Genomic DNA, 103,040 nt, shown 5'->3' with positions numbered 1-103,040 from the left:
CGTTTCCGACTCTATCAGACTCTTTCGTGTCCGATTTCCTCGGTGCCTTTCCGGTTCCCGCTCCGGCCTTTCGGCTTTCGCGTTTCCCTTTCCGGTGGTTCCGACTTTATCAGAGATTCTGAGTCGGAATTCCCCGCCCCGTTCGGGTTGCTCCGAGCACGTGAGTGCCGGGTGCTTCCCGTTCAGGCGGAGACGTAAACGTACTGGAGCGGGGCGCCCCGATGCAAATCGAGGCGCCCCGCTCCTAGTTCACGCAGTGTCGGGTCAGACCTCGACGACCACGGGAAGGATCATCGGGCGTCGGCGGTAGTTGTCCGAGACCCACTTGCCCAGCGTGCGGCGGATGAGTTGCTGCAGCTGGTGGGGCTCCACGACGCCGTCCTGGGCCGACTTCTCGAGGACCTCCTGGACCCTCGGCATGACGGCGGAGAAGGCCGAATCGTCGATGCCGGAGCCGCGTGCCTGGATGTGCGGGCCCCCGGTGATCTTGCCGGTGCTGGAGTCGACCACCACGAACACCGAGATGATGCCCTCGTCCCCGAGGATCCTGCGGTCCTTCAGCGCGGGTTCGCCGACATCGCCCACGGAGAGGCCGTCGACGTACACGTAACCGGCCTGGACCTTGCCGACGATCTTCGCCTTGCCCTCGACGAGGTCGACGACGACGCCGTCCTCGGCGATCACGATGCGGTCGTGCGGGACGCCGGTGAGGGCGCCGAGCTCGGCGTTGGCGCGCAGGTGGCGCCATTCGCCGTGGACCGGCATCAGGTTCTTGGGCTTGCAGATGTTGTAGAAGTACAGGAGCTCGCCGGCCGACGCGTGGCCGGAGACGTGCACCTTCGCGTTGCCCTTGTGGACGACGTTGGCTCCCCAGCGGGTCAGGCCGTTGATCACGCGGTAGACCGCGTTCTCGTTGCCGGGGATGAGCGACGAAGCCAGGATCACCGTGTCGCCCTGGACGATGCGGATCTGGTGGTCGCGGTTGGCCATCCGGGAGAGGGCGGCCATCGGTTCGCCCTGCGAGCCCGTGCAGACGAGCACGACCTCGTGGTCCGGCAGATCGTCGAGCGTCTTGACGTCGACCACCAGGCCCGGCGGGACCTTGAGGTAGCCGAGGTCACGGGCGATGCCCATGTTGCGGACCATGGAGCGGCCGACGAAGGCGACCCTGCGGCCGTACTCGTGCGCCGCGTCCAGGATCTGCTGGATGCGGTGGACGTGGCTGGCGAAGCTCGCGACGATGATCCGCTTCTGGGCGCCGGCGAAGACGCCCCGGATCACGTTCGAGATGTCGCGCTCCGGCGGGACGAATCCCGGCACCTCGGCGTTCGTCGAGTCGGAGAGAAGGAGGTCGATGCCCTCCTCGCTCAGCCGCGCGAACGCGTGCAGGTCCGTGAGGCGGCCGTCCATCGGCAGCTGGTCCATCTTGAAGTCGCCGGTGGCGACCACCATGCCCGCGGGGGTGCGGACGGCGACGGCCAGGGCGTCCGGGATGGAGTGGTTGACCGCGACGAACTCGCAGTCGAACGGGCCGAGGCGCTCGCGGTCGCCCTCGGCGACCTCGAGCGTGTACGGACGGATGCGGTGCTCCTGGAGCTTCGCCTCGATGAGCGCGAGGGTCAGCTTGGAGCCGATCAGCGGGATGTCCGGCTTCTCGCGGAGGAGATAGGGGACACCGCCGATGTGGTCCTCGTGGCCGTGCGTGAGCACGATGCCGTCGATGTCGTCGAGCCGGTCCCTGATGGACGTGAAGTCCGGCAGGATCAGGTCGATTCCGGGCTGCTCCTCCTCGGGGAAGAGCACTCCGCAGTCGACGATCAGCAGGCGACCGTTGTACTCGAAGACGGTCATGTTGCGGCCGATCTCACCGAGGCCGCCGAGCGGGGTGACCCGCAGGCCGCCCTTCGGGAGCTTCGGCGGGGCGCCGAGTTCAGGATGCGGATGACTCAAAAGACTCTCCTCACCACACGCGCCACGTACCTCCAGGGCACGTGGCGCGCATGACGTTCGTGCAGTAGCAGTTGTCTGGTGTGGGTGCAGGACGCGTCAGTCGGTGTCCCGCGGTGTTTCGCGTATTCAGTTGTGAAGTCAGTGGTTAGAGCTGTACCCCGCCGGCGGCGAGATCGATCTTGAGCTGGTGCGTCTCCTCGGGCGACAGCTCGACCAGGGGCAGCCGCAGCGGGCCCGCGGGGCGGCCCTGCAGGGTCAGCGCCGCCTTCGTGGTGATCACACCCTGCGTACGGAACATGCCGGTGAAGACCGGGAGCAGCTTCTGGTGGATCTCGGTGGCCTTCTGGACGTCGCCGGTGGAGTGCGCGTCGAGCATCGCGCGCAGCTCCGGGGTGACGACGTGGCTGACGACGGAGACGAAGCCGCAGGCGCCGACGGAGAGCAGCGGGAGGTTCAGCATGTCGTCGCCGGAGTACCAGGCGAGGCCGGAGCGGGCGATGGCCCAGCTGGCGCGGCCGAGGTCGCCCTTGGCGTCCTTGTTGGCGACGATCCGGGGGTGCTGGGCGAGACGGACGATCGTCTCGGTGTTGATCGGGACGCCGCTGCGGCCGGGGATGTCGTAGAGCATGACCGGCAGCTCGGTGCTGTCGGCGATCGCGGAGAAGTGCCGGAGCAGGCCCTCCTGCGGGGGCTTGTTGTAGTACGGCGTGACGGTCAGGAGGCCGGTCGCGCCGACACGCTCGGCGTCGCGGGCGAGCTCGATGCTGTGGCGGGTGTCGTTCGTGCCGACGCCCGCCACGACGTGGGCGCGGTCTCCGACTGCTTCCACTACGGCTCGTACGAGCTCGGCTTTCTCCGCGTTGCTGGTGGTCGGGGACTCGCCGGTGGTGCCGTTGATGACGAGGCCGTCGTTGCCTGCGTCCACCAAGTGGGCGGCGAGCCGCTGCGCGCCGTCGAGGTCGAGTGCGCCGTCCGCCGTAAAGGGCGTGACCATAGCGGTGAGGACCCTGCCGAAGGGGGTCTGCGGAGTGGAGGTCGGAGCCATGGGTAACACGCTACTCGCTGCTCAGCGCGTGGTCCCCCCTCGGGGGATGTGTGCGGACCTGACAAGTGAGGAGCCCGGCACTGCCTGCTCGGGGGTTCAAGCAGTGCCGGGTCCGTTTGATCAGGCTAGATGAACTTCTCGAAATGCCGCAATACGGACACCTCACTCAGCCCACCCGTACATCAGTGCCTTACGGAGCCACACGTCCGTTCTTGTTGAAGGCCGCGTGCGTGAGGGGCATGAGCTTGGCCCACTGCTCCTCCATCTTCTCGCCGACCATCTCGATCTCCCGCTGCGGGAAGGACGGGACCTTGGCGAGCTCGTGCTGCGTGCGCAGGCCGAGGAAGTGCATCAGCGAACGAGCGTTGCACGTCGCGTACATCGACGAGAAGAGGCCGACCGGCAGCACCGCGCGGGCGACTTCGCGCGCGACACCGGCGGCGAGCATCTCCTGGTACGCCTCGTACGCCTGGCGGTACGAGTCCTCCATGACGCGGCCCGTGAGCTCCTGCTGGGCCTCGGTGCCTTCCACGAAGACGTACTTGCCGGGGCGGCCCTCCTGGACCAGCTTGCGGGACGCGTCGGGGACATAGAACGTCGGCTGGAGCTCCCTGTAGCGGCCCGATTCCTCGTTGTACGACCAACCCACGCGGTGCCGCATGAACTCGCGGAAGACGAAGATCGGGGCGCTGATGAAGAACGTCATCGAGTTGTGCTCGAAGGGGCTGCCGTGGCGGTCCCGCATCAGGTAATTGATCAGGCCCTTGGAGCGCTCCGGGTCCTTCTGGAGCTCCTCCAGGGACTGCTCTCCCGCAGTGGAGACCCGGGCGGCCCACAGGACGTCGGAGTCGGTCGCGGCATGCTTCACCAGCTCGACGGTGACCTCGCTGCGGAAGCTGGGCTTGAGGTCTTCGGTGGGGGTCTCGCTCACTGGCGGGGTCCTTCCATGTGCATCACTCGGGCGGCGCCCACTCTATGGCCCGGCACTGACAATCGGCCGTTCGGTGCCTCGCCACGACAATCTTCGGCGAATTTGGCGAAACCGGGCACCAATTGAGCGTTTCGAGCGTCTGACTGGACAACAGAGTTAAGTTCGAGTCGCGTGAGGAGAAACGCACCCCATGTTCCGTCGGCGCGAGCCCGTCCCGTTCGCCTTCATCGCCGAAGCCGACAAGTTTCGCAGCAACGTCACTCCCCCGCCCCGAGAGCGCCCCTCGGCCTCTCAGATCGTGGGCCGCACCCTGATCGGCCTGGTCGTGGCCGCCGGACTCGCAGGTTCCCTGCTGGTCGGCATGCCTGCCCTGTCACCCGATCAGTCACCCGGGCACACCCAGCAGTCCGAGGCCTCGGACGGTCGATGAAGACCGCCGCAACCTCCTGACTCCCCCTACCGCCCACTGTCCTTGGCCTGGGAGGTACCCCCATGGCCCCCCAAGGGTGGTAGCCGGAAGCAGCGCTCGATAGCCTCACCGGGCACAGCCCGTGCGTGGATCGAGTGAGGATTCAGTCGTGCCCCTGGCTTTTCTGACGGCGGACCGCGCCTTTGACGAGACGGCGGACGACGCCGCGCTGCCGTTCGACGACCGCGACCACTGGCGCCGGCCCTACCGGCCGGGTCCGTGGCGGGTGGGGGCGGCCGCGCTGCTTCTGCTGCTCGCCTCGTTCGTCCTCGTCGCCGCCGTGATCATCGCGTTCGCGGACTCGCTGGCGGGTTCCGGCATCTGTGCGGGGCTCGCGGTGGTCATCATCGTGAGCGCGCTGCGGCTGCTGCGGATGGGCACCTGGGTGAGCGCGCACGGCCTGCGTCGCATTGCCTTCCTGACGACACAGACCGTGCCGTGGGCGCAGGTCGCGACCGTGCGCACCGCGCAGCAGCCGGTGCGGTGGCTTGGTCTGCCCCGCACCGTGCAGGGGCAGGCACTCATCCTCGTACGACGGGATGAGCAGGCCGGGGAGCAGCAGCCGCTGCTCACCGACCGCAACGCCGACTTCATGGCCCGGCACGAGGCCTTCAACCGGGCCGCCGACTCCATCGAGGTGTGGGCCGACGAGTACCGGCGCACTGCCTGACCCGGAAGCCCTCCAGACCTGCCCCGGAAGCCCCCTAGACGTTCACCGGCCTGCCCGCGTGCAGCGCGATCGCGCGCTGCATCGCCTTTCGCGCGCGCGGGGTGTCCCTGGCGTCGTGGTAGGCGACGGCGAGGCGGAACCAGCAGCGCCAGTCGTCCGGCGAGTCCTCGGTCTCGGCCTTGCGCCGGGCGAAGACCTCGTCGGCCGAGTCACGGTCGATCCGGCCGCCGGGCGTGCGCTTCAACTCGTCCACCGGCAGGCCGCCTTCGGCCTCCAGCTCGGCGGCGAGGCGGTTGGCGCGCTGGACGAACTGGGTGTTCTTCCAGAGGAACCAGATGCCGATGAACGGCAGGATCAGCACCGCGACACCGAAGGTGACGGTGAGCGCGGTGCCGTGCTGTATCAGGAGCACGCCGCGGCTGCCGACCAGGACGAAGTAAACGACCAGGACGGCAGCCGTGACGGCGTAGGTGATCTTTGCTCGCATGAGGGTCAGCCGGCCCGCGTCAGTTCAGGTCCAGGAAGTGTTCCAGGCCGAACGTCAGGCCCGGAGTGCTCACCACTCGGCGTACGCCGAGCAGGATGCCCGGCATGAAGCTGCTGTGGTGCAGCGAGTCGTGCCGGACGGTGAGGGTCTCGCCCTCGCCGCCGAGCAGCACCTCCTGGTGGGCCAGGAGGCCGCGGAGGCGCACGGAGTGCACCGGCACGCCGTCGACGTCCGCGCCGCGGGCGCCGTCAAGTGCGGTCGCCGTGGCGTCGGGCTGCGGGGCGCTGCCCGCTTCCCGGCGTGCCTCGGCGATGAGCTGGGCGGTGCGCGTGGCGGTGCCGCTGGGGGCGTCCGCCTTGTTCGGGTGGTGCAGCTCGATGACCTCGACGGACTCGAAGTACGGCGCCGCGATCTGCGCGAACTTCATGCTGAGGACGGCGCCGATGGAGAAGTTCGGGGCGATCAGGACGCCCGTCTCCGGCGTCTTCGCCAGCGAGGCCGTCAGCTGGGCGACACGGTCGTCGGTCCAGCCCGTCGTACCGACCACGGCGTGGATGCCGTGCCGCACGCAGAAGTCGACATTGCCCATCACCACATCGGGGTTGGTCAGCTCGACCACGACCTGCGCGCCGGATTCCACCAGCGTGTCCAGCTTGTCGCCCCGGCCGAGCGCGGCGACCAGTTCCAGGTCGTCGGCGGCCTCGACGGCTCGGACGGCCTCGGAGCCGATCCGGCCCTTGGCTCCGACGACCGCCACGCGCAGCTTGCTCATGTTCCTGATTCCTTAGGGGGTTAGGAGACCGCTTCGTGCAGGCGGGCGGCCTGCTTGTCCTTGAGCGGGCCGATGGCCGACAGCGACGGGCGGTGGCCGAGGACCTCGCGGGCGACCTCACGGACGTCGTCCGGGGTGACCGCCGCGATCTTGGCCAGCATGTCGTCGACCGACATCTGCTCGCCCCAGCACAGCTCGCTCTTGCCGATACGGTTCATCAGCGCGCCGGTGTCCTCGAGGCCGAGGACGGTGGAGCCCGCGAGCTGGCCGATCGCGCGGCTGATCTCGTCGTCGCTCAGGCCGTTCTGCGCGACCTGGTCGAGTTCGTCGCGGCAGATCTTCAGTACGTCGTGCACCTGGCTCGGGCGGCAGCCCGCGTACACGCCGAAGAGGCCGGTGTCGGCGAAGCCCGAGGTGTACGAGTACACGCTGTAGGCGAGGCCGCGCTTCTCCCGGACCTCCTGGAAGAGGCGCGAGGACATGCCGCCGCCGAGCGCGGTGTTCAGGACGCCCATGGCCCAGCGGCGCTCGTCGGTGCGGGCCAGGCCCGGCATGCCGAGGATGACGTGGGCCTGCTCGGTCTTGCGGTTGATGACCTCGACGCGGCCCGCCGTGCGCAGAGCGCGGGAGCCCTGACGCGGGATGACCGGCGTCGCGTCGGTGCGGTGGAGGGCGCCCGCTTTCTCGAAGGCGGCGCGGACCTGTCGTACGACCTTGTTGTGGTCGACGTTGCCCGCGGCGGCGACGACCAGGTGGGTGGGGTCGTAGTGCTTCTTGTAGAAGCGGCGGATCCGCTCCGCGGTGAGGGCGTTGACCGTCTCCTCGGTGCCCAGGACCGGGCGGCCGAGCGGGGTGTCGCCGAGCATCGTGTGCGCGAACAGGTCGTGCACGCAGTCGCCCGGGTCGTCCTCGGTCATCGCGATCTCTTCGAGGATGACGCCGCGCTCGGCGTCGACGTCCTCCTGGAGGATCAGGGAGCCCGTCAGCATGTCGCAGACGACGTCGATGGCGAGCGGCAGATCGGTGTCGAGCACGCGCGCGTAGTAGCACGTGTACTCCTTCGCCGTGAACGCGTTCATCTCGCCGCCGACCGCGTCGAGCGCGGCCGAGATGTCGAGGGCGCTGCGCTTCTTGGTGCCCTTGAAGAGCAGGTGCTCCAGATAGTGCGTGGCGCCGTTCAGGGCCGGGGTCTCGTCGCGGGATCCGACGTTCGCCCAGATACCGAAGGTCGCGGAGCGTACGGAGGGCAGGGTCTCGGTGACGACACGCAGGCCGCCCGGCAGCGTCGTACGGCGGACCGTGCCGATGCCGTCCTTGCCCTTGAGGAGGGTTTGGGTACGGGCGACGGCCCGCCCCTCCGAAGAGGGGCGGGCCGTCGTCGTGGTGCTACGCGACGTCACTTGTCGGTGTCGTCCTTCTTGTCGTCGCCCTCTTCGCCCTCGACCACGGGGATGAGGGAGAGCTTGCCGCGGGAGTCGATCTCGGCGATCTCGACCTGGACCTTCTGGCCCACACCGAGGACGTCCTCGACGTTCTCCACGCGCTTGCCGCCGGCGAGCTTGCGGATCTGCGAGATGTGCAGCAGACCGTCCTTGCCCGGGAGCAGGGACACGAACGCACCGAAGGTCGTCGTCTTCACGACGGTGCCCAGGTAGCGCTCGCCGACCTCCGGCATGGTCGGGTTGGCGATGCCGTTGATCGTGGCGCGGGCGGCCTCGGCGGCCGGGCCGTCGGCAGCACCGATGTAGATGGTGCCGTCGTCCTCGATCGTGATGTCGGCGCCGGTGTCCTCCTGGATCTGGTTGATCATCTTGCCCTTCGGGCCGATGACCTCACCGATCTTGTCCACCGGGATCTTGACGGTGATGATGCGCGGCGCGTTCGGGGACATCTCGTCCGGAACGTCGATCGCCTCGTTCATCACGTCGAGGATGTGCAGACGCGCGTCGCGGGCCTGCTTCAGCGCGGCGGCCAGGACCGAGGCGGGGATGCCGTCGAGCTTGGTGTCGAGCTGGAGCGCGGTCACGAACTGCTTCGTACCGGCGACCTTGAAGTCCATGTCACCGAACGCGTCCTCCGCACCGAGGATGTCGGTGAGGGCGACGTAGTGCGTCTGGCCGTCGATCTCCTGGGAGATCAGACCCATGGCGATACCGGCGACGGCGGCCTTCAGCGGCACACCGGCGTTGAGCAGCGACATCGTGGAGGCACAGACCGAGCCCATGGACGTCGAGCCGTTCGAACCGAGGGCCTCGGAGACCTGACGGATCGCGTACGGGAACTCCTCGCGCGAGGGGAGCACCGGCACGATCGCGCGCTCGGCGAGCGCGCCGTGGCCGATCTCGCGGCGCTTGGGCGAACCGACGCGGCCGGTCTCGCCGACGGAGTACGGCGGGAAGTTGTAGTTGTGCATGTAGCGCTTGCGCGTCACCGGGGAGAGGGTGTCGAGCTGCTGCTCCATGCGGAGCATGTTGAGGGTGGTGACGCCCAGGATCTGGGTCTCGCCACGCTCGAACAGCGCCGAACCGTGCACGCGCGGGATGGCCTCGACCTCGGCGGCGAGCGTACGGATGTCCGTGACGCCACGGCCGTCGATGCGGACCTTGTCCTTGATGACGCGCTCGCGGACCAGCTTCTTGGTCAGCGCGCGGTAGGCACCGGAGATCTCCTTCTCGCGGCCCTCGAACTGCGGGAGCAGCTTCTCGGAGGCGATCTCCTTGACGCGGTCGAGCTCGGCCTCGCGCTCCTGCTTGCCGGCGATGGTCAGCGCCTGGGAGAGCTCCGACTTCACGGCGGCGGTCAGGGCCTCCAGGACGTCGTCCTGGTAGTCCAGGAAGACCGGGAACTCGCCGGTGGGCTTGGCGGCCTTGGCGGCGAGGTCCGACTGGGCCTTGCAGAGGGCCTTGATGAAGGGCTTCGCGGCCTCGAGACCGGCGGCGACGACCTCTTCGGTCGGGGCCTCGGCGCCGTCCTTGACCAGCTGGACGGTCTTCTCGGTGGCCTCGGCCTCGACCATCATGATCGCGACGTCGCCGTCCTCGAGGACGCGACCGGCGACGACCATGTCGAAGACGGCGTCCTCGAGCTCGGTGTGCGTCGGGAAGGCGACCCACTGGCCCTTGATGAGCGCCACGCGCGTGCCGCCGATCGGGCCCGAGAAGGGCAGGCCGGCCAGCTGCGTGGAGCAGGAGGCGGCGTTGATCGCGACCACGTCGTACAGGTGGTCGGGGTTGAGAGCCATGATCGTCTCGACGATCTGGATCTCGTTGCGCAGGCCCTTCTTGAAGGAAGGACGCAGCGGGCGGTCGATCAGGCGGCAGGTCAGGATCGCGTCCTCGGAGGGACGGCCCTCACGACGGAAGAACGAACCGGGGATCTTGCCCGCGGCGTACTGCCGCTCCTCGACGTCCACCGTGAGCGGGAAGAAGTCGAGCTGGTCCTTGGGCCGCTTGGAAGCGGAGGTGGCCGACAGCACCATGGTGTCGTCGTCCAGGTACGCGACGGCGGAGCCTGCGGCCTGCTTGGCCAGGCGGCCCGTCTCGAAGCGGATGGTGCGGGTGCCGAAAGTGCCGTTGTCGATAACAGCCTCGGCGTAGTGGGTCTCGTTCTCCACTAGCGTTTTCTCCGTTACTTGTCGTCTTTCGTCCCCCTGCCCGTGTGGCGCGGGGACTGTGGCGGAGAAGCGCTCCTACTGGTGCGGGCCGGTCTTCGATCGAAGCACCCGGGGGTACTCGATTGCTCGCGGCTCGATGCCCGAGCTTTCGCTGTACCCCGGGGGCCACTACCGAGGACCGGCGGCGGCTTTCCTTGAGGTGCGCTTCTCCTCGTTCGGTGTGACGTCGTCTCGTCGCCATGTGCGACGCCGTTACGTCTTCGAACCGTGCAGTCCGATTCTGCCCAGTCCGGTATGGGTGTGCGTATGACGTTGTGCGACCAGACTACAAAGCGGCGGTGACACTTCGCACGTAGAGCGTGCGTGCGTCACTGCCGGCACCGGTCGCGCATACAGCAAAGGGAGCGATCCCCTCTTGCGTGGGAACCGCCCCCTTCACGATGACTTACTTGGCGCCCGCCGCACCGCGACGGATGCCCAGACGGTCCACCAGCGCACGGAAGCGCTTGATGTCCTTCTTGGCCAGGTACTGCAGCAGGCGGCGACGCTGGCCGACCAGGATCAGCAGACCACGACGGGAGTGGTGGTCGTGCTTGTGGGTCTTGAGGTGCTCGGTCAGGTCCGAGATACGGCGGGAGAGCATGGCGACCTGGACCTCGGGGGAGCCGGTGTCGCCCTCCTTCTGGCCGAACTCGGTCATGATCTGCTTCTTCGTAGCGGCGTCGAGCGACACGCTTACTCCTCGTAGTCTTTTCGTGGCCACCGAGTGCCCCTGGTCTCAGTCTCAGGGGAGCTTCCGTAACTCGGGAGGCGAGGTCCGCTGGGCGCTGTCTCCAGGTCCTCAGCTGAGGGGGTCCGGGGACGCGTACACATACGGCCGCTACACAGGGTACCAGTCGGCGTCCGGAGGGCTGACCGGACGCCGACCGCACGCCGACGGCCCCCCATGGCTGCCGGCCTGCCGGGGCGGCGGTCCGTGGCTGTCGCCGTCAGGCCCCTTCGATGCCCAGGGCGCTGAGGGCCATCCCCTTCCAGGGTCCGTCCTTCTGCGCGGAGAGCTCTCTGGGGGCGAAGAAGACCCGGCCGTCCTCGATGATGATCTCGGTGTCCTCGGGGTCCTCCATGCCGATGCGGTCCGGCATGGCGAACAGGAGATACGGGGTCTCCTTGGCCGTACGCGGATCCAGGCTCACCACGGCGGCCGGTGCGATGCCGTCGTTGCTCGGCCGGAACGCGAGCAGCTTGCCGCCGCTCACGCGCAGCGGATACATCGGGCGATCCGGCTTCGAGTCGAACTTCTTGACGGTCTTTCCCGTGCGGAGGTCGTACGAGACGATCCAGTCGCCGTCCTCGAGCCCCTTCCCGGCGGTCGCGAGAAACAGCTGATCACGACCGACGACGATCGATTCGCACGACTCCACGGAGCCGAAGAGCGGCCGGTAGCAGTTGTCGACGAAACGGTCTTCCGGCATGTCGATGGTGGTCTGGTACTTGCCCCGGCCATTAAGGGTGATCAAGTCCGTCACGGCGATGTCGCCGGCCGAGACGGCGAGCACCGCGGGCTCGGACGAGACCAGGTAGACGCGCTGCACTCCGCGAGCCACCTTGTAGGTCCACTCCGCCTTGCCGGTCCCGGGCTTCAGCTTCTGGACCTTGAACTGGGGGTCCGCCTCGTCCCCGCACCGGACCAGGGCCAGCAGGGCGCGCCCTCCCGCGAAGCCAAGGTCCTCGCACTTCCCGGCGCCCGGGCTCGACCACAGCTGGCGCCCGCGCTTCATGTCGTACGCGACTGATCCATAGCTCCACGCGACGGCGACCGTGCCGCGCGTCATGGTCACGTTGGTGTTCGGCGCGAAGGCCTTCTTGGCGTCGGGCAGCGTCACCTGCCACAGCTTCTTGCCGGTGTTCAGGTCGACGAAGGCCAGTTGGGTGCAGGAGTACTCGTCCTTGGCGTCGTCGGCTTCGGAGTCCTTGTCTTTCTTGTCCTTGTCCTTCTTGCCCTTGTCTTTCTTGGACTTCTTGCCCTTGTCCTTCTTCTTGTCGTCCTTCTTCTTGTCGTTCTTCTTCTCGTCCTCGTCCGGCTTGTCCTCACGCTCCTGGAGGAGGACAGCCGTGCGGCCGTCGGCGGTGACGTGACGTGTGGTGTCACATATCGGGCCGCTCAGCTCGGTGCTCCAGTCCTCCTCGAACGTGCCGAACTTGAAGCCCTTGAGCTTGTTGCCGACTCCTCTGACGAAGTGCTTGTCCGTCGCCCACGCGCCGGGCGCGCCGACGGTTTCCTGCTTGAACCTCTTGCTGAACTCTTTCTCGTTGTCCTCGACGGCAAGACGGCCCTCCGGCGTCCGGGGGGTCTTCTCGACGGTGTCCCGGATGTCGTCCGGTGCCTGCGGGGCTGCCGTCGGCTTCTTCGCCGGCTCCGAATCGTCGTCGGCCACTGCCCAGAAGACACCGCCGCCCACGCACAGGACGGCCGCCAGCACACCGGCCAGCATCCTCGTACGACGCCTCTTGTTCGCCCTGTCCGCGGAGAGCGCGGACTGGGTGAAGGGTGAAGGGGATGGGCCGTAACTCATGCTGAGTGCCTTTCTTGCACAGGGCCGACCGGGATCAACTGATCGCTGGGAGCGCCTCATTGAACATCACCGGTACGACAGGTCGCGGTTCAGCAGGGGCGTACGGCCCGCGCGCAGCCCGGTCGGAACCCCTGGTGACCAGGTCATTGCGCTGCGTGGGAACCGACCGCCAAGTAGGCTGAGCCAACGGTTGGTTCGCTCATGTGGAAGGGGCCGCTGCACCATGGCCGAGGCACTGGACGAGGACGTCAAGGCTCGCAAGGAACGCGAGAAGAACGAGCTTTACGCTCTCGATATCTCCGGCGTTGAGTGGCACAGCGCACCGGGCACCGAAGCACACGAGGAGCGGGTCGAGATCGCGTACCTGCCGGCCGGCGCCGTGGCCATGCGGTCGTCGATCGAACCCGAGACGGTGCTGCGCTACACGGAGGCGGAGTGGCGGGCCTTTGTGCTCGGGGCCAGGGACGGGGAGTTCGATCTGGAGCCTGCGCCGGGGGATGGCGGCCGGGACGGGGACTGATCCGAGGGCCCTCTCAGCGGCGGGGTGACGTCGGGCGAGCCGGGGGGCCACATCGGGTGAGCTTACGAATTAGCCCGCAATTGTCGCTTGTTGATTAATTTGTCCGTCACGGTTTGGGATGCGGGGATCGCTCCTGTGGGGAGCGTGACGGAAAGGACAGCATTCGTGGGGTGGGCTGCCCTGCCGTGCCGGTGGTTTTGGTGATTAGGCTGGGACAGGGCGCGACGCCAGAACCCACGAGTGGGTCGTGCGCGTCCCCAACGGGGAGAGCCAAGGCGGATCGGACGACAGGAACGGTCGCCCCCCACCACGGCACGAGGGTGCTCGACCACATCAGGAGGCATTGTGAACAGCGATCGGGACGAGATCCGCGGGGGCTGGGATTCACCCGTCGATGATCAGTCCGACGCGGAGTCCGCTGCCGAGACGACGGGCGAGTTCACCATCGACTACGCCCCTCCTGCCTGGTACACGCAGAACGCGTCCGGCAGTGCGGGGGAGACTCCTTCGGCTTCGCCTGCGTCTCCGGCGACTCCCGCGTCTCCGGATACTCCTTCGTCTCCGGCCACTCCTGTACCTCCGGCCACTCCTGTACCTCCGGTGACGCCTCCGCCTGCTTCTCCGCCTGCGGCTTCCGTTGAGCCTGCCGCTCCGCCTGTTGCTCCTGAGCCTCCGGCTCCGCCCGTCGGATTTCCTTCTGCTGTGCCGAAGCTGCCCGTGGGGAGCGGGTTTCAGCCGCAGCAGCCCGAGCCTGCTTCGCCTCCGGCTGCGACTCCTTCCCCGGCTCCGGCTCCTTCCCCGGCTCCGGCTGGTTCCGAGGGTGGGGCGCCTTCGGGGGGTGCTGCGGACTGGGGTAGTGCCGTTGCTGGTGTTGCCTCCTCCGTCCATGTGACCGGTGTTGTGCCCAAGCCCGAGGTCGCGCCGGAGAAGCCTGAGGTCGCGCCCGAACCGGAGCCCGAGCCGGAGCCGGAGCATGCGTCCGCGTCGCCCGCTGTTGTCGAGCCCGTCGCCGACAGCAGTGGCGATCTGGAGAGCGGCGCCACCATGCGGTTCTCCGCCGTCGCGCTGAAGCGGGAGATCGAGGAACGCGCCGCCGCGGATGCTTCGCGGGACGACTCGGAGGAGGCCGGTTCTGCTCCCGCAGAGACCTCTGACGAGGAGGAGTCGGGCGAGTCGGTCACGGATGAGCCGGTCACGGATGAGCCGGTCACGGGTGAGTCGGTCACGGGTGAGTCGGAGTTCGCGTCGGATGCGGGTGAGCTTGGGCTTGGGCTTGCCGATGAGAGCGGTGTGTCCGGCGTCGACGGTGATTCACCTGTCGAGGAGCCTGCATCCGCCTCTGTTGGTGAGGGGAGCTTTGGCGTTGTCGAGGGAGTTTCCTCGGACGTCGATGACTCCGATGGGGCCGATGAGCCGGATGTTGCGGACGAGGTCCGGGATGCCGTTCCGCAGGACGCTGCTCCTCAGGACGCTGTGCCTGCTGAGCCCGTCGACGACGTGCAGGACTCCGTTTCGCCGTCCTGGACTCCGCCGCCCGCGCCGCACGGTGGGCTTCCGCCGCTGCCGCCCGCCTTCCAGCCCGCGGCGCCCACGTCAGCGCCGCAGTGGCCCGTTCCCGGCCAGGCTTCCGCCCCGCCGCCCGCGGAGCCGGCGCCTGCCGCCGAGCCGGAGCAGCAGCCGGTGCCGGAGCAGCCGCCGGTGCCGCAGCAGCAGGCCGAGCCCGCACCTGCGCCTGCCCCGGCGCCCGTACAGCCGCAGGCTCCTCAGATGGCGCCTCCTGCCTGGCCCTCGCCCACCGGGCCGGTGGCTCCTTCGCCGGTCGCGCCTCCGCCTGCCGCCGATGCTCCGGTGCCGCCGAGCGGGTACGGGTTCCCGCAGCAGGCCAGTGCTCCGGCACCGGCCCCTGCGCCGGCTCCCGCCCCCTCTCCCTCCCCCTCTCCCGTGGCGCCTGCTCCGGGGCCGGTGCCGGTGCCCGAAGCGGCCGTTCCGCCTGCCGGCTATGGGTTCCCGCAGGCCGGTGCGCCTGCTCCGGCACCCGCTCCGGCACCCGGTCCCGCCGCGCCGCCGCAGCAGGGCAGCTACGGATTCCCCCAGCAGGGGTCCGCTCCCGTCCCGCCCAGCGGTTACGGATTCCCGCAGCAAGGCGCCCCGGCTCCGGCCGCCCCCAACTCCCCAGCTCCACAGGGCAGTTACGGGTTCCCGCAGCAAGGCGCTCCGGCTCCGGCTCCGGCTCCGGCTCCGGCTCCGGCTCCGGCTGACCCCAACTCCCCCGCCCCGCAGGGCAGTTACGGGTTCCCGCAGCCGCCCGCGCCGCAGGCCCAGCAGCCGCTCCCGCCCGCCGTTGCCCAGCAGCAGCCGGCTCCGCAGGCGATGCCGCAGGCCCAGCCCCCGGCCCCCGCACAGCCCCAGCAGCCGCAGCAGCCCCTTCCGGCCCAGCAGCCGCCGCAGGCTCAGCCCCAGCCGCAGGCGCAGCCCCCGGCTCAGGGTCAGCCGCAGCCGCCCATCGATCCCCGTACCGGTGCCGCCTGGCCGCAGGCCGTGCAGCATGATCAGCGGGAGCGGACCAACCCCGGTGCGCCGCTTGGTTACACGGCCGCCGTCGAGCTGTCCTCCGACCGGCTGCTGCGCAACAACAAGCCGAAGGCCAAGAGCAGCCGCCCCGCGGGCGGCGGGTCCCGGTTCAAGCTCGGCGGCAAGAAGGAGGAGGCCGAGCGGCAGCGGAAGCTGGAGCTGATCCGCACACCGGTCCTGTCCTGCTACCGCATCGCCGTCATCAGCCTCAAGGGCGGCGTCGGCAAGACCACGACCACCACCGCGCTCGGCTCGACGCTGGCCACCGAGCGGCAGGACAAGATCCTCGCGATCGACGCCAACCCCGACGCCGGTACGCTCGGGCGCCGCGTGCGGCGCGAGACCGGGGCCACCATCCGTGACCTCGTCCAGGCGATCCCGTACCTCAACTCGTACATGGACATCCGGCGCTTCACCTCGCAGGCCGCGTCCGGGCTCGAGATCATCGCCAATGACGTGGACCCGGCCGTCTCGACCACGTTCAACGACGAGGATTACCGGCGCGCCATTGATGTGCTCGGGAAGCAGTATCCGATCATCCTGACCGACTCCGGTACGGGGCTGCTCTACAGCGCCATGCGGGGGGTTCTCGACCTCGCCGATCAGCTGATCATTATTTCGACGCCGTCCGTGGACGGGGCCAGCAGTGCGTCGACGACCTTGGACTGGTTGTCGGCCCATGGGTACGCCGATCTCGTCTCGCGGTCCATCACCGTCATCTCCGGTGTGCGCGAGACCGGCAAGATGATCAAGGTCGATGACATCGTGTCGCACTTCGAGACGCGGTGCCGGGGCGTTGTCGTCATTCCGTTCGACGAGCATCTCGCCGCCGGTGCTGAGGTCGACCTCGACATGATGCGGCCGAAGGTGCGGGAGGCGTACTTCAACCTCTCCGCGATGGTCGCCGAGGACTTTGTGCGGGCTCAGCAGCAGCAGGGGTTGTGGACGTCCGACGGGAATCCGCCGCCGGTCGTGGCTCCGCCCATGCCGGGGCAGGGTGGGTATCCGGGGCAGCAGGGGGCTGTTCCGGGGCAGCAGCCGTACGGGGGCGGACAGGGGCAGGGGCAGGCGCCGCAGCAGCCGTACGCTCCTCAGCAGCCGCAGCCGCCTCAGCCGCAGCCGCAACCGCCGCAGCAGCCCGGTGGGCAGCCCTATCCGCAGCAGCCGGGGGCTCCGCAGGGGTGGCAGAACGCGGCGCCTCCGCAGTCGCCTCCGCAGCCGGGGCCGGGGCAGCCGTTCCAAGCGCCTGCGCCTGCGCCTCAGGGGCAGCAGCCTCAGCCTCCGCAGCAGGGACAGCAGGGGCAGCAGCAGCAGCCGCCGGTTCAGCCCGGGCAGCCGTTCCAGCCCGGAGCTCCCTATCAGCCGCAGCCTCCGGCGCCGGAAGCGCCTCAGCAGTAGCCTGCGCTTGTCTCAGCTGGGCCCGTACCGAACCTCGGTGCGGGCCCAGTCCGTTTCTCCGGCACCCCGCGGCCTTCGTTGCCGAACAAGCTCTCCCTCCGCCCACCCGACTACCCGGCCCCGGCCAGGCACCGAAGGGAACGGAGGGCGGGTGGAGCTCCCCGCCCACCCCTCCCGCACCCCCCACCCCCACCTGCCCCTCCCCCCACCATCACCCCCCGACCAGCCACGCTTCACAGGTCTTGACCAATGCGGATGAAAAACGGGTCAACTCGTTATTTCCGCAGGCCACATGGGGTTCACCTGCCGTTGACTGGCGCAGACTGGCGCTGGTAAACACACTCATCAACCAGCTGGCGTTACTTGATCAACCAGCCATCTCTGCGCGAGCGATGACGCGAGGTCACCGACCCATGGACACACAAGATCAGCACGGCAGAACACGGTCTCACCGCACCACGAAGGCACCCCCCGGGGCACTCACCGAGGCGCGCACCAAAGCACTCACCGAGGCACGCACCGAGGCGTCCGCCAAGGCCCCCTCGAAGGTGTCCCGCAAGCCATCCCCACGCCTCCGTCTCCTCCTGGCAGGCGGCACCGCCGCCCTCGCCCTGACGGCGGGTCTCGCCTCTCCCCTGAACCCGGCGCCCCAACAGGCCGAGGCCAAGGCGGACGGCAAGAAGACCCTCACCGTCGCGGTGGCCCAGAGCGTCGACTCGCTCAGTCCCTTCCTCGCCCAGCGGCTGCTCAGCACCAGCATCCACCGGCTCACGTACGAGTACCTGACGAACTACGACGCCAAGGACAACCACGCGATCCCCGGCTTCGCCACCAAGTGGGAGCCCTCCGCGGACAAGCTGACCTGGACGTACACCATCCGGGACAACTCGAAGTGGTCGGACGGCAAGAAGGCGACCGCCGAGGACGCGGCCTGGACGTTCAACAAGCTGATGTCCAAGGAGGGCACCGCCACCGCCAACTCCGGGTTCGTCGCCAACTTCAAGAAGGTGACCGCCCCCAGCCCCACCAAGCTGGTCGTCGAGCTGAAGAAGCCGCAGGCCACCATGGCCGCCCTAGACGTGCCGATCGTTCCCAAGCATGTCTGGGAGAAGGTCGACGACGTCTCCAAGTACAACAACGACGACTCCTTCCCCATCGTCGGCAACGGCCCCTTCATCCTCACCGACTACAAGACCGACCAGTACGTGAAGCTGAAGGCCAACAAGGACTTCTGGCGCGGCGCGCCCAAGTTCGACGAGCTGGTCTTCAAGACGTACAAGGACCAGGACGCGGCCGTCGCGGCGCTCAAGAAGGGCGAGGTCTCCTTCGTGGCCGGCCAGCCCGCGCTGACGCCCGCTCAGGCCCGCGAGCTCAAGGGCACGGCGAACGTCAAAGTGAACGAGGGACCGGGGCGGCGCTTCTTCGCGCTCGCGACCAACCCCGGCGCCCAGACCCGCGACCGCAAGAAGTTCGGTGACGGCAACAAGGCGCTCCTGGACAAGAAGGTCCGCCAGGCGCTCTTCCTCTCCGTGGACCGTGAGGCGCTGGTCGACAAGGTCTTCCAGGGCCAGGCCGTCGAGGGCGAGGGCTACATCCCGCCGCGCTTCTCCGAGTACGCCTGGAAGCCGTCGGCCGACCAGAAGCTGTCGTACGACCCCAAGAGGGCGGCCCAACTCCTCGACGAGGCGGGCTACAAGAAGAACGGCGACGGCCGGCGCGTCGGCAAGGACGGGAAGCCGCTCGACTTCCGCATCCTCTGCCACGCCACCGACCCGAACGACAAGGCGGTCGGCAAGTATCTCAAGGAGTGGTGGGGCGATCTCGGTATCGGGCTCAAGGTCAACTGCCTCGATGACGTGTCCGTGCCCTGGTACGCGGGAGAGTACGACCTCGCGTTCGACGGCTGGTCGGTCAACCCCGACCCGGACTTCGTCCTCGGCATCCACTCCTGCGCCGCGCTCCCGGTGAAGGCCAAGGAGAGCGCCGCGACCGACAACTTCATCTGCGACAAGAAGTACGACGAGCTCTACAACAAGCAGCTGGCCGAGTACGACCCGGACAAGCGCGCTCAGACCGTCAAGGAAATGCAGTCCTGGCTCTACGACTCCGGGTACATGAACATCCTGGCGTACCCGAACGCCGTGGAGGCCTACCGCACCGACCAGATCAAGTCCATCACCACCATGCCGACGGCCGCCGGCAACATCTACGGTCAGGACGGTTACTGGTCCTGGTGGTCAGCGGTGCCCGCAGATGGGAAGAGTTCCTCCAAGGACGGAAGCTCGACCGGTGTCATCATCGGTATCGCCGCCGCCGCGGTGGTGCTCGTCGGCGGAGGAGTCCTGTTCGCCCTGCGCCGCCGTTCGACCGCAGAGGACCGCGAGTAACGCATGACCGCTGACAGCAATCCCGCACTGCTCGACACCGAGGGCACCGCGGTGACCGACGACCCGGCATTCGCCGGGCCGTCGGCCCGCGGGCCCCGGGCCCGGAACACCCGCGCCTATCTCCTGTACGTGGCGGGCAAGCTGGGCGGCGCCGCCGTCTCGCTGTTCGCCGTCCTCGTCACCAGCTTCTTCCTCTTCCGCCTCATCCCGGGTGACCCGGTGAAGCAGATGACCGGCGGAAAGCGCGTATCGGCCGAACAGCTGGACGCGATGCGCAAGGAGTTCGGCCTCGACCAGCCGATGATGACGCAGTTCTTCGACTACTGCGGCAAGGCCCTGACCGGCGACTTCGGCACCTCGTACCAGTTCCACACCCCGGTGATGGACAAGATCACCGCCGCGCTGCCCGCGACGCTCCTGCTCACCGGCACCGCGTTCGTGCTCTACACCCTCATCGGCATCTGGCTCGGCACCCGCACGGCCTGGCGCAACGGACAGCTCGGGGACCGCGTCCACACCGGCCTCGCGCTCACCCTCTACTCCGTGCCGTCGTTCTGGCTCGGGCTTCTCCTCATCATCACCTTCTCGGTGGGCGTGGGCCCCATTCCGGGGCTGTTCCCGACCGGCGGGCTCGAATCCGGTGGCGAGACGGGCGTCGCGTACGTCATCGACGTCGCGCACCACATGGTGCTGCCCGTCATCACCCTGGTGGCGGTGGGGTACGCGCAGACGCTGCTGGTCATGCGCTCGTCGCTGCTCGACGAGATGGGCAGCGACTATCTGACGACCGCCCGCGCCAAGGGGCTGCGGGACGATCTCGTACGGCGCCGCCATGCCGTCCCGAACGCGATGCTGCCCACCGTCACGCTGATGTTCGTGAACCTCGGCACGGTGGTGGCGGGCGCGATCCTCGTGGAGACCGTCTTCTCCTGGCCGGGGCTCGGCGGACTCTTCTACGCCGCGCTCAGCGTGCCCGACCTGCCCCTCGTCCAGGGCCTGTTCTTCATCTTCTCCGCTGCGGTGATCCTGATGAACACCCTGGCCGACGTGATCTATCCGTTGCTCGATCCCCGGGTGGGCCGATGACGACCGAATCCGCACCGACCACCCCGATCAAGAGCGCGCGGGCCCTCGCCCGTGCCCGCAGACGGCACTCGGCCGCCCGTTTCTGGCGCGAGTTCCGCACCCACCGGGCCGGTCTCTTCGGCCTGGCCGCGCTCGTCGTCATCGCGCTCATCGCCGTCTTCGCGCCGGTCCTGGTCGGCTCGGACGCGCAGAGCGTGACCGACGCGCCCGGCAAGCCCATGGAGTCGCCGAGCGGTGAATTCCCCCTCGGCACCGACCAGTTCGGGCGCGACCTGCTGGGCCTCCTGGTGTACGGCGCGCGGATGTCGCTGACCGTCGGGCTGCTCGCCGCCGTCCTCTCGGTGACCATCGGCACGCTCGTGGGGATCACCGCCGGGCACTTCAAGGGCTGGTACTCCACCGTCATCATGCGCGTCACCGACTGGTTCCTGGTGATGCCGACGCTGGTCCTTGCCATCGCGCTCGCCGCGGTGATGTCCGGCTCGATCTGGACGATCATCCTGGCGATCGGCGTGACGACCTGGCCGACGACCGCACGCCTGGTCCGCGCCCAGACGCTGGCGGTGGAATCCCGCCCGTACATCGAGCGCGCACAGGCCCTCGGCGGCGGCCACGGCCACATCATGAGCCGGCACGTCCTGCCCAACGTGATGCCGCTCGTCCTCGCGCAGACGACCCTCGTCATCTCCAACGCCATCCTCACCGAGGCGACGCTCGCCTTCCTGGGCCTGGGCGACCCCACCGGCGTCTCCTGGGGCGGGCTGCTCCAGGACGCGCGCGAGGCGGGCGCGGTCAGCGCGGGCGACTGGTGGTACCTCGCTCCGCCTGGACTCGCCATCGCCGTCGTGGCCCTGGCGTTCACGCTGTGCGGGCGCGCCGTGGAATCCGTGCTCAACCCCAGGCTGGGGGTCTCCCGTTGAGCAGTACGACCGAAGTAGTGACGGAGACCGAAGTGACGGAGCAGCGCCTCCTCGACGTAAGAAACCTCGAAGTGACGTACGCGTCCGGGGCGGCCGCCGTGCGCGGCGTGAACCTCTCGGTGGACGCGGGCCAGAAGCTCGGCGTGGCCGGCGAGTCCGGCTGCGGGAAGTCGACGCTCGCCCTCGCGCTGCTGCGGCTGCTGCCCGCGGGCACGAAGGTGACCGGCGAGGTCCTGCTCGACGGCGAGGACGTCCTCGCCATGAAGTGGGGCCAGGTGCGCGCGGTCCGCTGGGCGGGCGCGTCGATCGTCTTCCAGGGCGCGATGCACTCGCTCAACGCCGTGCACCGCATCGGGGACCAGATCACCGAGCCGATCCTGCTGCACAAGAAGGCGACACCGGCGGCCGCGCGGAAGAAGGCCGGTGAACTGCTCGAACAGGTGGGCCTTCCCGCCGCCCGCGCGGAGGCGTACCCGCACGAGCTGTCGGGCGGTCAGCGCCAGCGCGTGATGATCGCGATGGCGCTCGCCTGCGACCCGCGCCTGATCATCGCCGACGAGCCGACGACGGCCCTCGACGTGATGATCCAGGCGCAGATCCTGCGCCTGATCGAGCAGCTCGTGGCCGAGCAGGACCTGGGCCTGATCATGATCAGCCATGACCTCGCGGTGCTCTCCGACACCTGCGACCGGCTCGCGGTGATGTACGCGGGCCGCGTCGTCGAGGAGGGCCCGGCCTCGGAGGTCTACGAGAACGCCCGGCACCCGTACGGGAAGGCCCTGTCCGCGGCCTTCCCGCGCATCGGCGACGCGACGTCCCGCTTCGCGCCGCGCGGTCTGCCCGGCGACCCGCCCGACCCGTCCGCGCTCCCCACGGGCTGTACGTTCCACCCGCGCTGCGCGGTCGCCCTCGACTCCTGCACCACGGAGGACCAGGTACTGCGGGACGCGGGCCCCCGGCACCGCGCTGCGTGCGTGCACGCGGGCGCGCAGCTCCCGGCGCAGCCGACCTCGGCACCGGCGACGGCGGAGCGGACGCCGTGAGCGCCGCCGGGTCCCGGCGAAGGGCCCCCGCGAGCGCCGACGAGCCCCGACAGATCACGCACAGAGGAGCAGCGACGCATGACCACCGATGATCCCCTGCGCTCGGCTGATCCCCTGTTGTCGGCGGGCGATCTGCACATCACGTTCCCCGGCCGCCGCGGCGCACCGCCCGCGCGGGCCGTGGACGGCGTCGACCTCGACATCAAGCCGGGCGAGATCGTGGCCCTGGTCGGCGAGTCGGGTTGCGGCAAGACGACCCTGGCCCGTTCCCTGCTCGGCCTGGTCTCCCCCACGTCCGGCAAGGTGACCTTCGGCGGCAAGCCGCTCGACTACGCGGGCCGCGCCCTGAAGGCGTACCGCAAGCGCGTCCAGCTGGTCCTCCAGGATCCCAGCGGCTCCCTGAATCCGCGCCACACGGTGTACGAGGCCGTGGCGGAGGGGCTGCGCATCCACGGGTACGGGGGCGACGAGCGGGCCGCGGTGGCCGATGCCCTGTCACGGGCGGGTCTGCGCCCTCCGGAGCGGTTCTTCCTGCGCTATCCGCACGAGCTGTCGGGCGGTCAGCGCCAGCGTGTCGTCATCGCGGGCGCGCTTGTCCTGGAGCCCGAACTGATCGTCGCCGACGAGCCGGTGGCCTCGCTCGACGCGTCCGTACGGGGCGAGATCCTCGCTCTGCTGCTCAGGCTCCGCGAGGAACTGGGCCTGTCCGCCCTGGTGGTGACGCACGACCTGGGCCTGGCGTGGAACATCGCCGACCGGGTCGCCGTGATGTATCTGGGCCGGATCGTGGAGACAGGGACGGTGGAGGAAGTCCTGACGTCGCCTCAGCACCCGTACACGCAGGCTCTGTTGTCGGTGCTTCCGGAGGCTCCCGGCGATCCGGTGGTGCTCACGGGTGAGCCGCCGGACCCGTCCCGCATCCCGGGCGGCTGCCGCTTCCACGCCCGCTGCCAGGTGCTCGCCTCGGGCGAGGCGGAGCGGGCGGGGGTGGCGGATCGCTGCCGGACGGAGGATCTGCCGGTGCTGTCCGGCGGGGGCGAGACGCAGGTGGCGTGCCACTGGGCGGCGGCGCGCCTCAGTCCGTCCGGAGTCTGATCGAGATCGCGCTCGTACGAACGGCCGGGGTGAAACGGCGAATCCCGTGGCGGATCGTTACCTCTTGCACGTACGGGTGATACGCGGCCTATGGGGCGTGAGCGGTGGGGAGTTACAGATCGGTTCGGTTCGATCACGGACCGTAAGCAGCTCCACCGAACTCCACCGAAGCGAAGGAGATTTTCCATGCGCCGTTCCGCCGCCGTCATCCTCGGGGCCGTCGCACTGCTGGGGGCCCTTGCCACGCCGGCGAGCGCCATCCCGGACCCCGTGGGGACCGTCGACTGCCTGACGCAGTCGGCCGGTGACGTCACCTCGCTCGTCGACCCGGCGAGCCCGAGTGTCCCGTCCGAGGTGCCGGGCGCGGCGTGCCTCGCCCCGTGATCCGAGCAGTCTGAACACACCTGGCAGTCTGAACACACCTGCTTCGTTCCGTACGCGCGCGGCCGCCCGGGACCCGCGCGCGTGCGGAACGAGCACGAACGGCCGGGCGTGTCAGCCCCACCTGTATCCGTCCCCGAAGTTGAGGGTGTGCTCCAGCACGTCCTCCATCGGGTCGTCGATCTGGCCGGTGCTGATCAGCGAGACGTTGGGGCCGTTGTGCGAGTCGCGGTTCGTCTCGTCGGCGTGCGCCGCACCGGAACACAGGACGGACGGCACCGCCGCCACCGCCGCGATCAGCGCCCAACGGGATGTGCTCTGGACCCAACTGCGGTTCACTGCAGCCTCCTTGGACCGTACGGATGCGGTCCGCCGATCGCGTCCCGCTCGCCGTGCGTAACCGCGGCGCGGCCCAGAAGTCACCGACGATCATACGAAAGGGTCGTCGCACGCCGGGGATCATGCGTAGCCCGTGTGGGCTAACCCGACGGCCTCGGCCCCTCCCCACCCGCCGGAAGAACCCGACAGAGGAACCCGGCAAAGAACCGCAAGAAAGCAGAGATCGCATGCGTCACCGCCGCGTCCTGGCCTTCACCCTGCTCGCAACCCTCGCCCTGTCCGTCACCGCGATCACCGCGTCGGCCTCGGCGGCGCAGCACAGGGGGCCCTACGCCACCCCGCTGCCGCCGGTCGAGTCGCTGGTCACCGAGGGAGTCACCGTCGAAGGCCCGCTGGTCAACAACATCAACCTGCCGCAGCTCCGGTAGGCGGGAGGCTCTACTCCGGGGCGGCTTCGACCAGTTCGCGGGAGCGCTTCACGTCGTCCGCCATGGCGACGAGCAGTTCGTCGATGGACTCGAACTTCGCCTGGCCGCGCACGAAGGCCAGGAAGTCGACGGCGACGTGCAGCCCGTACAGGTCGAGGCCGACGCGGTCGATCGCGTAGGCCTCGACCGTCCGCTCCGTCCCGTCGAACTGCGGGTTCGTCCCGACGGAGATCGCCGCGGGCATCGCCTCGCCCTGGGCGTGCAGCCATCCCGCGTAGACGCCGTCGGCGGGGATGGCGGTGTGCGGCAGTGTCTCCACGTTTGCGGTGGGGTAGCCCAGTTCGCGTCCGCGCTGCGCACCCCGTACGACGACGCCCTCGACGCGGTGCGGACGGCCGAGGATCTCCGCCGCGCCCTTCACGTCGCCCTCGGCGACCAGGCGCCGGGTGAGGGTCGAGGAGAAGGGATCGCCGCCGCCCGCCTCGCCGCTCACGAACAGGTCGATGACGTCGACCTCGTAGTCGTACGTCGCGCCGAGCTCGGTCAGGAAGGCGACGTTGCCCGCGGCCTTGTGGCCGAAGCGGAAGTTGGGGCCCTCGACGACCAGACGCGCGTGCAACTTGTCGACGAGGACCTTCACGACGAAGTCGGCGGGCGACAGCTTCGAGAACTCCGTGGTGAACGGAAGGATCAGGAGCGCGTCCACGCCGAGGTCGGCCATGAGTTCGGCGCGCCGGTGGTGCGGGGCGAGCAGCGGCGGGTGGCTGCCGGGGCGCACGACCTCGGAGGGGTGCGGGTCGAAGGTGACGACCACGGCGGGCACGCCGAGCTCACGGGCGCGTGCCACCGCACGGCCGATGATCAGCTGGTGTCCGCGGTGTACGCCGTCGTAGGAACCGATGGTGACGACGCTGCGCCCCCAGTCCTGGGGGATGTCCGCCAAGCCACGCCAGCGCTGCACTGTCTTTGCTCCTCGCCGAACCTGTGTACGTCTGGGTACGTCCCATTGCCGATTGCGCAGGTCTAAGACTGCCATGCCCGCGCGGTCGGGATCGCATCGGAGGGGGTGGCGGGGGTCACGCGGGGACACGCGCTCCGGCGAGGTTCTCGATCATGCGGCGGGAGCTGGGACCGACCAGGGCCGACCAGTCCTGCGGGTCCGCGCACATCCACCGGGCGACCAGGGCGGAGAAGCCCGGCACGGAACGGGCGAGCTCGACCAGACGCCGGTCGAAGCACGTTGCGCCCTCCGGGGTGCGGACGAGCAGGACGCCGGTGCGGTGCACGAGGTCGCGGACCCGTTCCACGTCGTCGCCGCCCGCCACGGCGCAGAGCACGGCGTCCAGGACTTCGGGCTCCCGCTCCCGGTCGAGCAGTACGTCCAGGAGCTCGGTCCGCAGGGTGCGCGAGGCGGGGGTGCCGGGGGCGGCGACGACCCCGGCGAGGGCGGCCCGCACCGGGGGCGGGCGGTGCCGCAGCAGGCCGGTGACCAGCGGCAGGAGAACGGCGCGGGCGCCGGGCCCCTGCTCGAACCGCAGGTCTAGGTAGGCGGCCACGTGCCCCGCCAGGTCGGGGCGCAGCTCGAGCACGTCGCGTACGAGATCGGCGATCCGCCGGGCGAGCAGGGGGTCCGTCACGTCGGCCAGGCTCCGCAGTACGTCTCCCGGTGCGGGGCCCGGCCCGTACAGCCGGGTCCGGAAGGCTGCGAGCACCTGCTCCGGGTGGGTGTCCAGGGCAGCGATCAGTGCGCTCGCGGGGAGCTGCGGGTCGCCGGCGGTGAAGCGCTTGAGGGCGGGCGGCAGATGACGGGCGCGGGTCTGCGGGTCCTGTACGAGGAGGGCGAGGGCGGCGCCGTGCAGGGTGTCGTCCGAGGTGCGGGCGAGCAGCGCGAAGGCCGTGTACCGCAGGAGCCTGCGGTCGGCGTCCGTGGCGGCGTGCGGGGCGGCGCGCAGGCCGTAGGCGACGGCGGCGACATGGCGTGCGGGGCGTTCGTCGTGGACCCAGCGGTCCACCGCGCGGCAGACGGCGGAGGGTTCCTCCTCCGCGAGGGCGGCGAGCAGTTCGTCGGCGCGGGGGTGCGCGCAGTCGACCAGGATCTCGATGAGGGCGTCGATGCCTCGGTGGCGGTGGGTGTGCAGGAGTGCCTGCGCCGCCGATGCGACGGTGGCGTCGGGGGTGGCTTTCAGGGGGCGTTCGTCGCTGAACCACCGGGTCAGCTGTGGCTGGACTTCGGCGGGGTTCCGTGCCAGGAGCTCCGCCACCGCGTCGAGGCAGCGGCCCTGCGGAGGGCCTGGCGGGGGGCCGGGCGGGGGGTCGTGGATCACTGCCGTGCGCAGGAGGTCGAAGCGGTCGGTGTCGGTGAGGGGCAGGGCGAGCCAGAACTCGGCGGGGTAGCCGCGCTCCTTGGCCAGTTCGCCGAGCAGCCCGAGGTAGGGGCGGGCGTCCCCCACCCGCAAGAGGGTCTCCCTGACCAGGTGGTCGGCCCACCACCGGGCATCGCCCTCTGCCCCGGGCGGTGCGGGATCGTGGCCCGTGTCCCCCGTCCCGTCGGCGTCCGACGGCGCCGGAGCGCTGCCCGCGCTCCCCGGTTCGTCGGCACCCGGCGCCAGGGGTTGTGCCCGCCCTTCCCCGAGCTCCCGGCTCCGCTCCAGCAGGGGAGGCCCCCATCGCCCTGCGGGACGCGCGCTCACGACGCGGGCGACTTGGCCGTCGCCGCCGACGGGGGTCGATGTGCCGGGCGCCGGGGAAGACGCCGTGAACTCCGCCAAGTCCCGAAGCCGCGCTTCCAGTTCCGCGGGCCCCCGCTGGCGCCCCAGGAACAGCAGGGCCTGGATCACGGGGCCGATCCGGTGCCGGGGCACCGGCAGGGACGCCTCCCCCGGCACCGCCGCACGGTGCCGGTGCACGAGGGACCACAGCGCCCCCTCCACATCCAGATGCATCCCCTGGATCCAGTCGGCGAGCTCCTCGTGCGCGAAGCGGTACCCGTCCCCGGCAGGGACGAGCAGCCCCTCCGTGAGGACCGCGGACGCCCACCCCGACCCCCACGGGAACACGTCCTCGAACGCCGCCCGGTCGAGCTCCCCCTGCCCCGGCCCCAGCGACCGCCGGGCGGCCTCGTGCACCTGCCCGGACACCTTCGCCGCGAGGCGCCGTACGGCCGTGCCCCGGAGTCCGCTCGCCGCCGCGAGCCGCACCGCCACCCGCAGGCACAGCACGTCGAGGTAGGCCTCGAAGATCTCCTCGCGGTCCGGGCGCCCCGGCGGCGGCTCGTCCGGCAGGGCCGCCCGCACCTCGGCGAGCAGCCGCAGGGCGAGGGGATGCCGCGCGTCGGCCGCGGCGAGCGCTCCGTCCGGGATGCCGTACCGCGCGCGGGCGGTCCGCGCCTGCCGCTCGGGCAGATCCCCCAGCTGCACGCATCCCGCCGAGAGCGCCGCGGGAAAGTACGCCCCGGCCTGCTCCCAGTACTCGGCCCGGCAGCCCACCACGAGCCGCGCGCCCGTCTCCCGCAGCCAATCGGCCGTGCCCGCGCTCCACTCCGCGAGCCGGTGGGCCAGGACCGGCGGCATCTCCTCGGGCCCGTCGAGCAGCAGCAACAACGCCCGCCCCTCGTCCCGCACGAGCCGCGCGACCCGCCCCGCGGAGATGTCCCCGAGGCCGTCCTCCGCTTCGGCGAGCGACCCGTCCGCGGCCTCCAGGATCCGCCCGGCCCGCTCAAGGGCCCGCTCCACGGCGTCGCCCACTCCCGTGTCCCCGCCCTGGAGGTCGGCGCCGCGCAGCCACAGCGTGGGGGCCGGTTCGGTGCCCCGCGCGCGGCAGGCGGCCAGGGCGGTGAGTTCCGTCGTACGGCCCGTGCCGGGGTCGCCGACGAGACCGAGCACCTGTGCGGGTCCAGCGGTGAATGCGGTCAACTCCCTTGTGGTGTCGGGGCGTTCGACCGGTTCGAGGAGGGCGGGCCGCGGTCCGTCGGAGCCCACCGAGGTCGCCGCCAGGTGCAGCGCACCCGCCAGGTTCAGATCGCGGCCGTACGCGGGAACGGTCGCTCCGTTGCGGGCAAGGAGCTCGGCGAGCGGCCCTCCCGGATCGGCGGCGGCAGCCTCCCGCAGCGGCACGGCGAACCCGGCCGCACTGTGCTCGCCGTGCAGCGCGGTCCCGAGGACGGCGAGCACCGCGCCGGACGAGACGTCGACGACCGGACCGCCCGCGGCCCCGCCCCCGAGCCGCAGCGCATCGGCGCCGTCCGTGCCGATCGCCAGCTCCATGGCGCCGTCGATCAGATGGAAACGGTCCGTCGCGGTGTACGTCACCGGCGCCGGGCCGAGGACCCGCGCCTCACGCCTGCCGCGCGCGACGAGGTGTACGTAGGTGCCGACGGGGACGGCGTCGCGGACCGTGACGGGCAGCGGGCGCAGGCCGAGCCCCTCCGTGCGGACGAGGGCCAGGTCGGCTTCGGGGAGGGCCACCACGGCGTCGGCGCTCGCCACGCAGACGCGCTCCCCCGCCGCGTGCAGCACGAGCCGCGCGAGACCGTCGACGGCTTCATGGCTGGTGATCACCGTGCCGTGGTCGTCGGCGGCGAATCCCATCCCGCGCGGGCGCCCGGCGAGATCGCAGATCCGCACCAGGGCACGGTCGAGCGCCGTCGGGTCACTTTGTCCCGCCATGCCCGAACCTCCCGCGAACGCCCCGTTCTACTGACCGTAGGTCGGCGGTGATCAGCAGGACAGAACGCGTCACGAACGCGCCCCCTTCCGCTCCCTCATTTCACTCCGAGCGCCCACCTGATGGGGTGAATCGGCAGGGCGCGATGGATACAACATGAGGTGGGGGGAGTCGCCGTGGAGCGGCGCGCTGCCACACGCACAGCTGTCCGCCGCTCCACGGCGAAGACCCGCGAACGGGATGCCTCGGGCTCCCCGGAGAAGAGACTCTCAGGCGAAGACGGCCAGGCTCTTGGCCTTGCCCTTCAGCTCCTCGGCCAGGACCAGGAACCGGCCCTCCGGGTCGAAGACGGCGACGGCGCCGACTCCCGCGTACTCCCCCGGCATCTCGATCCGTACGCCGTTGAGCAGCAGCCGCGCCCGCTTCTCGTCCACGTCCCAGCGCGGGAACGCGGCGGCGGCCGCGTCGGCCACCGGCATCACCGTCAGCTCCTCCTGGAGCTGGTCGATGGTCTTGGCGGAGTCCAGCTTGTACGGCCCGACGCGCGTGCGCCGCAGCGCCGTCAGATGGCCGCCGACCCCGAGATCCGCGCCGAGGTCGCGGGCGAGGGCGCGGATGTACGTCCCCGACGAGCAGACCACCGACACGACCAGGTCGAGTACGGGGGTGCCGTCCTCGGCGACGGCGTCCCTGACGTCGTACACCGTGAAGGCGGAGATCTTCACCGGGCGGGCGGGGATCTCGAAGTCCTCGCCCTCGCGCGCCCTGGTGTACGACCGCTTGCCGTCGATCTTGATGGCGCTGACCTTCGACGGCACCTGCATGATGTCGCCGGAGAGCTTGGCGATGCCCGCGTCGATGGCATCGCGCTTGATGCCCGAGGCGTCGGCGGACGAGGTGAGCTCTCCCTCGGCGTCGTCCGTGACCGTGTTCTGGCCGAGCCGGATCGTGCCGAGGTACTCCTTCTCCGTCAGCGCGAGGTGGCCGAGGAGTTTGGTCGCCCGCTCGACCCCGAGGACGAGAACGCCCGTCGCCATGGGGTCCAGGGTGCCCGCGTGGCCGACGCGGCGGGTCTTGGCGATCCCGCGCATCTTGGCCACCACGTCATGCGAAGTGAAGCCGGACGGCTTGTCGACGATGACAAGGCCGTCCGGCGTCTTGTTGCCGGTGTTGCTCATGCGCGGGCGTCGCCGTCCGTTTCGTCGTCGGACTCGTCCTCGGGCTTGCGGTACGGGTCGGCCCCGCCGGCGAACTCGGCGCCCGCGGACACCTCGCGCACCTTCTCGTCCGAGATGCGGGCCTTGTCGAGGAGGTCCTCGATGGCCCGTGCGTTGTCCGGCAGCGCGTCCGCCACGAAGGTGAGGCTCGGGGTGAACTTCACGCCCGCCGCCGCACCGACCGCCGAACGGAGGACGCCCTTGGCGCTCTCCAGGCCGGCGGCGGCCGACGCGCGGTCCTCGTCGTCCCCGTAGACCGTGTAGAAGACGGTCGCCTCCCGCAGGTCACCCGTGACCCGGGTGTCCGTGATGGTCACATGCGTACCGAGCCGCGGGTCCTTGATCCCGCGCTGCAGCTTCTGGGCAACCACCTCTCGGATGAGGTCCGCCAGCCTTTTCGCCCGCGCGTTGTCGGCCACTGCTCCGTCTCCTTCTTCGCCTTGCTGTGCAATCAGTCTTCGTCGCCGTGGAGCCTGCGTCGAACGGAGAGCAGCTCCACCTCGGGACGGGCGGCGACCATGCGCTCGCACCGGTCCAGTACGTCGGTGAGGTGCCCCGTCTCCCCGGAGACCAGCGCCAGGCCGATCTCGGCCCTGCGATGGAGGTCCTGGTTCCCCGTCTCCGCCGCGCTCACCGCGTACTTGCGGATGAGTTCGGCGACGATCGGGCGGACGACGGAGCGTTTCTCCTTCAGCGAGCGAACGTCGCCGAGGAGCAGATCGAAGGACAGAGTCCCCACATACATGTGTGTCCGGATGTCCCGCCGGTTCGGGGTCGCGCCCCGCCAACCACTTGGCAGGGACACAAGAACCGTACACGGAACGGCCGGGGCCGATCGACGGGATTATCTCCCCTCGACCGGCCCCGACATGAGCTGCGGTGATCAGCCTCGCGGCTTCTCGCGCATCTCGTACGTCGCGATGACGTCGTCGATCTTGATGTCGTTGAAGTTGCCGAGGTTGATACCGCCCTCGAACCCTTCGCGGATCTCGGTGACGTCGTCCTTGAAGCGGCGCAGACCGGAGATGTTGAGGCTCTCCGCGATGACCTTGCCGTCGCGGATGAGGCGCGCCTTGGTGTTGCGCTTGACCTCGCCCGACCGGACAAGAACACCGGCGATGTTGCCCAGCTTGGACGAGCGGAAGATCTCGCGGATCTCCGCCGTGCCGAGCTCGACCTCTTCGTACTCCGGCTTGAGCATGCCCTTGAGGGCCGCTTCGATCTCTTCGATCGCCTGGTAGATGACCGAGTAGTACCGGACGTCCACGCCTTCGCGGTCGGCCATCTGCGCGGCACGACCGGCCGCACGGACGTTGAAGCCGATCACGATCGCGTCGGAGCCGGTCGCCAGGTCGATGTCCGACTCGGTGACCGCACCCACGCCGCGGTGCAGGACGCGGATGTCGACCTCTTCGCCGACGTCGAGCTGGAGCAGCGAGGACTCGAGAGCCTCCACCGAACCGGACGCGTCGCCCTTGATGATGAGGTTGAGTTCCTGCACCAGACCGGCCTTGAGGGCCTCGTCCAGGTTCTCCAGGGAGAACCGCACACCCTTGCGGGCGAAGCGGACGTTGCGCTCACGGGCGGCACGCTTCTCGGCGATCTGACGGGCCGTACGGTCCTCGTCGACGACCAGGAAGTTGTCGCCGGCGCCCGGCACGTTGGTGAGACCGAGGACGAGGACCGGGGTCGAGGGACCCGCCTCGCTCACGTTCTCGCCCTTGTCGTCGAGCATCGCGCGGACTCGGCCGTACGCGTCGCCGACGACCATCGTGTCACCGACGCGGAGGGTACCGCGCTGGACCAGGACGGTCGCGACGGCGCCGCGGCCCTTGTCCAGGTGGGACTCGATCGCAATACCCTGCGCGTCCTGCTCCGGGTTGGCCCGCAGGTCGAGCGAGGCGTCCGCGGTCAGGACCACGGCCTCCAGGAGGGCCTCGATGTTCTGGCCCTGCTTGGCGGAGATGTCGACGAACATCGTGTCGCCGCCGTACTCCTCGGCGACCAGACCGAACTCGGTGAGCTGACCGCGCACCTTGGTCGGGTCGGCACCCTCGACGTCGATCTTGTTGACCGCGACCACGATCGGCACGTCGGCCGCCTTGGCGTGGTTCAGCGCCTCGATCGTCTGCGGCATCACACCGTCGTTGGCCGCGACCACGAGGATCGCGATGTCGGTGGACTTCGCACCACGGGCACGCATGGCGGTGAACGCCTCGTGACCGGGGGTGTCGATGAAGGTGATCTTGCGGTCTTCGTCGTTGACCTCGGCGGAGACCTGGTACGCACCGATGTGCTGCGTGATGCCGCCGGCCTCGCCCGCGATGACGTTCGTCTTGCGGATCGCGTCCAGGAGGCGGGTCTTTCCGTGGTCGACGTGACCCATGACGGTGACGACCGGCGGACGCGCCATGAGCGCTTCCTCGCCGCCCTCGTCCTCGCCGAACTCGATGTCGAAGGACTCGAGCAGCTCGCGGTCCTCCTCCTCGGGGCTGACGATCTCGAGGACGAAGTTCATCTCGTCCGCGAGCAGCTTCAGCGTCTCGTCCGGCACGGACTGCGTGGCCGTGACCATCTCGCCGAGGTTCATCATCACGCCGACGAGCGACGCCGGGTTGGCGTTGATCTTCTCGGCGAAGTCGGTCAGCGAGGCACCACGGGACAGGCGGACCGCCTGGCCGTTGCCCCTCGGCAGCATGACGCCGCCGACCGACGGAGCCTGCATCGACTCGTACTCCTGGCGCCTCTGCCGCTTCGACTTGCGACCGCGACGGGCGGGCCCGCCGGGACGGCCGAAGGCACCCTGCGTGCCACCACGGGCACCGGGACCGCCGGGACGACCGCCGAAGCCGGGACGACCGCCGCCACCGGGACGACCGGCGAAGCCGCCGCCACCGCCACCGGGACCACCGGGACGACCGGCGAAGCCGCCGCCACCGCCGCCGGGACGGCCCGCGAAGCCGCCGCCACCGGGACGACCGCCGCCACCGGCACCGCCGGGACGACCGCCACCGCCGGGACCACGGCCACCGCCGGGGCCACCACCGGGACGCGGGCCCGCGGCGGGACGCTGCGGCATCATGCCCGGGTTCGGACGGTTACCGCCGCCACCGGGGGCGCCGCCGGGACGCGGGGCACCTCCCTGCGGGCGGGGCATGCCGCCGGGCGTGGGGCGAGCGCCGCCCTGGCCCTGCGGACGGGGAGCACCCTGGCCGCCCTGGCCCTGCGGGCGCGGGGCGCCGCCGGGACCGCCGGGGCCACCCTGGCCGCCGGGACGCGGGGCGCCGCCCGGACGGGGCGCCTGCGGGCGCGCCATGCCGGTGGAGCCACCAGAGGTGAAGGGGTTGTTGCCGGGGCGCGGCCCTGCCGGACGGCCACCGGGGCGCGGAGCGCCGCCCTGGCCGCCGGGACGCGGGGCGCCGCCCTGACGGTTGTCGCCGCGGTCACCGCGACCGCCCTGACCCTGACCCTGACCACCCTGGCCGGGGGCCGGACGGGCACCGGGCTTCGGGGCACCCGGGCGAGCGCCCGGACGCGGGCCTGCCGGTGCCGAGGAGGCAGCCGGGGCGGCCGGCGGAGCGGTGAACTCCGGTGCGGCCGGAGCCGGGGTGACCGGCGCGGCGGGCGCGGCCGGAGCTGCCGGGGCCGGCTTGGGCGTCGGCGGCTTCGGGCCCGGACGCGGGCCGGGCGTGGCCGGCGAGGCCGCGGGCTTGTCGGCCGCGGCGGCGGGCTTCGCCGGCGCGGGCTTGGGCGCGGCCGGACCCGGACGGGCGGCCTGCGCGGGAGAGGGTGCCGACGGGGACGCCGGCTTGGGGGCGGCCTGCTTGCGCGGCGCCCCGGGCTTGGCGGCGGCCTTGCCGTTGCCACCGCCCTGGTTCAATGCGTCAGTCAGTTTGCGTACAACGGGCGCCTCGATCGTCGAGGACGCCGAACGTACGAATTCACCGAGTTCTTGGAGCTTGGCCATGACGACCTTGCTCTCTACGCCGAACTCCTTGGCGAGCTCGTATACCCGGACCTTAGCCACTTCGCTCCTTTTAGGTCCGGGTTACGCCGGACCGTCGCTACTTCATGGGCGTACTCATCGCGTGCTCATCGAGTGCTCATCGCAATCTCGACCTACTTCCAACTCGCGGAATACCAGGGCCGCGCGGGGTTCCGCGCGACCTTCCTTACGGTGTTGCCTGCTGGGCAACTGCCTCGACGGCTCGGCGCAAGTCCGCCGTGTCGAGCGGGCCCGGGGCCCGGAAGGCCCTCGGGAACGCTCTGCGTCGGACCGCCAGGTCGAGACAGACCGGGACGGGGTGGATATACGCACCCCGGCCGGGCAGCGTACCGCTTGGATCGGGGGCACAAGCGCCCTCTTTCGCCACGATGCGCAGCAGATCGCTCTTGGCCGCTCGCTCCCGGCACCCCACACAGGTGCGTTCAGGGCATGCGCGGGCTTGCGTCCGGCCAGACACGATTAAGTCTACCTCCCCGCACCGACCTCACCCCTTTGGGGCAAAAATCGAACGGCTGTTGTCTTGATCAGGACCCGATCAGGACTCGGAGGAGTCCTGCGGCTGCTCGGTGTCCGGGCGGATGTCGATGCGCCAGCCCGTGAGCCGTGCGGCGAGACGGGCGTTCTGCCCCTCCTTGCCGATGGCGAGTGACAGCTGGTAGTCCGGCACCGTCACCCGCGCGGACCGGGCCGCGAGGTCGACGATCTCCACCTTGCTGACCCGCGCCGGGGAGAGGGCGTGGGCGACCATCTCGGCCGGGTCGTCCGACCAGTCCACGATGTCGATCTTCTCGCCGTTGAGCTCGGCCATGACGTTGCGCACGCGCTGGCCCATCGGGCCGATGCAGGCACCCTTGGCGTTGAGGCCCGAGCGGGTCGAGCGCACCGCGATCTTGGTGCGGTGACCGGCCTCGCGGGCGATGGCCGAGATCTCGACCGACCCGTCGGCGATCTCCGGCACCTCAAGTGCGAAGAGCTTCTTGACGAGGTTGGGGTGCGTGCGCGAGAGCGTGACCGAGGGGCCGCGGACACCCTTCGCCACCCGGACGACGTACGAACGAAGGCGCAGACCGTGGCCGTACTCCTCGCCGGGCACCTGCTCCTGCACCGGCAGGATGGCCTCGAGCTTGCCGATGTCGACGAGCACGTTCTTCGGGTCGCGGCCCTGCTGGACGACGCCGGTGACGATGTCGCCCTCGCGGCCCGCGTACTCGCCGAGGGTCGCGTCGTCCTGAGCGTCGCGCAGGCGCTGCAGGATGACCTGCTTGGCGGTCGTCGCGGCGATGCGGCCGAAGTCGGACGGGGTGTCGTCGAACTCCTTGGGCTCCTGGCCCTCCTCGAGGTCCGCCGGGTCCTCCGTCGCCCACACCGTGACGTGGCCGCTGTCGCGGTCCAGCTTCACGCGGGCGCGACGGAAGCTGCCGTCGGTGCGGTGGTAGGCGATGAGGAGGGCCGACTCGATCGCCTCGACCAGCAGGTCGAAGGAGATCTCCTTCTCCCGGACCAGACCCCGCAGGGCACTCATGTCGATGTCCACGGCTACGCCTCCTCTTCCTTCTTGTCCTTGCGGTTGAACTCGACCTCGACGCGCGCCTTGGCGATCTCGTCGAAGGCGAGCCTGCGGGCGGTGGGCTTGCGCCCCTTCACGCCCGGTACTTCCAGATCCACGCCTTCGTCGTCCACCTCGAGGATGCGGGCGATCAGCTCGCCGCCCTCCGTCAGCTGGAACTTCACCAGGCGGCCGACGGCACGCAGGTAGTGGCGGTGCTCCGTCAGCGGGCGCTCGGCGCCCGGGGAACCGACTTCGAGGGTGTACTCCCCGTCGCCCATCGCGTCGCTCTCGTCGAGCTTCTCGGAGAGTTCGCGGCTGATCTCGGCGATCTGGTCCAGGTCCACGCCGTCGTCGGAATCGATCACGACTCGCAGCACCCGCTTGCGTCCGACCGAGGCCACTTCGATCTCTTCGAGATCCAGTTCCTTCGAGCTGACGAGCGGTTCCAGCAGTTCTCGCAGCCTCTCGCTCTGGGTGGTGCTCATCCGGGTGACTCCTCGGCCGCGTGTGCTGTTGTGGGATCGTCGTGTGTCAGGTCAAAGGGTATCCGGTCCGGAGGGGTGTTGCCGCCCGCCGTCCGGCCGCTCCGCGGACGCCGGCCGCCCGGCTTCGAGCCGCTCACGAGTACGAGGCACGGCCGAAGGTACGGTGATCACCGGGCTCCCGCCCGGCTTCGCCCGCCCACCTTCTGACTGCCTGCCTTTCTGGCCTTCCTGCCGAGGACGTCTGCCGTGCCGTCGTATCCCACCCCCTCGCACACCCGCCCGGGTCCGCGCCGCAGGAGTCTGCTGACCGGGGCCGCGGCCTCGGCGGCCGGGGCCGTGCTGCTCACGGGCTGCTCGGACTCCGGTTCCGGGGACGCGGACGAGAGCCCTTCCGCCACCGCACGGCTGCGCGCCGGTGCCGCCCGGGACAGCAAGGAACTGCTCGGACGGTACGACGCCGTCCTCGCCGCGCATCCCTCGCTGGCCGGACGCCTCGACCCGCTGCGGTCGGAGGTGAAGCAGCACGCGACGGTCCTCGCCGAGGGTGCCGCTCCCCCGGCCTCACCGTCCGGCTCCCCCTCCGCTTCCGGGTCGCCCGCGCCGAAGCCGTCCGTCCCCGAGGACGAGAAGGACGCCGTGCGCGACCTCGCCAAGGCCGAGCGGGAGCTCGCGAAGCAGCGCGGCAACGCCCTGCTCGACGCGCCCGCGGAGCTGGCGAGGCTGCTGGCTTCGGTGGCCGCCGCGGGCGCGGCGCACGCGTATCTGCTGACGGAGGGCGACAAGTGAGCGATTCCAAGGATGAGTTGAAGGCGGTACAGGCGGCCCTCGGCGCCGAGCACGCCGCCGTGTACGGCTTCGGGGTCGTCGGCGCCCGCATCGGCGAGGGCCGCAGGTCCGAGGCGCGCACGGCGTACGACGCGCATCGCGCTCGGCGCGACGAGCTGCAGCGCGCCGTGCGCGACCTGGGCGGCGATCCCGAGCCCTCGGCCGCCGCCTACGCCCTTCCGTTCGCGGTGCCGGACTCGGCGGCGGCCGCGCGGCTCGCGACGCAGCTCGAGGAGCGGGTCGCGGGCGTCTACTCGGACCTCGTACGCGCTTCCACCGGCGCCCGGCGCGGGCGGGCGGCCGAGGCGCTGCGGGAGGCGGCGGTCCGTGCGGCGCGGTGGCGCGAGGGGAGCGTAGCCTTCCCTGGTCTCGCCGAGCGCACCGCCGGGGCGGACAGCTCCGCACCGGCGACGCCCAAGGCGTAGGCCCTCACGACCGTCAGGAAGGGAACACCTCGCGTATGGCTCTCCAACCGCCTCCGCGTCTCGTCACCGCTCTCGGCGAGACGGCGCAGGACGGCGACGACTGGCTGGAGAAGCTGCCCGAGGCAGCTGAACAGGCCGCCGCTCTACGTGAGTTGACCGTCGAACGGGTCCATGTGCCCGGCGGGCGCAGCAGCCTCGTCGTCCTGGTGCGGTGCGCCGACGGCACGCCCGCGGTGCTGAAGCTGGTGCCGCCGAGGTCGCGCCCCGCCGGCGAGCGGGCCGCACTCGCGCACTGGGGCGGGTTCGGTGCCGTACGGCTCCTCGATCCCTCCGCGTCGGACGGGGCACTGCTCCTTGAACGGCTGCACCGCGACGTGTCGGTCCGTTCGCTGCCGGAGGCCAAGGCCCTGCTCGAAGCGGCGGGCACACTGCGCCGGCTGTGGGTGGAGCCGCCCGCGGAGCACCGCTTCGAGACGGTCGCCGAGCGGACGGGGCGACAGGCCGACGCCATGCGGGCGTCCGCGGACGCGGAGGTCGCACCGCTGGTCGATGCGGCGCTCGCGGCGCGGGAGGAGTTGCTCGGCGGTGACGCGGAGGTGCGGCTGCTGCACGGCACCTTCCGGCAGAGCAAGGTGCTTCAGGGGGATCGGGTGCCGTGGCTGGCCGTGGGGCCTGATCCGGTGGTGGGAGAGTGCGCGTTCGATCTGGCGCGGCTTGTGCGGGACCGGGTGGAGGACCTGATCGCCTCGCCCTCGGGGGCGTCGATCACCCGCCGCCGGGTGAAGAAGCTGGCCGAGTCGCTGGACGTGGATCAGGAGCGACTGCGGGGGTGGACCCTGTTCCGGGCCGTGGAGTCGGGCGTACGGGCGCGCCGGGTCGGCCGTGAGCAGGACGCTGAGCTGCTGCTTGAGTTCGCGGGGTGGCTCTAGCCGGCGGGGGCGCCGGGACTGGCGGGGCGCCTTGGCGTGCCGTCATCACCGGCTTCGCCGAGTTCGTCCTCAAACGCCGGACGGGCTGAAGTTCCAGCCCGTCCGGCGCAGGAATTACGCCGTGAGGCGCGCGATCGCCTCCGCCACCGTCAGCTCCTCGCGCTCGCCCGTGCGGCGGTCCTTCAGTTCGACGACGCCCTCGGCGGAGCGGCGGCCCGCGACGAGGATGGTCGGGACGCCGATCAGCTCCGCGTCCGTGAACTTCACGCCGGGCGAGACGCCTGCCCGGTCGTCGACCAGGACCCGCACGCCCGCGGCGTTCAGCTGCTCGGAGACGTCGAGGGCGAGCTCCGTCTGGAGGGCCTTGCCCGCGGCCACCACGTGGACGTCGGCGGGGGCGATCTCCTTGGGCCAGCACAGGCCCTTCTCGTCCGCCGTCTGCTCGGCGAGCGCCGCCACCGCGCGCGAGACGCCGATGCCGTACGAGCCCATGGTCACGCGGACCGGCTTGCCCTGCTGGCCCAGGACGTCGAGCTGGAAGGCGTCGGCGAACTTGCGGCCCAGCTGGAAGATGTGGCCGATCTCGATGGCGCGGTCCAGCTTCAGGCCGGTGCCGCACTTGGGGCAGGGGTCGCCCTCTTCGACGACCACGACATCGAGGTACTCGTCGACCTCGAAGTCACGGCCCGCGACGACGTTCTTCGCGTGCGTGTTGACCTTGTTCGCGCCGGTGATCCAGGCGGTGCCCGCAGCCACCCGCGGGTCGGCGATGTAGCGGACCTTCTCCAGGCCCTGCGGGCCGACGTATCCGCGTACGAGATCGTCGCGGCCCTCGAAGTCCTCGGCCGTCACCAGCTCCACGACGGCGGGCGAGAGGTGCTCGCCGAGCTTGCCGAGGTCGACCTCGCGGTCACCGGGGACGCCCACGGCGACGATCTCGCCGTCGACCTTGACCAGGAGGTTCTTCAGGGTCGCGGACGCGGGTACGCCGAGGTGGGCCGCGAGCGTCTCGATGGTCGGGGTGTCGGGGGTGTCCAGGTCCTCGACGGGGCCGTGCGCCGAGCCGTCGGCGGTCTCGGTGACGACGAAGGAGACTGCCTCGGTGTTGGCCGCGTAGTCGCAGGCGGGGCAGTCCACGAAGGTGTCCTCGCCGGCCGGCGCGGGCGCCAGGAACTCCTCGGACGCGGAGCCGCCCATCGCGCCGGAGACGGCGGAGACGATGCGGTGGTCGAGGCCGAGGCGCTCGAAGATCTTGATGTACGCGGCGCGGTGCAGGTCGTAGGACTCGCCCAGGCCCTCGTCGGTCGTGTCGAAGGAGTACGAGTCCTTCATCTGGAACTCACGGCCGCGGAGCACACCGGCGCGGGGACGGGCCTCGTCGCGGTACTTCGTCTGGATCTGGTACAGGATCACCGGCAGGTCCTTGTAGGACGAGCACTGGTCCTTGACGATCTGGGTGAAGATCTCCTCGTGCGTGGGACCGAGGAGGTAGTCCGCGCCCTTGCGGTCCTTGAGGCGGAACAGCAGGTCGCCGTACTCGTCGTACCGGCCCGTGGCGTCGTACGACTCCTTGGGCAGGAGCGCGGGCAGGAGGACTTCCTGGGCGCCGATGGCGTCCATCTCCTCGCGCACGACGTGGGTGATGTTCTCCAGGACCTTCTTGCCCAGCGGCAGCCAGGACCAGATGCCTGCGGCGGTGCGGCGGACGTAGCCGGCCCGGACGAGGAGCTTGTGGTTGAGCGTCTCGGCGTCCGCCGGGTCGTCGCGCAGTGTCTTGATCATCAATCGGGACATGCGCTGGACCTGGGCCATGGTGAACTCCTGCGTGGAAAGGGTGATGGGCAGGAGGTTACTTGGGGGCCGGGGGCGGGCGGAAATCGGTTAGGCGCCGGGCCGCCTCAGCGGCAGCGGGGCACCCATCACCGCGTACGGCCTCGATGCGCTGGGGAACTGAACGTTGCGGGCCAGGTCCGCGTAGCCCAGGGAGCGGTAGAGGCCGCGTGCGGGGCTCTCCGTGTCGATCGCGGAGAGGATCGAGCGGGGCTGGCGGACGGCGTCCGTGATGGTGGTGATCAGGGTGCGGCCGACTCCGCGGTTCTGGTGTCCCGGCTGTACGTGGAGCTCGGTGATCACGAAGGAGTCGTCGAGCCAGCCGTCCAGGTCACCGGCGCGCAGATACGGTTCGACGACCGTGGACCACCAGTGGCCGCGGTCGTTGGGCATGCCGTAGACGAAGCCGACGAGCCGCCCCTCGGGGGTGGTGGCGCCAAGCGCGCGGGCGCCGGGGTAAGTGATGTGCCGCAGCACGATCTGCCGCCGTACGGACACCTCGTCGTCGCTGAGCCCGAAGGCGTGGGCCTGCACCCGCAGCGCTTCGTCCACGTGCGTGGCGAGGTCCAGGGGCCCGATCGCGACGTCGTCAGTCATGCGCCGAACTTTAACTCGCGGACGCGGTCAGGTGAGGGGCGCGGTGCGGGTCGCGGGGGTCGCTGGGGGCTGGAAGGGGGGAGCTAGAACAGGACGCTCATGAACGCCCCGACTTCCTTGAACCCCACTCGCCGGTACGCCGCCCGGGCCGCGGTGTTGAAGTCGTTGACGTAGAGGCTGACGACCGGGGAGACGTCCGCGAGGGCGTAGCGCAGGACGGCTGCCATGCCGGGCGCCGCGTAGCCCTGGCCGCGGTACTCGGGGGCCACCCAGACGCCCTGCACCTGGCAGGCCTGCGCCGTGGCCGCGCCGATCTCGGCCTTGAAGATGACCTTGCCGTCACGGTCGAGGCGCGCGAACGAGCGACCCGCGCCCACCAGTTCGGCGACGCGGGCCTGGTAGAGCAGGCCGCCGTCGCCGGCGAGCGGCGAGATGCCGACCTCCTCGGTGAACATCGCCACGCAGGCGGGCATGATCGTCTCCATCTCGTCCTTGCGGACGCGACGGACGTACGGATCGGGGACGATGTCCGCCGGGAGCCGGTCGGTGACCATCAGGGGCTGCTGGGCGCGGACTTCGCGGGCGGGGCCCCAGGAGGGTTCGAGGAGGCGCCAGAGCTGGGCCGTGGGCTCGGCGGGGCCGACTATGGAGGAGCAGCGGCGGCCTGCCCTGCGGGCGCGGTCTGCGAAGGCGCGGATCGCTCGCGGGGTCGCGCAGATCGGGACGAGGTTCGCACCCGCGTAGCAGAGGGACTCCAGCATTCCGTCCTGGTACCAGCCCCACATCTCGCCGCCGAGGCGCCACGGGTCGAGGCCCGCGACGCGGACCCGTGAGGTCACGAAGGCGTTGGCCACCGGCTCGCGGTCGAGCACGGCGAGCGCGGCGTCCAGGTCACTCGGTTCAAGGACCCTGGTGGTGGTCTGAGTCAACACGTGCGGGGGCCTCATCATTACAGTCTGCTGATCTCCGCACTGTACCTGGCGAGGGCGCCTTGTGCGGGGTGCCTTCTGTCCTCCGGGACCTCGCCTGGTGGGGGGCCGCGCTGTGCCCGGCGGGGCGTCGCCTTCTCCGGCTGGGGCGTTGCCTTGCCCGGCGGGGGTGCGCGCCCTGTCCGGCGGGGGCATCGCCGCGGGCGGTGTGGGTCTCGCCTTGCCCGGCGGGGTATTCGCCCTGTCCGGCAGGGGACTCGCCTTGCCCGGCGGGGGTACCCGCCGCGGGCGGTGTGGGTCTCGCCTTGCCCGGCGGGGGTGCTCGCCGCGGGCGGCTGCCGCCCGGTGGGGCCGGAGCCTTTTCGCCGCTTCGCGGCGGAGTTTTCCCGCCCACCCACCCGAGCACCCTGGGTAATCGGGTGGGTGGGCGGGAGACATCCGCCGCGAAGCGGCGGTCCAGGCCGGAGGTGGGCGAGAGACATCCGCCGCGAAGCGGCGGCCCGGGCCGGAAGTGGGCGGGAGGCGTCCGCTGCGAAGTGGTGGTTCAGGTCGCAGGCGGGCGGGAGGCCTCGGTGTGCGAAGCGGCCGGACGCAGGGGCGGGGGGCTCCGGGTGGGAGTGGTCCGTAGGTGCACGCTCAGGCGCCCGCAGGCAGCGCGTGGGCCCCGCCACCGGGTGGTGGCGGGGCCCAGAGAGCGCCGTTCAAGTCGAGCGCAGCGACCTAGCCGGCGACCGCCACCGTCGGCTCGCCCGACGGGATTCCGTCCTTTTCCATCTGTTCGGCGATCTTCATCGCCTCGTCGATGAGGGTCTCCACGATCTTCGATTCGGGGACGGTCTTGATGACCTCGCCCTTGACGAAGATCTGGCCCTTGCCGTTGCCGGACGCGACGCCGAGGTCGGCCTCGCGGGCCTCGCCGGGGCCGTTCACGACGCAGCCCATGACGGCGACGCGGAGGGGGACCTCCATGCCGTCGAGGCCCGCGGTGACCTCCTCGGCCAGCTTGTAGACGTCGACCTGGGCGCGGCCGCAGGACGGGCAGGAGACGATCTCCAGGCGGCGCGGCTTGAGGTTGAGGGACTCCAGGATCTGGAGGCCGACCTTGATCTCCTCCACCGGCGGGGCCGAGAGGGAGACGCGGATCGTGTCGCCGATGCCCTCGGAGAGCAGCGCGCCGAAGGCGACCGCCGACTTGATCGTGCCCTGGAAGGCGGGACCGGCCTCGGTCACGCCGAGGTGCAGGGGGTAGTCGCAGGCCGCGGCCAGCTGGCGGTAGGCGTTGACCATGACCACCGGGTCGTTGTGCTTGACCGAGATCTTGATGTCCCGGAAGCCGTGCTCCTCGAAGAGCGACGCCTCCCAGAGGGCGGATTCGACCAGCGCCTCCGGGGTGGCCTTGCCGTACTTCTTGAGCAGCCGCGCGTCCAGCGAGCCCGCGTTCACGCCGATCCGGATCGGGGTGCCCGCGTCGTTCGCGGCCCGCGCGATCTCCTTGACCTTGTCGTCGAACTGCTTGATGTTGCCCGGGTTCACACGGACAGCGGCGCAGCCCGCGTCGATCGCCGCGAAGACGTACTTCGGCTGGAAGTGAATGTCGGCGATCACCGGGATCTGCGACTTGCGCGCGATCGTGGCGAGGGCGTCCGCGTCGTCCTGCGTAGGACAGGCGACCCGCACGATCTGGCAGCCGGACGCGGTCAGCTCCGCGATCTGCTGCAGCGTCGCCCCGATGTCGGACGTACGCGTCGTCGTCATCGACTGCACCGACACAGGTGCGTCCCCGCCGACGGCGACCGTACCGACCTGGATCTTGCGGCTGACCCTGCGGTCGGCGAGCTTGGTCGGTACGGACGGGATTCCGAGAGAAACGGCAGTCATCTGGCGTGCATCCCCAAGGTGTGGATCAAGGTCCCGAGTTCGGCGGGCTCCAGGCTTCGAGATTACGGCACCCCATGGGGCCCGGGCACATCCCGCCCCCAAGTCCACCCAATGGTGGGCGGCCGGACACATAGCGTGTCCGGCCGCCGCAAACTCCGCGTTATCAGGAGATTCTTACCGGGTTAACTACATCCGCGATCAGAACGAGGATCGTGAAGCAGATGAAGATTCCGGCCACCACGTACGCGACCGGCATCAGCTTCGCGACGTCGAAGGGGCCCGGGTCGGGCCGCTTCAGGAGCTTGGCCGCGTGGCGTCGCAGCGACTCCCACAGCGCGCCCGCGATGTGCCCGCCGTCCAGCGGCAGGAGCGGCAGCATGTTGAACAGGAACAGGGAGAGGTTGAAGCCCGCGACCAGGAACAGCATCATCGCGACCTGGTTCTCCGGCGGGATGTCCAGGGTGAAGACCTCGCCGCCCACGCGGGCCGCGCCGACGACGCCCATCGGGGAGTCCTGCTTGCGGTCGCCGTCCCCGAAGGCCGCGTCCCACAGATCGGGGATCTTGGACGGCAGGGCGACGAGCGACTCGACGCCGTTCTCCATCATGTCGCCCATACGGTTCACGGAGTCGCCGAAGCTCTGCTTGACGATGCCGGTGGCGGGGGTGAAGCCGAGGAAGCCCGCGTAGACGTACTTCCCTTCCACATAGCCGCCGTCGCCGTCCGTCTTGCTGACCTGGTTCTTGATCAGGTTCGCGTGCAGGTCGATCTGCTTGCCGTCGCGCTCGACCGTGATGGTGGCCGGGCCGATAGTCTCGCGGATCTTCCCCTGGAGCGCGGACCAGTCGTCGACGGGCTTCCCCTGGAAGCCGACGATCTTGTCGCCGAGCTTGAGGCCGGCCGCCTTGGCGGGCGCGGCCGTGTCGCCCTTCGCGCACTTGGTGCGGTTCTCGCTCTGCTGGATGACGCAGTCGGACACCTTGCCGACCGTCGTCGTCTGGGTGCTGATGCCGAACGTCATCATCACGCCGAGGAAGATCACCACGGCGAGGATCAGGTTCATGAACGGGCCCGCGAACATCACGATCACGCGCTTCCACGGCTTGCGCGTGTAGAAGAGGCGGGTCTCGTCGCCGGGCTTGAGCTCCTCGAAGGCGGCCGACCGGGCGTCCTCGATCATGCCGCGCCAGGGGGACGTCGAGCGTGCCTCTATACGGCCGTCGGGGCCCGGCGGGAACATGCCGATCATGCGGATGTAGCCGCCGAGGGGGATGGCCTTGACGCCGTACTCGGTGTCGCCCTTCTTGCGCGAGAAGATCGTCGGGCCGAAGCCGACCATGTACTGCGGCACGCGGATGCCGAACAGCTTGGCGGTCGACAGGTGGCCCAGCTCGTGCCAGGCGATCGAGAACAGCAGCCCGACCGCGAAGACGACTATGCCGAGGATCATCATCAGGGTCGTCATGCGCGGGCCTCCGCGGTCGCCTTCGCCGTCAGTTCACGGGCCCGGGCGCGCGCCCAGGTCTCCGCTTCGAGGACGTCCGCGACGGTCAGGGAAGTTCCCGCGGACGGTGTGCCGTGTTCGGCCACGACCTCCGTCACGGTCTCCATGATCCCGTTGAAGGGCAGGGCGCCGTTCAGGAACGCGTCCACGCACTCCTCGTTGGCGGCATTGAACACTGCCGGAGCCGTGCCCGCGAGCTTGCCCACGTGCCGGGCGAGCCCGACCGACGGAAAAGCGTCGTTGTCGAGGGGGAAGAACTCCCAGCTCGACGCCTTCGTCCAGTCGAAGGCGGGTGCGGCGTCCGGCACGCGCTCGGGCCAGCCGATGCCGATGGCGATCGGGCCGCTCATGTCGGGCGGCGTGGCCTGGGCCAGCGTCGATCCGTCGGTGAACTCGACCATGGAGTGCACGTAGGACTGCGGGTGGACGACGACCTCGATGCGCTCGAAGGGGATGTCGTAGAGGAGGTGTGCCTCGATGACCTCCAGGCCCTTGTTGACGAGCGTCGCGGAGTTGACCGTGATGACCGGGCCCATGGCCCAGGTGGGGTGCGCGAGCGCGTCCTTCGGTGTGACGTTCGCCAGATCGGCCTTCGTACGTCCCCGGAAGGGGCCGCCGGAGGCCGTGACGACCAGCTTGCGCACGTCGGCGCGGGTGCCCGCGGCGAGCGCCTGGAAGAGCGCGGCGTGCTCGGAGTCGACCGGGATGATCTGCCCCGGCTTGGCGAGGGCCTTCACCAGCGGGCCGCCGACGATCAGCGACTCCTTGTTGGCGAGGGCGAGCGTGCGGCCCGCTTCGAGCGCGGCGAGGGTGGGCGCGAGCCCGATGGAGCCGGTGATGCCGTTCAGCACGGTGTGGCAGTCGGAGGCGGCGAGCTGGGTCGCCGCCTCGGGCCCGGCGAGGATCTCGGGCAGCGGCTCACCGCCGTACTGCCCCTTCAGCGCCTCGCGCAGCGCCGGTACGACGTCCTCGCGGGCCACGGCCACGGTCCGCACCCGCAGCTGCCTGGCCTGCTCGGCGAGCAGCGCGACGCGGCCGCCCGCGGCGGAGAGCGCGGTGACGCGGAAGCGACGGGGGTTGCGCAGGACGAGGTCGATGGCCTGGGTGCCGATCGACCCGGTCGAGCCGAGGATGACGATGTCCCGCGGACCGTCCGTCACGACGGGGTCGAAGACGAGATGCGGGTCGGCGAGGGGGGCTGGACTGTCGCTCATCCCCCCATTCTTGCCTGGGCGGCGGCGTGAGGAGACACTGCGCCCCGATCCGGTCGGCCGGAATCGTGTTCCGGGGCGTCCCTGTGCGAGCGAACGCCCCGGAAAGCACGTCAGCGGATCGGCCGGTGGACGTTCTCCCTGGTGCTCGCGCCCGGTGTCGCGTCCGCGATCCAGGGGCCTTCGCCGCTGGGGTCGACGACGCCGGATTCCAGCCAGGTGTACGTGCCGGTCAGGACGCCCTTGACCACCTTGCGGTCGATGTCGTCCGTGTTGGTCCACAGGCGGTCGAAGAGTTCGTCGACGCGGATGCGGGACTGGCGGCAGAAGGTGTCGGCCAGCTGATAGGCCTCGCGGCCGTGGTCCTCCGTCGTCCGCAGGAGCTCGGCGCGTACGCAGGCCGCGCTCATCGCGAAGAGTTCGGCGCCGATGTCGACCACGCGGCCCAGGAAGCCCTGCTTGGTCTCCATCTTTCCCTGCCAGCGCGACATCGCGTAGAACGTCGAGCGGGCCAGCTTGCGGGCGGTCCGTTCCACGTAGCGCAGGTGCGGGGAGAGGTCCGCGTGGCCGCTGGGGTGGAACTCCGCGTACGAGCGCGGGAGCTGGCCGGGGCCCGTGACCAGTTTCGGCAGCCAGCGGGCGTAGAAGCCGCCCGCCCTCGCGCCCGCCTTCGCCTTGTCGGAGAGCGACTTGTCCGGGTCGATCAGGTCGCCGGCCACCTTCAGGTGCGCGTCCACGGCCTCGCGCGCGATCAGCAGGTGCATGATCTCCGTCGAGCCCTCGAAGATGCGGTTGATGCGCAGGTCGCGCAGGACCTGTTCCGCCGGGACGGCGCGCTCGCCGCGGGCCGCGAGGGACTCGGCGGTCTCGAAGCCGCGGCCGCCTCGGATCTGCACCAGCTCGTCCGCGATCAGGCAGCCCATCTCTGAGCCGTACAGCTTGGCGAGTGCGGCCTCGATACGGATGTCGTTGCGGTCCTCGTCGGCCATCTGGGAGGAGAGGTCCAGTACGGCTTCCAGGGCGAAGGTCGTCGCCGCGATGAACGAGATCTTCGCGCCGACCGCCTCGTGGAGCGCGACCGGCTTGCCCCACTGCTCCCGTGCGCCCGACCACTCGCGGGCGATCTTCAGACACCACTTGCCCGCGCCGACGCACATCGCGGGCAGCGAGAGACGGCCGGTGTTGAGGGTCGTCAGGGCGATCTTCAGGCCCGCGCCCTCCGGTCCGATGCGGTGCGCGGCGGGGACGCGGACCTGGTGGAAGCGGGTCACGCCGTTCTCCAGGCCGCGCAGGCCCATGAAGGCGTTGCGGTTCTCGACGGTGATGCCCTGCGCCGCGGCCTCCACGACGAAGGCCGTGATGCCGCCCTTGTGGCCCTCGGACTTCGGTACCCGGGCCATGACGACCAGGAGGTCGGCGACGACGCCGTTCGTGGTCCACAGCTTCACGCCGTCCAGGACGTAGTCGTCGCCGTCGGGCACCGCCATGGTCGCCAGGCGCGCCGGGTCGGAGCCGACGTCCGGCTCGGTCAGCAGGAACGCGCTGATGTCCGTACGGGCGCAGCGCGGCAGAAACTCGTCCTTCTGCTCCTGTGTGCCGAACTGCTTGAGCGGCTGGGGTACGCCGATCGACTGGTGGGCGGAGAGCAGCGCGCCGATGGAGGGGTTGGCCGAACCGACGAGGGCCAGCGCCTTGTTGTAGTACACCTGCGTGAGGCCGAGACCGCCGTACTTCCTGTCGATCTTCATGCCGAGCGCGCCGAGTTCCTTGAGGCCGTTGATCACCTCGTCGGGGATCTTCGCCTCGCGCTCGATGCGGGCCGAGTCGATCTTCGTCTCGCAGAAGTCCCGGAGCTTGGCCAGGAACTCCTCGCCGCGCCGCGCGTCCTCGTCGGCGGGCAGGGGGTGCGGGTGGATCAGGTCGAGACGGAAGCGGCCGAGGAAGAGTTCCTTGGCGAAGCTGGGCTTGCGCCAGTCCTGTTCGCGGGCGGCCTCCGCCACCTGCCTGGCCTCGCGTTCACTGACGGACGCCCCGGAAGGGGGTGTGGTTGGTGCGGGCATTGAGGAGCTCACCTCGCCGCGAACTGGGGCCGGTCGGCTCCGTTTGACCCGATCTCGACCCGGTCGGTTACTGACTGGTGCTACTCGATCGTATGGATCGTATGTACCCGATTCGTCCGGAGCCCACCAGTCTTCGCGCAGCGTTCGGCGCATCGCGTCCCCGGACACGGAGAACGGCCGGAGCCCCCGCACAGTGGGCTCCGGCCGTCCGGTTCGAGAGCTGACCTACAGGTCGAGGCCCGTCATGACCATGACCCGCTCGTAGGTGTAGTCGTCCATCGCGAAGCGGACGCCCTCGCGGCCCACGCCGGACTGCTTGACGCCGCCGTACGGCATCTGGTCGGCGCGGTAGGAGGGTGCGTCGCCGATGACCACGCCGCCGACCTCCAGGGCGCGGTGCGCGCGGAAGGCGGTCTGCAGGTCGTGCGTGAAGACGCCCGCCTGGAGGCCGTACTTGGAGTCGTTGACGGCGGCGAACGCCTCCGCCTCGCCGTCCACCTTCTTGATCGTGAGGACCGGGCCGAAGACCTCCTCGACGGCGATCGTCACCTCGCCCGGTACGTCGGCGAGCACGGTCGGCGCGTACGAGGCGCCGTCCCGCTTGCCGCCCGCGAGCAGCTGGGCGCCCGCCTGTACGGCCTCGTCGACCCAGGACTCCACGCGCTTGGCGGCGTCCTCGTTGACCAGCGGGCCGACGTCGGTCTGCGGGTCGGACGGGTCGCCGGTGTTCTGTGCCTCGATGGCGGCGAGCACGCGCGGCACGAGCCGGTCGTACACGGAGGCGTCGGCGATGACGCGCTGCACCGAGATGCAGGACTGGCCGCCCTGGTAGTTGGAGAACGTCGCGATGCGCGCGGCGGCCCAGTCCAGGTCCTCGTCGGAGGAGAAGTCGGACAGGACGACGGCGGCGCCGTTTCCGCCCAGCTCCAGGGTGCAGTGCTTGCGCGGGACCGAGTCCAGGATCGCGTAGCCGACCTTCTCCGAGCCCGTGAAGGAGATGACGGGAAGGCGCTCGTCCTGGACGAGGGCGGGCATCTTCTCGTTGGCGACCGGAAGGATCGACCAGGACCCGGCGGGCAGCTCGGTCTCGGCGAGCAGTTCACCGATGAGCAGACCGGAGAGCGGGGTCGCGGGCGCCGGCTTGAGGATGATCGGCGTGCCGGACGCGATGGCCGGGGCGATCTTGTGGGCGCAGAGGTTCAGCGGGAAGTTGAACGGCGCGATGCCGAGGACGACACCCTTCGAGAAGCGGCGGGTGAAGGCGAGCCGCCCCTGGCCGCCTGCGTCGGTGTCCAGGCGCTGGGCCTCGCCGCCGTTGAACCGGCGGGCCTCCTCCGAGGCGAACCGGAAGACGGAGACGGCCCGGCCGACCTCGCCGCGGGCCCACTTGATCGGCTTGCCGTTCTCCGCGGAGATGAGCTGGGCGATCTCTTCCGTGCGCTCGACGAGCCTGCGACTCACGTGGTCGAGAGCGGCGGCCCGCACGTGCGCCGGGGTCGCGGCAAACTCGTCGCGCACGGCGTACGCGGCGGCGACCGCCTCCTCGACCTGGGCGTCGGTCGGGACCGCCGCCTTGCCGACGAGCCGCCCGTCCCAGGGCGAAGTGACGTCGAGGGTGGTCTCACCGGTGGTCTGGCGACCGGCGAGCCAGAAGGCGTGGATGGAAGTCATGTCGATTCCCGGCCCTTCCGCGAAGGTGTGTCTTGGGGGGTACGTTCCCCACCGTAGGGGCGGTAAGGGTGCGGGACGTTTGTCCGACTCGGAGTACTGCTCCGCGGGGTCGCGCCTCTTTGGCAGGGGCGCAATTCGCCCGCACTCGCTCCGTACCGCTCGATTACTCCGTACCGCTCGACGTCGCCTTCAGGGAGAGCCACAGCTCCATGCGGACGTCCGGGTCGTCCAGGGAGCGGCCGAGGATCTCCTCGACCCTGCGCATGCGGTAGCGCAGGGTGTGGCGGTGGACGCCCAGGTCGGCCGCCGCCGCGTCCCACTGGCCGTGGCGCGAGAGCCAGGCGCGCAGCGATGCGATCAGGTCGCCGCGGCCCGTGGCGTCGTGTTCGAACAGGGCGCGCAGCAGCCCGTCGGCGAAGGCGCGCACCGCGTCGTCGGCGAGCAGCGGCAGGACGGAGCCCGCCGCGAGGTCCTCGTGCTCGACCATCGCGCGGCCCCGGCGCCGGGCGATGGAGAGCGCCTGGTCGGCCTGTTTGTAGGCGGTGGCCGCGGCGATCGGGCCCGCGGGCGCGGAGAGGCCGAGGAGGAGGGCCGCCCCGTCGCCCGCGGCACCCTCGGGCACCTCGGAACGCCCCGCCTCCAGCGTCTGCGCGTACGCCACGCATGCCGCCGCGCCCGCGCCGCCGTCCACGACGAGCAGCACGAGCCGCTCGCCGTAGGGGACGACGAGAAGGGCCTCACCGGCGCGGGCTGCGGCGGACTCGACGGTGTCCGTGAGCGCGGCGAAGGGGTCGCCGTCCTCCGGGGTCGCGGAGGCCGGGACTTCCGCCACCACCAGGCGGAACGGCGCGTCGAGCAGGCTGCCGTACAACTCCCCCGCCACCGTGCGGGCGTGGTCCGGCTCTCCGGCGAGCAGCATCCGCAGGACGGCGGAGCCGACCCTGGCCTCGGCGGCCTGCAGCGAGCGATTGCGCTCCGTGGTGAGGGTGAGGAGCGCTATGGCGGAGTGCAGTGCGTACCGCTCGGCGGTGCCGAGGGTGGATGCCGTGCCGACGGCGAGCGCGGCGCGCGGCCGCCGGCCCGTGCCGATCGAGTGCAGTTCCACCCGGTCCTCGGCGCCCGCGACGACCGCGCTCGCGGGCGCGGCCCGGTCGCGAAGGCGTTCGACGTCGGAGACGAGCCGGGCGGCGCGCCGCGAGGCCCACTCGGGGGCCGTGGCAACGACGGCGCCGGACGCGTCGTACAGCGCGGCCCAGCCGTCCACCTGCGCGGCGAGTGCGCCGAGCAGTCCCTCGGGGCCGTCGCTCAGCGCCTGCTTGGTCAGCTCGCGCTGGGCCGCGAAGCCCGCCGTCACCGCGCGGTACTGGTCGGCGGCGATGGCCGCGGACACGGCCTTGCTGATGGCGAGGAACGGCGTGCGCCGCGGCACCTCCAGGAGCGGAAGCCCTTCGTCGGCGGCGGCGTCGACCAGGGCCTCGGGAATGTCCTTGTAGTGCACGCCGACCGCGAACCCGAGCCCGACGACCCCCGCCGCCGCGAGCCGCTTCACGTAGCGGCGCATGGCTTCCGGATCCTCCGCGTCCAGCTTGAGCGCGGTGATCATCAGGAGCTCGCCGCCCTCCATGTAGGGCACGGGGTCGGTGAGCTCACTGGCGTGCGCCCAGCGCACGGGCGCGTCCAGATGTTCCTCACCCGCGCGCACGGTGAGCTTCAGCGCGGAGTGATGGACGAGGGAGGCGAGCGTGGGCGGCATGGGACCTTCAGGTCGGGTCAGCAGGTCAGGGCGGCAATGCAGGCAGCGGCGGTAAGGCACGCGTGCCGGTCGGCCATTGAATCCCGGACGAGATGTGGATCTTTTGGCCGGTACGTATGAACGACCTGTGCCGATTCTGCCTCACCGTACGGTGCGTACGGGACCGAATACTCCGTACGCATATCCATCCGCGGCCCCTGCGGTTACCCCCGGAGATCCACGAGCAGCGGCGGCGCGTGCTCACCGCGGACATCCGTCAACGAGAGCACCGCGTGCCCCGCGGGCACTCCGTGCGCCAGTTCGGAGGCTGACCATCGCTCGCGCTCGACCTGGCGGACGGTGACGGCGTCCCTCGTCACGGCCTTGCCCGTGACGAGTTTGCGCAAGGCGTGCAGGGCGCGCGTCATCGGCTGGTCGGCGAAGACGGCGTGCTGGGCGACCTCGCGGGTCTCGATCCACGAGGTGCCCCACGCCTCCGCGAAGCGTCTGCCGTCCCATGTGGTGACGCCGGAGAACGCCATACGGCAGCCGACGGTGGCGTACAGCGGCCCCTGGAGTGCCTCGGGTACGTCACTGACGGTACGCAGGGCGAGGACCACCCCGGCGTTGACGGACCGCAGACGCTGGATTCCCTGGATCGTCTCGTCGGTCACCGTGCGGGTGGCGTCGTCGAGGACCAGGCAGACGAAGTGCTCGCGGTCGCCGCGGCTGTGCACCACGGAGTTGAACTGGGCCAGGACGAGACGCGTGATCAGCCGCGAAGCCTCGCCGTGGCCGCGCTCGGGCAGGTCGATGCGTACGCGCATGGGGTGATGCATCACCGCGCGCAGGGAGAACGGGCTGTCGCTCCCGGAGTCGAAGAACTCGGCGAAGGCGGGGCGGTCGAGGAGCGCGAGCCGGTCGGCGAGGGCCGGTCCCGGATCGGCGGCACTGCCCTGCTGGCGGACCCGCGCGTCGAGTTCGCGGCGCATCACGGCGTGCTCGTCGGACCGCAGGGCGTCGCGCAACCCCGACAGGGCCGAGGGCACTCCTTCGAGCAGTTCGCGCAGGGCGGGCACCGAGGGGAAACGGCCGTACGCCGCCCAGTAGGGGCCGAGCACCTGGGCCAGCGTCGTCGCCGCGCGGCGGCTGTCGACGGCGGCGAGGTCGCCGACAAGCCCCTCGGCCAGGAAGGACGCGGCCTCGTCGGGGTCCGATGTGCCCGCGTAGAGGTCGAGGTCGTGCACGGAGGCGGGGTCGCCGATCTTGACGACGACGTCATAGCCGTCGTCACCGCCGAGCGGCGTACCGGCCGCGCAGACCGCGACGACCGCGCACTGGCCGGTGAGCGCCTGCAGGGAAAGGGACTCCACGACCGGGCGGACAAGCCGCTCGGTCTTGCCCGCACCGGACGGGCCGACCGCCAGGAGCGAGGTGCCGAGGGCGGCGGACTCCAGGGCGATGCCCGCGCCGCGGCTGCCGGCGGGGTTGCGCTCCTCGGGCACGCACCGGCCGATGCGGACCTGCCCGACCAGCAGGTCGTGGGTCGCGGCGCGGGAGGGCAGGTCACGGGCTCCGGAGGGGTGCGTCCAGGCGGCCCCGGCCTGCCGCAGCACCGTGTCGTCGAAGGCGTCGCGCAGCGCGGGGTTCCCGTCCGCCGTGCTCCACATCCGGCGCACCCGCACGCAGTCGACGTCGTTCATCTGCCCGCTCTGGACCGCGACGGACAGCACGTCGGCTGCCTTGTCCCGGCCCGCTCCCCTGAGCTCGGGCCACTGGGCCCGCGTCGCCACGGGCGCGGGCTGCCGGGGAGGCCGTGGCGCCTGGCCGTTCTTGGCGGGCCGGGGGCGGGCGAGCCAGGTGCGCAGGAAGCCCGCCCAGTCCCCCAGTTTCGCGAACGGCCAGAGGACCGCCGCGGTGATCAGCACATAGAGGCCGTACGTGACGATCTCGTTCTGGAAGATCGTGTACCCGCCCGAGAACAGCGCCGTCAGGGACCAGACGGCGGTGGCGACCGGCAGCGGGTCCCAGGAGATCCCGGGAAAAGCCTCCGGCCAGACGAACATCAGCACGATCAGCGCGCCGATGGCCGCGCGCAGGGCGCGGCTGGGCTGTTCCCTGCGCGCGATGACGTGCCGCAGCGCCTCGGCCCAGTTCCCGATGCGGCCGACTCCGTAGACAAGCAGCCCAAAGAAGACGCCGCTGACGGCGGTCAGGGATTCGGAGCCCTGCCACATGTCCCGCCGGGGACTGAGGGTGCCCGGATAGAACCAGTCCGCCTGGACGAAGAGCCTGATGATCGCCCCCTGGTAGGGAATCAGGGCCTGCCGCCACATCGACCAGAGGAAAAGCCCGATCACCAGCGAGATCGTGACCCCGGCCAGCAGGGCCCGGTCCATCCGCCGGCCGCCCCCGTCATCCTCCGGCGGCGGAACGTGACGAAACCGCCAGATGCCGAGTCCCGCCTCGGGCCGTGGCGCGGACAGCCAGTCGGCGACGGCCGACAGCGCACCGGGCGGCCGGCGCGGCACCGGCGGCAGCCCGGCGGGCGCGGGCGGCGGCGGGGCGTGCGCCGGACGCGGCACGGGGGTGGCATGAGTGCCGTGCGCGTCCTGCGTGCCGTCGGAATCCATGATCCTTGCCCCCTGGACTGCCGTTCTCCTGATTCGCGGCTCAATCTAGTGCCCCCACAGGGGGAGTTCATCGAATACGCGCCCGGGACCTGCGAGAACACCCCGCCTCCCACCGGTCGCCCAAAGGGACGAAAGCCGCACCCCGCCCACTCGGCGCTATGTCCACCACGGACAACCGCCACGCCGAACAACTCCCCCGTGGAGCATGCCCGGCCCTGCCCTCCGCCCCTAACCTGCGAAGAAAGCAAGCATTCGAGCGTCCGACTCGCCCCACCCCCAGGAGCACCCCATGACCGCACTTCCGCAGGAGCGCCGCGTCGTCACCGCCATTCCCGGGCCGAAGTCTCAGGAACTGCAGGCCCGCCGTACCGCCACGGTCGCCGGTGGTGTGGGTTCCGTGCTGCCCGTCTTCGCGGCGCGCGCGGGGGGCGGCATCATCGAGGACGTCGACGGCAACCGCTTCATCGACTTCGGCTCCGGCATCGCCGTGACGTCCGTCGGCGCCAGCGCCGAGGCCGTCGTACGCCGTGCGACCGCGCAGCTCGCCGACTTCACGCACACCTGTTTCATGGTCACGCCCTACGAGGGGTACGTCGCCGTCGCCGAGCAGCTCGCCGAGCTGACGCCGGGTGACCACCAGAAGAAGTCCGCGCTCTTCAACTCCGGCGCCGAGGCCGTCGAGAACGCCGTCAAGATCGCCCGTGCGCACACCAAGCGCCAGGCCGTCGTCGTCTTCGACCACGGCTACCACGGCCGTACGAACCTCACGATGGCGCTGACCGCCAAGAACATGCCGTACAAGAACGGCTTCGGTCCGTTCGCGCCCGAGGTCTACCGCGTCCCGGTGGCCTACGGCTACCGCTGGCCCACGGGCGAGGAGAACGCCGGGCCCGAGGCCGCCAAGCAGGCCATCGACATGATCAGCAAGCAGGTCGGCGCGGAGAACGTCGCCGCGATCATCATCGAGCCGGTGCTCGGCGAAGGCGGCTTCATCGAGCCCGCCAAGGGCTTCCTGCCCCAGATCGTGAAGTTCGCCAACGACAACGGCATCGTCTTCGTCGCGGACGAGATCCAGTCCGGCTTCTGCCGCACCGGCCAGTGGTTCGCCTGCGAGGACGAGGGCATCGTCCCCGACCTCATCACCACCGCCAAGGGCATCGCAGGCGGCCTGCCGCTCGCCGCCGTCACGGGCCGCGCCGAGATCATGGACGCCGCGCACTCCGGCGGCCTCGGCGGCACCTACGGCGGCAACCCGGTGGCCTGCGCCGGTGCGCTCGGCGCCATCGAGACGATGAAGGAGCTCGACCTCAACGCCAGGGCGAAGGCCATCGAGGCGACGATGAAGGCCCGCCTGAACGCCATCGCGGAGAAGTACGACATCGTCGGCGACGTCCGCGGCCGTGGCGCGATGATCGCCATCGAGCTGGTCAAGGACCGCGCCACGAAGGAGCCGAACGCCGAGGCGACGGCCGCGCTCGCCAAGGCCTGCCACGCCGAGGGCCTGCTCGTCCTGACCTGCGGCACGTACGGCAACGTCCTGCGCTTCCTGCCGCCGCTGGTCATCGGCGAGGACCTGCTCACCGAGGGTCTCGACATCATCGAGGCCGCGTTCGCGCGCATCTGACGGCATCCGACCGCGTCTGACGGCACCCTTTCGGTACCGCTCACCGGAGCCGGGATCGCCCCGAAAAATGGGGATGATCCCGGCTCCGTATGTGTGGGCACATGCCCCTGACGTGTGCACACCTCGCATGGTGCGAAAGCAGTGACCTGGGGTTACCGTCAGGGCGTGTGAAGAACGTGTGCGGGCCCCATGACGGGTTGCCGTTCCGCCTGTCGGACGGGTCGCCACCTGACGTACGGTTTCTGCAGATGAGAGAAACACCCCGCCCACAGGGGACTGTGGGCGACACCGGGACGGAGCCTCCCCAGCCCCGTCTTGGTCGTGCCCTCGCGCACACACCCGGAGCTTCTGGCTCCGGAACTCCTCACCGATCGGACACCCGCCCGCCCCAAACCCCCCGGGGCGTGCGGAACACCGATCAGGACGGCCGCCTCGGAACTACCCCCCCTGTTCCGGGGCGGCCGACCACTTTCCTCTCCGGCCTCTGCTGCCTCTGTGCGCTTCTCTTCGCGCTCATCACCTGGCAGGTGGCCGCCGACGGCCCCCTCCGCGACGCGGACGAGCGGCTCGGCCCCTGGATCACCGGAAGCCGCCTCCCGGACGGCGCGGCCGAATTCCTCGCCGATCTGGGCGGCGTCGCCGTCGCCGTGCCGGTCCTCGCCCTGGCCATCGCCTACGCGGCTTGGCGCGGCCGCCGGGCAGATGCGTTCCGCTGGTGGCTCGCCCCGGTCGCCGCCGCCGTGGCCATGGCCGCGGTCCCGGTACTCGTGGTCCCGCTGAAGGAAATCATCGGCCGCACCGGCCCGCCCGGCATGGACGGCAGCGGCTACTACCCCTCGGGCCACACCGCCACCGCCATGGTCGCCTACGGCGGGGCGGCGCTGCTCCTGCTTCCGTACCTGCGCTCCACGTACGCACGGCGTGAACTGGTCATCGCCTGCGCCCTGTTGAACTTCGGGGTCGGGCTCGGCCTGGTGCGCCGCGGGTATCACTGGCCGCTGGACGTGGTGGCCAGCTGGTGCCTGTTCGGGATGGTGCTGTACGCGATCACGCTCGTGGTGGCGCGGTACGGACACCGCGCCACCGAGTCGGATCCGGCTCAGCCGAAGTAGCCGTCGAAGTTCTTCGAGAACTCCCCGTTGTTGTGCCGGTCCCAGTTGATCGACCAGGTCATCAGGCCGCGCAGCCCCGGCCAGGTGCCGTGCGTCTTGTACGAGCCGCAGTCGGTGCCCTTGGTCAGGCAGTTCAGGGACTTGTTCACCTCGGCCGTGGAGACGTGGCCGTTGCCCGCGTTCACCGAAGCGGGCATGCCGATGGCCACCTTCTCCGGGGGCAGCGCGGGGAAGACGTTGTTCGTGTCGCCCGCCACCGGGAAGCCGGTGAGCAGCATGTCGGTCATCGCGATGTGGAAGTCCGCGCCGCCCATGGAGTGGTACTGGTTGTCCAGGCCCATGATCGGTCCTGAGTTGTAGTCCTGGACGTGCAGCAGCGTGAGGTCGTCGCGCAGGGCGTGGATGACCGGCAGATAGGCGCCGGCGCGCGGGTCCTGGCCGCCCCACTTGCCCGTTCCGTAGAACTGGTAGCCGAGCTGCACGAAGAAGGTCTCGGGGGCCATCGTGAGCGTGAAGCCGCTGCCGTACTTGGACTTGAGGGTCTTGACGGCCGAGATGAGGTTCACGATCGACGGGGTCTTCGGGTTCTTGAAGTCCGTGTCGTCGGCGTTCAGCGAGAGGGAGTGGCCCTCGAAGTCGATGTCCAGGCCGTCGAGTCCGTACTCGTCGATGATCGCGGAGACCGACGAGACGAAGGTGTCGCGGGCCTGCGTGGTGGTCAGCTGGACCTGGCCGTTCTGGCCGCCGATGGAGATCAGGACCTTCTTGCCCGCCGCCTGTTTGGCCTTGACCGCGGCCTTGAACTCCTCCTTGGACTCGACGCCGGGACACTCGGTCTGCGGACAGAGGCTGAAGCGGATGTCGCCGGACGTGGCCGAGGTCGGCTCGCCGAAGGCGAGGTCGATGATGTCCCAGCTGTCGGGGACGTCCGCGAGCCGCGTGTATCCGGAGCCGTTGGCGAAGCTCGTGTGCAGATAGCCGACCAGGGCGTGGTCGGCCCCGGCCTTCGGCGCGGGGCCCGTCGAGGGGCCCGCCGAGGCCTCGGCGGCGAGCAGGCCGGACGCGGCGAGCGCGCAGGCCGTGGCGGTGGCCACGGTGAGACGTCTCAGGTGACGCGACAGGGAACGGTCCACGACTGCCTCCGGGCATGGGGGGAATGGGAGGGTGGGCCGCTCAATTTGGTCCAGACCAATCAAGTTGTCAAGGTCCCGTCAAGAACTACTCCCCGGGTCCCTCCGGCTGCTCCCGCGGTGCCAGCTGCGCCGCCGCCTCGTGCATCGCGAGTTCGAGCAGCCCCGGATCCGTCAGCGTGCCCGAGCCGTCGGGCGGGACCAGCCAGCGGACGCCGCCCGTGGAACGGCCGGGGTAAGGCACCACGATCCAGGTGCCGTTGCCCGCGCCGCGCACGCCCGTGCCGACCCAGCGGGAGACCGTGCCCGCCGGGACGAAGAAGCCCATGCGGGAGTCGCCGAAGTCGGCGAGCACCGGACCCGGGCGGTCGATGCAGCGGGTCAGTACGTCGAGCGTCGGATAGCCGAGTTCGCCCGGCAGGATCAGTACGTCCCAGAGCCTGCCCGCGGGAAGGAGCGCGACCCCCAGGGGGTTGCGCTCCCACTCCCAGCGGCAGGCGTCCGGGTCCGGCGCCACCGACACGAGCCATTCGACCGCCGGCTTCGCCCCCGCGTCAGCCATGGGGGAACCTCCCTCTTCCTGTGCAACAGCTGTGCCTGTCACAGGTGAGAGGGGGCGGGGGCCGCAGCGTTACGCGGGTTCGGGCAACTTATTGACGAACCGTCGACAGCAGCCGCCCGAACCCGGCGCCGGCACCGGTCAGCTGTCGAAGCCGAGCCCCAGTTTGTCCATCGTCTTCAGCCACAGATTGCGCCTGCCGCCGTTCTCGTCCGCACGGGCCAGGGACCACTTGGTCAGGGCGACGCCCGTCCACGCGAACGGCTCGGGCGGGAACGGCAGCGGCTTCGTGCGCACCATCTCCAGGGACGTACGTTCCGTGCGCTCGCCGGAGAGCAGGTCCAGCATGACGTCGGCGCCGAACCGGGTGGCCCCGACACCGAGCCCGGTGTAGCCCGCCGCATACGCGACGCGCCCCGCGTGAGCCGTGCCGAAGAACGCCGAGAAGCGCGAGCACGTGTCGATCGCGCCGCCCCACGCATGCGTGAACCGGACCCCCTCCAACTGCGGGAAGCAGGTGAAGAAGTGGCCCGCAAGCTTCGCGTACGTCTCGGGGCGGTCGTCGTGCTCGGCGCGCAGCTTGCCGCCGAACGGATAGATCGCGTCGTAGCCGCCCCACAGGATGCGGTTGTCGGCGGAGAGCCGGAAGTAGTGGAACTGGTTGGCGCTGTCCCCCAGGCCCTGGCGGTTCTGCCATCCGATGGCCGCGAGCTGCTCCTCGGTCAGCGGCTCCGTCATCAGGGCGTAGTCGTAGACCGGGACCGTGTACGCGCGCACACGCTTGACCAGCGACGGGAAGATGTTGGTGGCGAGCGCGACCTGGCGGGCGCGGATCCGGCCGTACGGGGTGCGTACGGCCATCCCGGCGCCGGACGAGACGAGTTCGAGCGCGGGCGTGTGTTCGTAGACACGGACGCCCTTCTCCAGGCAGGCGCGCTTGAGGCCCCAGGCCAGCTTCGCCGGGTGGAGCATGGCGACGCCCTCGCGGTCCCAGAGGCCGCCCAGGAAGGTCGGCGAGTCGACCTGCGCGCGCACCGCGTCCGCGTCGAGCATCCGCGCGCCGTCCGCGAGGCCGTGCTCCGCCATCTCCTCGTACGTCTCGCGCAGTTCGGCGAGCTGGTGCGGCTGCGTGGCCACGTCGATCTCGCCGGTGCGCTCGAAGTCGCAGTCGATGGAGTAGCGCTTGACGGCCGCCTCGATCTCGTCGAGGTTGCGGGCGCCGAGCTCCTCCAGCTTCGCGATCTCGCCGGGCCAGCGGGACAGGCCGTTGGAGATGCCGTGCGTGAGGGACGCGGCGCAGAAGCCGCCGTTGCGCCCTGAGGCGGCCCAGCCCGCCTCCCGGCCCTCGACCAGGACGACGTCACGGTCCGGGTCGCGTTCCTTGGCGATCAGCGCGGTCCACAGGCCGCTGTAGCCGCCGCCGACGACCAGGAGGTCGCACTGCTCGTCGGCGGTGAGGGCGGGCTCGGCGCGGGGTTTTCCCGGGTCGTCCAGCCAGTACGAGAGAGGCTGGGCGTCGGAAAGGGAAGTGGTCCAACGGGTCATGGCGCTTGGGGCCATGATTTCCAACTCCTTCAGAATGCGTGCAGGGCTTTATGCCGACTGCTTGTTGCGGCGCTTGGAGACGATCATTCCGCCGAGCACCAGGAGAACGGCGACGAGGAACATCGCCGTGCCGATCACATTGATCTGAACGGGCGTACCGCGCTGTGCCGATCCCCAGACGAACATGGGGAACGTCACGGTCGAGCCCGCGTTGAAATTCGTGATGATGAAATCGTCGAAGGAGAGCGCGAAGGCCAGCAGCGCGCCCGCCGCGATACCCGGTGCGGCGATTGGCAGCGTGACCCGGACGAAGGTCTGCACGGGGCCCGCGTAAAGGTCCTGTGCGGCCTGTTCCAGACGCGGGTCCATGGACATCACGCGCGCCTTGACGGCGGTCACCACGAAACTGAGGCAGAACATGATGTGGGCGATGAGAATCGTCCAGAAACCGAGCTGCGCGCCCATGTTGAGGAAGAGCGTGAGCAGCGACGCGGCCATGACGACCTCGGGCATCGCCATCGGCAGGAAGATCAGCGAGCTGACCGCGCCGCGCGCCCGGAAGCGGTAGCGCACGAGCGCGAAGGCGATCATCGTGCCGAGCACGGTCGCGCCGATCGTCGCCCAGGCCGCGATCTGCAGGCTCAGGCTGAGCGAGCCGCACATGTCGGCGACGCCGCAGGGGTCCTTCCAGGCGTCGAGCGAGAATTCCTGCCAGGCGTAATTGAAGCGCCCCTTCGGCTTGTTGAAGGAGAACACCGTCACGACGACATTGGGGAGCAGCAGATACGCGAGCGTCAGCAGACCCGCGATGACGACGAATTTGCCGCGCAGCCAGCGCAAGAAGGCAGCCATCAGACGAGATCCTCCGTCCCGGACTTACGGATGTAGAAGGTGACCATCACGAGGATCGCCGCCATCAGGATGAAGGAGAGGCCCGCGGCGGTCGGGTAATCCAGAATGCGCAGGAACTGCGTCTGGATGACGTTGCCGACCATGCGGGTGTCGGTGGAGCCGAGCAGATCCGCGTTGACGTAGTCGCCGGCCGCCGGGATGAAGGTGAGCAGCGTTCCGGAGACGACGCCCGGCATGGACAGCGGGAAGGTCACCTTGCGGAAGGTCGTGGACGGCTTCGCGTAGAGGTCGCCCGCCGCCTCGTGCAGCCGGCCGTCGATCCGCTCCAGGGAGGTGTAGAGCGGCAGGATCATGAACGGCAGGAAGTTGTACGTGAGGCCGCAGATCACCGCGAGCGGGGTGGCGAGGACGCGGTCGCCGTCCGTGACGCCGAGCCAGCTGGTGACGTCCAGGACGTGCAGTGTGTTCAGGGCGCCCACGAGGGGGCCGCCGTCCGCGAGGATCGTCTTCCACGCCAGCGTACGGATGAGGAAGCTGGTGAAGAACGGCGCGATGACCAGGACCAGGATGAGGCTCCGCCAGCGGCCCGCACGGAACGCGATCAGATACGCGAGCGGATAGCCGAGCAGCAGACACAGGATCGTGGCGGCACCGGCGTACAGGACCGAGCGCAGGAACTGCGGCCAGTAGTCGCTCAGCGCGTCCCAGTAGGTGGCGAAGTGCCAGGTGACCTTGAAGCCGTCTTCCAGGGAGCCGGTCTGGACGGACGTCGACGCCTGGTAGACCAGGGGCAGCGCGAAGAAGACGACGAGCCACAGGATGCCGGGCAGCAGCAGCCAGTAGGGGACGAGCCGCCCCCGCCTGCGGACTTTGCGCGGCGCCTCGTCCGGCTCTTTCTCCGGGGACGCCTTGGTGAGGGTGGTCGTCATGCGGAGGCGTCCTCCTCGACCGTCTCGACGCCCGCGTCGATGTCCTGGGCCGGGTCGAGGCCGAAGGTGTGGGCCGGGTTCCAGTGCAGGACGACGTCGACGCCGGGGGCCAGGCGGGTGTCGCGCTCGATGTTCTGGGCGTAGACCTCGAACTCGTCGCAGACCGGGGTGCGGACGACGTACTGCGTCGACACTCCGATGAAGCTGCTGTCGGCGATGCGGCCCGTGATGCGGTTGCGCCCCGCGGGGATCTCCCCCGCTTCGTCGGCGTGCGTGAGGGAGACCTTCTCGGGGCGTACGCCCAGGATGACCTTGCCGCCGGTGGTGGTGGGCGCCGTACATCGCCCGGCGGGCAGCGTGAGCTTGCCGTCGCCGGCCTTGAGGGTGAGGTCGTCGCCGCTGCGGCCCGCGATCTCGGCCTCTATGAAGTTCGATGTGCCGAGGAAGTTGGCGACGAAGGTGGTGCGCGGGTTCTCGTAGAGGTCGGCGGGGGCGCCGAGCTGTTCGACGCTGCCCGCGTTCATCACCGCGACCTGGTCGGCCATCGTCATGGCCTCCTCCTGGTCGTGCGTGACGTGGATGAAGGTGATGCCCACCTCGGTCTGGATGCGCTTGAGTTCGAGCTGCATCTGACGGCGCAGCTTGAGGTCGAGGGCGCCGAGCGGCTCGTCGAGGAGCAGCACCTTAGGGTGGTTGATCAGGGCGCGGGCGACGGCGACGCGCTGCTGCTGGCCGCCGGAGAGCTGGTGCGGCTTCTTGCGGGCCTGCTCGCCGAGCTGGACGAGGTCGAGCATCTCGCCGACCTGGCCCTTCACCGACTTGATGCCGCGCCGGCGCAGGCCAAAGGCGACGTTCTCGAAGATGTCGAGGTGCGGGAAGAGCGCGTACGACTGGAAGACCGTGTTGACCGGCCGCTTGTACGGCGGCAGTGCCGTGACGTCCTGCTCGCCCAGGTGCACGGTGCCCGAGCTTGGCTCCTCCAGGCCCGCGATCATGCGGAGCGTGGTGGTCTTGCCACAGCCGGACGCGCCGAGCAGCGCGAAGAAGGAGCCCTGCGGCACGGTGAGGTCGAGGGGGCGCACGGCCGTGAAGGAGCCGTACGTCTTGCTGATCCCGGTGAGGCGGACGTCGCCGCCGTGTTCTGTAGCAGTCGTCATGGTGCGTCCAGGGGGTCGAGGGGAGAGGCGGGGAAGTGCAGGGGCGCGGGAGTGTCAGGCACCGGTCAGCTTGGCGAACTTCTCCTCGTACGCCGTCTCTTCCTTCGGCGTCAGCGAGCGGAACCCGTGGGACTTCGCGGCCATCTCCTTGTCGGGGAGGATCAGCGGGTTCGCGGCGGCTTCCTTGTCGAGCTTCGCCAGCTCGGGGCGGACACCGTCCACGGGGCAGACGTAGTTGATGTACGCGGCCAGACGCGCGGCGGGCTCCGGCTCGTAGTAATAGTCGATGAGCCGTTCGGCGTTGCGCTTGTGGCGCGCCTTGTTCGGGACGAGCAGGTTGTCCGTGGACGTGATGTAGCCCTGGTCGGGGATGTGGAAGGCGATGTCGGGGTTGTCGGCCTGGAGCTGGACGATGTCGCCCGCCCAGCCGAGGCACGCGGCGAGGTCGCCCTTGTCGAGGTCCGAGGTGTAGTCGTTGCCCGTGAAGCGGCGGATCTGCTTCTTGTCGACGGCCTTCTGGAGGCGGGCGATGGCCGCGTCGAAGTCGTCGTCGGTGAACTTCGCCGGGTCCTTGCCCATGTCGATGAGCGTCATGCCGACGCTGTCGCGCATCTCGGAGAGGAAGCCGACACGCCCCTTGAGCTTGGGGTTGTCCAGGAGCTGCGACACGGAGGTGATGTCCTCGCCGTCGGTCGCCTTCTTGTTGTACGCGATGACGGTGGAGATGCCGGTCCAGGGATACGAGTAGGACCGCCCCGGGTCCCAGTCCGGGTCGCGGAACTGGGCGGCCAGGTTGGTGTACGCGTGCGGCAGGTTCGCCGGGTCCAGTTTCTGGACCCAGCCGAAGCGGATGAGCCGGGCCGCGAGCCAGTCCGTGACGCAGATGAGGTCGCGCCCGGTCTCCTGGCCCGCCGCGAGCTGCGGCTTGATCTTGCCGAAGAACTCGACGTTGTCGTTGATGTCCTCGGTGTACTTGACCTTGATCCCGGTGCGCTTGGTGAACGCGTCGAGCGTGGGGCGGCGTTGGTCGTCGTCGACGTCCATGTACTCGGTCCAGTTGGAGAAGTTGATCTGCTTCTCCTTGGCCGAGTGGTCGTCGGAGGAGACCTCTCCCTGGCTCTTGCTCGCTGCCGGGATCCCGCAGGCGCTGAGGGTGCCGAGGCCTCCGACGGCGAGCGCGCCGCTCGTGGAGGCGCGCAGCAGGGAACGGCGGGTGAGGGCGGCCCTGCCGTTCCTGAAGCTGCGGTGCATGGCGGCCAGCTGGGCCGGGGACAGGTCGGGCTCGTACTGCTCCATGCGCTTGGTGCCCTTTCGGGAGGATGGGCCGCTGGTCGGGCGGCCTATGGGCTATCGGTCCCCGAAGACGGTGCGGTGCCAGTCCTTGCGGACCACCGCGGTGTTGTCGAACATGACGTGCTTGATCTGCGTGTACTCCTCGAAGGAGTAGGCAGACATGTCCTTTCCGTAGCCCGATGCCTTGTAGCCGCCGTGCGGCATCTCGCTGAGGATCGGAATGTGGTCGTTGACCCACACACAGCCCGCCTTGATCTCGCGGGTCGCCCGGTTGGCGCGGAACACGTCGCGGCTCCAGGCGGAGGCGGCGAGACCGTACGGAGTGTCGTTCGCGAGCCGGATGCCTTCGTCGTCGGAGTCGAACGGCAGCACCACGAGTACGGGCCCGAAGACCTCGGACTGCACGATCTCGCTGTCCTGCGCGGCGTCCGCGATGAGGGTGGGCTTGTAGAAGGCGCCGGGGTGGTCGAGCGCCTCGCCGCCGGTGACCACGCGCGCGTAGGAGCGTGCCCGGTCGACGAAACCGGCGACGCGGTCGCGGTGGACGTGCGAGATGAGCGGGCCGAGGTCGGTGTCGTCGGCGAAGGGATCACCGAGCCGCACGGTCTCCATGAGCGCGGCGACGCCGTCCACGAAGGCGTCGTACAGGGGGCGTTGTACGTACGCGCGCGTGGCGGCCGTGCAGTCCTGGCCGGTGTTGATCAGCGCGCCCGCGACGGCGCCGTGCACGGCGGCTTCGAGGTCGGCGTCGTCGAAGACGACGAAGGGCGCCTTGCCGCCGAGCTCCAGATGCAGCCGCTTCACGGTGGAGGTGGCGATCTCGGCGACGCGCTTGCCGACGCCGGTGGAGCCGGTGAAGGACGTCATGGCGACGTCGGGGTGCCCCACGAGCCGTTCGCCCGCGTCGCGCCCGGCGCCGCTGACGATGTTGACGACACCGTCCGGAATGCCCGCCTCGGTGGCGGCCTGCGCGAAGAGCAGCGAGGTGAAGGGGGTGAGCTCGGCGGGCTTGAGGACGATGGTGTTGCCCGCGGCGATGGCGGGGAGCACCTTCCAGGCGGCCATCTGGAGGGGGTAGTTCCAGGGCGCGATGGAGCCGACGACACCGATGGGTTCACGGCGTACGTACGAGGTGTGGTCGCCGGAGTACTCACCGGCCGACTGGCCCTGGAGGTGCCGGGCCGCGCCCGCGAAGAAGGCGGCGTTGTCGACGGTGCCGGGGACGTCGAACTCCCGGCTGAGCTTGATGGGCTTGCCGCACTGGAGCGACTCGGCCTGCGCGAACTCCTCCGCGCGCTCCGCCAGTACGGCGGCGAAGCGGTGCAGGGCGTCCGAGCGCTCGCCGGGGGTCGCGCCCGCCCATGCGGGGAAGGCCCGTGCGGCGGCGGCGACGGCGGCGTCGACGTCCTTCTCGCCCGCGAGTTCGTATCGGTGGATCTCGTTGCCGGTGGCCGGGTCGACGACGGCGTGGGTGCGGCCCGATGTGCCCTCGGTCAGCCGTCCGGCGATGTACTGCGCGCCTTCCGCGAAATGGTCCTGCGCCTGGAAGTTGTGCATGACGCTCTCCTCCGCCGGCGTCCCCGTCCCGCGGGGTTCGGCGTAGCTCCAGATCGATTTGAGTGACGATCCTGACAGAGCAGTAGTACTCCAACAAGTGATTCCGTTGTTGCCTTTTGGTTACGCGACGGAATCTGTCGACCAGGTGTCGAGTCCTCCTGGAAAACCCAGGACGAAGTGTCAGTGGTGCGTGCCAGACTCGCGTGCATGACGAAGATCGACTCGGTGGACGCGCTGGTCCGCGCGTTGCGCGCGGGGGAACGGGTGAAGTATCTCCACTTCTGGGGCCACCGGCCGCGGCAGGACGGGACGCTGGGTTCGAGCTGCCTGAGCCAGTGGTGGCAGTCGCCGTTCACCGTGGACGGGGTGGAGTACGGCACGGCGGAGCACTGGATGATGGCGTCCAAGGCCCGCCTCTTCTCGGACGCGGAGGCGGAGGCGACGGTCCTCGGCGCCCGCACGCCCGCCGAGGCGAAGAACGCGGGGCGTCTGGTGCGGGGCTTCGACGAGGCGACGTGGGAGCGGGAGCGCTTCGGCATCGTGGTCGAGGGCAGCGTCCACAAATTCGCTTCTACCGAGGCGCTCCGCTCGTTCCTGGTCGGCACGGGATCGCGGGTCCTGGTGGAGGCGAGCCCCGTGGACCGCATCTGGGGCATAGGCCTGGCGGCCGACGACGAGCGCGCCCTGGACCCGCAAAAGTGGCGGGGCCCGAACTTGCTGGGCTTCGCGTTGATGGAGGCGCGGGAGCGGCTGCGCGGGCGCTAGCAGCGGGCTTGGGCGGGTCCCGGGGGCCGCGCGGGCCCGCGCCCGTGAGCCGCCGCTGCGCGGCGGATCTTTACCCGCCCACCACCCGATTGCCCTGCATCACCGCTGCACGGGCCGGGTTTTTCCGCGGGCGGGTGCAACGCCGGGGAAACGGGTGGGTGGGTGGGAGACGGCCGCCGCGCAGCGGCGGTTTAGGCCGTGAAGAAGGCGCCCCCGCCAGCTAGAAGTCGACGACCAGCGTGGTCGAGTAGCTGTCGTCGTTGGAAGCTCCGTCTTCCTCGAAGGCGTCGTCCGGCATGACGACGAGGACCACCATCAGGGCCACGCCCAGGACGATGCCCGCGATGCCGCAGATGATCCCGGCCAGCGCCTGGCCGGGGTTCGTCGCCTCGCCGCGCTTCGCCCTGCCGCGCCCGATCCCGCCGAAGATGATCGCGAGGATGCCGAGCACGATCGCCAGGGGCCACAGGCAGAAACCGGCGGCCGCGACGATCCCCAGGACGAGCGAGGTCACGCCCATCCCGTTGGCGGGCGTCATCGGCATCGCGGCCCAGCCGTAACCGGGCGGGCCCTGCCCCTGGTATCCCGGATAGCCGGGGTAGCCGGGATAGCCCTGCGAACCCGGAGCGCCCGCGCCCTGGTGGCCGCCCGGAAACCCGGGGTAGCCGTAAGGCACCTGCCCGGGCCCCTCGGGCCCGACGGGAGGCGGCGGCACCGGCTCCCCCTGTCCCCCGGCACCGCCCGGAGGCGCGAAGGGCCCGGCACCCGGAGCAGCCCCCGGCCCCGCCGGCCCCACCGGCCCCGGCCCCGAACCAATCGTCGACTGCTCATGTACGGACGGCGCAGCCCACGCATCCCGCTTCTCCAGCGGCACCGGACCGGGCGCCGCCCCCCGCCCCGCCCCGTCCTCCGGCGGAGCCCAAGGGTCCCGCCCCTCGGACGTGCCCGATTCGCCCGATCCCTGGGACATGCCGCGTCACCTCTTTCGTACGTTCCGTCATGCTACGGCCACCGCCTCCGCCGAAGGCCCGCGGCCTAGGATGATCCCGAGTTACCCGATCAGCCGATCAATTCCGTTCCTGGGGAGGAAACCGTGACCGATCAGCACAACACCCGTGAGCCACGCGACCCACATGCCTTCATCGCTGGTCTGCCCAAGGCGGAACTGCATGTGCACCACGTCGGTTCGGCATCTCCCCGCATCGTCTCGGCCCTCTCCGCCCGGCACCCCGACTCCGCGGTGCCCACGGACGTGGAGGCCCTAGCCGACTTCTTCACGTTCACGGACTTCGCCCACTTCATCCAGGTGTACCTCTCGGTCGTGGACCTGATCCGCACCCCGGACGACGTACGCCTGCTCACGTACGAGATCGCCCGCGACATGGCCCGGCAGAACATCCGCTACGCCGAGCTGACCGTCACCCCCTACAGCTCCGTGCGCCGCGGCATCGACGACCGCGCCTTCATGGACGCCATCGAGGACGCCCGCAAGTCGGCCGAGGCGGACCTCGGCGTCGTACTGCGCTGGTGCTTCGACATCCCCGGCGAGGCCGGGCTCGAATCCGCCGCCGAGACGCTGCGGCTCGCGACCACCGACACGCTGCGCCCCGAGGGCCTGGTCTCCTTCGGGCTCGGCGGGCCCGAGATCGGCGTACCGCGGCCGCAGTTCAAGCCGTACTTCGACCAGGCGATCGCGGCAGGCCTGCACTCCGTCCCGCACGCGGGCGAGACCACGGGCCCCGGCACCATCTGGGACGCCCTCGTCGACCTGCGCGCCGAGCGCATCGGCCACGGCACGAGCGCCGCACAGGACCCGAAGCTCCTGGTCCACCTCGCCGAGCACGGCATCCCGCTGGAGGTCTGCCCGACGTCGAACATCGCGACCCGCGCCGTCGCCACCCTCGACGAGCACCCCATCAAGCAGTTCGTCGCCGCCGGGGTCCCGGTCACCATCAACTCCGACGACCCGCCCATGTTCGGCACGGACCTCAACAACGAGTACGCGGTCGCCGCCCGCCTCCTCGACCTCGACGAACAGGGCATCGCGGCGCTCGCGAAGAACGCCGTCGAGGCGTCGTTCCTCGACCAGGCGGGCAAGGCACGCATCGTCGCCGAGATCGACACGTACACCCAGACCTGGCTCGCCCCCTAGGTCACCACCACAATGGGCCCATGCGCACCGTGACAGCCGTGGCCCACCGAGGCGATCCCTACCGCGTCCGCGAGAACACCCTCCCGTCCCTGCGCTCCGCGTTCGGGCGGGGCGCGGACGCGGTGGAGATCGACGTCCGCCTCAGCCGTGACGGCGTCCCCGTCCTGCTGCACGACGAGACCCTCAAACGCCTGTGGGACATCGACCGTCCCCTCTCCACGCTCTCCGCGGACGAGGTGCGCGGCCTCACCGAAGGCGGCGTACCCACGCTGGAAGAGGCCATCGCGGCGACCGAGGACCGGCGGATCATGCTGGACCTGCCCAGCGCGACCCCCCGGTCCGTACGCGCGATCGTCGGCGCCGTCGCCGACTGCGGGGCGACCGAGCGGACGTACTACAGCGCGGGCGCCCGTACGCTGCTCGCGGTGCGCGCCGCGGATCCCGCCGCCGAGACCGCGCTGACCTGGACGACCCTCGCCCCGCCGCGCCCCGCCGTGCTCGACGCGCTCAAACCCCGCTGGCTCAACTACCGCTTCTCGCTGCTCGACCGCGAACTCGCCACCTGGGTACGGCGCCAGGGGCTGCTCGTATCGGCCTGGACCCCGGACACCAAGCGCGCGATGCGCCGCCTCCTCGACCTCGGGGTCGACTCGATCACGACCAACCGCGTCGACACCCTGCATGCCCTGCGCACGCGGTGACGGTGGCGCCCCCTCGTGGCCGGGCGCGCCCTCAACTAGCTTGTGACACATGGGGAACAGCGACGACGACAGGCGGGACGAACCGCTCTTCGTGTACGAGCGCGACGAGCGGGGCTACCGCGGCCACCGCTTGAATCCACGCCATCCCGTGGGCCGCATGCTGACCATCGCCCTTCTGGTCGGCATCGTCCTCGTCATCCTGCTCATGGCGAAGTGACGGATCCGGCCCGGGGGACTCCGGCGGCATAGGCCAGCGGAGGCGCGATCGCCTGCGCGTCCGCCCCCTCCCCCACCCAGAGGCCGATGAGCAGCGCCGCGGTGGCCTCGAGGAGACCGGCACGCTCCAGGCCACCCGCGGCGAACGGCACGCAGCCGGCGTCCTTCACCAGTTCCCGTACGACCTCGAGCGCGCCCTCGTCGTCCCCGCAGACCGGGACCGCGAGCGGCCGCCCGTCGAAGACCGGCGGGTCCATCCGCCATACGTCCTCGTGGCAGAGGTTGAACGCCTTGACGACACGCGCCGCGGGCGCCGCGTCGGCGATCCGCTGCGCGGCCGACGGGCCGCCCCCGGTGAGCAGCGCGAAGCCCGGCCCCACCGGGTTGGAGCAGTCGACGAGCACCCGCCCGTCCAAAGCGGCCCCGAGTTCCCCGGCCACCACCGCCCCCGCCTCGTACGGCACGGCGAGCAGCACCGCGTCCCCGGACTCGGCCGCCGCGCGCGGCGTCCCGTGCCCCGCCGCGCCCGTCCGCGCGGCGAGCGCCGCCGCACGTTCCTCGTCCCGCCCGCCGATCAGCACCTGGTGCCCCGCGCGCACCCAGTGCGTGCCGAGCGCGTCCGCCATGCCGCCCGTGCCGATGATGCCTATCCGCATGACCGTCTCCTTCTCGTCCCGTTCGCCGGGTGTACCGCGGTCGCCGGGGTACGGGGACGACAGTAGGAAAGTGCTCGGGCACCATTCGGTACGTGACGACGAACGACGATCTGCTCGCCGACTGCCGTGCCCGGCTCGCCTTCGATCTGCTCGCCAACACCTGGAACGCCGTGGCGCTCTGGGCCCTGCGGCACGGCCCTCGCCGCCCGGGTGAACTGCGCGCCCTGATCGGCGGGATCAGCCCCAAGATCCTCACCGAGACGCTGCGCCGCCTTGAGTACAACGGCCTGGTCTCGCGGCAGCCGTACGCCGAGTCACCGCCCCGCGTCGAGTACGAACTCACCGCCCTGGGGCGTACGTTGCTCGGCCCGATCGAGACCTTCGGCGCGTGGGCCTTCGATCACGGTGACGAGGTGATGGCGGCACAGGAGCGCGCGGACGGCCCGCCCGCCCCTGCCCCCTAAGGGGCAACCCGACAACACCCCTGACGGGCGCGGGTGTTGAGCCCCCGGGGAACACCGGGCCCCCGCCCTACCCAGTGATGATCCGCTCTGCCCGGCTGCTCACCAGGATGGACCGCACACGTTCCGCACCGCAGCCCACCTGGAGTCACATCGTGCAGTTTCGCGCCCGTACCGCCCTCGCCGCCGCTCTCGTACTCGGCCTCACCGGCGCCGCGACCGCCCCCGCGCTCGCGCACTCCTCGGCCGTGACGGCTCGGGCCGAGCGCTCCGCCCCCGACGGCAAGGCCCTGCGCGAGGCGATCAAGGGGCTACCGAATGCCGACGCGACTGCCGCGCTCGTCCGCGTCGGCGGCACGGACGGGACCTGGCGCGGCAGTGCGGGCGTGCACGACCTCGTGACGGAGCGGAAGGCGGACCCACACGGCCGCTTTCGCGCCGGGTCGATCACCAAGATCGTGACCGCGGCCGTGGCGCTTCAGCTGGCCGCCGAGGGCGAGCTGGACCTCGACAAGCCGGTGCAGGACTACATGCCGGAGCTGTTCCCGAAGCAGAAGGACGAGGCGAAGAACTTCTTGCCCATCCCCGTCCGCAGCCTCCTCAACTACACCAGCGGTCTGAAGTCCGGCGACGGCTTCGACGACGAGTACGCCCACCGCTACGACACGTTGAGACCGGAGAAGGTCGTCACGTCGGCCATCGCCAAGGGGCCCGAGCACGACCCCGGCGCCGAGCAGCACTACCGCAACATCGGCTACACCGTGCTCGGTCTCCTGATCGAGCGGGTCACCGGGGACTCGTACGCCCATCAGGCGAGCCAGCGGATCTTCCGGCCGCTCCACCTGCGCGACACCTACTTCCCCGGCTCCGACCCCCGCATCCGCGGCCCGCACAACCGCGGCTACCAGAGCATGGAGCGGCCGGACGGCACCACTCGCCTGGTCGACGTGACCAAGTGGAACCAGACGGACCGATTCGCGGCGGGCGACATGATCTCCTCCACCGCCGATCTGGAGGTCTTCACACGGGCGCTGTTCGGCGGAGAGGTCGTGCCGCAACCCCAGTTGAAGGAGATGTTCACCCTGCCCGAGCTGGGGCCCGACGTCCCGGAGGCCATGTTCGGTGCGGGGCTCCAGCGGATGGAGGTCGACGGCAAGGTCGTCTGGCTCAAGACCGGCGCCCGCTACGGCTACACGAACATGATCGCCTCAACCGAGGACGGCACCCGCACCCTCGTCTACTCGGTCAACGCGACCGACGCCAAGGGCCTGGACATGAACCCGGTCGCCCAGCGGATCGCCCTGGCCGCGTTCAGCAGCCGGGTCGGGGACGAGGACTGACAGCGGACCGGAGGGGACTAAGCGACGCCCGTCATGCTCGCGAACACCGTGACGTTGCTGGAGTAGTAGTGCCGGTCCGCGTCGAACTCGCCGCCGCAGGTGATCAGGCGCAGCCCCGCGTGGTCGATGTTCTTGTAGACCTCCAGGGTGGGGAATTTCGCCTTCGGGTACTCCTCGACGCGGTCCACGGTGAAGGTGGCCGTCTTGCCGTCCTCGCGGGCGACCTCGATGGTGTCTCCGGTCTTCATCGTCTTCAGGCCCTTGAAGACCGCGTCGGCGCCGTTCCAGGTCACATGTCCGGCGATCACCGCAGGGCCGCGGGAGCCGGGGGTGGGGCCCGGTTCGTACCAGCCCGCGAGGTCGGGGTCCTTCGGCGTCGTCATCGCCCCGTCCTTGTTCTGCCCCAGCGTCTCCAACTCGCTCGACACGCCCAGGGAGGGGATGGAGACCCGCTGGGGCGCGGACCGGGCCAGGTCCGTCGCGGGACCGGCCGCCTGGTCCGTTCCAGCCCCCGGCTCCGCACTCGGCTCCGCACTCGGCTCCGCGCCAGGGGCGCTCCGGGCCGGAGACGCCTGCGAGCCGGCGGTGTCGTTGCCGTCCTTGCCCGCGCACGCGGTGAGCAGCAGCGCTGCCGTAAAAGCGGCGACCACAGGGGCGATGGCGCGCCGGGCCGAGCGGCTCACGCGGCATCCCCCGCCTTCGCCACCGCAGGGGCGGGCGTCATCCGCCGCCGTACGAGAACCGCCCCACCGGCGGCCGCCACCGCCGCCGCCCCCGCGGCACCGATCACGCCACGCGGCGACATGCCGCCCGCCTCCCCACCACCCGTCTCGACCCCGCCGACCGGCACGGACCCGACCGCCGCGCCCTTGACCACACCGCAGTTGGTCGGAGCGGTGGCTTCCTGGGGCAGCTTCGGGTCGAGTTCGCTCTTGCCGGCGCCCTCGAAGTCGTACTTGCCGTTGTCGTTGGGGTCGATGCCGTGCTGCACGATGTGCAGGTCCTTGATGTGGTCGACCACGTCCTGCCCGACGGTGATGGTCCGCTTGTACGAGACCTTCCCCTGCGCGTCGGCCACCGGCATCCGGTCCACGGCGAGTCCGCTGCCCGCGTCGGTGCCCCCGGACTCGGTCAGCGAGATGTTGATGTCGCCGTAGTGGACGGTGGCCTCGGTGTTGTCGAGGACGCCGTCGCCGTTGGTGTCGTCGCCGTCGTCGGGGCACTGGAAGTCGTGCCCGTCGGTGGACCCGTGCAGATGCTGCGCCGACGGCTGCCCCGGCACCATTCCCTCGGACTTGATCCACACGGTCAGCGCGTTGCCGCGCAGGCTGAGGAGGGCCGTTCCCGTGGCGCCGGAGTCGTTCAGCGACGCCAGGTCGATCTGGTAGGCCGGGGTGTCCGCCGCGGACACCGGGGACGAGAGGGCCACGGTGAGAAGGACGGCGGGCAGAGCGGCGACCGCCGCGAGAAGGCCGGTTCGCTTGGGCATCACGTTCGTTCCTTTTCGTCGCGAGCCATGCAGTTACCTATGAAACGGAACGCGACTCGCGGGTGTTCAAATGGAACACGGGAATCAAGGAGGCCTGGTCGTGGTGGCCGAGTGGGACTGGACGAGCGGCGAGGGCCTGCTGGGCATGGACGACCCAGCCGAATGGGACGCGGCGTACGAACGCGGTGAGCCGCATCTCGGTACGGCGGTCATCGGCCTTGCCTTCAACTGCACGCTGCCAGAAGCCTCCCCGCGCATCCTCAGGGCAATGCGACTGCCCGACCGCGGCCAGCGCGGGTTCGCGTACACCGCGGCGGGCACGGCGGCACGGCTCAACGGCGAGCTGACGCCGGAGCTGTACGCCGCGCTGCGTGCGGAGGGCCACCGCGGCTTCTCGGAGTCAGCCGTCGACGACACCCTCGACTACGTGCCGTTCCGGAAGCTGCCCCTATGGTTCAAGTGGCGGACGGTCGCGTCAAAGGTGGAGGACAAGCTGAAGACCTGGCGGCTGAACGTCACGTACGCGGCAGAGGACGTCCGGAAGGCCCTGCGCCGACGCCGCTCCTGAAGGACGCCCGCTACAACCCCGCGATCGCGTTCCACCGCTTCGCGAACTCCGTGCGCTCCTCCGAGGTGATGTCCCGCGCGATCGCGAGCCGCTTGCGCATCGCGTCGTCCGGGAAGATCAGCGGGTCCTCGGCGAGCGCGGCCAGTTCCTTGTCCTTGGACGAGGCGAGGACGTCGCGGGCGGCCGGTACGGGGCAGACGTAGTTGACCCAGGCGGCGAGCTCGGCGGCCACCTCGGGGTCGTAGTAGTAGTCGACGAGCCGTTCCGCGTTCTGCTTGTGGCGGGCCAGGTTGGGGATCATCAGGGACTCGGCCCACAGCTCGGCCCCCTCCTGCGGCACCACGAAATCGATGTCCGGGTCGTCCGCCTGGAGCTGGATGACGTCGCCGCTGTAGGCCTGGCAGGCCAGGACGTCGCCGCTGGAGAGGTCCTTGATGTAGTCGTTGCCGGTGAAGCGGCGGATGTGCTTCGAGGACACCAGCTTCTCCACCCGGTCGCACATCCGGTGGAAGTCGTCGGCCTTCCACTTCGTGATGTCGACGCCGTCGCCCTGCATGAGCAGCGCGAACGACTCGTCGAGCCCCGAGAGCAGCGTGACGCGGCCCTTGAGATCGTCGTCCCACAGGTCGGATACGTGCTTGATCTCCCGGCCCAGCCTGCGCTTGTTGTACGCGATGCCGGTGATGCCGGACTGCCAGGGCACGGTGTTCTTGCGGCCGGGGTCGAAGCCGGGGGAACGCAGCAGCGGGTCGAGGTACTTGGTGACGTTGGGCTGGCGGGCGCGGTCCATCTCCTGCACCCAGCCGAGCCGCACGAAGCGCGCGCACATCCAGTCGCTGATGACGATGAGGTCGCGGCCGGTCTCCTGGTGGTTCATCAGGGACGGGCTGATCTTGCCGAAGAACTCGTCGTTGTCGTTGATCTCCTCCGTGTAGCGGACGTCGATGCCGGTCCGCTTCTCGAAGGCGTCGAGCGTGGGCCGCCTGGCCGAGTCATCGTCGTCGGTGTCGATGTAGAGCGGCCAGTTGGCGAAGGTCAGCGTCTTGTCCCGCAGCGAGCGGTCCCGGGCTCCGCGCTCACCGGGTCCGATGTACGCGGCGGGCACCCCGCATCCCGCGAGCGCACCGACGGCCGCCCCGCCGCCGACGGCTCGCAGCAGGGACCGGCGGGAGACCGACCGACCGGATACCGACCGGCGGGAGACTGAGAAGGCTGCTCTGGGGTTCGCTCGCACTCCGGCAGCATGCGCCCGCGGCTCACGTACGGGCAATGGACGCTGCGTCGAGCCGGGCGGCCGGGACGCGACACCCTGTCGATCACCGGCTGTCGATCACCGGGCGGGAACGGGGAGTTGATACGCGACCGCCCCCGCGTACACGACGTACGCGGGGGCGGAACGGGAACGGAAACCGCGGACCTCAGCCCTCGATCGACGTCATGACGTGCTTGATGCGCGTGTAGTCGTCGAAGCCGTACGCCGAGAGGTCCTTGCCGTAGCCGGACTTCTTGAAGCCGCCGTGCGGCATCTCCGCGACCAGCGGGATGTGCGTGTTGATCCAGACGCAGCCGAAGTCGAGGACCTTGGCCATGCGCATCGCACGCGCGTGGTTCTGCGTCCAGACCGAGGAGGCCAGGGCGTAGTCCACGCCGTTCGCGTACGACACGGCCTGCTCCTCGTCCGTGAAGGACTGGACGGTGATGACCGGGCCGAAGACCTCGTTCTGGATGATCTCGTCGTCCTGCTTGAGGCCGGAGACGACGGTCGGGGCGTAGAAGAAGCCCTTCTCGCCGACCCGCTGACCGCCCGCCTCGACCTTGGCGTGCGCCGGGAGGCGGTCGATGAAGCCGGAGACCTGCTTGAGCTGGTTGGCGTTGTTGAGCGGGCCGAAGAGCACGTCCTCGTCGTCCGGCTGGCCGGTCTTCGTGTCGGCGGCGGCCTTGGCGAGCGCCGTCACGAACTCGTCGTGGATGGACTCGTGGACGAGCACGCGCGTGGCGGCCGTACAGTCCTGGCCCGCGTTGAAGAAGCCCGCCACGGAGATGTCCTCGACGGCCTTGGCGATGTCGGCGTCCTCGAAGACGACGACCGGCGCCTTGCCGCCGAGCTCCAGGTGGACCCGCTTGAGGTCCTTGGAGGCGGACTCGGCGACCTGCATGCCGGCGCGCACGGAGCCGGTGATGGAGGCCATCGCCGGGGTGTGGTGCTCGACCATCGCGCGGCCGGTGTCACGGTCGCCGCAGACGACGTTGAAGACGCCCTTGGGGACGATGGAGCCGATGATCTCGGCCATCAGGACGGTCGACGCGGGGGTCGTGTCCGAGGGCTTGAGGACGACGGTGTTGCCCGCGGCGAGCGCCGGGGCGAACTTCCACACGCCCATCATCATCGGGTAGTTCCACGGCGCGACCTGCGCGCAGACACCGATCGGCTCGCGGCGGATGATGGAGGTCAGACCCTCCATGTACTCGCCGGCCGCGCGGCCTTCGAGCATCCGGGCCGCGCCCGCGAAGAAGCGGATCTGGTCGACCATGGGCGGGATTTCCTCGGACCGCGTGAGCCCGGTCGGCTTGCCCGTGTTCTCGACCTCGGCCGCGATGAGCTCCTCGGCGCGCTCCTCGAACGCGTCGGCGATCTTGAGGAGGTACTTCTGGCGCTCGCCCGGTACCAGGTCACGCCAGGCGGGGAACGCGGCGGCGGCCGCCTCCATGGCGGCGTCGACGTCGGCCTGCCCGGACAGGGGCGCGGTTGCGTAGGACTCGCCGTTGGCGGGGTTGACCACTTCGGTGGTCCGGCCGTCGGCGGCGTCCCGGAATTCTCCGTCGATGTAGTTACGCAGGCGGCGCAGCTCGGTGGTCACTTCCGGCCCTCCAGTCAGATGTCCAGTGGATGAGACACCCACCCTAGTCGGTACACCGACGCTTTCAACATACCCGGGGGCCCGTAGCTGCGAAATCCGTGACTATTGAAGCTTCAGACAACGAATTTCATCGATCTGACCTTGCGGAACTGTCGACTCCTGTGCACCATGGGGTCGTGGCCAGTCGCAGCGCAGATTCCAGTAGTTCCCGGCACGGGAACAGCTCTTCTCCCATCGACGCCGTCTCCCTGGCGATCATCGAACAGCTTCAGGAGGACGGACGCCGTCCGTACGCCGCCATCGGCAAGGCCGTGGGCCTGTCCGAAGCGGCCGTGCGGCAGCGCGTCCAGAAGCTGCTCGACCAGGGCGTGATGCAGATCGTCGCCGTCACGGACCCGCTCACCGTGGGTTTCCGGCGCCAGGCGATGGTGGGCATCAACGTCGAGGGCGATCTGGATCCGGTCGCGGAGGCGCTGACGGCCATGGCCGAGTGCGAGTACGTGGTGATGACCGCGGGCTCCTTCGACCTGATGGTGGAGGTCGTCTGCGAGGACGACGACCACCTTCTCGAAGTGATCAACAAGCGCATCCGCGCCCTCCCCGGCGTGCGCTCCACCGAGAGCTTCGTCTATCTGAAGCTCAAGAAGCAGACCTATATGTGGGGAACCCGATAGCCGTGAGCAAGGACCTCAGCCAGACCGCGTACGACCACCTGTGGATGCACTTCACCCGCATGTCGTCGTACGAGAACGCGCCCGTTCCCACCATCGTGCGTGGCGAGGGCACCTACATCTACGACGACAAGGGCAAGAAGTACCTGGACGGCCTCTCCGGCCTGTTCGTGGTCAACGCCGGTCACGGTCGTCACGAGCTCGCCGAGACGGCGTACAAGCAGGCGCAGGAGCTGGCCTTCTTCCCGGTGTGGAGCTACGCCCACCCCAAGGCCGTCGAGCTGGCGGAACGTTTGGCCGACTACGCGCCCGGCGACCTCAACAAGGTCTTCTTCACCACCGGTGGCGGCGAGGCCGTCGAGACCGCGTGGAAGCTGGCGAAGCAGTACCACAAGCTCACCGGCAACCACACGAAGTACAAGGTCATCTCGCGCGCGGTCGCCTACCACGGCACCCCGCAGGGCGCCCTGTCCATCACCGGTCTGCCCGCGCTCAAGGCCCCCTTCGAGCCGCTGGTCCCCGGCGCGCACAAGGTGCCGAACACGAACATCTACCGCGCCCCGATCCACGGCGACGACCCCGAGGCCTTCGGCCGCTGGGCCGCCGACCAGATCGAGCAGGAGATCCTCTTCGAGGGCCCCGAGACGGTCGCCGCCGTGTTCCTGGAGCCGGTGCAGAACGCCGGCGGCTGCTTCCCGCCGCCGCCCGGCTACTTCCAGCGCGTGCGCGAGATCTGCGACCAGTACGACGTGCTGCTCGTATCGGACGAGGTCATCTGCGCCTTCGGCCGCCTCGGCACGATGTTCGCCTGCGACAAGTTCGGCTACGTCCCGGACATGATCACCTGCGCCAAGGGCATGACCTCGGGCTACTCCCCGATCGGCGCCTGCATCATCTCGGACAAGATCGCCGAGCCGTTCTACAAGGGTGAGAACACCTTCCTGCACGGCTACACCTTCGGCGGCCACCCGGTCTCGGCCGCGGTCGGCCTCGCCAACCTCGACATCTTCGAGAAGGAGCAGCTCAACCAGCACGTCCTCGACAACGAGGACGCGTTCTACCAGACGCTGCGCAAGCTGCTCGACCTGCCGATCGTCGGCGACGTCCGCGGCAACGGCTTCTTCTACGGCATCGAGCTCGTGAAGGACAAGGCCACCAAGGAGACGTTCAACGACGAGGAGACCGAGCGCGTCCTGTACGGCTTCCTCTCCAAGGCGCTGTACGACAACGGCCTGTACTGCCGCGCCGACGACCGCGGCGACCCGGTCGTCCAGCTCGCCCCGCCGCTGATCTCCACCCAGGAGACCTTCGACGAGATCGAGGGCGTGCTGCGCCAGGTCCTCACGGAGGCGTGGACGAAGCTCTGATCCTTCCGCGATCACCTCTATCGTGTGATCGAGTGATCAACACCGGCCCCGAGGGCGCCCGTTCGAGTGAGACGGGAGCCCCGGGGCCGCGTCGTTTCCAGGCAGCGCGGCCTGGATCCCTAGCGTGCCCAGTGACCGATCGGCCCCGCCTTCGTTCCCCCGTACGGGGGAGGCAAACTGATCTGAACCGAGGTGTACGTGATGGTGGCCCCGCCGGACAACGACGTGCTGTGGGCACGCGCCCTGCACGTCACACACAACGGCTCGCCCGCGCTCACCGGCGTCTCGCTGGGCGTGCGCGAGGGCGAGATCCTCGCCGTCACCGGCCCGCGCGGCAGCGGCAAGACGACTCTCCTGCGCTGCCTCTGCGGCCAGCTCCTGCCCGAGCAGGGCGAGGTCTGGTTCAACAGCACCCCGGTGCACACGATGACCCCGGTGGTCCGCGAGCGCCTGCGCCGTGACCGCTTCGGCTGGATCGACCCCGAGCCGCACCTCGTCCCCGAGCTCACCGCCAGGGAGAACGTCGCGCTGCCGCTGATGCTGCGCGGCGCCTCGCACCGGTCGTCCAAGTCCGCCGCCCAGGAGTGGCTCGACCGCCTCGACATCGGCGACTGCGCCCGCAAGCGGCCGCACGCGCTCCTCCAGGCCCAGCGCCAGCGCGTCGCCATCGCCCGCGCCCTGGTCACGATGCCGTCCGTGATCTTCGCCGACGAGCCGACCGCGCCGCTGCACCGCGCCGACCGCTCCCACGTCCTGCGCACGCTGACGACCGCGGCCCGCTCGCACGGCATCACGGTCGTGCTCGCCTCGCACGACCCGGAGGTCGCCGCCCTCGCCGACCGGACCGTCTCGCTGCTCGACGGGCGGCGCGTGAACACGGTGCATCTGCCGGGGGCGGACGGGCCCGGGGGCGCGGAGGGAACCAAGGGCGGGGTCGAGCCCGAGGAGGGGGCTAACGCCTCGGACGGTGCCGACGGCGCCGACGGTGAGGCCGGTCAGTCCGGTGCCGGGGACGACTCCGACGGTGCGGAAGGCCGAGCCGCGTGCTCGCTCTCCGTCTAGCCCGCGGGGCCCACCCCCTGGTGCAGCTGCGCAGGCTGCTCGTCGCCGCGGCTTCGGCCGGCACCGGCTTCCTGCTGCTGTGCACGCTGGGGTACGCGATGGGACATCCGGACGCCTCCGGCGGGGCCCTGCTGCGGCTCGCCTGGTGCGTCGCGCCGATCGCCGCCACCGTCTACTTCGCGGTCACCGTCGCGCGTACCGACCCGGCGACCAAGCCGCGCTCCGGGCTCTCCGCGGTGGGGCTCGGCCCGGCCAAGCTCTCGGTGCTCGCCGCGATCTCCACGGCCGTGGCGTGCACGCTCGGCTCGATGGTGGCTCTCCTGTTCTTCCTGCACCTGCGCGGGGACCTGACCGGCCTGCCGTTCGACGGCGCCGCGGCCGAACTGCTCGCCGCCGACCAGCCGTTGCCCCTCGCCGCGGCACTCACCCTGCTCGCCGTCGTCCCGCTGACCGCCACCGCGGCCAGCGCCGCCGTACTGCGGCCCCGGACCGCGAAGCCCGGCAAGGAGCAGAGCGAACCGACGGAGCTGTACGCACCGGCCGCGCCGGGCTCGGCGCCGAGCGGGCTCCCCTGGGGTGTGGCGCTCCTGGCGGCGGGCCTCGCCGTCGAGGGTTACGCGAGCCGTTCCGCCGGTACGTCGGCCCTGACGCTGCCGGGCGGTCTGGCCGGGAGCCCGGTGGGCGTGCTCGCCGGGTGGACGCTCACGGCGATCGGCCTCGCGCTCGCGGGACCCGGCCTCACCTATCTGTGCGGGCGGGTCCTCCAGGCGGCAAGGCCGGGCGCGATGCGGCTGCTCGCCGGGCGCGGGCTCCAGGAGGAGGCCCGGCGGATCGGGCAGCCGCTCGGGGTGCTCTGCGCGGTGGGCTCCGGGGCGTACGCGGCGCTCACGCTCTACGCCGGTGACCGGCCCGCCATCGGTCCGCTGACCATGCTCGGCGCGCTGCTCGTCGCGGGCTGCGCGGTCCTCACGCTGGCCACGGTCACCATCGAGGCCAAGCACGCGCGCGCCGACACGACGTCCGCGCTGCTCCAGCTCGGGGCGCCCGCCGCCATGCTGCGCGGCACCGCGGCACTGCGGGCAGGTACGCTCGCCGTCGTCATCGGGCCGCTGACCTGGATCGTCGCGGAGCTTGCGGCGGTGCCGCTCGCGAGGTGAGCGGCCTTCGCCGATCTCGGGGAGCGCCTTCACCGAACACGCGGAAAAAATTTCCGCGACGGGCGATGAGTTCTGCGTCGAACGTACGTCTACCCCTCCGTAGGACACGGAACGCACGGCATGCTCTGGACGCACGCACGCGCCACGCAGAACTCACCGCACCGGGAGACGACTCATGTACCAGCAGATGATCTTCGTGAACCTCGCCGTGAACGACGTCGACAGCTCGAGGAAGTTCTTCACGGAGCTCGGCTACTCGATCAACCCGCAGTTCTCGACGGACGACTGCGCCTGCGTCGTGATCAGCGACACGATCATCGCGATGATGCTGAGCAAGAAGCACTACCAGCAGTTCACCGAGAAGCAGATCGCGGACCCGAAGACAACCAGCGAGACGCTGCTCTGTCTGAGCGCCGAGAGCCGCGAGAAGGTCGACGAGCTGGTCGACAAGGCCGTGGCGGCCGGCGGCACCGCGGGCAAGACGCAGGACTACGGCATGATGTACGGCCGCGCTTTCGACGACCTGGACGGCCACACCTGGGAAATCATGTGGATGGACCCGTCCGAGGTGCAGGGCTGACGATCTGCGCCGGCGCGGCCTGCTTAGCATGGGCGGATGCAGCCGACTCCCGAACCCGCGTCCGCATCCGCCGTCACGCCGTCACCCCGCCTTCCGGGCGGCGACCGTGAGATCGAGACGCTCGCGGAGTTCGACGAGCTCGCGGAACACGGCTCGCTCGCCGGAAGCCGCGTTCAGGCAATAGATCTGACGGAGCGTACGACCGCGCTGCGGGAGTGCGACGCCACGGGCGCGGTGTTCCTCGGCTGCGCGATGGAGCAGGGTGCGGTGGACGCGGTGCGGGCGGCGGGGGCGCTGGTGTTCCCGCCCGTCCCCGGCCTGCCGTTCGACCCGTACCGCGGTCACCTCTACACGCCGGACGAGCTGTTCGAGGGCCTCGCCGACGGTGGGTACGACGCGACTCCTGACGCCCGCGCGTACGCCTGGTTCCAGGAGACCAAGGCCGACGGCGACGTCTTCTCCTCGATGCTCCGCTCGATCCACGACGACTCGGTCTCGGACGCCCTGGACGAACTGCTTGTCAGCGCGCGGGTGGTGGGCGTCATGGGCGGCCACGCGATGGCCCGCGGCACGGACGAGTACGAGGGCGCGGCGCGGCTCGGCCGCACCCTCGCCCGCTCCGGGTTCACGGTCGCCACGGGCGGCGGCCCCGGCGCGATGGAGGCGGCGAACCTGGGCGCGTACGCGTCCGTCTTCCGCGACGAGATGCTGGACGAGGCGCTCGAACTCCTCGCCAAGGCGCCCTCCTTCTCCCCCTCGGTCACCGATTGGGCGCGGGCCGCCTTCGACGTACGCGAGCGCTGGCCGTCCGGCGGCGCGTCGGTGGGCATCCCCACGTGGTTCTACGGCCACGAGCCGCCGAACGCCTTCGCCACCCACCTGGCCAAGTACTTCGCCAACGCGACCCGCGAGGACGGCCTGCTCGCACGCTCGAACGCGGGCATAGTGTTCCTCCCCGGCGCGGCGGGCACGGTCCAGGAGATCTTCGACGCGGCCACCCCGAACTACTACGAGTCCCGCGGCGAACCCCGCCCCATGATCCTGGTCAACCGCACCCACTGGACGACGGCCCTCCCGGCCTGGCCGCTGCTCCAGTCCCTGGCCCGGGACCGCTCGATGGAGTCGAGGATCGCCTTGGTGGACAAGGTGGAGGACGCCCCGGCGGCACTGGCGTCATGCTCGTCCGACTGAGGACCCAGCCCGCCGGGCATTTCAGCCGCCCCGGCGAGCATTTTCAGCCCGTCCGCCGGGCGTCTCAGCCGGCCCTGGCGGGCGTCTCAGCCCGTCCGGCGGGCGTCTCAGCCGCCCCGCCGGGCGTCTCAGCCCGTCCGGCGGGCGTCTCAGCCGCCCAGGCGGGCGTCTCAGCCGCCCCGCCGGGCGTCTCAGCCCGTCCGGCAGGCATTTCAGCCCGTCCGGCGTTTGAGGACGAACTCGGCGAAGCCGGTGATCGACGGCCACTCAAGGCCAGGGCCCCCGCGCCGAGCGGGTTTTCGGGAAGGGGCGGGGTTGGGGAAAATCACCCGAAGGACGCCCGCTCCAACCAGAACTCCAGCAACCCCCGCTCCCCCAAAACCTCAACGGCCCCGCCGTCCAACGACCGCCGCCGATAAAACGCAAGAAGCACCTCAGTAAGCGGCCCCCGAAGCGCAACGCTCGCCTTCTCATGCCCCCGCCGCCACACAAACCCATCCTCACGGAACTCGATGACCCACTCGGCATCAAGCCCCGCAGGCGCATCAGTCGCATGCAGATGGATACTCCGCCCCGCCCCCCGCAACTCCCCCGCACTGTCCCCGGGCTCGGTCCGCTGCACGAACCGCACGATCTCCAGCCACTCATCGATCGCATCGGCGGCGACATCCGGCGCGACCTCATAAGGGACACCCGCGGCAATCGCCGCATCCGCCCGGTGCACAGCCACCTCATGCGTCATGCGCCGCGCCCAGAACCCGGCGTTCTGCGGCTCCGCCCAGCTCCACACCGAGGTCTCGGCGCTCACGCCGGACAGCGTCTTCAGCGCAAGCTCGGCGGTCTCGGCCAGCCACGCGTCGAGCGCGGCGGGATCATCCCCCTCGGGCCCCTGGATGCCGGGCACGTCCTCCTCCGGTATGTCCCCCGTGGCCCGAGTGGCGACCAGCCGCTCCGCCCACCGCACGGCACCGCCCGTATGCCGGGCGAGGTACCCCAGCGTCCACTCGGGGCAGGTAGGCACGGTGGCCGAAAGATCGGCCCCGGCCAGGGTGGCCCGCAGCTGCCCCAACTGCTCGGCGATTTCGGCACAGTAGCGGTCGTACTCCAAGGAACCCGAACCCAAAGACGTCATGACGCGCACCCTAGGTCGACCACAACCCCTGGTCACCCGAGTTTCCGCGCCGCGCGGGACCATCTCATCGGCCCAGCACCACGACGTCCCCCGCATCGAACGCGACACCCACGCTCTCCCCCACGCCCGGAGCGTCCCGCAACGCACAGGCCGCCTCAAGCCGAGGCCCGCCCCGCGGCTCCAGATGGACGGCGACATGGGTGCCCCGGAAGGTGCGCGCCGTCACCACGCACGGCACCCCCTCGTCAGCGGGCACGAGCCGCACCCCGGCCGGCCGCACCAGCAACCGGCACGGCCCGTCCTGCGCGCCGTCCGGCACCGGAACCTTGCCCCAGACGGTGTCCGCCACCTCACCGACGACCGTCGCGTCGACGACGTTGTCGAAGCCCAGGAACCGCGCCACGAACTCGTCCGCGGGATGCCGCCAGACATCGAGCGGCGTACCGGACTGGGCGATCCGCCCGTCCCGCATCACCACGACCCGGTCCGCGAGCGCGAACGCCTCGCCCTGGTCGTGCGTGACCGCAAGCACGGTCGTACCCAACTCGTCGAACAGCTCACGGAGTTCGACGACAAGGCGCTCCCGCAGCGACCGGTCGAGCTGCCCGAGCGGCTCGTCGAGCATGAGCAGCCGCGGTCGTGGCGCGAGGGCACGCGCGAGTGCGACCCGCTGCTGCTCCCCGCCCGAGAGTGAGGCGACGGCCCGGCGCTGCGCCCCCGGCAGACCCACCAGGTCGAGCAACTCGGCCACCCGGTCGGCCTGTTCGCCCCGCGACACCCCGTGCATACGCAGCCCGAACGCGACATTGCCCGCCACGTCACGCTGCGGGAAGAGCTGATGGTCCTGGAACATCAGGCCGACCCCGCGCTTGTGCGCGGGCACACCCCGCTGATCACGGCCGTCGAGCAGCACCTGCCCGGCGTCGAGTTCCTGGAGCCCGGCGACCGCGCGCAGCAGGGTCGACTTGCCGCTGCCGCTGGGCCCGAGCACGCACACGATCTCGTGCCGCGCGACCTCGAGGCCGACCCCGTCCAGGACGGCCCGCGCCCCGAACCGCACGGTCGCGTCTGCCAGCGTCAGCAGCCCCGCACCCGTGTCCGCGCCCATCAGAACTCCCCGGTCGTGCGGTCGGTACGGAGCCGTTCGAGCAGCAGCAGGGACACCGCGCACACCACCATCAAGATCGTCGAAAGGGCCATCGCCTGGCCGTAGTTGAGCTCGCCCGCCCGCCCGAGGAGCCGTGCCACGGCGACGGGAAGCGTCGGGTTGTCCGGCCGCGCGATGAACACGGTCGCGCCGAACTCACCGAGCGACACGGCGAAGGCGAACCCGGCGGCGATGAGCAGCGCCCGCCGCACCATCGGCAGGTCGACCTCCCGCCACGCCCGCAGCGGCGACGCCCCGAGCACGGCCGCCGCCTCGCGCAGGCGTCCGTCCACCGCGCGCAGGACGGGCAGCATGGTGCGTACGACGAAGGGCACGCCCACCAAGGCCTGCGCGAGCGGCACCAGAATCCAGGTGGAGCGCAGGTCGAGCGGCGGCTTGTCCAGCGTGATCAGGAAGCCGAAGCCGACCGTCACCGCGGAGACGCCGAGCGGCAGCATCAGGAGCGCGTCGAAACCGCGCACCAGGCGACCGGCCTTCCGGGTGAGCGCCGCCGCCGCGAGCCCGCCGATCACCAGGGCGATGGCGGTGGCGGCGAGCGCGTACTGGAGCGAGTTCCAGACCGCTTCGATCGGCGGGACGAGGAAGGCTCCGCCCTCCGCCGACGTCAGCTCCCTGTAGTAGGTGAAGCCGTACCCGCCCGGGCCGCTCAGCGATCGCTCGATCAGCACTCCGAGCGGCAGCAGTATCAGTACGGCGATCGTGGCCATGACCCCGCCGAGGAGCGTCCACTGCCCCGCGCCCCTCGGTCGCCGCGCGACCGTGGCGGCGTCGACGAGCTTCAGCGCGGTCTCCCGTCTGCGCACGGTCCACGCGTGCACGGCGAGGATCAGGCCGACCGCCGCGAACTGCACGATCGTCAGGACGGCGGCCGTCGACAGGTCGAGGAGCTGGGCGGTCTGCCGGTAGATCTCGACTTCGAGGGTCGAGTACGCGGGTCCGCCGAGGATCTGTACGACGCCGAAGGAGGTGAACGTGAACAGGAAGACCATGAGGGACGCCGCGGCGACGGCGGGGCCGAGCGCGGGCAGCGTCACCGTCCGCCAGGCCGTCCACCGCGAGGCGCCGAGCATCCGGGCGGCCTCCTCCTGGCGCGGGTCGAGCTGAGCCCAGAGCCCGCCGACCGTCCGTACGACGACGGCGTAGTTGAAGAAGACGTGCGCGAGCAGGATCGCCCACACCGTGGTGTCGAGCCGCACGCCCCACATCTCGTCGAGCAGCCCGCCACGGCCGAGCAGCGCGAGGAACGCGGTGCCGACGACGACCGTCGGCAGCACGAACGGCACCGTGACGACCGCCCGCAGCACCTGCTTGCCCCTGAACTCGAAGCGCGCGAAGACGTACGCGCCGGGGAGCGCGATGAGCAGCGTGAGCGCGGTCGACGCGAGCGCCTGCCAGGTGGTGAACCACAGCACGTGCCGGACGTCGGACTGCGCCACGACGTCCGCGATCCGCCCGAACTGCCACTGGCCGCCCACCTTCAGGCCGCGCGCGACGATCGCGGCGACCGGGTAGGCGAAGAAGAGCGCGAAGAACGCGACGGGCACGGCCATGAGACCGAGCCGCGCCGCGCTCCCGCGCGAGAGCCCCTTACGGGGTCTGCTTACTTCAGTACGAGCGAGGTCCACGACTTGACCCACTGCTCGCGATTGTCGGCGATCTTCTTCGGAGCCATGGTCTGCGGATCGTCGACCTTCACCCCGTGCTCGGTGAACAGCTCGGGCAGCTCGGTGTTCTTCCGTACCGGGTTCACGAACATGTTCAGCGGCATGTCCTGCTGGAACTCGGCGCCGATCAGGAAGTCGAGCAGCGCCTTGCCGCCCTTCTCGTTCTTGGCGTTGCTGAGCAGACCCGCGTACTCGACCTGCCGGAAGCAGGTGCCGGTCGCGACGCCGGTCGGCGCCTCCTTGGGCTGCGGCTTGGCGTAGAGCACCTCGACGGGCGGGGACGAGGCGTAGGAGACGACGAGCGGGCGGTCGCCCTTGGCCTTCTTGCCACCGGCGGATCCGGAGAACTCTTCGTTGTAGGCCTGCTCCCAGCCGTCGACGACCTTGACGCCGTTGGCCTTGAGCTTCTTCCAGTAGCCCTGCCAGCCGTCGTCGCCGTACTGGGCGGCGGTGCCGAGGAGGAAGCCGAGGCCGGGCGAGGAGGTCGCGGCGTTCTCGGTCACGAGCAGGTTCTTGTAGGCGGGCTTGGCCAGGTCGGCGAAGGTCTTCGGCGGCGCGAGCTTCTTGTCGGCGAAGTACTTCTTGTCGTAGTTGACGCAAATGTCGCCGCTGTCGACGGGCGTGACGCGATGCTTGCCCTGATCGACGCGGAACTGCGAAAGGATCTGGTCCGAGCCCTTGGCCTCGTACGACTGGAAGAGGCCGTTGTCGAGCGCGCGCGAGAGCAGGGTGTTGTCGACGCCGAAGAAGACGTCGCCCTGGGGGTTGTCCTTCGACAGGATCGCCTTGTTCACGGCGGCTCCGGCGTCGCCGTCCTTGAGGACGTTGACCTTGTACCCGGAGCTCTTCTCGAACGCCTTCAGTACGTCCTTGGAGACGTTGAAGGAGTCATGGCTGACGAGCGTGACGCTCTTGGAGTCCGTCTCGCCGCCACTGCCCGACGAGCCGCCGCAGGCGGTGAGCGCGACGGCTCCGAGGCCGACCGCGACCGCGATGGCAGTGCTCTTCTTGATGCTGCTCACTGAGTTCAACTGAGTTCAATCCTCCTGGAGTGACCAGGAAGAGACGCGGCCCTGCCCGCGGACCAGGCCGGATCGGACCGGTTCGCGGGCAGGGCGCAACAGCTTGAGTGGTGTCCGAACTTCCTACCCGGAATGACCCGGGCAAGGTTCAGAGGGTCTGCGGCCAACCTGTCCTTGGTGCCGCACTCTCAGCGCTGTGGCGCTCCCCTGTCGGAATATGAAGATGTGTTCCGGCTGTGCAGTTGTGTTCAAGCCAGACTAACGCTCCGACGCGGCAAGCTGACCGCATGCCCCGTCGATCTCCTGACCTCGGGTGTCACGAACCGTGACGGGCACCCCGTGAGCGGCGATGGCGTCCACGAAGGCCTTTTCGTCCTCCGGCCGCGATGCCGTCCACTTCGAGCCCGGCGTCGGGTTCAGCGGGATCAGGTTCACGTGCACGGGCTTGTTCCTGAGCAGCCGCCCGAGCCGGTCACCGCGCCAGGCGTGGTCGTTGATGTCCCGGATCAGCGCGTACTCGATGGAGAGGCGGCGCCCGGACTTGGCCGCGTACGCCCAGCCCGCGTCGAGGACCTCACGCACGTTCCACCGCGTGTTGACGGGTACGAGGGTGTCGCGGAGCTCGTCGTCCGGCGCGTGCAGCGAGATGGCGAGCCGGCACTTGAAGCCCTCGTCGGCGAACCGGTGGATGGCGGGCACGAGCCCGACGGTCGAGACGGTGATGCCGCGCTGGGAGAGCCCCACGCCGTCCGGCTCGGGGTCGGTCAGCCTGCGGATGGCTCCGGTGACCCGGTTGTAGTTGGCGAGCGGCTCGCCCATCCCCATGAAGACGATGTTGGAGAGCCGGGCGGGCCCACCGGGAATCTCCCCGTCCCGGAGCGCGCGCATCCCATCAACAATCTGGTGCACGATCTCGGCGGTCGACAGATTCCGGTCGAGACCGGCCTGCCCCGTCGCACAGAACGGGCAGTTCATCCCGCACCCGGCCTGCGACGAGATGCACATCGTCACGCGGTCGGGATAGCGCATGAGCACGGACTCGACGAGCGTCCCGTCGAACAACCGCCACAGCGTCTTGCGCGTGGTGTCGTCGTCACAGCTGATGTGCCGCACCACGGACATCAGCTCGGGAAGCAGCGCCTCCTGCAGCTTCCCGCGCGACCCGGCGGGGATGTCGGTCCACTGCTCCGGGTCGTGCGCGTACCGCGCGAAGTAGTGCTGCGAGAGCTGCTTGGCGCGAAACGGTTTCTCGCCGACGGCGGCGACGGCTTCCTTGCGCTCGGCGGGCGTGAGGTCGGCGAGATGCCGCGGCGGCTTCTTGGCTCCACGGGGCGCGACAAAGGTAAGTTCTCCGGGTACAGGCATGGTCCATCCAGTGTCGCAGACATCCGGACCCTGACCGGGTCACCGCCTGCGGGTGAGGTCGTCGTGCGTTCTCGACGCCCGGCCCAGCGATCGCCCCCCTTGGAATTTCTATCGAAATAGATGACATGCCCGCTTAAGATCTGCGGATGCTCCTGAAGTGGACGGGTCTCGTCGCGCTGACTGCCTTCGTCGCCGCCGTGGTCAGCCTGGCCTGGGGGATAGCCGGGCTGATGGATGGCCCGCCCTGCCCGAACAGCCGCGGGTGCCCGGCCGTTCCGGACGCCGGCAGGCGCATGGCCGCAACGTTCATCGGCGGCTTCGCGCTCGCCCCCGGTTTTATGTACGCGGTTCGCAAGGAGGACTGGCACCCCCTTGTGGGACTACCGATCGGGGGCGTCATCGGTGCGGCCGTGATGCTGTCGACGGGGCAGACGCTCAGTTTCTGGCTGGTGGCTGCGCTGCTGATCGCGGCCACCAGCGGCACCGCGATCGGGCTGCGGATCGCGATCCGGTCCCTCACCGTGCAGCCGGCGCCTGTCGATTGACCGCGGGGCACGCAGCCACCCCCTCACCTTCTTCGAAGCCTCGCAGGCCAGCCCCTTAGACTCGAACATGTGAGCGACCTCCCGCCTGACCTGCCGCGTCTTCGCACCCTGCGGACCTGGCATGCCATGTGGGTTCAGCGGCTGGACGAGGCGATCGGGGTCGCCGAGCGGCGGGAGGCCGAGCGGGTTCGTGGTGAGCGGGCCCGGCCGCCCGTCCCCGAGTGGCTGGTCGAGCAGGGGCTCGACGGGCGCGCCCCGGTGTACGTGCACGTCGGCGGCTGCCACATGGCGGGCAAGCGGTCCCGCGGCGTCAGCAGGGACCAGGCGCGCCAAGCGCTGTACGAGCAGATCGACGCGTGCCCGCACTGCCGTCCCGACACCGAGCTCGGCGTACTGGAGTGAGCCACGAGGAGTGAGGCCACGAGGAGTGAGCTACGCCGGTCCCAGGTCGGCGTGCACCAAGTCGTGGTCCGAGTACTCGGTCAGGTGCACGCCATGCTCCAGCGAGACGAAGCCGCGCAGAAAGACGTAGTCGAACTTGCTCTGCCAGTCGGTGGTCGTCTCGCAGTCGCCGCTGCCCGTGGCCGAAGGGCCGCAGTCGGGGTCGGCGTCCGCGGCCAGGCCCCACATCCCGGTGAGCTCGGGGCTCTCCGGCACCGCGTTGAAGTCACCGAGCACGATCGTGCGGTCGTGCCGGGCGACCGCCTTCGCCAGTACGCCTGCCTGTTCCGTCCGGACCTCCGCCTGCTGCCGCTGGGCCAGGTGCGTGTTGAAGACCCGGACGGGGCGGCCGTCCACCGTGGTGGTGACCTCCATGTACCCCCGGTCCTCGGATCCGCCGTCGGGGTACTCCACGCTCACGCGGTCCTTCATCGGCGCCGCCGAGAGAATCGCCTGCCCGAAGCCGCCGGGATTCCACGGCAGTCCCCCGCAGCGGCTCCAACTGTGCAGCACCGACCCGTACTCGACGTGGTAGTCGAGCCCGTACAGGTACTGGAGATAGTCCCGGATCCTCTCCACGTCCCGCACGCACGCCTCCTGCAGCCCGACGACCTGGGGCGCGTACGAGGCGATGTCCGCGGCCCGGCCTGCGTTGCTCCCGGATTCGTTGCAGGGATTGCAGATGTTCCACGTCATGACGCGGTTCGGCACGAAGTCATCGGGGGCGCCGGCCGGCAGCGGCTTGGCGACGCGGGTTCCGTCCGGCGCGCTGGGGCCGACGAGCGCCATGCAGGCCAAGATCACGCCGCCCGCGAGAAACCGCGCGCCGACTCCGGTCACCATCGTCTCCTCAAGATCCTCAAGGCGGAGACACGCGGCATCACTGGAAGTGTCCCCCTGCGAGGCTATGGGACGGGCCGTAAGGGACACATGAGGTGACGGGATCTCGTCGTATAGGGCAGTCCCGTGCGTACAAAAAACGCCTGCGAAAAGGGGCCCGCCGCCCCCATGGACGACGAGCCCCTCACGTACAGATCACGCACGCATCACGCATCACGCATCACGCATCACGCATCACGTCACGCATCACGCACACCCGCGCAGCCCCGCTCAGCCGGACCCCACGAAGACGACCAGCAGCAGCCACACCACCGGCGCGGTCGGCAGCAGCGAGTCGAGGCGGTCCATGATGCCCCCGTGACCGGGGAGCAGCGTGCCCATGTCCTTGATGCCGAGGTCCCGCTTGATCATGGATTCGCCGAGGTCACCGAGGGTCGCGCTCGCGGCGACCGCGAGGCCGATGAGCAGCCCCTGCCACCACGTGCCGCCGTCTATCAGGAACTCCATGCACAGCGCGCCCGCCGCCATCGCGAACGTCACCGCGCCGACCAGGCCCTCGCGGGTCTTGCCGGGGCTGATGCGCGGGGCGAGCTTGTGCTTGCCGAAGCGCCAGCCGATCGCGTACGCCCCGGTGTCGCTGACCACGGTCAGGAGCAGGAACGTGAGGACCCGCATCGGACCGTCGTCCGCGGTGAGCATCATCGCCACGAACGTGGCGAGGAACGGGACGTAGAACGCCGCGAAGACGCCCGCCGTGACGTCCTTCAGATAGCCCTCGGGCGGCTCGGTCATCCGCCAGACGAGCACCGCGAGCGCGGTGAGCGCCATGGCGACCCAGGCGCCCTCGGGCCCGCGGACATACCCGGCGACGACCATCGCGGCGCCGCCCACCGCGAGCGGAACCAGCGGCGCCTTGATGCCCTTGCGCTCCTGAAGCCGTGAGGTGAGCTCCCAGAGACCGACCACGACGGCGACCGCTATGACACCGACGAAGACGGCCTTCACGATGAAGAGCGACGCGATGATCACCACGCCGAGCCCGACGCCGACTCCTATGGCCGCGCCGAGGTCACGGCCCGCGCTCTTCTTCTGCGGCGCCTGAGGCGCGCGCGGCGCCTCAGGGGCGGGCTGTGATGCTGCGCTGGGCATGGGCTCCTGGGGTACGTCAGGCACGTCAGGCATGTCGGGCACGATGGGCATGGGCCGCGTCTCTGCTGGATACAGGGCGTCATGCGCATCGTACGCGGGACCTGCCGGAGCAGCCCCTTGAGCACCTTGAGCAGGGCCCTGGTCGGGCGGCCCCCAGTACCCGGCTCTGGGAGGCGCCCCCCGGGAAGAGTCGTTCACGGATCGGATTCCTCAGTCCTCAGACCTCGAGCCCTCAGACCTCGAGCAGCTCGGCTTCCTTGTGCTTGAGCAGCTCGTCCACCTGGGCGACGTACTTCGCGGTGGTGTCGTCGAGCTCCTTCTCCGCGCGCCGGCCCTCGTCCTCGCCGATGTCGCCGTCCTTGATCGCCTTGTCGATCGCTTCCTTCGCCTTGCGGCGGATGGAGCGGATCGAGATCTTGGAGTCCTCGGCCTTGGTCTTGGCGACCTTGATGTACTCCTTGCGGCGGTCCTGCGTCAGCTCGGGGAACGTCACCCGGATGATGTTGCCGTCGTTGCTGGGGTTGACGCCGAGGTCGGAGTCGCGGATCGCCTGTTCGATGTTGCGCAGCGCGCTCTTGTCGAACGGGGTCACCACGGCCATCCGCGGCTCGGGCACCGAGAACGAGGCCAGCTGATTGATCGGCGTAAGGGCGCCGTAGTAGTCGGCCACGATCTTGTTGAACATCGCCGGGTGCGCACGGCCTGTGCGAATCGCGGCGAAGTCCTCCTTGGCGACCACGACGGCCTTCTCCATCTTCTCCTCGGCCTCGAGGAGGGTCTCTTCGATCACCACTTGCTCCTGCGTGTTGTGAGTGGGCTGGGGGCGCCCCCACACGGTGAAGTAGGGGGAGTCCATGGGGTGTCGGCTGCGTCGCGTCTCTTTCCCTGCACCGTGTCCGACCGGCAGGGCTTTGTCCATCCCCCGGGGGGCGTCCCCGGGATCAGGCGCGGGTGCCCTCGTCGCCCACGAGCGTGCCGATCTTCTCACCCTTGACGGCACGGGCGATATTGCCGGAGGAGAGCAACTCGAACACCAGGATGGGCAGCTTGTTGTCGCGGCACAGCGTGATCGCGGTCATGTCGGCGACCTTCAGGTCGCGGGTGATGACCTCGCCGTAGCCGAGCGCGTCGTACTTCACCGCGTCCGGGTTGGTCTTGGGGTCGGAGTCGTAGACCCCGTCGACGCCGTTCTTGCCCATGAGCAGGGCCTCGGCGTCGATCTCCAGGGCGCGCTGCGCCGCGGTCGTGTCGGTGGAGAAGTACGGCATGCCCATACCGGCGCCGAAGATGACCACACGGCCCTTCTCCAGGTGCCGTACGGCGCGCAGCGGGATGTACGGCTCCGCGACCTGGCCCATCGTGATGGCGGTCTGCACGCGGCAGTCGATGCCCTCCTTCTCCAGGAAGTCCTGGAGGGCGAGGCAGTTCATGACCGTGCCGAGCATGCCCATGTAGTCGGAGCGCGCACGGTCCATGCCGCGCTGCTGGAGCTCCGCGCCGCGGAAGAAGTTGCCGCCGCCGATGACGGCCGCGATCTGGGCGCCGTCGCGGACGACCGCGGCGATCTCCTTGGCGATCGCGTGCACCACGTCGGGGTCGACGCCAAGGCCGCCCCCGCCGGCGAATGCCTCACCGGAGAGCTTCAGCAGGAAACGACCGGGGACTTTGTCGTCGCCACTGTTTGTGTCGGCCTTGGTGGTGGTCATGGAGTTCTCGCTTCTTTTTGCTCGGCGCACATACGAAGAAGGCCATTGCCGGTGGGGTGTCGTTCGCATCCCATGCTCGGCAATGGCCTCCTCGTCAGATCCTGCGGTCGTACGTCGCGTACCGGATGAGTACGCGGGCGACCGCTGTCGACCCTAGCGGGGTCTACCGTCGATCGCGGTACGGACTCAGATGCCGACCTTGATGCGCGAGAAGCGCTTCAGGGTGACACCGGCCTCGTCCAGGACCTTCTGGACGGACTTCTTGTTGTCGAGAGCGTACGGCTGACCGAGGAGGGTGGCCTCCTTGAAGAAGCCGTTGACGCGACCCTCGACGATCTTGGGCAGCGCGGCCTCGGGCTTGCCCTCGGCGCGGGTGGTCTCCTCGGCGACGCGGCGCTCGGACTCGACGACCTCGGCCGGGACGTCCTCACGGGAGAGGTACTTCGGCGCGAAGGCGGCGATGTGCTGCGCGATGCCCTTGGCGAGGTCGGCGTCGGCCTTGTCCAGCTCGACCAGAACACCGATCTGCGGGGGCAGGTCGGGCATGGTGCGGTGCATGTACGCGGTGACGTAGGTGCCCGAGAACTGCGCGAAGCGGTCCAGGACGATCTTCTCGCCGAGGTTGGCGTTGGCCTCGTCGACGTACGCCTGGACGGTCTTGCCGGCCTCGATCTCCGAGGCGAGCAGCGCCTGGATGTCGGCGGGGGACGTCTTGGCGATGTGCGCGGCCAGCGAGTTCGCCACGGCCTGGAACTTCTCGCCCTTGGCGACGAAGTCCGTCTCGCACTTCAGCTCGACGATCACGCCGGAGGTGTTGTCGTCGGCGATGAGGGAAACCACGGCGCCGTTCTCGGCGGAGCGGCCCTCGCGCTTGGCGACGCCCTTCTGGCCCTTGATGCGCAGGGCCTCGACGGCCTTGTCGACGCTGCCGTCGGCCTCGTCGAGCGCCTTCTTGCAGTCCATCATGCCGGCGCCCGTGAGCTCGCGGAGCTTCTTGACGTCAGCGGCGGTGTAGTTCGCCATGATCCTGAAATTCTCTTTCGGAGGTCTGAAAGATCTACGGGTGAACGGCGGGGGCCTGTGGGCCCCCGCCGTCAACTACCGAACCTGTGAAGGTCAGGCCTGCTCGGTCTCCGCGGCGGGGGCCTCGGCCTCAGCGGCGGCGGCGGGGGCCTCGGCCTGCTCGGCGTCGGCGGCCTTCTCCGTCTCCGCGGACTTCTGAACCTCGGCCTCGGCGGCCTTCGGCTCGTCGGCCTTGGGCTCGTCGGCCTTCTTCTCGCCCTCGAGCAGGTCGCGCTCCCACTCGGCGAGCGGCTCGCCGGCGGCCTTCTCGCCCGGCTTCTGGTCGCCGGTGGCCACGCCGGAACGGGCGATGAGGCCCTCGGCGACGGCGTCGGCGATCACGCGGGTGAGCAGGGTGACGGAGCGGATCGCGTCGTCGTTGCCCGGGATCTTGTAGTCGACCTCGTCGGGGTCGCAGTTGGTGTCGAGGATGGCGACGACCGGAATGTTGAGCTTCCGGGCCTCGCCGACCGCGATGTGCTCCTTCTTGGTGTCCACGATCCAGACGGCGCTGGGCACCTTGGACATCTCGCGGATACCGCCGAGGGTCTTCTCCAGCTTGGCCTTCTCGCGGGAGAGGACGAGCAGCTCCTTCTTGGTGAGGCCGGACGCGGCCACATCCTCGAAGTCGATCTGCTCGAGCTCCTTCAGGCGCTGCAGGCGCTTGTAGACGGTCGAGAAGTTGGTGAGCATGCCGCCCAGCCAGCGCTGGTTCACGTAGGGCATGCCGACGCGGGTCGCCTGCTCGGCGATGGCCTCCTGCGCCTGCTTCTTCGTGCCGACGAACATGACCGTGCCGCCGTGGGCGACGGTCTCCTTGACGAACTCGTAGGCGCGGTCGATGTACGACAGCGACTGGAGCAGGTCGATGATGTAGATGCCGTTGCGCTCCGTGAAGATGAAGCGCTTCATCTTCGGGTTCCAACGACGGGTCTGGTGACCGAAGTGGACGCCGCTTTCCAGCAGCTCCCGCATCGTGACGACGGCCATGGCCGTACTCCTTGGTGTTCTCGGTTGTGCCGCGTCCGCCGGACGGCGGTCGCGCCTGACGCCCGCGATGCGCCGTGCCGCAAAGGACCGAGAGGCGCTGGCACCTGGCTTTTGATGGCCTGGTGTCGGGGCGTGCGAAGTCGACCCGGTGACCCGGATCGCCACAAGAAGTGTACGGGACCCGCGAGGCAGCGGGTGACGCCGCTGTCCACAACCGGCTGGTCATCCACAGATCCGGGCCATGATCCCTGCGGGCGGGTCCGGCGCGGGACGGTTCTGGCATGTCTCACATGCGAAGAAGCCCGGCCCTCGTGCTGCTGACGGCGGCACTGATCATCGCGGCGGTGCTGCCCGCCGGTGCGGCCGGGGAGCCGGTGCCGAAGGTGGGCGGCGCGTGGCCCGTGGGGGTGCGGCCCGCCGTCGTACGGGGGTGGGAGCCTCCGGCGACGGATTACGGGCGGGGGCACCGGGGTGTGGACCTCGCGGCGGCTCCGGGCGCCGTGGTCCGGGCGGTGGCGCCGGGCAGGGTCGCCTTCGCGGGCCGGGTGGCGGGCCGGGGCGTGGTCGCGGTGGAGCTCGCGGGCACGGGTGATCCGCCTCTGCGCACGACGTACGGGCCGGTGCGGGCCACGGTCGAGAAGGGCGACGAGGTGGTGACGGGCGAGGCGCTTGGGGTCCTCGAACTCCCTCCGGCGGCGACCACCCACTGCCCGAGCAGCTGCCTGCACTGGGGCCTGCTGCGCGCCGACGCGTACCTCGACCCGCTCTCGCTCCTGCCGCCATGGCTACTGCGACGCGGGGCACCGCGCCTGCTGCCGGTGATCGATGCGCCGCGTCCGGGGGCACGGGGGCTGCGGGGGCCGCGGGTGCCGCGGGGGCTGCGGATGGGCCCGCTCTTGGGGCCACCGGCGTGGGGGACGGGGCCGCCGTGGAGGCCGGGGGCGGCGTGGAGGCCAGGGGCGGCGTTCCCGCCATGGACGGGCACTCCGCACGGCAACGAAACGGGGCCACAGCTCATGCGGCCGCCCCCGTGAGGAGTAGGACCGGGCCAGCTTGGACAGGCACTCCGCACGGCGACAAAACAGGGCCACGCGACGCCTCGGCGCGGGCATCCACCCTGCTCCTGAGGCCGCCCCCGTGACGGACAGGACCGCCCTTCCGGCCGCGCCAGCCTGGACAGGCACTCCGCACGGCGACAAAAGAGGGCCACGCGACGCTTCACCGTCGGCGTCCACCGGGCTCCTGAGGCCGCCTCCGTGGGAGACGGGACCGCCCTTCCGGCCACCCCAGTCGCGGGCCGGCGCTTTGCGCGGCGGCGGAACAGGCGGCACGGCGCGCCCGACCGCCGGGTGTCCATCGGCGAGGGCTCCGTCCCGCGGCGCGGTGAGCGAAGGCTCAGCCCCGGACGCCCCGCAGTGCCATGGTGACGGCGGCTTCGGTGATGGCGGACGGGTCTTCCGCGGCGCCCAGCTCGATGCGCCGCACGGCCGCGTCCACGACACCCTGCAGAAGCATCGCCGCGAGCCGCGGTTCCGCATGCCCGAGCTCGCGCAGGGCCTCGCCGATCATGGTGACGAGCCCGCCGTGCGCGGCACGGATCTTCTCCCGCGCCCCCGCGTCCAGCTCGGCCGCGGAGATCGCCACGACGGCCCGGTGGCGCCGGTCGCCGACCAGAGCCAGCTGCCGGCGCACATACGCCTCGACCTTGCCCTCGGCGGACTCGGCCCGCTCCATCGCCGCCGAGACCTCCGCCGCCCAGACGGGGAAGTCGACCTCGCACAGCTCCTCGACGACCGCGGCACGCGACCGGAAGTACTCGTACACGGATGACCGCGCGAGCCCCGTGCGCTCGGCGAGGGCGGGGAAGGTCAACGCCTCCGTACCGCCCTCGGACAGCAGGGACCGCGCCGCGTCCAGGAGGGCGCCGCGCTGCATCGACCGGTGCTCGGCCACAGAGGCCGCTCGAATCCTTGGCACGCACTCCACTCTACGGATGTGACCGCCAGGACGGGAGTCGATGCACCTCGCGCGACCCCGGACGCCCGCCCCGCCCCGCCGACCGGCGGCAGGGACGATTCAGCGCGCTCAGCGGCCGAAACTCGCCAGCTTCGCCCGCAGCTGGAGCACCGATTTCGTGTGGATCTGGCTCACCCGGCTCTCCGTCACACCGAGCACGTTGCCGATCTCGGCGAGCGTAAGACCCTCGTAGTAGTAGAGCGTGACGACGGTCTTCTCCCGCTCGGGCAACGTGTTGATCGCGCGCGCGAGCAGCCGCCGCAGCTCACGGTCCTCGGCGACCTCCACGGGATTGTCGGCCGCGGTGTCCTCGAGCGTGTCCATCAGGCTCAGCCGGTTGCCGCCCTCGCCGCCGACATGCAGGAGCTCCTCCAGGGCCACCACGTTCGCCAGCGACAACTGGCTGAAAACCGCGTGCAGTTCCTCGAGGGCGACACCCATCTCCCGGGCGACCTCGCTCTCCGACGGCGTACGCCTCAACTGCGCCTCGAGCGTGGCGTAAGCCCGCTCGACGTTGCGCGCCTTCTGCCGCACGGACCGGGGAATCCAGTCGAGCGCCCGCAGTTCGTCGATCATCGCCCCGCGGATACGGGTGATCGCGTAGGTCTCGAACTTGATGGACCGCTCGATGTCGAACTTCTCGATCGCGTCGATGAGCCCGAACACCCCGGACGAGACGAAGTCCGCCTGCTCGACATTGGGCGGCAGGCCCACGCTCACCCGCCCTGCGACGTACTTCACCAGTGGCGAGTAGTGCAGGATCAACTGCTCGCGCAGCCGCCCGTCACCCGTCTCTTTGTACGACCGCCACAGCTCGTCCAGCGACGAGGGCGCGGGGGGCCGCTCCCGCTCGCCGCTACGGGCGGCGGGAGGAACTGCCGCCCGGTCGGACCCTGAGGTGTGCTGGGGCATTGGTCGCCTTGAGCCGTTCTGCCGTGAACTGGTGGAGTCGTGCGAGCCGATGGATTCGCCCGCACCCGCGAGGTGGTGAGCTTCCGTGAAGTGAATGAGGTTGTCCGTCTGCTTGCCTGTGATTGCGTCTGGTTGCCTGTCCGCGTCGGAATCCTTGTGAGCGTAGCGTGACTGAAGTGTCGCAGTGTGCGAACAGTAGGCGATCCTGCGCACGCAGATACGTTCCGCTGGGCTCCTCGCCGAGCTCCTTCCGTTGCCCTCCGTGACGACCGCGGAGCCTCAACTGCACGTTCTTGCAAGGCCATCAGGAGTTCATCCAGACGGCCGAACACGCTCGGTCACGGGCCGTGCGCCTCCGGGAAGACCGACACGTTCGCCTGGCGTGTCAACTGCCAGCCGTCGCCGTGTCGTTCGACGAACCCGAGAGAGCACAACTCGTACAACCGACCGACTGCCGCGTCGATCACCGTGCTCGCCCCGAGAGCGATCTCCCGGACCGACGCACTGCCTCGGGCCGGCAGCGCCGCCAGGACACGCGCGGCGTCCGCGGCGAGCAGATCACGCGGTACGACGGAGCCGCGCCGCTCCGGGGCCAGCTCGCCCATGTCGCCCACGAGCTCGACGATTTCCGCCGCGTCGGTCACCAGGACACCGTCACCCCGCAGCAGTTCGTGCACCCCCGCCGAGAGTCCGCTGGTCGCCGGCCCCGGCACCCCCATGGTGAACCGGCCGAGCTCCCGCGCACTGCGCGCCGTGGCGAGCGCACCGCTGCGATACGCGGCCTCGACGACGACACAACCCCTGGTCAGGGCGGCGATCACACGGTTACGGAGGATGAATCTGCTCGGCGTCGGATGATCACCCGGCGGCAACTCCCCCACCAGCAGACCCTGTTCCGCGATTCTCCCGAGCAACTCGGCGTGTCCCCGCGGATAGGCCCGGTCGACCCCGCACGCGAGCACCGCGACCGTGGCCCCGCCGACCCCCAGGGCTCCCCGGTGCGCGGCCCCGTCCACCCCATAGGCACCGCCCGACACGACCACCCAGCCCCGCTCGGCGAGCCCCGCCCCGAGCCCGGCCGACATATGCGCCCCGTACTCCGTGCAGGCCCGCGCGCCGACCACGGCCACCGACCGCAGCGCCCATATCCGCAGGCTGGCCCGCCCCCGCACCCAGAGCCCCACCGGCCGACCGTCCCCCAGGTCATCCAGCTGGACGGGCCACTCCTCGTCCCCCGGACACACGAACCGCGCCCCCGCATCCCGCGCCACCGCCAGGTCCTGCCCCGGCCGTGCCCTCGCCGCCCGCGCCCGCAGCCCTTCCCACCGCACCGGAGTCACCCCGCCGAGGCGCTCCTCCCCCGCGGTCAGCCGCCGCACCACTTCGACGGCGCCGGTCTCCCGCAGCCAACGCCCCGCCACCACGTCCCCCGGTTCGAGGATCCGGGTCAGGGCGACCCGCGCCAGACGCTCCTCCTCGGGCGAGGTCATGTCAGCGCCCCGATCGCCATCGGCACGCCCCGCGACACCCCCGTACGCAACTGCAGGGCCAGGGCGACGTCCTGCGCGGCGGGCCGGTCACGTCCTGCCAGGTCAGCGACGGTCCAGGCAACCCGCAGGACCCGGTCGAGCCCCCGCGCGGTCAGGAATCCACGCTCCAGGTCGAGTTCGGCGGCGTCCAGCGCGCCCGGCTCGGCGGGCCACCGCGTGCGCAGGGAGTGTCCCGGCACCTCGCTGTTGGTCCGCCAGCCGGTGCCGGTCAGCCTGGCCGCCGCTCTCTCCCTGGCGACACGCACCCGGTCGGCGACCGTCTGCGTGGAGTCCCCCCGCGTGCCGTACCCGGCCAGCTCGGAGCGCGTGACCGGCTCCACCTCCACCTTCAGGTCGATCCTGTCGAGCAACGGGCCCGAGAGCCGTGCCTGATAGCGGCGGACGGCGGCCGCCGGGCATTCGCAGCCGTCGCCGAGCAGCGTGTGCCGCCCGCAGGGGCAGGGGTTGGCCGCGAGCACCATCAGGAACTTCGCGGGCAGCCGCACCACACCCGCACTGCGGGCGATCACCACATGGCCCGCTTCCAGGGGCTGGCGCAAGGAGTCCAGCGTCTGACTGCTGAACTCCGGAGCCTCATCGAGAAAGAGCACCCCGCGATGAGCAAGCGAGACCGCTCCCGGCCGTGCGAGGCCCTTGCCGCCGCCCACGAGCGACTGCATCGTCGCGGAGTGGTGCGGCGCGCAGTACGGAGCGGTGTCCACCAGGGGCCTGCCCGGTGGCAGCATGCCCGCCACGGAGTGGACGGCGGTCACCTCCAGGGATTCTTCCCTGGTCAGCCGGGGCAGGATCGCGGGCAGCCGCTCCGCGAGCATCGTCTTTCCCGCGCCCGGCGGGCCCTGCAGAAACAAATGGTGCCCGCCCGCCGCCGCCACCTCCACGGCGGCCCTGGCCGACGCCTGTCCGACGACGTCGGCGAGGTCCAGGGCATGGGCGTCCTCCAGGCCGCCGCTGAGGCCCGTGCCCACACCGGTCCCGGGCACGCAGAGCCCCGCGAGCATCGGGTCGGGCCGACCGGGCTCGTCCAGCTCCTCCTCCGGCACCGGCTCATCGGTGAGCACGGCGATCAGCTGCCGCAGGCTGCGCACCCCGAGCACCGAGATCCCCGGCACCAGCGCGGCCTCGGCCGCCGTGCACTCCGGGACGACGACCTGCTCATAGCCCGCGTCCGCCGCCGCGAGAACCGCGGGAAGCACTCCCCGCACCGGTCGCACCCGTCCGTCGAGACCCAGCTCGCCGATCATCACGATGTCGGTGAGGGTCCGCGGATCGATGCGCTCCGCCGCGCCGAGCACCGCGCACGCCACCGCGAGATCGAAACCGCTGCCGCCCTTGGGCACCGACGCCGGACTGAGCCCCACCGTGAGCTTCTTCTGGGGCCATTCGCCGCCGGAGTTCACCACCGCGGCCCTGACCCGGTCCTTGCTCTCCGTCAGGCTCTTGTCCGGGAGCCCGACCAGCGTGAAGGCCGCCACTCCGGGCTCCAGGTCGGCCTGCACCTCGACGACCACGCCCTCGACGCCGACAAGGGCCACGGAACACGTACGCGCGAATCCCATTCAGGCCACCCCCCGCGCGTGCTCCACGACGGGGGCGCCCCGGCGCGGGACGAGCACGCCGACGAGGTCGATCCGCACCCCGCCGAGCGGTGGCCCGCCACGCTCCTCG

At 70.3% G+C, this 103,040-nt stretch carries 90 protein-coding genes, 1 pseudogene and 1 riboswitch (1 of these 92 cut by a window edge); of the genes and pseudogenes, 32 read left to right on the top strand and 59 right to left on the bottom strand.

The annotated features are described in order from the left end of the window. Window positions 1-264: 264 nt before the first annotated feature. From ABZ906_RS36435 to thyX, 3 genes are all read right to left on the bottom strand, one after another. Complete coding sequence (locus ABZ906_RS36435; RefSeq protein WP_361193867.1) at window positions 265-1,950, bottom strand: ribonuclease J; 1,686 nt, start codon at window positions 1,948-1,950, stop codon at window positions 265-267. Between the two features lie 145 nt (window positions 1,951-2,095). Next, on the bottom strand, window positions 2,096-2,995 hold the full coding sequence (gene dapA, locus ABZ906_RS36430; protein ID WP_361193869.1) for a 4-hydroxy-tetrahydrodipicolinate synthase: 900 nt from the start codon (window positions 2,993-2,995) through the stop codon (window positions 2,096-2,098). A gap of 190 nt (window positions 2,996-3,185) precedes the next feature. Further along, on the bottom strand, window positions 3,186-3,926 hold the full coding sequence (gene thyX / locus ABZ906_RS36425) for an FAD-dependent thymidylate synthase (RefSeq protein WP_361193871.1): 741 nt from the start codon (window positions 3,924-3,926) through the stop codon (window positions 3,186-3,188). A gap of 190 nt (window positions 3,927-4,116) precedes the next feature. Between thyX and ABZ906_RS36420 the strand changes: the two genes are divergently transcribed. Beyond that, the gene (locus tag ABZ906_RS36420; protein ID WP_361193874.1) at window positions 4,117-4,356 is read left to right on the top strand and encodes a hypothetical protein; all 240 of its coding nucleotides are present in this window, start codon (window positions 4,117-4,119) and stop codon (window positions 4,354-4,356) included. Window positions 4,357-4,504: 148 nt separating this feature from the next. Continuing rightward, on the top strand, window positions 4,505-5,065 hold the full coding sequence (locus ABZ906_RS36415; RefSeq protein WP_361390117.1) for a hypothetical protein: 561 nt from the start codon (window positions 4,505-4,507) through the stop codon (window positions 5,063-5,065). A 34-nt stretch (window positions 5,066-5,099) separates the two neighbouring features. Here ABZ906_RS36415 and ABZ906_RS36410 read toward each other — a convergent pair whose 3' ends face one another. From ABZ906_RS36410 to ABZ906_RS36385, 6 genes are all read right to left on the bottom strand, one after another. After that, window positions 5,100-5,552 (bottom strand): tetratricopeptide repeat protein, encoded by a 453-nt coding sequence (locus ABZ906_RS36410; protein ID WP_361056181.1) that lies wholly within the window; start codon window positions 5,550-5,552, stop codon window positions 5,100-5,102. A gap of 19 nt (window positions 5,553-5,571) precedes the next feature. Further along, a complete protein-coding gene (gene dapB / locus ABZ906_RS36405; protein WP_361193878.1) occupies window positions 5,572-6,324 on the bottom strand; it encodes a 4-hydroxy-tetrahydrodipicolinate reductase in 753 nt (250 codons plus the stop codon). A gap of 20 nt (window positions 6,325-6,344) precedes the next feature. After that, a complete protein-coding gene (locus tag ABZ906_RS36400) occupies window positions 6,345-7,724 on the bottom strand; it encodes a pitrilysin family protein (protein ID WP_361390115.1) in 1,380 nt (459 codons plus the stop codon). Continuing rightward, on the bottom strand, window positions 7,721-9,937 hold the full coding sequence (locus ABZ906_RS36395; RefSeq protein ID WP_361193881.1) for a polyribonucleotide nucleotidyltransferase: 2,217 nt from the start codon (window positions 9,935-9,937) through the stop codon (window positions 7,721-7,723). The genes ABZ906_RS36400 and ABZ906_RS36395 overlap by 4 nt, the downstream gene beginning before the upstream one ends. Before the next feature lie 445 nt (window positions 9,938-10,382). Then, the gene (rpsO, locus tag ABZ906_RS36390) at window positions 10,383-10,670 is read right to left on the bottom strand and encodes a 30S ribosomal protein S15 (RefSeq protein ID WP_160507553.1); all 288 of its coding nucleotides are present in this window, start codon (window positions 10,668-10,670) and stop codon (window positions 10,383-10,385) included. A 256-nt stretch (window positions 10,671-10,926) separates the two neighbouring features. Further along, window positions 10,927-12,510 (bottom strand): PQQ-binding-like beta-propeller repeat protein, encoded by a 1,584-nt coding sequence (locus ABZ906_RS36385; protein ID WP_361390113.1) that lies wholly within the window; start codon window positions 12,508-12,510, stop codon window positions 10,927-10,929. 223 nt (window positions 12,511-12,733) lie between these two features. On the opposite strand from ABZ906_RS36385, the gene ABZ906_RS36380 reads away from it, so the two are divergent. The 8 genes from ABZ906_RS36380 (at window position 12,734) to ABZ906_RS36345 (ending at window position 23,914) form a co-directional block, all read left to right on the top strand. Next, complete coding sequence (locus ABZ906_RS36380) at window positions 12,734-13,030, top strand: DUF397 domain-containing protein (protein WP_361390111.1); 297 nt, start codon at window positions 12,734-12,736, stop codon at window positions 13,028-13,030. A 345-nt stretch (window positions 13,031-13,375) separates the two neighbouring features. Continuing rightward, window positions 13,376-16,999 carry an SCO5717 family growth-regulating ATPase gene (locus ABZ906_RS36375; protein ID WP_361390109.1) on the top strand — a complete coding sequence of 1,208 codons (3,624 nt, stop codon included), beginning with the start codon at window positions 13,376-13,378 and terminating at the stop codon, window positions 16,997-16,999. A 413-nt stretch (window positions 17,000-17,412) separates the two neighbouring features. After that, on the top strand, window positions 17,413-19,386 hold the full coding sequence (locus ABZ906_RS36370) for an ABC transporter substrate-binding protein (RefSeq protein ID WP_361390107.1): 1,974 nt from the start codon (window positions 17,413-17,415) through the stop codon (window positions 19,384-19,386). Window positions 19,387-19,389: 3 nt separating this feature from the next. Continuing rightward, entirely contained in the window at window positions 19,390-20,472 is a 1,083-nt protein-coding gene (locus tag ABZ906_RS36365; protein WP_361193895.1) for an ABC transporter permease, read from the top strand. Further along, window positions 20,469-21,392, top strand: coding sequence for an ABC transporter permease (locus ABZ906_RS36360; RefSeq protein WP_361193898.1), 924 nt, complete (start codon window positions 20,469-20,471; stop codon window positions 21,390-21,392). The genes ABZ906_RS36365 and ABZ906_RS36360 overlap by 4 nt, the downstream gene beginning before the upstream one ends. A gap of 17 nt (window positions 21,393-21,409) precedes the next feature. Then, window positions 21,410-22,435, top strand: coding sequence for an ABC transporter ATP-binding protein (locus ABZ906_RS36355; protein WP_361193901.1), 1,026 nt, complete (start codon window positions 21,410-21,412; stop codon window positions 22,433-22,435). 78 nt (window positions 22,436-22,513) lie between these two features. Next, the gene (locus ABZ906_RS36350) at window positions 22,514-23,530 is read left to right on the top strand and encodes an ABC transporter ATP-binding protein (protein WP_361390105.1); all 1,017 of its coding nucleotides are present in this window, start codon (window positions 22,514-22,516) and stop codon (window positions 23,528-23,530) included. A gap of 186 nt (window positions 23,531-23,716) precedes the next feature. Next, a complete protein-coding gene (locus ABZ906_RS36345) occupies window positions 23,717-23,914 on the top strand; it encodes a hypothetical protein (protein WP_361390103.1) in 198 nt (65 codons plus the stop codon). Between the two features lie 111 nt (window positions 23,915-24,025). Here the strand turns inward: ABZ906_RS36345 and ABZ906_RS36340 are convergent, their stop codons facing one another. Further along, on the bottom strand, window positions 24,026-24,211 hold the full coding sequence (locus ABZ906_RS36340) for a hypothetical protein (protein WP_361194325.1): 186 nt from the start codon (window positions 24,209-24,211) through the stop codon (window positions 24,026-24,028). A 266-nt stretch (window positions 24,212-24,477) separates the two neighbouring features. On the opposite strand from ABZ906_RS36340, the gene ABZ906_RS36335 reads away from it, so the two are divergent. After that, window positions 24,478-24,678 (top strand): hypothetical protein, encoded by a 201-nt coding sequence (locus tag ABZ906_RS36335; protein ID WP_361390101.1) that lies wholly within the window; start codon window positions 24,478-24,480, stop codon window positions 24,676-24,678. Window positions 24,679-24,688: 10 nt separating this feature from the next. On the opposite strand, the gene ABZ906_RS36330 is transcribed toward ABZ906_RS36335, so the two are convergent. From ABZ906_RS36330 to rimP, 9 genes are all read right to left on the bottom strand, one after another. Next, complete coding sequence (locus ABZ906_RS36330) at window positions 24,689-25,639, bottom strand: bifunctional riboflavin kinase/FAD synthetase (protein WP_361193912.1); 951 nt, start codon at window positions 25,637-25,639, stop codon at window positions 24,689-24,691. A gap of 115 nt (window positions 25,640-25,754) precedes the next feature. Beyond that, the gene (locus ABZ906_RS36325; protein WP_361390099.1) at window positions 25,755-29,342 is read right to left on the bottom strand and encodes a trypsin-like peptidase domain-containing protein; all 3,588 of its coding nucleotides are present in this window, start codon (window positions 29,340-29,342) and stop codon (window positions 25,755-25,757) included. A gap of 267 nt (window positions 29,343-29,609) precedes the next feature. Next, window positions 29,610-30,518, bottom strand: coding sequence for a tRNA pseudouridine(55) synthase TruB (truB, locus tag ABZ906_RS36320; RefSeq protein WP_361193917.1), 909 nt, complete (start codon window positions 30,516-30,518; stop codon window positions 29,610-29,612). Next, window positions 30,515-30,976, bottom strand: coding sequence for a 30S ribosome-binding factor RbfA (gene rbfA / locus ABZ906_RS36315; protein ID WP_361193919.1), 462 nt, complete (start codon window positions 30,974-30,976; stop codon window positions 30,515-30,517). The genes truB and rbfA overlap by 4 nt, the downstream gene beginning before the upstream one ends. 32 nt (window positions 30,977-31,008) lie before the next feature. After that, window positions 31,009-31,302 (bottom strand): DUF503 domain-containing protein, encoded by a 294-nt coding sequence (locus ABZ906_RS36310; RefSeq protein WP_190084823.1) that lies wholly within the window; start codon window positions 31,300-31,302, stop codon window positions 31,009-31,011. Between the two features lie 138 nt (window positions 31,303-31,440). Then, window positions 31,441-34,584 (bottom strand): translation initiation factor IF-2, encoded by a 3,144-nt coding sequence (gene infB, locus ABZ906_RS36305; protein WP_361193922.1) that lies wholly within the window; start codon window positions 34,582-34,584, stop codon window positions 31,441-31,443. Window positions 34,585-34,729: 145 nt separating this feature from the next. Further along, window positions 34,730-35,020 (bottom strand): DUF448 domain-containing protein, encoded by a 291-nt coding sequence (locus tag ABZ906_RS36300; protein WP_361390097.1) that lies wholly within the window; start codon window positions 35,018-35,020, stop codon window positions 34,730-34,732. A 78-nt stretch (window positions 35,021-35,098) separates the two neighbouring features. Then, complete coding sequence (nusA, locus tag ABZ906_RS36295) at window positions 35,099-36,097, bottom strand: transcription termination factor NusA (RefSeq protein WP_361193925.1); 999 nt, start codon at window positions 36,095-36,097, stop codon at window positions 35,099-35,101. 2 nt (window positions 36,098-36,099) lie between these two features. After that, window positions 36,100-36,597: a ribosome maturation factor RimP gene (rimP, locus tag ABZ906_RS36290; protein WP_361390095.1), complete on the bottom strand. Its 498-nt coding sequence runs from the start codon at window positions 36,595-36,597 to the stop codon at window positions 36,100-36,102. A gap of 246 nt (window positions 36,598-36,843) precedes the next feature. On the opposite strand from rimP, the gene ABZ906_RS36285 reads away from it, so the two are divergent. Genes ABZ906_RS36285 through ABZ906_RS36275 form a run of 3 tightly spaced genes read left to right on the top strand, consistent with a single transcriptional unit; the run spans window position 36,844 to window position 38,776 of the window. After that, window positions 36,844-37,383 carry a hypothetical protein gene (locus ABZ906_RS36285; RefSeq protein ID WP_361390093.1) on the top strand — a complete coding sequence of 180 codons (540 nt, stop codon included), beginning with the start codon at window positions 36,844-36,846 and terminating at the stop codon, window positions 37,381-37,383. Next, a complete protein-coding gene (locus ABZ906_RS36280) occupies window positions 37,380-37,847 on the top strand; it encodes a ferritin-like domain-containing protein (protein ID WP_361193933.1) in 468 nt (155 codons plus the stop codon). Before ABZ906_RS36285 ends, ABZ906_RS36280 begins: the two co-directional genes overlap by 4 nt. 35 nt (window positions 37,848-37,882) lie before the next feature. Continuing rightward, window positions 37,883-38,776 carry an aminoglycoside phosphotransferase family protein gene (locus tag ABZ906_RS36275; protein WP_361193936.1) on the top strand — a complete coding sequence of 298 codons (894 nt, stop codon included), beginning with the start codon at window positions 37,883-37,885 and terminating at the stop codon, window positions 38,774-38,776. Window positions 38,777-38,890: 114 nt separating this feature from the next. On the opposite strand, the gene ABZ906_RS36270 is transcribed toward ABZ906_RS36275, so the two are convergent. The 10 genes from ABZ906_RS36270 to ABZ906_RS36225 all read right to left on the bottom strand — a co-directional run bounded on the left by ABZ906_RS36270 (window position 38,891) and on the right by ABZ906_RS36225 (window position 54,821). Continuing rightward, a complete protein-coding gene (locus ABZ906_RS36270; protein ID WP_361193938.1) occupies window positions 38,891-40,588 on the bottom strand; it encodes a proline--tRNA ligase in 1,698 nt (565 codons plus the stop codon). A 69-nt stretch (window positions 40,589-40,657) separates the two neighbouring features. Then, a complete protein-coding gene (locus ABZ906_RS36265) occupies window positions 40,658-41,203 on the bottom strand; it encodes a GNAT family N-acetyltransferase (protein WP_361390091.1) in 546 nt (181 codons plus the stop codon). An 83-nt stretch (window positions 41,204-41,286) separates the two neighbouring features. Further along, entirely contained in the window at window positions 41,287-42,135 is an 849-nt protein-coding gene (locus tag ABZ906_RS36260) for a GNAT family N-acetyltransferase (protein ID WP_361390089.1), read from the bottom strand. Window positions 42,136-42,852: 717 nt separating this feature from the next. Next, window positions 42,853-44,010 (bottom strand): flavodoxin-dependent (E)-4-hydroxy-3-methylbut-2-enyl-diphosphate synthase, encoded by a 1,158-nt coding sequence (gene ispG, locus ABZ906_RS36255; RefSeq protein ID WP_361193946.1) that lies wholly within the window; start codon window positions 44,008-44,010, stop codon window positions 42,853-42,855. A 163-nt stretch (window positions 44,011-44,173) separates the two neighbouring features. Next, a complete protein-coding gene (locus tag ABZ906_RS36250) occupies window positions 44,174-45,475 on the bottom strand; it encodes a site-2 protease family protein (protein WP_361193949.1) in 1,302 nt (433 codons plus the stop codon). Next, entirely contained in the window at window positions 45,472-46,728 is a 1,257-nt protein-coding gene (gene dxr / locus ABZ906_RS36245) for a 1-deoxy-D-xylulose-5-phosphate reductoisomerase (RefSeq protein WP_361193951.1), read from the bottom strand. The genes ABZ906_RS36250 and dxr overlap by 4 nt, the downstream gene beginning before the upstream one ends. Before the next feature lie 110 nt (window positions 46,729-46,838). Then, the gene (locus ABZ906_RS36240; RefSeq protein ID WP_361390087.1) at window positions 46,839-48,785 is read right to left on the bottom strand and encodes an acyl-CoA dehydrogenase family protein; all 1,947 of its coding nucleotides are present in this window, start codon (window positions 48,783-48,785) and stop codon (window positions 46,839-46,841) included. Window positions 48,786-49,010: 225 nt separating this feature from the next. Next, entirely contained in the window at window positions 49,011-50,456 is a 1,446-nt protein-coding gene (locus tag ABZ906_RS36235; protein WP_361390085.1) for an aldehyde dehydrogenase family protein, read from the bottom strand. 163 nt (window positions 50,457-50,619) lie between these two features. Continuing rightward, entirely contained in the window at window positions 50,620-52,209 is a 1,590-nt protein-coding gene (locus ABZ906_RS36230) for a PucR family transcriptional regulator (protein ID WP_361193960.1), read from the bottom strand. Between the two features lie 203 nt (window positions 52,210-52,412). Continuing rightward, window positions 52,413-54,821 carry an ATP/GTP-binding protein gene (locus ABZ906_RS36225; protein ID WP_361390083.1) on the bottom strand — a complete coding sequence of 803 codons (2,409 nt, stop codon included), beginning with the start codon at window positions 54,819-54,821 and terminating at the stop codon, window positions 52,413-52,415. Between the two features lie 289 nt (window positions 54,822-55,110). Between ABZ906_RS36225 and gabT the strand changes: the two genes are divergently transcribed. Both gabT and ABZ906_RS36215 read left to right on the top strand, forming a co-directional pair. Beyond that, window positions 55,111-56,445: a 4-aminobutyrate--2-oxoglutarate transaminase gene (gene gabT / locus ABZ906_RS36220; RefSeq protein WP_361390081.1), complete on the top strand. Its 1,335-nt coding sequence runs from the start codon at window positions 55,111-55,113 to the stop codon at window positions 56,443-56,445. Window positions 56,446-56,849: 404 nt separating this feature from the next. After that, window positions 56,850-57,557 (top strand): phosphatase PAP2 family protein, encoded by a 708-nt coding sequence (locus ABZ906_RS36215; protein ID WP_361390079.1) that lies wholly within the window; start codon window positions 56,850-56,852, stop codon window positions 57,555-57,557. Here ABZ906_RS36215 and ABZ906_RS36210 read toward each other — a convergent pair. The 8 genes from ABZ906_RS36210 to ABZ906_RS36175 form a co-directional block, all read right to left on the bottom strand. Next, window positions 57,545-58,690 carry a chitinase gene (locus tag ABZ906_RS36210; RefSeq protein WP_361390077.1) on the bottom strand — a complete coding sequence of 382 codons (1,146 nt, stop codon included), beginning with the start codon at window positions 58,688-58,690 and terminating at the stop codon, window positions 57,545-57,547. The two genes, ABZ906_RS36215 and ABZ906_RS36210, sit on opposite strands and share 13 nt — an antisense overlap. Window positions 58,691-58,775: 85 nt before the next feature. Further along, on the bottom strand, window positions 58,776-59,249 hold the full coding sequence (locus ABZ906_RS36205) for a hypothetical protein (protein ID WP_361193970.1): 474 nt from the start codon (window positions 59,247-59,249) through the stop codon (window positions 58,776-58,778). A 138-nt stretch (window positions 59,250-59,387) separates the two neighbouring features. Further along, entirely contained in the window at window positions 59,388-60,806 is a 1,419-nt protein-coding gene (locus tag ABZ906_RS36200) for an FAD-dependent oxidoreductase (protein WP_361390075.1), read from the bottom strand. Window positions 60,807-60,839: 33 nt separating this feature from the next. Next, window positions 60,840-61,643: an ABC transporter permease gene (locus ABZ906_RS36195; protein ID WP_361390073.1), complete on the bottom strand. Its 804-nt coding sequence runs from the start codon at window positions 61,641-61,643 to the stop codon at window positions 60,840-60,842. Further along, window positions 61,643-62,572, bottom strand: a complete 930-nt coding sequence (locus tag ABZ906_RS36190; RefSeq protein WP_361390071.1) for an ABC transporter permease — start codon at window positions 62,570-62,572, stop codon at window positions 61,643-61,645. The genes ABZ906_RS36195 and ABZ906_RS36190 overlap by 1 nt, the downstream gene beginning before the upstream one ends. Beyond that, a complete protein-coding gene (locus tag ABZ906_RS36185; RefSeq protein WP_361390069.1) occupies window positions 62,569-63,729 on the bottom strand; it encodes an ABC transporter ATP-binding protein in 1,161 nt (386 codons plus the stop codon). The genes ABZ906_RS36190 and ABZ906_RS36185 overlap by 4 nt, the downstream gene beginning before the upstream one ends. 54 nt (window positions 63,730-63,783) lie before the next feature. Further along, a complete protein-coding gene (locus ABZ906_RS36180; RefSeq protein ID WP_361193984.1) occupies window positions 63,784-65,025 on the bottom strand; it encodes an extracellular solute-binding protein in 1,242 nt (413 codons plus the stop codon). A 51-nt stretch (window positions 65,026-65,076) separates the two neighbouring features. Next, window positions 65,077-66,579, bottom strand: coding sequence for a gamma-aminobutyraldehyde dehydrogenase (locus ABZ906_RS36175; RefSeq protein ID WP_361390067.1), 1,503 nt, complete (start codon window positions 66,577-66,579; stop codon window positions 65,077-65,079). Between the two features lie 207 nt (window positions 66,580-66,786). On the opposite strand from ABZ906_RS36175, the gene ABZ906_RS36170 reads away from it, so the two are divergent. Further along, window positions 66,787-67,344 (top strand): NADAR family protein, encoded by a 558-nt coding sequence (locus ABZ906_RS36170; protein ID WP_361390065.1) that lies wholly within the window; start codon window positions 66,787-66,789, stop codon window positions 67,342-67,344. A gap of 220 nt (window positions 67,345-67,564) precedes the next feature. Here ABZ906_RS36170 and ABZ906_RS36165 read toward each other — a convergent pair whose 3' ends face one another. Then, window positions 67,565-68,020, bottom strand: a complete 456-nt coding sequence (locus ABZ906_RS36165) for a DUF4190 domain-containing protein (protein ID WP_361390063.1) — start codon at window positions 68,018-68,020, stop codon at window positions 67,565-67,567. Between the two features lie 390 nt (window positions 68,021-68,410). On the opposite strand from ABZ906_RS36165, the gene ABZ906_RS36160 reads away from it, so the two are divergent. The 3 genes from ABZ906_RS36160 to ABZ906_RS36150 are packed head-to-tail and all read left to right on the top strand — an operon-like array spanning window position 68,411 to window position 70,414. Continuing rightward, on the top strand, window positions 68,411-69,496 hold the full coding sequence (locus ABZ906_RS36160) for an adenosine deaminase (RefSeq protein ID WP_361390128.1): 1,086 nt from the start codon (window positions 68,411-68,413) through the stop codon (window positions 69,494-69,496). Window positions 69,497-69,516: 20 nt separating this feature from the next. After that, entirely contained in the window at window positions 69,517-70,197 is a 681-nt protein-coding gene (locus tag ABZ906_RS36155) for a glycerophosphodiester phosphodiesterase (protein ID WP_361390061.1), read from the top strand. 49 nt (window positions 70,198-70,246) lie between these two features. Continuing rightward, window positions 70,247-70,414, top strand: a complete 168-nt coding sequence (locus tag ABZ906_RS36150; protein ID WP_361193995.1) for a hypothetical protein — start codon at window positions 70,247-70,249, stop codon at window positions 70,412-70,414. Here ABZ906_RS36150 and ABZ906_RS36145 read toward each other — a convergent pair. Beyond that, complete coding sequence (locus ABZ906_RS36145; RefSeq protein WP_361390059.1) at window positions 70,401-71,069, bottom strand: NAD(P)-binding domain-containing protein; 669 nt, start codon at window positions 71,067-71,069, stop codon at window positions 70,401-70,403. The genes ABZ906_RS36150 and ABZ906_RS36145 overlap by 14 nt on opposite strands. A gap of 92 nt (window positions 71,070-71,161) precedes the next feature. On the opposite strand from ABZ906_RS36145, the gene ABZ906_RS36140 reads away from it, so the two are divergent. Together ABZ906_RS36140 and ABZ906_RS36135 are read left to right on the top strand one after the other, a co-directional pair. Then, complete coding sequence (locus ABZ906_RS36140) at window positions 71,162-71,533, top strand: helix-turn-helix domain-containing protein (protein WP_361390057.1); 372 nt, start codon at window positions 71,162-71,164, stop codon at window positions 71,531-71,533. A gap of 107 nt (window positions 71,534-71,640) precedes the next feature. Next, window positions 71,641-72,870 (top strand): serine hydrolase domain-containing protein, encoded by a 1,230-nt coding sequence (locus ABZ906_RS36135; protein WP_361390055.1) that lies wholly within the window; start codon window positions 71,641-71,643, stop codon window positions 72,868-72,870. A 17-nt stretch (window positions 72,871-72,887) separates the two neighbouring features. On the opposite strand, the gene ABZ906_RS36130 is transcribed toward ABZ906_RS36135, so the two are convergent. Next, the gene (locus tag ABZ906_RS36130; RefSeq protein ID WP_361390053.1) at window positions 72,888-73,553 is read right to left on the bottom strand and encodes a class F sortase; all 666 of its coding nucleotides are present in this window, start codon (window positions 73,551-73,553) and stop codon (window positions 72,888-72,890) included. Beyond that, the gene (locus ABZ906_RS36125) at window positions 73,550-74,362 is read right to left on the bottom strand and encodes a hypothetical protein (protein ID WP_361390051.1); all 813 of its coding nucleotides are present in this window, start codon (window positions 74,360-74,362) and stop codon (window positions 73,550-73,552) included. The genes ABZ906_RS36130 and ABZ906_RS36125 overlap by 4 nt, the downstream gene beginning before the upstream one ends. 67 nt (window positions 74,363-74,429) lie before the next feature. Here ABZ906_RS36125 and ABZ906_RS36120 point away from each other — a divergent pair, with 67 nt between their 5' ends. After that, window positions 74,430-74,927 carry a hypothetical protein gene (locus tag ABZ906_RS36120; RefSeq protein ID WP_361194010.1) on the top strand — a complete coding sequence of 166 codons (498 nt, stop codon included), beginning with the start codon at window positions 74,430-74,432 and terminating at the stop codon, window positions 74,925-74,927. Window positions 74,928-74,937: 10 nt separating this feature from the next. On the opposite strand, the gene ABZ906_RS36115 is transcribed toward ABZ906_RS36120, so the two are convergent. Continuing rightward, window positions 74,938-76,086, bottom strand: coding sequence for a spermidine/putrescine ABC transporter substrate-binding protein (locus ABZ906_RS36115; protein ID WP_361390126.1), 1,149 nt, complete (start codon window positions 76,084-76,086; stop codon window positions 74,938-74,940). A gap of 259 nt (window positions 76,087-76,345) precedes the next feature. After that, entirely contained in the window at window positions 76,346-77,785 is a 1,440-nt protein-coding gene (locus ABZ906_RS36110) for a gamma-aminobutyraldehyde dehydrogenase (protein ID WP_361194016.1), read from the bottom strand. A gap of 161 nt (window positions 77,786-77,946) precedes the next feature. Here ABZ906_RS36110 and ABZ906_RS36105 point away from each other — a divergent pair, with 161 nt between their 5' ends. The 6 genes from ABZ906_RS36105 to ABZ906_RS36080 all read left to right on the top strand — a co-directional run bounded on the left by ABZ906_RS36105 (window position 77,947) and on the right by ABZ906_RS36080 (window position 83,813). Beyond that, window positions 77,947-78,459: an Lrp/AsnC family transcriptional regulator gene (locus ABZ906_RS36105; protein ID WP_190084787.1), complete on the top strand. Its 513-nt coding sequence runs from the start codon at window positions 77,947-77,949 to the stop codon at window positions 78,457-78,459. After that, window positions 78,444-79,823, top strand: a complete 1,380-nt coding sequence (locus ABZ906_RS36100) for an aspartate aminotransferase family protein (protein ID WP_361194019.1) — start codon at window positions 78,444-78,446, stop codon at window positions 79,821-79,823. The genes ABZ906_RS36105 and ABZ906_RS36100 overlap by 16 nt, the downstream gene beginning before the upstream one ends. A 201-nt stretch (window positions 79,824-80,024) precedes the next feature. After that, window positions 80,025-80,885, top strand: a complete 861-nt coding sequence (locus ABZ906_RS36095; protein WP_361390049.1) for an ATP-binding cassette domain-containing protein — start codon at window positions 80,025-80,027, stop codon at window positions 80,883-80,885. Continuing rightward, the gene (locus ABZ906_RS36090; RefSeq protein ID WP_361390047.1) at window positions 80,867-82,042 is read left to right on the top strand and encodes a hypothetical protein; all 1,176 of its coding nucleotides are present in this window, start codon (window positions 80,867-80,869) and stop codon (window positions 82,040-82,042) included. Before ABZ906_RS36095 ends, ABZ906_RS36090 begins: the two co-directional genes overlap by 19 nt. 175 nt (window positions 82,043-82,217) lie before the next feature. Continuing rightward, entirely contained in the window at window positions 82,218-82,622 is a 405-nt protein-coding gene (locus tag ABZ906_RS36085; protein ID WP_361194027.1) for a VOC family protein, read from the top strand. Window positions 82,623-82,658: 36 nt separating this feature from the next. Next, the gene (locus ABZ906_RS36080) at window positions 82,659-83,813 is read left to right on the top strand and encodes an LOG family protein (protein ID WP_361390045.1); all 1,155 of its coding nucleotides are present in this window, start codon (window positions 82,659-82,661) and stop codon (window positions 83,811-83,813) included. A 325-nt stretch (window positions 83,814-84,138) separates the two neighbouring features. Here ABZ906_RS36080 and ABZ906_RS36075 read toward each other — a convergent pair whose 3' ends face one another. From ABZ906_RS36075 to rlmN, 5 genes are all read right to left on the bottom strand, one after another. Then, complete coding sequence (locus ABZ906_RS36075) at window positions 84,139-84,945, bottom strand: maleylpyruvate isomerase family mycothiol-dependent enzyme (RefSeq protein WP_361390043.1); 807 nt, start codon at window positions 84,943-84,945, stop codon at window positions 84,139-84,141. A gap of 64 nt (window positions 84,946-85,009) precedes the next feature. Further along, on the bottom strand, window positions 85,010-86,053 hold the full coding sequence (locus ABZ906_RS36070; RefSeq protein WP_361390041.1) for an ABC transporter ATP-binding protein: 1,044 nt from the start codon (window positions 86,051-86,053) through the stop codon (window positions 85,010-85,012). Next, window positions 86,053-87,738: an iron ABC transporter permease gene (locus ABZ906_RS36065; protein ID WP_361390124.1), complete on the bottom strand. Its 1,686-nt coding sequence runs from the start codon at window positions 87,736-87,738 to the stop codon at window positions 86,053-86,055. The genes ABZ906_RS36070 and ABZ906_RS36065 overlap by 1 nt, the downstream gene beginning before the upstream one ends. Beyond that, entirely contained in the window at window positions 87,714-88,799 is a 1,086-nt protein-coding gene (locus tag ABZ906_RS36060; RefSeq protein ID WP_361390039.1) for a thiamine ABC transporter substrate-binding protein, read from the bottom strand. Before ABZ906_RS36060 ends, ABZ906_RS36065 begins: the two co-directional genes overlap by 25 nt. 102 nt (window positions 88,800-88,901) lie before the next feature. Beyond that, window positions 88,902-89,018, bottom strand: a riboswitch (TPP riboswitch). 39 nt (window positions 89,019-89,057) lie between these two features. After that, complete coding sequence (gene rlmN, locus ABZ906_RS36055) at window positions 89,058-90,164, bottom strand: 23S rRNA (adenine(2503)-C(2))-methyltransferase RlmN (protein ID WP_361390037.1); 1,107 nt, start codon at window positions 90,162-90,164, stop codon at window positions 89,058-89,060. Between the two features lie 146 nt (window positions 90,165-90,310). On the opposite strand from rlmN, the gene ABZ906_RS36050 reads away from it, so the two are divergent. Both ABZ906_RS36050 and ABZ906_RS36045 read left to right on the top strand, forming a co-directional pair. Next, window positions 90,311-90,709: a hypothetical protein gene (locus ABZ906_RS36050; RefSeq protein WP_361390035.1), complete on the top strand. Its 399-nt coding sequence runs from the start codon at window positions 90,311-90,313 to the stop codon at window positions 90,707-90,709. 69 nt (window positions 90,710-90,778) lie between these two features. After that, window positions 90,779-91,111 carry a DUF6233 domain-containing protein gene (locus ABZ906_RS36045; protein WP_361390033.1) on the top strand — a complete coding sequence of 111 codons (333 nt, stop codon included), beginning with the start codon at window positions 90,779-90,781 and terminating at the stop codon, window positions 91,109-91,111. Between the two features lie 30 nt (window positions 91,112-91,141). On the opposite strand, the gene ABZ906_RS36040 is transcribed toward ABZ906_RS36045, so the two are convergent. The 6 genes from ABZ906_RS36040 to rpsB form a co-directional block, all read right to left on the bottom strand. After that, window positions 91,142-91,993: an endonuclease/exonuclease/phosphatase family protein gene (locus tag ABZ906_RS36040; RefSeq protein ID WP_361390031.1), complete on the bottom strand. Its 852-nt coding sequence runs from the start codon at window positions 91,991-91,993 to the stop codon at window positions 91,142-91,144. A 267-nt stretch (window positions 91,994-92,260) separates the two neighbouring features. Next, a complete protein-coding gene (locus tag ABZ906_RS36035) occupies window positions 92,261-93,337 on the bottom strand; it encodes a phosphatidate cytidylyltransferase (protein ID WP_361390029.1) in 1,077 nt (358 codons plus the stop codon). Window positions 93,338-93,371: 34 nt separating this feature from the next. Then, on the bottom strand, window positions 93,372-93,929 hold the full coding sequence (frr, locus tag ABZ906_RS36030; protein ID WP_127829926.1) for a ribosome recycling factor: 558 nt from the start codon (window positions 93,927-93,929) through the stop codon (window positions 93,372-93,374). A gap of 151 nt (window positions 93,930-94,080) precedes the next feature. Continuing rightward, window positions 94,081-94,845: a UMP kinase gene (gene pyrH, locus ABZ906_RS36025; protein WP_361390027.1), complete on the bottom strand. Its 765-nt coding sequence runs from the start codon at window positions 94,843-94,845 to the stop codon at window positions 94,081-94,083. A 186-nt stretch (window positions 94,846-95,031) separates the two neighbouring features. Beyond that, entirely contained in the window at window positions 95,032-95,868 is an 837-nt protein-coding gene (tsf, locus tag ABZ906_RS36020; RefSeq protein WP_361194064.1) for a translation elongation factor Ts, read from the bottom strand. Window positions 95,869-95,961: 93 nt separating this feature from the next. After that, the gene (gene rpsB, locus ABZ906_RS36015; protein WP_361390025.1) at window positions 95,962-96,897 is read right to left on the bottom strand and encodes a 30S ribosomal protein S2; all 936 of its coding nucleotides are present in this window, start codon (window positions 96,895-96,897) and stop codon (window positions 95,962-95,964) included. A gap of 290 nt (window positions 96,898-97,187) precedes the next feature. Between rpsB and ABZ906_RS36010 the strand changes: the two are divergent. Next, window positions 97,188-97,721 (top strand): annotated as a pseudogene (locus ABZ906_RS36010) (M23 family metallopeptidase); the annotation flags it as partial. 571 nt (window positions 97,722-98,292) lie between these two features. Here ABZ906_RS36010 and ABZ906_RS36005 read toward each other — a convergent pair. From ABZ906_RS36005 to ABZ906_RS35985, 5 genes are all read right to left on the bottom strand, one after another. Further along, the gene (locus ABZ906_RS36005) at window positions 98,293-98,850 is read right to left on the bottom strand and encodes a helix-turn-helix domain-containing protein (protein ID WP_361194330.1); all 558 of its coding nucleotides are present in this window, start codon (window positions 98,848-98,850) and stop codon (window positions 98,293-98,295) included. Between the two features lie 132 nt (window positions 98,851-98,982). After that, on the bottom strand, window positions 98,983-99,825 hold the full coding sequence (whiG, locus tag ABZ906_RS36000; protein WP_361194069.1) for an RNA polymerase sigma factor WhiG: 843 nt from the start codon (window positions 99,823-99,825) through the stop codon (window positions 98,983-98,985). 338 nt (window positions 99,826-100,163) lie between these two features. Then, a complete protein-coding gene (gene dprA, locus ABZ906_RS35995) occupies window positions 100,164-101,315 on the bottom strand; it encodes a DNA-processing protein DprA (RefSeq protein ID WP_361390023.1) in 1,152 nt (383 codons plus the stop codon). After that, window positions 101,312-102,931, bottom strand: a complete 1,620-nt coding sequence (locus tag ABZ906_RS35990) for an ATP-binding protein (RefSeq protein ID WP_361390021.1) — start codon at window positions 102,929-102,931, stop codon at window positions 101,312-101,314. Before ABZ906_RS35990 ends, dprA begins: the two co-directional genes overlap by 4 nt. After that, a protein-coding gene (locus tag ABZ906_RS35985) for a YraN family protein (protein ID WP_361390019.1) crosses the window boundary here: on the bottom strand, window positions 102,932-103,040 show its end. 269 nt of this gene lie beyond the right edge of the window; 109 of the gene's 378 nt are visible here — the last part of the coding sequence; its start codon lies beyond the right edge, outside the window; the stop codon is at window positions 102,932-102,934.

Origin of the sequence: Streptomyces sp. NPDC046925 (assembly GCF_040644915.1) — a bacterium.
Classification (GTDB): domain Bacteria; phylum Actinomycetota; class Actinomycetes; order Streptomycetales; family Streptomycetaceae; genus Streptomyces.
Note: the sequence above shows the minus strand (reverse complement) of the source record. Positions and strands in the feature narration are given on the sequence as shown.

Excerpts from the sequence above, each read along its gene's own strand:
- dapA (WP_361193869.1), bottom strand. The coding sequence starts at position 2,995 with ATGGCTCCGACCTCCACTCCGCAGACCCCCTTCGGCAGGGTCCTCACC.
- ABZ906_RS36420 (WP_361193874.1), top strand. The coding sequence starts at position 4,117 with ATGTTCCGTCGGCGCGAGCCCGTCCCGTTCGCCTTCATCGCCGAAGCC.
- ABZ906_RS36410 (WP_361056181.1), bottom strand. The coding sequence starts at position 5,552 with ATGCGAGCAAAGATCACCTACGCCGTCACGGCTGCCGTCCTGGTCGTT.
- dapB (WP_361193878.1), bottom strand. The coding sequence starts at position 6,324 with ATGAGCAAGCTGCGCGTGGCGGTCGTCGGAGCCAAGGGCCGGATCGGC.
- ABZ906_RS36385 (WP_361390113.1), bottom strand. The coding sequence starts at position 12,510 with ATGAGTTACGGCCCATCCCCTTCACCCTTCACCCAGTCCGCGCTCTCC.
- ABZ906_RS36380 (WP_361390111.1), top strand. The coding sequence starts at position 12,734 with ATGGCCGAGGCACTGGACGAGGACGTCAAGGCTCGCAAGGAACGCGAG.
- ABZ906_RS36370 (WP_361390107.1), top strand. The coding sequence starts at position 17,413 with ATGGACACACAAGATCAGCACGGCAGAACACGGTCTCACCGCACCACG.
- ABZ906_RS36365 (WP_361193895.1), top strand. The coding sequence starts at position 19,390 with ATGACCGCTGACAGCAATCCCGCACTGCTCGACACCGAGGGCACCGCG.
- ABZ906_RS36360 (WP_361193898.1), top strand. The coding sequence starts at position 20,469 with ATGACGACCGAATCCGCACCGACCACCCCGATCAAGAGCGCGCGGGCC.
- ABZ906_RS36350 (WP_361390105.1), top strand. The coding sequence starts at position 22,514 with ATGACCACCGATGATCCCCTGCGCTCGGCTGATCCCCTGTTGTCGGCG.
- ABZ906_RS36345 (WP_361390103.1), top strand. The coding sequence starts at position 23,717 with ATGCGCCGTTCCGCCGCCGTCATCCTCGGGGCCGTCGCACTGCTGGGG.
- ABZ906_RS36335 (WP_361390101.1), top strand. The coding sequence starts at position 24,478 with ATGCGTCACCGCCGCGTCCTGGCCTTCACCCTGCTCGCAACCCTCGCC.
- ABZ906_RS36325 (WP_361390099.1), bottom strand. The coding sequence starts at position 29,342 with ATGGCGGGACAAAGTGACCCGACGGCGCTCGACCGTGCCCTGGTGCGG.
- truB (WP_361193917.1), bottom strand. The coding sequence starts at position 30,518 with ATGAGCAACACCGGCAACAAGACGCCGGACGGCCTTGTCATCGTCGAC.
- ABZ906_RS36310 (WP_190084823.1), bottom strand. The coding sequence starts at position 31,302 with ATGTATGTGGGGACTCTGTCCTTCGATCTGCTCCTCGGCGACGTTCGC.
- rimP (WP_361390095.1), bottom strand. The coding sequence starts at position 36,597 with ATGAGCACCACCCAGAGCGAGAGGCTGCGAGAACTGCTGGAACCGCTC.
- ABZ906_RS36275 (WP_361193936.1), top strand. The coding sequence starts at position 37,883 with ATGGCTCTCCAACCGCCTCCGCGTCTCGTCACCGCTCTCGGCGAGACG.
- ABZ906_RS36270 (WP_361193938.1), bottom strand. The coding sequence starts at position 40,588 with ATGGCCCAGGTCCAGCGCATGTCCCGATTGATGATCAAGACACTGCGC.
- ABZ906_RS36265 (WP_361390091.1), bottom strand. The coding sequence starts at position 41,203 with ATGACTGACGACGTCGCGATCGGGCCCCTGGACCTCGCCACGCACGTG.
- ispG (WP_361193946.1), bottom strand. The coding sequence starts at position 44,010 with ATGACTGCCGTTTCTCTCGGAATCCCGTCCGTACCGACCAAGCTCGCC.
- ABZ906_RS36250 (WP_361193949.1), bottom strand. The coding sequence starts at position 45,475 with ATGACGACCCTGATGATGATCCTCGGCATAGTCGTCTTCGCGGTCGGG.
- dxr (WP_361193951.1), bottom strand. The coding sequence starts at position 46,728 with ATGAGCGACAGTCCAGCCCCCCTCGCCGACCCGCATCTCGTCTTCGAC.
- ABZ906_RS36240 (WP_361390087.1), bottom strand. The coding sequence starts at position 48,785 with ATGCCCGCACCAACCACACCCCCTTCCGGGGCGTCCGTCAGTGAACGC.
- ABZ906_RS36235 (WP_361390085.1), bottom strand. The coding sequence starts at position 50,456 with ATGACTTCCATCCACGCCTTCTGGCTCGCCGGTCGCCAGACCACCGGT.
- ABZ906_RS36230 (WP_361193960.1), bottom strand. The coding sequence starts at position 52,209 with ATGCCGCCCACGCTCGCCTCCCTCGTCCATCACTCCGCGCTGAAGCTC.
- ABZ906_RS36225 (WP_361390083.1), bottom strand. The coding sequence starts at position 54,821 with ATGGATTCCGACGGCACGCAGGACGCGCACGGCACTCATGCCACCCCC.
- gabT (WP_361390081.1), top strand. The coding sequence starts at position 55,111 with ATGACCGCACTTCCGCAGGAGCGCCGCGTCGTCACCGCCATTCCCGGG.
- ABZ906_RS36205 (WP_361193970.1), bottom strand. The coding sequence starts at position 59,249 with ATGGCTGACGCGGGGGCGAAGCCGGCGGTCGAATGGCTCGTGTCGGTG.
- ABZ906_RS36200 (WP_361390075.1), bottom strand. The coding sequence starts at position 60,806 with ATGGCCCCAAGCGCCATGACCCGTTGGACCACTTCCCTTTCCGACGCC.
- ABZ906_RS36195 (WP_361390073.1), bottom strand. The coding sequence starts at position 61,643 with ATGGCTGCCTTCTTGCGCTGGCTGCGCGGCAAATTCGTCGTCATCGCG.
- ABZ906_RS36190 (WP_361390071.1), bottom strand. The coding sequence starts at position 62,572 with ATGACGACCACCCTCACCAAGGCGTCCCCGGAGAAAGAGCCGGACGAG.
- ABZ906_RS36185 (WP_361390069.1), bottom strand. The coding sequence starts at position 63,729 with ATGACGACTGCTACAGAACACGGCGGCGACGTCCGCCTCACCGGGATC.
- ABZ906_RS36180 (WP_361193984.1), bottom strand. The coding sequence starts at position 65,025 with ATGGAGCAGTACGAGCCCGACCTGTCCCCGGCCCAGCTGGCCGCCATG.
- ABZ906_RS36175 (WP_361390067.1), bottom strand. The coding sequence starts at position 66,579 with ATGCACAACTTCCAGGCGCAGGACCATTTCGCGGAAGGCGCGCAGTAC.
- ABZ906_RS36170 (WP_361390065.1), top strand. The coding sequence starts at position 66,787 with ATGACGAAGATCGACTCGGTGGACGCGCTGGTCCGCGCGTTGCGCGCG.
- ABZ906_RS36155 (WP_361390061.1), top strand. The coding sequence starts at position 69,517 with ATGCGCACCGTGACAGCCGTGGCCCACCGAGGCGATCCCTACCGCGTC.
- ABZ906_RS36150 (WP_361193995.1), top strand. The coding sequence starts at position 70,247 with ATGGGGAACAGCGACGACGACAGGCGGGACGAACCGCTCTTCGTGTAC.
- ABZ906_RS36145 (WP_361390059.1), bottom strand. The coding sequence starts at position 71,069 with ATGCGGATAGGCATCATCGGCACGGGCGGCATGGCGGACGCGCTCGGC.
- ABZ906_RS36135 (WP_361390055.1), top strand. The coding sequence starts at position 71,641 with ATGGACCGCACACGTTCCGCACCGCAGCCCACCTGGAGTCACATCGTG.
- ABZ906_RS36120 (WP_361194010.1), top strand. The coding sequence starts at position 74,430 with ATGGAACACGGGAATCAAGGAGGCCTGGTCGTGGTGGCCGAGTGGGAC.
- ABZ906_RS36095 (WP_361390049.1), top strand. The coding sequence starts at position 80,025 with ATGGTGGCCCCGCCGGACAACGACGTGCTGTGGGCACGCGCCCTGCAC.
- ABZ906_RS36085 (WP_361194027.1), top strand. The coding sequence starts at position 82,218 with ATGTACCAGCAGATGATCTTCGTGAACCTCGCCGTGAACGACGTCGAC.
- ABZ906_RS36080 (WP_361390045.1), top strand. The coding sequence starts at position 82,659 with ATGCAGCCGACTCCCGAACCCGCGTCCGCATCCGCCGTCACGCCGTCA.
- ABZ906_RS36075 (WP_361390043.1), bottom strand. The coding sequence starts at position 84,945 with ATGACGTCTTTGGGTTCGGGTTCCTTGGAGTACGACCGCTACTGTGCC.
- ABZ906_RS36070 (WP_361390041.1), bottom strand. The coding sequence starts at position 86,053 with ATGGGCGCGGACACGGGTGCGGGGCTGCTGACGCTGGCAGACGCGACC.
- rlmN (WP_361390037.1), bottom strand. The coding sequence starts at position 90,164 with ATGCCTGTACCCGGAGAACTTACCTTTGTCGCGCCCCGTGGAGCCAAG.
- ABZ906_RS36050 (WP_361390035.1), top strand. The coding sequence starts at position 90,311 with ATGCTCCTGAAGTGGACGGGTCTCGTCGCGCTGACTGCCTTCGTCGCC.
- ABZ906_RS36040 (WP_361390031.1), bottom strand. The coding sequence starts at position 91,993 with ATGGTGACCGGAGTCGGCGCGCGGTTTCTCGCGGGCGGCGTGATCTTG.
- pyrH (WP_361390027.1), bottom strand. The coding sequence starts at position 94,845 with ATGACCACCACCAAGGCCGACACAAACAGTGGCGACGACAAAGTCCCC.
- tsf (WP_361194064.1), bottom strand. The coding sequence starts at position 95,868 with ATGGCGAACTACACCGCCGCTGACGTCAAGAAGCTCCGCGAGCTCACG.
- rpsB (WP_361390025.1), bottom strand. The coding sequence starts at position 96,897 with ATGGCCGTCGTCACGATGCGGGAGCTGCTGGAAAGCGGCGTCCACTTC.
- whiG (WP_361194069.1), bottom strand. The coding sequence starts at position 99,825 with ATGCCCCAGCACACCTCAGGGTCCGACCGGGCGGCAGTTCCTCCCGCC.
- dprA (WP_361390023.1), bottom strand. The coding sequence starts at position 101,315 with ATGACCTCGCCCGAGGAGGAGCGTCTGGCGCGGGTCGCCCTGACCCGG.
- ABZ906_RS35990 (WP_361390021.1), bottom strand. The coding sequence starts at position 102,931 with ATGGGATTCGCGCGTACGTGTTCCGTGGCCCTTGTCGGCGTCGAGGGC.